The 114,735-nt window shown below is 62.9% G+C and carries 109 protein-coding genes, 2 tRNA genes and 2 pseudogenes (2 of these 113 cut by a window edge); 52 read left to right on the forward strand and 61 right to left on the reverse strand.

Annotated elements, in window-relative coordinates; all coding sequences use genetic code 11:
- The 4 genes from ACOOE2_RS17080 to ACOOE2_RS17095 all read right to left on the reverse strand — a co-directional run.
- A protein-coding gene (locus tag ACOOE2_RS17080; RefSeq protein WP_420384182.1) for a class II D-tagatose-bisphosphate aldolase non-catalytic subunit crosses the window boundary here: on the reverse strand, positions 1-1,036 show its 5' portion. 290 nt of this gene lie to the left of the window's left edge; only the first 1,036 of its 1,326 coding nucleotides appear in the window; it begins with the start codon at positions 1,034-1,036; its stop codon lies off the left edge, out of view.
- Positions 1,037-1,121: 85 nt separating this feature from the next.
- Complete coding sequence (locus ACOOE2_RS17085; protein ID WP_420384183.1) at positions 1,122-2,018, reverse strand: carbohydrate ABC transporter permease; 897 nt, start codon at positions 2,016-2,018, stop codon at positions 1,122-1,124.
- Positions 2,019-2,020: 2 nt separating this feature from the next.
- Complete coding sequence (locus ACOOE2_RS17090) at positions 2,021-2,902, reverse strand: carbohydrate ABC transporter permease (RefSeq protein ID WP_420384184.1); 882 nt, start codon at positions 2,900-2,902, stop codon at positions 2,021-2,023.
- A 45-nt stretch (positions 2,903-2,947) separates the two neighbouring features.
- Positions 2,948-4,207 (reverse strand): ABC transporter substrate-binding protein, encoded by a 1,260-nt coding sequence (locus ACOOE2_RS17095; protein ID WP_420384185.1) that lies wholly within the window; start codon positions 4,205-4,207, stop codon positions 2,948-2,950.
- 289 nt (positions 4,208-4,496) lie between these two features.
- On the opposite strand from ACOOE2_RS17095, the gene ACOOE2_RS17100 reads away from it, so the two are divergent.
- Complete coding sequence (locus ACOOE2_RS17100; RefSeq protein WP_420384186.1) at positions 4,497-6,761, forward strand: glycoside hydrolase family 3 N-terminal domain-containing protein; 2,265 nt, start codon at positions 4,497-4,499, stop codon at positions 6,759-6,761.
- Between the two features lie 9 nt (positions 6,762-6,770).
- Here ACOOE2_RS17100 and ACOOE2_RS17105 read toward each other — a convergent pair whose 3' ends face one another.
- The 6 genes from ACOOE2_RS17105 to ACOOE2_RS17130 form a co-directional block, all read right to left on the reverse strand.
- Positions 6,771-8,201: an APC family permease gene (locus ACOOE2_RS17105; RefSeq protein WP_420384187.1), complete on the reverse strand. Its 1,431-nt coding sequence runs from the start codon at positions 8,199-8,201 to the stop codon at positions 6,771-6,773.
- Positions 8,202-8,328: 127 nt separating this feature from the next.
- Positions 8,329-9,276, reverse strand: coding sequence for an aspartyl/asparaginyl beta-hydroxylase domain-containing protein (locus ACOOE2_RS17110; RefSeq protein WP_420384188.1), 948 nt, complete (start codon positions 9,274-9,276; stop codon positions 8,329-8,331).
- Positions 9,277-9,279: 3 nt separating this feature from the next.
- Positions 9,280-11,199 carry a tetratricopeptide repeat-containing sulfotransferase family protein gene (locus ACOOE2_RS17115; protein ID WP_420384189.1) on the reverse strand — a complete coding sequence of 640 codons (1,920 nt, stop codon included), beginning with the start codon at positions 11,197-11,199 and terminating at the stop codon, positions 9,280-9,282.
- Positions 11,196-11,825, reverse strand: coding sequence for an aspartyl/asparaginyl beta-hydroxylase domain-containing protein (locus ACOOE2_RS17120; protein WP_420384190.1), 630 nt, complete (start codon positions 11,823-11,825; stop codon positions 11,196-11,198). Before ACOOE2_RS17120 ends, ACOOE2_RS17115 begins: the two co-directional genes overlap by 4 nt.
- Positions 11,822-12,472, reverse strand: coding sequence for a sulfotransferase family 2 domain-containing protein (locus tag ACOOE2_RS17125; protein ID WP_420384191.1), 651 nt, complete (start codon positions 12,470-12,472; stop codon positions 11,822-11,824). Before ACOOE2_RS17125 ends, ACOOE2_RS17120 begins: the two co-directional genes overlap by 4 nt.
- A 39-nt stretch (positions 12,473-12,511) precedes the next feature.
- Entirely contained in the window at positions 12,512-15,406 is a 2,895-nt protein-coding gene (locus ACOOE2_RS17130) for a TonB-dependent receptor (protein ID WP_420384192.1), read from the reverse strand.
- 194 nt (positions 15,407-15,600) lie between these two features.
- Between ACOOE2_RS17130 and ACOOE2_RS17135 the strand changes: the two genes are divergently transcribed.
- Positions 15,601-16,353 (forward strand): UTRA domain-containing protein, encoded by a 753-nt coding sequence (locus tag ACOOE2_RS17135; RefSeq protein WP_420384193.1) that lies wholly within the window; start codon positions 15,601-15,603, stop codon positions 16,351-16,353.
- Here ACOOE2_RS17135 and ACOOE2_RS17140 read toward each other — a convergent pair.
- Together ACOOE2_RS17140 and ACOOE2_RS17145 are read right to left on the reverse strand one after the other, a co-directional pair.
- Complete coding sequence (locus tag ACOOE2_RS17140) at positions 16,328-18,184, reverse strand: Ca2+-dependent phosphoinositide-specific phospholipase C (RefSeq protein ID WP_420384194.1); 1,857 nt, start codon at positions 18,182-18,184, stop codon at positions 16,328-16,330. The two genes, ACOOE2_RS17135 and ACOOE2_RS17140, sit on opposite strands and share 26 nt — an antisense overlap.
- A 37-nt stretch (positions 18,185-18,221) precedes the next feature.
- Complete coding sequence (locus tag ACOOE2_RS17145; protein WP_420384195.1) at positions 18,222-19,904, reverse strand: alkaline phosphatase family protein; 1,683 nt, start codon at positions 19,902-19,904, stop codon at positions 18,222-18,224.
- Between the two features lie 779 nt (positions 19,905-20,683).
- Between ACOOE2_RS17145 and ACOOE2_RS17150 the strand changes: the two genes are divergently transcribed.
- From ACOOE2_RS17150 to ACOOE2_RS17165, 4 genes and pseudogenes are all read left to right on the forward strand, one after another.
- Positions 20,684-20,756: transfer RNA gene (locus tag ACOOE2_RS17150), tRNA-OTHER, on the forward strand.
- Between the two features lie 568 nt (positions 20,757-21,324).
- A pseudogene (locus tag ACOOE2_RS17155) lies at positions 21,325-21,456 on the forward strand (transposase); the annotation flags it as partial.
- Positions 21,457-21,591: 135 nt separating this feature from the next.
- The gene (locus ACOOE2_RS17160) at positions 21,592-22,629 is read left to right on the forward strand and encodes an acyltransferase family protein (protein ID WP_420384196.1); all 1,038 of its coding nucleotides are present in this window, start codon (positions 21,592-21,594) and stop codon (positions 22,627-22,629) included.
- Positions 22,630-22,760: 131 nt separating this feature from the next.
- Positions 22,761-22,991, forward strand: a pseudogene (locus tag ACOOE2_RS17165) (transposase); the annotation flags it as partial.
- A gap of 327 nt (positions 22,992-23,318) precedes the next feature.
- On the opposite strand, the gene ACOOE2_RS17170 reads toward ACOOE2_RS17165, so the two are convergent.
- From ACOOE2_RS17170 to aguB, 3 genes are all read right to left on the reverse strand, one after another.
- Positions 23,319-23,394, reverse strand: a tRNA-Lys gene (locus tag ACOOE2_RS17170).
- Complete coding sequence (gene folK / locus ACOOE2_RS17175; RefSeq protein WP_420384197.1) at positions 23,385-23,936, reverse strand: 2-amino-4-hydroxy-6-hydroxymethyldihydropteridine diphosphokinase; 552 nt, start codon at positions 23,934-23,936, stop codon at positions 23,385-23,387. The genes ACOOE2_RS17170 and folK overlap by 10 nt, the downstream gene beginning before the upstream one ends.
- A complete protein-coding gene (gene aguB, locus ACOOE2_RS17180; RefSeq protein ID WP_420384198.1) occupies positions 23,933-24,787 on the reverse strand; it encodes an N-carbamoylputrescine amidase in 855 nt (284 codons plus the stop codon). The genes folK and aguB overlap by 4 nt, the downstream gene beginning before the upstream one ends.
- A 107-nt stretch (positions 24,788-24,894) precedes the next feature.
- Here aguB and msrA point away from each other — a divergent pair, with 107 nt between their 5' ends.
- Entirely contained in the window at positions 24,895-25,428 is a 534-nt protein-coding gene (gene msrA / locus ACOOE2_RS17185) for a peptide-methionine (S)-S-oxide reductase MsrA (RefSeq protein WP_420384199.1), read from the forward strand.
- A 7-nt stretch (positions 25,429-25,435) separates the two neighbouring features.
- Here the strand turns inward: msrA and ACOOE2_RS17190 are convergent, their stop codons facing one another.
- Entirely contained in the window at positions 25,436-26,755 is a 1,320-nt protein-coding gene (locus ACOOE2_RS17190; protein ID WP_420384200.1) for an RsmB/NOP family class I SAM-dependent RNA methyltransferase, read from the reverse strand.
- 70 nt (positions 26,756-26,825) lie between these two features.
- Here ACOOE2_RS17190 and ACOOE2_RS17195 point away from each other — a divergent pair, with 70 nt between their 5' ends.
- Positions 26,826-27,002 carry a DUF1674 domain-containing protein gene (locus ACOOE2_RS17195; RefSeq protein WP_420384201.1) on the forward strand — a complete coding sequence of 59 codons (177 nt, stop codon included), beginning with the start codon at positions 26,826-26,828 and terminating at the stop codon, positions 27,000-27,002.
- A gap of 43 nt (positions 27,003-27,045) precedes the next feature.
- Here the strand turns inward: ACOOE2_RS17195 and ACOOE2_RS17200 are convergent, their stop codons facing one another.
- Positions 27,046-27,405, reverse strand: coding sequence for a PilZ domain-containing protein (locus ACOOE2_RS17200; RefSeq protein WP_420384202.1), 360 nt, complete (start codon positions 27,403-27,405; stop codon positions 27,046-27,048).
- Positions 27,406-27,624: 219 nt separating this feature from the next.
- Positions 27,625-28,083, reverse strand: a complete 459-nt coding sequence (gene dksA / locus ACOOE2_RS17205; protein ID WP_420384203.1) for an RNA polymerase-binding protein DksA — start codon at positions 28,081-28,083, stop codon at positions 27,625-27,627.
- Between the two features lie 304 nt (positions 28,084-28,387).
- On the opposite strand from dksA, the gene ACOOE2_RS17210 reads away from it, so the two are divergent.
- Complete coding sequence (locus tag ACOOE2_RS17210) at positions 28,388-28,735, forward strand: hypothetical protein (protein WP_420384635.1); 348 nt, start codon at positions 28,388-28,390, stop codon at positions 28,733-28,735.
- A gap of 14 nt (positions 28,736-28,749) precedes the next feature.
- On the opposite strand, the gene ACOOE2_RS17215 is transcribed toward ACOOE2_RS17210, so the two are convergent.
- Genes ACOOE2_RS17215 through ACOOE2_RS17235 form a run of 5 tightly spaced genes read right to left on the reverse strand, consistent with a single transcriptional unit; the run spans position 28,750 to position 32,039 of the window.
- Positions 28,750-29,901, reverse strand: coding sequence for a GNAT family N-acetyltransferase (locus ACOOE2_RS17215; RefSeq protein WP_420384204.1), 1,152 nt, complete (start codon positions 29,899-29,901; stop codon positions 28,750-28,752).
- The gene (locus ACOOE2_RS17220; protein WP_420384205.1) at positions 29,898-30,695 is read right to left on the reverse strand and encodes a glycerophosphodiester phosphodiesterase family protein; all 798 of its coding nucleotides are present in this window, start codon (positions 30,693-30,695) and stop codon (positions 29,898-29,900) included. The genes ACOOE2_RS17215 and ACOOE2_RS17220 overlap by 4 nt, the downstream gene beginning before the upstream one ends.
- Entirely contained in the window at positions 30,667-31,140 is a 474-nt protein-coding gene (locus ACOOE2_RS17225) for a RidA family protein (protein ID WP_420384206.1), read from the reverse strand. The genes ACOOE2_RS17220 and ACOOE2_RS17225 overlap by 29 nt, the downstream gene beginning before the upstream one ends.
- Entirely contained in the window at positions 31,133-31,777 is a 645-nt protein-coding gene (locus ACOOE2_RS17230; RefSeq protein ID WP_420384207.1) for an HAD family hydrolase, read from the reverse strand. Before ACOOE2_RS17230 ends, ACOOE2_RS17225 begins: the two co-directional genes overlap by 8 nt.
- Positions 31,778-31,787: 10 nt before the next feature.
- Positions 31,788-32,039, reverse strand: coding sequence for a DUF3572 domain-containing protein (locus ACOOE2_RS17235; RefSeq protein WP_420384208.1), 252 nt, complete (start codon positions 32,037-32,039; stop codon positions 31,788-31,790).
- Positions 32,040-32,126: 87 nt separating this feature from the next.
- Here ACOOE2_RS17235 and ACOOE2_RS17240 point away from each other — a divergent pair, with 87 nt between their 5' ends.
- From ACOOE2_RS17240 to ACOOE2_RS17255, 4 genes are all read left to right on the forward strand, one after another.
- Positions 32,127-32,489 carry a response regulator gene (locus ACOOE2_RS17240; protein ID WP_420384209.1) on the forward strand — a complete coding sequence of 121 codons (363 nt, stop codon included), beginning with the start codon at positions 32,127-32,129 and terminating at the stop codon, positions 32,487-32,489.
- A gap of 28 nt (positions 32,490-32,517) precedes the next feature.
- Complete coding sequence (locus ACOOE2_RS17245) at positions 32,518-32,856, forward strand: hypothetical protein (protein ID WP_420384210.1); 339 nt, start codon at positions 32,518-32,520, stop codon at positions 32,854-32,856.
- Between the two features lie 65 nt (positions 32,857-32,921).
- Positions 32,922-33,230 carry a type II toxin-antitoxin system MqsR family toxin gene (locus tag ACOOE2_RS17250; RefSeq protein WP_420384211.1) on the forward strand — a complete coding sequence of 103 codons (309 nt, stop codon included), beginning with the start codon at positions 32,922-32,924 and terminating at the stop codon, positions 33,228-33,230.
- Position 33,231: 1 nt separating this feature from the next.
- Positions 33,232-33,645 (forward strand): type II toxin-antitoxin system MqsA family antitoxin, encoded by a 414-nt coding sequence (locus tag ACOOE2_RS17255; RefSeq protein ID WP_420384212.1) that lies wholly within the window; start codon positions 33,232-33,234, stop codon positions 33,643-33,645.
- A gap of 31 nt (positions 33,646-33,676) precedes the next feature.
- Here the strand turns inward: ACOOE2_RS17255 and ACOOE2_RS17260 are convergent, their stop codons facing one another.
- Positions 33,677-34,060, reverse strand: a complete 384-nt coding sequence (locus ACOOE2_RS17260) for a RidA family protein (protein ID WP_420384213.1) — start codon at positions 34,058-34,060, stop codon at positions 33,677-33,679.
- 59 nt (positions 34,061-34,119) lie between these two features.
- Positions 34,120-35,232 (reverse strand): serine hydrolase domain-containing protein, encoded by a 1,113-nt coding sequence (locus ACOOE2_RS17265; RefSeq protein WP_420384214.1) that lies wholly within the window; start codon positions 35,230-35,232, stop codon positions 34,120-34,122.
- A 112-nt stretch (positions 35,233-35,344) separates the two neighbouring features.
- Between ACOOE2_RS17265 and ACOOE2_RS17270 the strand changes: the two genes are divergently transcribed.
- Genes ACOOE2_RS17270 through ACOOE2_RS17280 form a run of 3 tightly spaced genes read left to right on the forward strand, consistent with a single transcriptional unit; the run spans position 35,345 to position 37,592 of the window.
- Entirely contained in the window at positions 35,345-35,584 is a 240-nt protein-coding gene (locus ACOOE2_RS17270; RefSeq protein ID WP_420384215.1) for an acyl carrier protein, read from the forward strand.
- A 5-nt stretch (positions 35,585-35,589) separates the two neighbouring features.
- Positions 35,590-36,819, forward strand: a complete 1,230-nt coding sequence (spt, locus tag ACOOE2_RS17275) for a serine palmitoyltransferase (RefSeq protein WP_420384216.1) — start codon at positions 35,590-35,592, stop codon at positions 36,817-36,819.
- A complete protein-coding gene (locus ACOOE2_RS17280) occupies positions 36,819-37,592 on the forward strand; it encodes a GDSL-type esterase/lipase family protein (RefSeq protein WP_420384217.1) in 774 nt (257 codons plus the stop codon). The genes spt and ACOOE2_RS17280 overlap by 1 nt, the downstream gene beginning before the upstream one ends.
- Here ACOOE2_RS17280 and ACOOE2_RS17285 read toward each other — a convergent pair.
- The gene (locus ACOOE2_RS17285; protein ID WP_420384218.1) at positions 37,576-38,226 is read right to left on the reverse strand and encodes a YqaA family protein; all 651 of its coding nucleotides are present in this window, start codon (positions 38,224-38,226) and stop codon (positions 37,576-37,578) included. The genes ACOOE2_RS17280 and ACOOE2_RS17285 overlap by 17 nt on opposite strands.
- Before the next feature lie 378 nt (positions 38,227-38,604).
- On the opposite strand from ACOOE2_RS17285, the gene ACOOE2_RS17290 reads away from it, so the two are divergent.
- Entirely contained in the window at positions 38,605-39,687 is a 1,083-nt protein-coding gene (locus ACOOE2_RS17290) for an OmpA family protein (RefSeq protein ID WP_420384219.1), read from the forward strand.
- Positions 39,688-39,875: 188 nt separating this feature from the next.
- Positions 39,876-41,030: an N-acetyltransferase gene (locus ACOOE2_RS17295; RefSeq protein WP_420384220.1), complete on the forward strand. Its 1,155-nt coding sequence runs from the start codon at positions 39,876-39,878 to the stop codon at positions 41,028-41,030.
- A 10-nt stretch (positions 41,031-41,040) separates the two neighbouring features.
- Here the strand turns inward: ACOOE2_RS17295 and ACOOE2_RS17300 are convergent, their stop codons facing one another.
- The 6 genes from ACOOE2_RS17300 to ACOOE2_RS17325 all read right to left on the reverse strand — a co-directional run bounded on the left by ACOOE2_RS17300 (position 41,041) and on the right by ACOOE2_RS17325 (position 47,287).
- Entirely contained in the window at positions 41,041-42,609 is a 1,569-nt protein-coding gene (locus ACOOE2_RS17300) for an MFS transporter (RefSeq protein ID WP_420384221.1), read from the reverse strand.
- Positions 42,569-43,267, reverse strand: a complete 699-nt coding sequence (gene queC / locus ACOOE2_RS17305) for a 7-cyano-7-deazaguanine synthase QueC (protein ID WP_420384222.1) — start codon at positions 43,265-43,267, stop codon at positions 42,569-42,571. Before queC ends, ACOOE2_RS17300 begins: the two co-directional genes overlap by 41 nt.
- A 2-nt stretch (positions 43,268-43,269) precedes the next feature.
- Positions 43,270-44,178, reverse strand: coding sequence for an Hsp33 family molecular chaperone HslO (locus ACOOE2_RS17310; protein ID WP_420384223.1), 909 nt, complete (start codon positions 44,176-44,178; stop codon positions 43,270-43,272).
- Positions 44,179-44,185: 7 nt separating this feature from the next.
- A complete protein-coding gene (gene argF / locus ACOOE2_RS17315) occupies positions 44,186-45,103 on the reverse strand; it encodes an ornithine carbamoyltransferase (protein WP_420384224.1) in 918 nt (305 codons plus the stop codon).
- Positions 45,100-46,293, reverse strand: a complete 1,194-nt coding sequence (locus ACOOE2_RS17320) for an aspartate aminotransferase family protein (protein WP_420384225.1) — start codon at positions 46,291-46,293, stop codon at positions 45,100-45,102. The genes argF and ACOOE2_RS17320 overlap by 4 nt, the downstream gene beginning before the upstream one ends.
- A 163-nt stretch (positions 46,294-46,456) precedes the next feature.
- The gene (locus ACOOE2_RS17325; protein WP_420384636.1) at positions 46,457-47,287 is read right to left on the reverse strand and encodes a cold-shock protein; all 831 of its coding nucleotides are present in this window, start codon (positions 47,285-47,287) and stop codon (positions 46,457-46,459) included.
- Positions 47,288-47,638: 351 nt separating this feature from the next.
- Here ACOOE2_RS17325 and ACOOE2_RS17330 point away from each other — a divergent pair, with 351 nt between their 5' ends.
- From ACOOE2_RS17330 to ACOOE2_RS17340, 3 genes are read left to right on the forward strand one after another with little or no spacing between them, the layout of a single operon-like run.
- Positions 47,639-48,091, forward strand: coding sequence for a TIGR01244 family sulfur transferase (locus ACOOE2_RS17330; RefSeq protein WP_420384226.1), 453 nt, complete (start codon positions 47,639-47,641; stop codon positions 48,089-48,091).
- The gene (locus ACOOE2_RS17335; RefSeq protein ID WP_420384227.1) at positions 48,091-48,621 is read left to right on the forward strand and encodes a hypothetical protein; all 531 of its coding nucleotides are present in this window, start codon (positions 48,091-48,093) and stop codon (positions 48,619-48,621) included. The genes ACOOE2_RS17330 and ACOOE2_RS17335 overlap by 1 nt, the downstream gene beginning before the upstream one ends.
- Entirely contained in the window at positions 48,621-49,556 is a 936-nt protein-coding gene (locus ACOOE2_RS17340; RefSeq protein WP_420384637.1) for a sterol desaturase family protein, read from the forward strand. Before ACOOE2_RS17335 ends, ACOOE2_RS17340 begins: the two co-directional genes overlap by 1 nt.
- Here ACOOE2_RS17340 and ACOOE2_RS17345 read toward each other — a convergent pair whose 3' ends face one another.
- The 3 genes from ACOOE2_RS17345 to wecB all read right to left on the reverse strand — a co-directional run bounded on the left by ACOOE2_RS17345 (position 49,557) and on the right by wecB (position 52,869).
- Positions 49,557-50,276, reverse strand: coding sequence for an NnrU family protein (locus tag ACOOE2_RS17345; protein ID WP_420384228.1), 720 nt, complete (start codon positions 50,274-50,276; stop codon positions 49,557-49,559).
- Between the two features lie 165 nt (positions 50,277-50,441).
- Positions 50,442-51,743: a UDP-N-acetyl-D-mannosamine dehydrogenase gene (gene wecC / locus ACOOE2_RS17350; protein ID WP_420384229.1), complete on the reverse strand. Its 1,302-nt coding sequence runs from the start codon at positions 51,741-51,743 to the stop codon at positions 50,442-50,444.
- Complete coding sequence (wecB, locus tag ACOOE2_RS17355; RefSeq protein WP_420384230.1) at positions 51,733-52,869, reverse strand: non-hydrolyzing UDP-N-acetylglucosamine 2-epimerase; 1,137 nt, start codon at positions 52,867-52,869, stop codon at positions 51,733-51,735. The genes wecC and wecB overlap by 11 nt, the downstream gene beginning before the upstream one ends.
- Before the next feature lie 448 nt (positions 52,870-53,317).
- Here wecB and ACOOE2_RS17360 point away from each other — a divergent pair, with 448 nt between their 5' ends.
- Together ACOOE2_RS17360 and ACOOE2_RS17365 are read left to right on the forward strand one after the other, a co-directional pair.
- Entirely contained in the window at positions 53,318-53,818 is a 501-nt protein-coding gene (locus ACOOE2_RS17360; protein ID WP_420384231.1) for an isoprenylcysteine carboxyl methyltransferase family protein, read from the forward strand.
- Positions 53,815-54,573, forward strand: a complete 759-nt coding sequence (locus tag ACOOE2_RS17365) for a methyltransferase family protein (protein WP_420384232.1) — start codon at positions 53,815-53,817, stop codon at positions 54,571-54,573. Before ACOOE2_RS17360 ends, ACOOE2_RS17365 begins: the two co-directional genes overlap by 4 nt.
- Here the strand turns inward: ACOOE2_RS17365 and ACOOE2_RS17370 are convergent, their stop codons facing one another.
- Entirely contained in the window at positions 54,574-55,569 is a 996-nt protein-coding gene (locus ACOOE2_RS17370; RefSeq protein ID WP_420384233.1) for an agmatine deiminase family protein, read from the reverse strand.
- Between the two features lie 97 nt (positions 55,570-55,666).
- On the opposite strand from ACOOE2_RS17370, the gene glnE reads away from it, so the two are divergent.
- From glnE to ACOOE2_RS17390, 4 genes are all read left to right on the forward strand, one after another.
- Positions 55,667-58,351 (forward strand): bifunctional [glutamate--ammonia ligase]-adenylyl-L-tyrosine phosphorylase/[glutamate--ammonia-ligase] adenylyltransferase, encoded by a 2,685-nt coding sequence (gene glnE / locus ACOOE2_RS17375; protein ID WP_420384234.1) that lies wholly within the window; start codon positions 55,667-55,669, stop codon positions 58,349-58,351.
- Between the two features lie 4 nt (positions 58,352-58,355).
- Positions 58,356-58,823, forward strand: a complete 468-nt coding sequence (locus tag ACOOE2_RS17380) for a peroxiredoxin (RefSeq protein WP_420384235.1) — start codon at positions 58,356-58,358, stop codon at positions 58,821-58,823.
- The gene (locus ACOOE2_RS17385; RefSeq protein WP_420384236.1) at positions 58,820-59,608 is read left to right on the forward strand and encodes a ferritin-like domain-containing protein; all 789 of its coding nucleotides are present in this window, start codon (positions 58,820-58,822) and stop codon (positions 59,606-59,608) included. The genes ACOOE2_RS17380 and ACOOE2_RS17385 overlap by 4 nt, the downstream gene beginning before the upstream one ends.
- Positions 59,609-59,752: 144 nt before the next feature.
- Positions 59,753-60,472, forward strand: a complete 720-nt coding sequence (locus ACOOE2_RS17390; protein ID WP_420384237.1) for a M23 family metallopeptidase — start codon at positions 59,753-59,755, stop codon at positions 60,470-60,472.
- Between the two features lie 107 nt (positions 60,473-60,579).
- On the opposite strand, the gene ACOOE2_RS17395 is transcribed toward ACOOE2_RS17390, so the two are convergent.
- From ACOOE2_RS17395 to galU, 3 genes are all read right to left on the reverse strand, one after another.
- Positions 60,580-60,876 carry a HigA family addiction module antitoxin gene (locus ACOOE2_RS17395; protein WP_420384238.1) on the reverse strand — a complete coding sequence of 99 codons (297 nt, stop codon included), beginning with the start codon at positions 60,874-60,876 and terminating at the stop codon, positions 60,580-60,582.
- A gap of 42 nt (positions 60,877-60,918) precedes the next feature.
- Complete coding sequence (locus ACOOE2_RS17400; protein ID WP_420384239.1) at positions 60,919-61,200, reverse strand: type II toxin-antitoxin system RelE/ParE family toxin; 282 nt, start codon at positions 61,198-61,200, stop codon at positions 60,919-60,921.
- Between the two features lie 62 nt (positions 61,201-61,262).
- Complete coding sequence (gene galU, locus ACOOE2_RS17405) at positions 61,263-62,153, reverse strand: UTP--glucose-1-phosphate uridylyltransferase GalU (RefSeq protein ID WP_420384240.1); 891 nt, start codon at positions 62,151-62,153, stop codon at positions 61,263-61,265.
- Positions 62,154-62,348: 195 nt separating this feature from the next.
- Between galU and murA the strand changes: the two genes are divergently transcribed.
- Complete coding sequence (gene murA, locus ACOOE2_RS17410) at positions 62,349-63,632, forward strand: UDP-N-acetylglucosamine 1-carboxyvinyltransferase (RefSeq protein ID WP_420384241.1); 1,284 nt, start codon at positions 62,349-62,351, stop codon at positions 63,630-63,632.
- A 9-nt stretch (positions 63,633-63,641) separates the two neighbouring features.
- Here the strand turns inward: murA and ACOOE2_RS17415 are convergent, their stop codons facing one another.
- From ACOOE2_RS17415 to ACOOE2_RS17425, 3 genes are all read right to left on the reverse strand, one after another.
- Positions 63,642-63,920: a ribbon-helix-helix domain-containing protein gene (locus tag ACOOE2_RS17415; protein WP_420384242.1), complete on the reverse strand. Its 279-nt coding sequence runs from the start codon at positions 63,918-63,920 to the stop codon at positions 63,642-63,644.
- A gap of 54 nt (positions 63,921-63,974) precedes the next feature.
- On the reverse strand, positions 63,975-64,697 hold the full coding sequence (gene phbB / locus ACOOE2_RS17420) for an acetoacetyl-CoA reductase (protein WP_420384243.1): 723 nt from the start codon (positions 64,695-64,697) through the stop codon (positions 63,975-63,977).
- A 183-nt stretch (positions 64,698-64,880) separates the two neighbouring features.
- On the reverse strand, positions 64,881-65,648 hold the full coding sequence (locus ACOOE2_RS17425; RefSeq protein ID WP_420384244.1) for a hypothetical protein: 768 nt from the start codon (positions 65,646-65,648) through the stop codon (positions 64,881-64,883).
- Between the two features lie 180 nt (positions 65,649-65,828).
- Between ACOOE2_RS17425 and ACOOE2_RS17430 the strand changes: the two genes are divergently transcribed.
- The 14 genes from ACOOE2_RS17430 to ACOOE2_RS17495 all read left to right on the forward strand — a co-directional run bounded on the left by ACOOE2_RS17430 (position 65,829) and on the right by ACOOE2_RS17495 (position 82,682).
- A complete protein-coding gene (locus ACOOE2_RS17430) occupies positions 65,829-66,038 on the forward strand; it encodes a hypothetical protein (protein WP_420384245.1) in 210 nt (69 codons plus the stop codon).
- A 14-nt stretch (positions 66,039-66,052) separates the two neighbouring features.
- Positions 66,053-66,538, forward strand: a complete 486-nt coding sequence (locus ACOOE2_RS17435) for a DUF3576 domain-containing protein (RefSeq protein ID WP_420384246.1) — start codon at positions 66,053-66,055, stop codon at positions 66,536-66,538.
- A gap of 125 nt (positions 66,539-66,663) precedes the next feature.
- On the forward strand, positions 66,664-69,186 hold the full coding sequence (leuS, locus tag ACOOE2_RS17440; RefSeq protein ID WP_420384247.1) for a leucine--tRNA ligase: 2,523 nt from the start codon (positions 66,664-66,666) through the stop codon (positions 69,184-69,186).
- A gap of 28 nt (positions 69,187-69,214) precedes the next feature.
- A complete protein-coding gene (lptE, locus tag ACOOE2_RS17445) occupies positions 69,215-69,691 on the forward strand; it encodes an LPS assembly lipoprotein LptE (protein ID WP_420384638.1) in 477 nt (158 codons plus the stop codon).
- Positions 69,688-70,722, forward strand: coding sequence for a DNA polymerase III subunit delta (gene holA, locus ACOOE2_RS17450; RefSeq protein WP_420384248.1), 1,035 nt, complete (start codon positions 69,688-69,690; stop codon positions 70,720-70,722). Before lptE ends, holA begins: the two co-directional genes overlap by 4 nt.
- Positions 70,723-71,063: 341 nt before the next feature.
- Entirely contained in the window at positions 71,064-72,521 is a 1,458-nt protein-coding gene (locus tag ACOOE2_RS17455; protein WP_420384249.1) for a sugar transferase, read from the forward strand.
- A gap of 150 nt (positions 72,522-72,671) precedes the next feature.
- Positions 72,672-73,685, forward strand: coding sequence for an NAD-dependent epimerase/dehydratase family protein (locus tag ACOOE2_RS17460; RefSeq protein ID WP_420384250.1), 1,014 nt, complete (start codon positions 72,672-72,674; stop codon positions 73,683-73,685).
- 180 nt (positions 73,686-73,865) lie between these two features.
- Positions 73,866-74,138 carry a hypothetical protein gene (locus tag ACOOE2_RS17465; protein ID WP_420384251.1) on the forward strand — a complete coding sequence of 91 codons (273 nt, stop codon included), beginning with the start codon at positions 73,866-73,868 and terminating at the stop codon, positions 74,136-74,138.
- A 341-nt stretch (positions 74,139-74,479) separates the two neighbouring features.
- Entirely contained in the window at positions 74,480-75,871 is a 1,392-nt protein-coding gene (locus ACOOE2_RS17470; RefSeq protein ID WP_420384252.1) for an O-antigen ligase family protein, read from the forward strand.
- A gap of 317 nt (positions 75,872-76,188) precedes the next feature.
- A complete protein-coding gene (locus ACOOE2_RS17475) occupies positions 76,189-76,899 on the forward strand; it encodes a polysaccharide biosynthesis/export family protein (RefSeq protein ID WP_420384253.1) in 711 nt (236 codons plus the stop codon).
- 80 nt (positions 76,900-76,979) lie between these two features.
- Entirely contained in the window at positions 76,980-79,208 is a 2,229-nt protein-coding gene (locus ACOOE2_RS17480; RefSeq protein WP_420384254.1) for a GumC family protein, read from the forward strand.
- A 14-nt stretch (positions 79,209-79,222) separates the two neighbouring features.
- The gene (locus tag ACOOE2_RS17485) at positions 79,223-80,425 is read left to right on the forward strand and encodes a hypothetical protein (protein WP_420384255.1); all 1,203 of its coding nucleotides are present in this window, start codon (positions 79,223-79,225) and stop codon (positions 80,423-80,425) included.
- 79 nt (positions 80,426-80,504) lie between these two features.
- Entirely contained in the window at positions 80,505-81,731 is a 1,227-nt protein-coding gene (locus ACOOE2_RS17490; RefSeq protein WP_420384256.1) for a glycosyltransferase, read from the forward strand.
- A gap of 60 nt (positions 81,732-81,791) precedes the next feature.
- Positions 81,792-82,682: a hypothetical protein gene (locus tag ACOOE2_RS17495; protein ID WP_420384257.1), complete on the forward strand. Its 891-nt coding sequence runs from the start codon at positions 81,792-81,794 to the stop codon at positions 82,680-82,682.
- Between the two features lie 7 nt (positions 82,683-82,689).
- Here the strand turns inward: ACOOE2_RS17495 and ACOOE2_RS17500 are convergent, their stop codons facing one another.
- Positions 82,690-83,754, reverse strand: a complete 1,065-nt coding sequence (locus ACOOE2_RS17500) for an acyltransferase family protein (RefSeq protein WP_420384258.1) — start codon at positions 83,752-83,754, stop codon at positions 82,690-82,692.
- A 287-nt stretch (positions 83,755-84,041) separates the two neighbouring features.
- Here ACOOE2_RS17500 and ACOOE2_RS17505 point away from each other — a divergent pair, with 287 nt between their 5' ends.
- The 3 genes from ACOOE2_RS17505 (at position 84,042) to ACOOE2_RS17515 (ending at position 87,567) form a co-directional block, all read left to right on the forward strand.
- Entirely contained in the window at positions 84,042-85,088 is a 1,047-nt protein-coding gene (locus tag ACOOE2_RS17505; protein WP_420384259.1) for an acyltransferase family protein, read from the forward strand.
- Positions 85,089-85,256: 168 nt separating this feature from the next.
- Positions 85,257-86,747, forward strand: coding sequence for a hypothetical protein (locus ACOOE2_RS17510; RefSeq protein WP_420384260.1), 1,491 nt, complete (start codon positions 85,257-85,259; stop codon positions 86,745-86,747).
- Between the two features lie 58 nt (positions 86,748-86,805).
- Entirely contained in the window at positions 86,806-87,567 is a 762-nt protein-coding gene (locus tag ACOOE2_RS17515; protein WP_420384261.1) for a class I SAM-dependent methyltransferase, read from the forward strand.
- 74 nt (positions 87,568-87,641) lie between these two features.
- On the opposite strand, the gene ACOOE2_RS17520 is transcribed toward ACOOE2_RS17515, so the two are convergent.
- Complete coding sequence (locus tag ACOOE2_RS17520) at positions 87,642-89,705, reverse strand: right-handed parallel beta-helix repeat-containing protein (protein WP_420384262.1); 2,064 nt, start codon at positions 89,703-89,705, stop codon at positions 87,642-87,644.
- A gap of 188 nt (positions 89,706-89,893) precedes the next feature.
- Complete coding sequence (locus tag ACOOE2_RS17525; protein ID WP_420384263.1) at positions 89,894-90,490, reverse strand: putative colanic acid biosynthesis acetyltransferase; 597 nt, start codon at positions 90,488-90,490, stop codon at positions 89,894-89,896.
- Between the two features lie 186 nt (positions 90,491-90,676).
- On the opposite strand from ACOOE2_RS17525, the gene ACOOE2_RS17530 reads away from it, so the two are divergent.
- A complete protein-coding gene (locus tag ACOOE2_RS17530; protein ID WP_420384264.1) occupies positions 90,677-91,783 on the forward strand; it encodes an acyltransferase family protein in 1,107 nt (368 codons plus the stop codon).
- On the opposite strand, the gene ACOOE2_RS17535 is transcribed toward ACOOE2_RS17530, so the two are convergent.
- The 5 genes from ACOOE2_RS17535 to gmd all read right to left on the reverse strand — a co-directional run bounded on the left by ACOOE2_RS17535 (position 91,780) and on the right by gmd (position 97,799).
- The gene (locus ACOOE2_RS17535) at positions 91,780-92,982 is read right to left on the reverse strand and encodes a glycosyltransferase family 4 protein (protein WP_420384265.1); all 1,203 of its coding nucleotides are present in this window, start codon (positions 92,980-92,982) and stop codon (positions 91,780-91,782) included. The two genes, ACOOE2_RS17530 and ACOOE2_RS17535, sit on opposite strands and share 4 nt — an antisense overlap.
- An 11-nt stretch (positions 92,983-92,993) precedes the next feature.
- Positions 92,994-94,295, reverse strand: coding sequence for a UDP-glucose dehydrogenase family protein (locus tag ACOOE2_RS17540; RefSeq protein WP_420384266.1), 1,302 nt, complete (start codon positions 94,293-94,295; stop codon positions 92,994-92,996).
- Between the two features lie 146 nt (positions 94,296-94,441).
- A complete protein-coding gene (locus ACOOE2_RS17545; protein WP_420384267.1) occupies positions 94,442-95,668 on the reverse strand; it encodes a WcaI family glycosyltransferase in 1,227 nt (408 codons plus the stop codon).
- Positions 95,669-95,682: 14 nt separating this feature from the next.
- Positions 95,683-96,666 carry a GDP-L-fucose synthase gene (gene fcl / locus ACOOE2_RS17550; protein ID WP_420384268.1) on the reverse strand — a complete coding sequence of 328 codons (984 nt, stop codon included), beginning with the start codon at positions 96,664-96,666 and terminating at the stop codon, positions 95,683-95,685.
- Positions 96,667-96,671: 5 nt separating this feature from the next.
- Positions 96,672-97,799: a GDP-mannose 4,6-dehydratase gene (gene gmd, locus ACOOE2_RS17555; protein ID WP_420384269.1), complete on the reverse strand. Its 1,128-nt coding sequence runs from the start codon at positions 97,797-97,799 to the stop codon at positions 96,672-96,674.
- 260 nt (positions 97,800-98,059) lie between these two features.
- Here gmd and ACOOE2_RS17560 point away from each other — a divergent pair, with 260 nt between their 5' ends.
- Together ACOOE2_RS17560 and ACOOE2_RS17565 are read left to right on the forward strand one after the other, a co-directional pair.
- On the forward strand, positions 98,060-99,283 hold the full coding sequence (locus ACOOE2_RS17560) for an AI-2E family transporter (protein ID WP_420384270.1): 1,224 nt from the start codon (positions 98,060-98,062) through the stop codon (positions 99,281-99,283).
- Between the two features lie 163 nt (positions 99,284-99,446).
- Positions 99,447-100,064, forward strand: a complete 618-nt coding sequence (locus tag ACOOE2_RS17565) for a superoxide dismutase (RefSeq protein ID WP_420384271.1) — start codon at positions 99,447-99,449, stop codon at positions 100,062-100,064.
- Between the two features lie 21 nt (positions 100,065-100,085).
- Here the strand turns inward: ACOOE2_RS17565 and ACOOE2_RS17570 are convergent, their stop codons facing one another.
- Positions 100,086-101,408 (reverse strand): dicarboxylate/amino acid:cation symporter, encoded by a 1,323-nt coding sequence (locus ACOOE2_RS17570; protein WP_420384272.1) that lies wholly within the window; start codon positions 101,406-101,408, stop codon positions 100,086-100,088.
- 65 nt (positions 101,409-101,473) lie between these two features.
- Here ACOOE2_RS17570 and glmM point away from each other — a divergent pair, with 65 nt between their 5' ends.
- Genes glmM through ACOOE2_RS17585 form a run of 3 tightly spaced genes read left to right on the forward strand, consistent with a single transcriptional unit; the run spans position 101,474 to position 103,983 of the window.
- Positions 101,474-102,811, forward strand: coding sequence for a phosphoglucosamine mutase (gene glmM / locus ACOOE2_RS17575; RefSeq protein ID WP_420384273.1), 1,338 nt, complete (start codon positions 101,474-101,476; stop codon positions 102,809-102,811).
- A 12-nt stretch (positions 102,812-102,823) separates the two neighbouring features.
- Positions 102,824-103,048, forward strand: coding sequence for a DUF1272 domain-containing protein (locus ACOOE2_RS17580; RefSeq protein ID WP_420384274.1), 225 nt, complete (start codon positions 102,824-102,826; stop codon positions 103,046-103,048).
- Complete coding sequence (locus tag ACOOE2_RS17585) at positions 103,045-103,983, forward strand: hypothetical protein (protein WP_420384275.1); 939 nt, start codon at positions 103,045-103,047, stop codon at positions 103,981-103,983. Before ACOOE2_RS17580 ends, ACOOE2_RS17585 begins: the two co-directional genes overlap by 4 nt.
- 242 nt (positions 103,984-104,225) lie before the next feature.
- On the opposite strand, the gene ACOOE2_RS17590 is transcribed toward ACOOE2_RS17585, so the two are convergent.
- The 8 genes from ACOOE2_RS17590 to cyoA form a co-directional block, all read right to left on the reverse strand.
- On the reverse strand, positions 104,226-105,128 hold the full coding sequence (locus ACOOE2_RS17590; RefSeq protein WP_420384276.1) for an LOG family protein: 903 nt from the start codon (positions 105,126-105,128) through the stop codon (positions 104,226-104,228).
- Between the two features lie 85 nt (positions 105,129-105,213).
- The gene (locus ACOOE2_RS17595) at positions 105,214-105,747 is read right to left on the reverse strand and encodes a response regulator transcription factor (protein ID WP_420384277.1); all 534 of its coding nucleotides are present in this window, start codon (positions 105,745-105,747) and stop codon (positions 105,214-105,216) included.
- A complete protein-coding gene (locus tag ACOOE2_RS17600) occupies positions 105,744-107,018 on the reverse strand; it encodes an ATP-binding protein (RefSeq protein WP_420384278.1) in 1,275 nt (424 codons plus the stop codon). Before ACOOE2_RS17600 ends, ACOOE2_RS17595 begins: the two co-directional genes overlap by 4 nt.
- The gene (locus ACOOE2_RS17605) at positions 107,015-107,668 is read right to left on the reverse strand and encodes an SURF1 family protein (RefSeq protein ID WP_420384279.1); all 654 of its coding nucleotides are present in this window, start codon (positions 107,666-107,668) and stop codon (positions 107,015-107,017) included. The genes ACOOE2_RS17600 and ACOOE2_RS17605 overlap by 4 nt, the downstream gene beginning before the upstream one ends.
- Positions 107,669-107,694: 26 nt before the next feature.
- On the reverse strand, positions 107,695-108,090 hold the full coding sequence (gene cyoD / locus ACOOE2_RS17610; RefSeq protein ID WP_420384280.1) for a cytochrome o ubiquinol oxidase subunit IV: 396 nt from the start codon (positions 108,088-108,090) through the stop codon (positions 107,695-107,697).
- Positions 108,087-108,728, reverse strand: coding sequence for a cytochrome o ubiquinol oxidase subunit III (gene cyoC, locus ACOOE2_RS17615; RefSeq protein WP_420384281.1), 642 nt, complete (start codon positions 108,726-108,728; stop codon positions 108,087-108,089). Before cyoC ends, cyoD begins: the two co-directional genes overlap by 4 nt.
- A complete protein-coding gene (gene cyoB / locus ACOOE2_RS17620) occupies positions 108,728-110,743 on the reverse strand; it encodes a cytochrome o ubiquinol oxidase subunit I (protein ID WP_420384282.1) in 2,016 nt (671 codons plus the stop codon). The genes cyoC and cyoB overlap by 1 nt, the downstream gene beginning before the upstream one ends.
- A 17-nt stretch (positions 110,744-110,760) precedes the next feature.
- Positions 110,761-111,882: a ubiquinol oxidase subunit II gene (gene cyoA / locus ACOOE2_RS17625; protein WP_420384283.1), complete on the reverse strand. Its 1,122-nt coding sequence runs from the start codon at positions 111,880-111,882 to the stop codon at positions 110,761-110,763.
- A 208-nt stretch (positions 111,883-112,090) separates the two neighbouring features.
- On the opposite strand from cyoA, the gene ACOOE2_RS17630 reads away from it, so the two are divergent.
- Positions 112,091-113,446 (forward strand): MFS transporter, encoded by a 1,356-nt coding sequence (locus tag ACOOE2_RS17630; RefSeq protein WP_420384284.1) that lies wholly within the window; start codon positions 112,091-112,093, stop codon positions 113,444-113,446.
- Here the strand turns inward: ACOOE2_RS17630 and ACOOE2_RS17635 are convergent.
- Together ACOOE2_RS17635 and ACOOE2_RS17640 are read right to left on the reverse strand one after the other, a co-directional pair.
- Positions 113,434-114,549, reverse strand: a complete 1,116-nt coding sequence (locus ACOOE2_RS17635; RefSeq protein ID WP_420384639.1) for a glycosyltransferase — start codon at positions 114,547-114,549, stop codon at positions 113,434-113,436. The two genes, ACOOE2_RS17630 and ACOOE2_RS17635, sit on opposite strands and share 13 nt — an antisense overlap.
- A gap of 121 nt (positions 114,550-114,670) precedes the next feature.
- Positions 114,671-114,735 carry the 3' portion of a DHA2 family efflux MFS transporter permease subunit gene (locus tag ACOOE2_RS17640; protein WP_420384285.1) on the reverse strand. Its footprint extends 1,384 nt past the window's final position, so 65 of the gene's 1,449 nt are visible here — the last part of the coding sequence; its start codon lies beyond the right edge, outside the window; its stop codon occupies positions 114,671-114,673.

A 114,735-nucleotide genomic window follows, 5' to 3' on the forward strand; every position in this document is an offset into this window, starting at 1 on the left:
CCGGGCCGCCGGCATAATGGCTGATCCAGTGCGCCGGATCGGCCAGCATCGCGCTTTCCACCGCCGTGCGCACGCTGAACCGCGCATCCCAGCCGGGCAGCTCGCGCGCGATGCATTCCAGCGCATAGATCGCCTCGCGCAGCGCGAATGTCGCGGCGGGGCCGACCTTGAGAATGGCAAAGTGCATCTGCACCAGCGCGCGGAAACTGTCGGCATCCTGATAATCGGTCGAATGCGCTTCGAACACCGCGCCGCCAAGCGCGGACACGGTTCCGGCCAGATCCGCCGCATCGCCGGGAACGAACCGCACCACGTCCTCGTTGCCGAAATCGAGCCCGGGCTGCACCACGATCGCCACGACCCGCGCAAAGACATCGCCGAGCCCGGCATCGGCGAACGCCTGGTCATGGACACGCCAGGTCGTCATGACGCTGGCGGGCGCAGTGGGCACGATCGCGTGCCCTTCGCCCATGCCGCCGGGCGCGGGCACTTCGGTACCGATGATGTACACCGGGCGCGCCGCGTCCGGATCGAGCGCCGCTTCGGCCGCATGCGCCATCCGCGCCGCGCGCGCCGCGATCACGGCATCGCCCAGCGGTTCGGCATCATCGGCGCAGGCCATCGAACAGTCGAGATGCAACTTGGTATAGCCGGCCCGCGCATAAGCCTCGATCATCGCGATCGCCTGCGCCATGGCGGCCTCGGCCGGCAGCGCGCGCCAGGGTTGCGGGCCCAGGTGATCGCCGCCGAGCACCAGCCGGTCGCCGGGCAGCCCGATTTCGGCCGCGGTCGCGCGCACGCCTTGCGCGAATTGCTCGGGCGTCATGCCGGTATAGCCGCCATGCTGGTTGACCTGGTTACAAGTCGCTTCGATCACCGCCACCTGGTCGCGATCGCGGGCCAGTTCGAGTGCTGCGCGGATCACTTGCGGGTGCGCGCTGCACACCGAGACCACACCTTGCTGTTCGCCCGCACGGTTGCGCTCGAAAATTGTCTGGAGCGGGCTCCGCGTGGCCTGGGCGGCGTTCATCTGCATGGCGGTCATCCTAAAACGAACCAGCCGTTCGCGCAATGTCGAACATTATTTTGCTCGCTTTTGCACATTTGGCGATCCGCATGCGTCAACCCTTGACCGCGCCCGCTGTCAGCCCGCGGATGTAATACCGCTGCAACAACAGGAACACCGCCATGACCGGCACGATCGACACGCACACTGCGGCCTGTTGCAGCGAGAATGTCGACTGGTCGATGAACGCGCCGCGCAACAGATAGATGCCGACCGGAATGGTCTGCAGCGCGGGCGCGCTGCGCGACACGGTCATCGTCCAGATCACTTCGTTCCAATGATAGATGAACACGAAGATGCCAAGCGTTGCGAGCCCGGGGCGGACCAGCGGGAGGACGATCGTGACGAAAATGCGGAATTCCCCGGCGCCGTCCATCCGCGCCGCGTCGATGATTTCATCAGGCACGGTCATGAACGACTGTCGCATCAGGAAAATACCGTACCAGCTCACCGCAAAGGGCAGGATCATCGCCGCATAGGAATTGAGCAGGCCGAACCCGCCCTGGCCGAACAGATCGTTGCCGCCGGCCAGCGGTACGAACCGCAACAGGAAAAAGATCGGGATGATCAGCAGGAAGAACGGAAACATCTGCGCGCCGAGCACGGCCTTGAGCAATGTCTGCGACCCGAAGAAGCGATATTTGGCCAGCGCGTAGCCCGCCATCGCACTGGTGACCATCTGCAGCGTTGTGATCAGGACCGTGACGACGATGCTGTTGATCAGCCACATCATCATCGGCAATTCGGTGAAGACACGCACGAAATTGTGCCACTGCGGATCATGCGGCCAATAGGTCATCGGCTGGGTCAGCCGTTCCGCCGGCGTGCGCAGCGCGCCCAGGAACATGTCGAAAAACGGAAACACCATGATCGCGCCGCCAAGGCCGAGCACAGCGTATTTGCACGCGGCGGCGATGATCGCGCCGGTGTTGCGGTGGGTGGTTTGCGTCACGATCAATGGGACTCCAGGCCGCCGCGCCGCAGCAGGCGCAATTGCACCAGGCTGACCGCGAAAATGATGGCAAACAGGATATAGGCCGCCGCCGATGCGCGCCCCAGCCGCAAATCGGTAAAGGCCATGTCGTACAGATAGAGCCCGGTGACCATCGTCGATCGCGCCGGACCGCCTTCGGTCAGGATCAGGATCAGCACGAACGAACTGAGCGCGGTGATCAGGCTGGTGATCAGCACGAACAGGATTGTCGGGCGCAGCAGCGGGATCGTGACGTGCCAGAACAGCTGGACCGGATTGGCGCCATCGAGCTGGGCCGCTTCGTAATAGGATTCGTCGATTTCGTTGAGCCCGGTCAGGAACACCAGCACATTCTGCCCGACCGACATCCATGACGCGACCAGGATGACCGAGATCATCGCCATCGACGGCGTGGTCAGCCAGTTCGGACCGGGCAGTCCCAGCAGATCCAGCGTCCGGTTGAGCAGGCCCGATGTGTCATTGAGAATGTACCACCAGATATAGGCGACGGCGACGATATTGGTGACCATCGGCAGCCAGTAGACCGTGCGCCAGAAAGCCTCGTACCGGCTGCGGCTGATCATCGCGGCAATCACCAGCGCCGCAGGAACGCCGACGATTACCGAACCCGCGGCGAAATAGAACGTGATGCCGATCGAGGTGAGGAAGAACCGGTCGCGGCCGAGCAGGTACGTGTAATTGTGCAGCCCGACCCATTTCGGCGTGGAAACCGCGTCCCAGTCGGTAAAGCTGATGCCGGCGGCAAACCCCAGCGGAACCACGAAAAAGATGAGCGCAAAAATGAACACCGGCGCCAGAAAGATATACGGCGCAACGCGTTTCGATGACAGCCAGTCGCCCATCTCAGCCCCTTTGCAAACGTCGGAACGACCCAAGCCGGGGCGCGATCATGGCTGTTCCGCCAGGATCGCAGTGATATCCTGGTCTGCTGCAGCGAGCGCGGCGGCCGGAGTCAGGCGGCCGGACAGCGCCTGCTGGATTTCGAATTTCAGCTGGCGATCGACTTCATCGGCATGCCACAGATTGGGCTGGCTGACAGCGCCGGGGGAATCGAGTGCCTTTACGAATTGCTGGCTGAACGGATCGGCAATGGCGGCGCGCATCGCCGCCATGTCGGTCCGGTTTCCGGTCAGGTCGCCCATGCCGGACAGCATCGTTGCGGTGCACGACATCGCGCCGTTTGCGCGCGGGCTGTTGAGCCAGCGCAACAGATCCCACGACGCGCGCTTGTGCGTGCTGGCCGCATCCACCCCCCAGAAGAACGCATACAGCATCGTGCCGCCCGGCCCGTCGGACGGGATCGGCGCCACGCCCACAGTCTCGGAAAAGCGCGGCCCGAGCGAGGCCTGCAGCGTGTCCTTCATCCAGTTCGCCATGATCGCCATGCCGACAGATCCGCCGGCGAAATCGACCGATTGCACCGAATAGCTGCTGATCCCGCGCTTGAACAAATCGACCTGGCGGGTCAGCACCGCGACCGCTGCGGGCGAGCGCAAATTGGTGTGCCGCATATCGGCGGTATAGGGCCGCGCGCCGGCCGCATACAATTCGGCATAGAACGCGTGCGTGATCATCGCCCCCGACAGATCGGTGGCATACCCGGCGGTCAGGATATTGCCCTGCCGGTTCTTCTTGGTGATCGCAGCCGCCATCGCCGTCATTTCGGCCGGAGTCCTGGGCGGTGCGGACAGGCCCGCGGCGGCAAACAGCTTCTTGTTATAAACCAGCTGATAGATGCTGACACCGGTCGGTATGCCCCACAGGCGCCCGCTGATCGTTGCCGCACCGATTGTTGCCGGCGTATAATTGGCGCGGACAAACCGGTCGATATCGGCAGGCGGCGCATCGAGCGCATGGGTGCCGATCAATTGCGGCGCCCAGATCGAATAGAGGTTGTAGATATCCACCGGCGACTTGCCGGCCCGTGCCACCATCACGGTCTGGAAAAAATCCTGGTACGACACCTGCTGATAATCGATGCGGATGCCCGGATGCTGCGCCTCGTACTGGCGAAAACACGCCTGCAGCGGCCGAATCTGCTGGCTGTTGTAATGCGCGGCAATGCGGATCGTGGTCACTGGCGGCGCGGCCACGGTCGGGATCGAAGCGGCGCACGCAAACGCGGCGAGCACGCCTGTCCTGACCATCGTTCGTTTCGCCACAGCACCCCCGGGGTTTGCGCGCAGACGCCAGGGGCGGGCGCGATTAGTGATCACAAGTCAACACGGGTTGATTGTCAAGCGTCCAGGCGCAGCAACCGCCCGGCTCTTGCCCATGCAAAGCCGCAAGCAGCGCTTTTCCGGCCCTGTTGCCGTTTTATACCTGCAACAAAAGGTGCAGGCAACGACCAGCGATGCGCTGGTCGTTGCCCGGGTTTGGCGGTATGGGATCACACATTGGCCCGGCGCATCTGCACCGGCGAAAGGGGCAGGGCGCATGCACAGCGGCGGGCACACACGGCGAATGTTGCTGAAAGGCGTATCGGCTGGCGCGCTGCTGTCCGCGCTGTCGCCAGCGGCTGCGCGTATCCGGATGACCGGTTCCGCGCGGATCGAGGCCCTGATCGCCGGCATGTCCCTGGCTGAAAAAGCCGGGCAACTGAGCATTTATTCCGACCCGGTGCGCGCGTATGGCGCGGTCGTCAATCCGGGCGTGGTCACGCAAGGACTGACCGAGATCAAGGCCAGGATCGCGCGCGGCGAAATGGTCGGGTTGTTCAACGGCGTGGGCGTGGCGCTGGGCCGAGCGTTGCAAAAGGTCGCAGTGGAACAGTCGCGCACGGGTATTCCGCTGATATTCGCGGCCGACGTGATCCACGGTTGCCGGACGATCTTTCCCATCCCGCTGGGCGAAGCTGCCAGTTTCGATCTGGACCTGGCCGAACGAACGGCCCGCGCCGCCGCGCTCGAGGCCAGCGCGCTGGGTGTGCACTGGACATTCGCGCCGATGGTCGATGTCGCGCGCGACGAGCGCTGGGGGCGCGTCGCCGAAGGCGCTGGCGAGGATCCGTGGCTGGGCGAAATGTTCGCCCGGGCGCGTGTGCGGGGCTTTCAGGGCACCGATCTGCGCGACCCGACCCGTGTGCTGGCCTGCCCCAAGCACTTTGCCGCATACGGCGCAGTCCAGGGCGGGATGGAATACAACACGGCAGACATCTCGGACACGACGCTGTGGCAGGTCCATCTGCCGCCATTCAAGGCCGCCTTCGGCGCGGGCGCCCTGTCGACCATGGCCAGCTTCAACGATATTGCCGGCGTGCCCTCGACGGCCAATCACCACCTCCTGACCGAAATCCTGCGCGACGAATGGGGGTTCAAGGGCGTGGTCGTATCCGACTACACCTCGGAACAGGAAGTCGTCGCCCACGGCTATGCCGCCGACGAGCGCGACGCGGTGGTCAAGTCGCTGACCGCCGGGTGCGACATTTCGATGCAGAGCGGGTTGTATTACAAGCACTTACCCGAACTGGTCCAGTCCGGGCAAGTGCCGATCGCCGTCGTCGATCGTGCTGTGCGGCGCGTGCTGGAGGTCAAGCAGGCGCTGGGGCTGTTTGAAAACCCCTACCGGTCGCTCGATCCGGCGCGCCAGGTCAACGACATCCGCCGGCCCGAGACTGTCGCGCTGGCGCGCGAAGCGGGTCGCAAGTCCGTCGTTTTGCTCAGGAACGAAGGCAACCTGTTGCCGCTGGCCAAAACCGCAACCATCGCGCTGATCGGCCCGGCCATAAGCGACCGTGCCGATTTGCCGGGGCCTTGGGCGGTCTTTCCCGATGTCGCGTCACACGTCACGATCGAGGAGGGTTTTCGCGCCGCGATGGGCAGCCATGGCGCTTTGCATGTCGCACGGGGCTGCGACTACGAGGCGCCGATCGAAGGTGGCATTGCCAGCGCCGTGGCCGCGGCCATGGCGTGCGATGTGGTCGTGCTGGTCGCAGGCGAAAGCGCCGGCATGTCGGGTGAGGCGCAGGCGCGGGTCGATATCGGAATTCCGCCGGCGCAACTCGCGCTGGCCGAAGCGATCGCGGCAACCGGCAAGCCGCTGGTCGTGGTGTTGCGCCATGGGCGTGCGCTGGCGCTGACTGGCGCGGTCCGCAATGCGCCGGCAATCCTGGCATCATGGTTTCTCGGCTCGGAAACCGGGCATGCGCTGGCCGATCTGGTGTTTGGCGACGCTGCGCCGCAAGGCCGCCTGCCGGTCAGCTTTCCGCAAAGTTCGGGGCAGGAGCCGTTTTACTACAACCACCGCAGCACCGGGCGCCCGCAGACCAGCGACGAAAAAGACTACAAGGCGCGCTACCGCGAAGTGACCAATGCCCCGCTCTATCCGTTCGGCCACGGGTTGACGTATGCGGCGGTCGTCTATGGCGAGACCATGGCCAAAGGTCCGCTGGTGCGGGACGGCCGCATGATCGTGTGGGCGACCGTCGCCAACACCGGTAACCGGCCCTGTCATGAAGTCGCCCAGCTTTACCTTCATGCCCGCGTGGCGAGCGTGACGCAGCCGGTGCGCGTGCTGCGCGGCATCCGCCACCTCGATCTGGCGCCCGGGCAAGTGGTGACCGTCAGCTTCGATGTCACCGAGGCAGACCTTGCCTATGTCCATCAGGACTTGCGCAGTTTTGCCGATCCGGGATTGTTCGACGTCTGGATTGCGCCATCGGCGCAGGGCGGCACGTCCGCGACGTTCGCCATGACGGATTGAGGCACGCCCCTATTCCATCGTCGGTGCCCAACCCCCTGGCCGCCGCCGCAGATGGACAGAATACCAGATCGCGGCAAGCGCCGCGAGCGCGCCCATGATGACCAGACTAGGCCGGCCGGCATCGGGATCGGCCAGATCCGCCACAGCCATGGCAACAACCAGCAGCAGGCCGAGCAACGGAGCCAGCGGGAACCATGCCGATCGCCAATAGCCGGGCAGCGCGGTCAAGCCGCGCGCACGACCAAACAGCACGGCAAGGCAGACAAGACTGAACGTATAGACCACGCCGCCCGCCAGAAACACCAGCAGGATATGCGTTGGCGCCAGGCAGCACAGCACGGCATAGCCGGTTACCACCAGCGTGGCGCCGCGCGGCGCACCCGACCCGCCATGCACGCTGCCCAGCACCCGGTTTGCACCCTGTGTCAGCACGCCGTCGCGACCAAGGCTGAAGAACAGGCGCGCGCACCACATGATCTGGACGATCAACGCGTTGAACAGGGCCAGCGCCACGCCCAGGTCGACAGCGCGGGCCAGGCCGCGCCCCGCGACCCGCGCCACAAAAGCCGTAAATGGCGTCGGGCTTTGCAACAGCGCCGGCAAATCGTGCGCAGTCAGGGCAACCATGATCACCGGTATCACGATAGTCGCCGCCCCGATCAGACAGGCCAGGATGATGACCCTCCCCATCCGGCGATGCGGATCCTGCAATTCCTCGCCAAAACCGATCGCCTGGTTTCCGCCGACAGTGCCATAGATCGCATTGATCAGCGATGAGGCCAGTGCCGCCAGAGTAACCGGCACCAGCGCCGCACCAGCCCCCGACCCCGCCGGAAGCACAAGCGGGACCGCGACAATCGCATCCAGGCCACGCATCGGCTGGCTTAGCCCGCACAGGATCAGGACTACCACCACCAGCATTTCCACCGCCAGAAACATGCCCGTGACCAGTGCACTGGAACGCACTGCCAACAGCGCGATCATCGTCGTTGCCGCCAGCGCCGCCATGGTTATCGCCATATGCGACACACCCGGGACCAGATCCTGCACATACGTCGCTGTGACCTGCGCCTCGAACGCGACCGACGGGCCCGAAATGACCGCCCATATCGCCAATGAGACAAACCCGGCACAAGGCCCGAGAATGGCGGCAACCCCGATGTAATCGCCCCCCGCATACGGGTAGGCAGACCCCAGTTCGGCATAGACCACGGCCCAGATCACCGCTGCAACCATTGCCACCATGAACAGGGCCGCCGCGGCGCTGCCGGCATGCTGCAGGATATCGGCACCGATCCCGTAAATGCTGAACGCCGGAGACAGGCACGACAGCGTCAGCATCAGCACGCCGAAGGTCGACAAGCTGCGGCGCAAGTGCCGTGTGGGCTTCAAAGCGCCGGGCGCGGCATCGCAGGTCGGCACCGGGCTGTTGTCTGTCATGACGGCAGGCCTATCAGCCACACACCGCCAGATCGAGCGGGATTTTATCAAAGGCGCGGCCGTGGCCCTGCGCGAAACGGCGCACAGCCGTCTCGCCCGGTACCCTCGCCGCTTTCCGTGCGATCTATCAATCCGATCCGGAATCAAATTTGACCAGGTGGTCTAGCACGCGTTTCTCCAGAACAAGCATTGCACTCGCGCTGTTCGTCCGCATGATGATCCCGTCCGCAAGCTCGGGTGCCTGCTGGCGCAATGCATCGGCCAATCGCATGAATTCCGTGCGCGATTGCCCGTCTGTGCCATGCAGGGCGCAAAGCTGGCGCCAGTCCTGAACGAAGCTTTCGAGCATCGCGTCGAATTGTTCGAGTTGCGCCGCAGCAGCGTGATCGGCCAGCGACAGTTCTGCTCGCAAGTCGTCGATCAGCAATTCCACTTCGGCGGCCGACATCACCGGCTGGCGTTGTTCGCGCTCGGTCAGCAGCCGGGCGTTGGCGTCCTGGCGCCACGGTACCATCGGCCATTGCGCGCGGGGCGGTTTTGGTCCGCAGCTGAAATTCCAGAACGCGGCCGTGCCGGTCGTGTCGGCAACCAGATGGATGCGCGCCATGCTCGACGGGTTTTCCACCTTGTGAGGCCGCCAGTTGTCAAAGATCCACGCTTCGCCCGCCGCCATGTGCACGTCTTCGCTGTCACAGTGAAAGCGCACCTGCGGACTGGTAAACACGGGAATGTGCAGCCGTACGCGCTTGTGCCAGTGATGATTGATATCCGCGTGCAACGGCACTCCCGATCCGGGCGCCAGGCGCATAAGCCGCGATCGGCTCCACACGACGCCAAATCCGGCGAGAACCTGGCGCATGTAGGGCATCGCGTTCAGCCAGGGGGTCGGCAGCATCTGTCCGTGGTGCGCATCGGTTTCTGCGCCTCCAACGGTGATCAGACGCGCTGCGCTGTTGCCGGTGACACCGTCGGGATGCGCCGCCCAGGCCGCATCGGGCAGGCCCGCGACTTCGGCCTGCAACCGCGCGGCGTCGAACAGCACCGGGAGTTGGTAAAATGGACGGGACAATTGCATCGATCAGGTCCTGTACCGGATAAGCGCATCACCCAACACATCGTGCAGCGGCGCCAGCCATTGCGCATAGTGCTGCCATTGCCCCAGTCCATCGCGGTCGATGGGTTGGCGCACCTGTTCGGAACTGGGCGTGCGCACACTGCGCTGCGTCTGGTGAAAGCGCAGGCAGGCAGGCTCGAACGCCAGGCGGCAATGCGCCAGGATCAGCCGCGCGCTGGCGTCAAGATCGTCGACAAGATCTTCATAGTGCAGGGTCAGCACGCGCCCGGGCAAAGTGGCATGCCAATGCTCCATCATGGCGAGGTACGCCCGATAATGGCGTCCGATGTCTTCGAGCCCATACGCAAACTCCTGATTGGCCCCGCCAAACAACTGCTTCAGATTGCTGAAACAGCAAGCCATTGGTTCGCGGCGCACGTCGATGATCGTCGCATTCGGCACGATCAGGTGGATCAGGCCGATGTGCCAGACATTGTTGGGCATCTTGTCGATGAAGCGCGGCCGCCCCAAACGCCTGTAAGTGCGGGTTTCATCGATGAACCGCTCGCCCAGCGCGCTGATGTCCGCTCGCGAAACCTGCGCTACGGCGTCCGGGTGAAGTGGCAGCCCGCATGCCGGGTCCTGGCCGCATAGCCCTGTAACAATGTGCCCGATCTCGGTCAGTTCCTGCGTGCCTTCGACTTGCGAATGCGACGCGATTATCTGTTCGACCAGAGTCGAGCCCGATCGCGGCAGGCCAACGATGAAGATCGGCGCCGGATCGGCATGGCCCCACTCGCTACGATCGGCAAACAGCGCGGCGGTATACGTCTGTTCAAGTCGCTTTTCGCCAGCCTCGGCCGCCTCCGGGCGATAACGCACGGTCTGGTGGCGCAGTGCATTGCCCTGCGCATAATGCTGCCACGACCGCGCATAGGCGGCGCGATCTTCCATCGCCTTGCCCAGCGCAAACGCCAGATAGATGCGATCGAGATCCTGAAGATCGTCGGCCGCTTGCGCGCGTTCGATCGCGGCAATATCCTCGTCGCCAAAGCGCCAGGTCTTCAGATTGGCCAGGCTGAACCACGCCACGCCATAGCCCGGTCGCGCCTCGATCGCGGCCCGATAATCGGCGATCGCCTCGTCCAGCCGGCCCGCGATCCGCAGGGCATTGCCGCGCCACAAGCGCAATTCGGCGATTTCGGTTGCGGATTCACCCGCCCCGGTCAGCAGTTGGCCGTAGATATCGATCACCGGCTCGTAATTGCCCAGTCCGACACACGCCGCCGCATATTGCTTCAGATACGCGCGATTGCCGGGTTCCCGGGTCAGCAACGCCGCCGCTTCCTGCCCTGCGCGAGCGTACCTCTGCCGGTGCAGCAAGACCATCACGTAATCGAGACGCGCATCGTGATAATCGGGCGCAAACCCAAGCGCGCGTTCCAGCAGAACTTCCGCTTCGTCGGTCGAATCGCGTTCCTGACAGATGCGCGCCAGCAGGCGCAAAGCGCCCACATTGGCCGCATCCCTGTCCAGATAATCGCGCAACACATCCTCGGCCAGCACGCGATCGCCGTCCGCGTAAAGGCTGTTTGCCACGACGATTTCAGTGGGCAGGTTTTGCAGCATTGCCAGATTGCGCGCCGAAGCCGCCGCCTGCACGGCGTCCCCCTGCATGCGGTACAGCTGTTCCAGCATATGCCAGCTTGCGGGCAAAGTCGGGTTGATGCGCACCGCTTGCTGCAAAGTTTCGATCGCGGCGGGCGCATTGCCCGACAGCGCATGACAATGGCCCAGTTCGTGATACCATCGGCTGAAGCCGGGATATTGCGCCTTCATCCCGGCCAGCACCGCCAGCGCTTCGGGCAGGCGGCCGAGCGCGCGCAAGTCCTTGGCTTGCTGCAATGCCGCCTCGCGCTGGCCAAAGTCGCCGGGCGGTGTCACCGGACCCCGCCGCTGCGCAAAAACGGCTCCAGCCAAGGCGGATCCGGCTGGTCGGCATCGTAATATTCAAAGACCAGATGAATGCGATCGTGCGGCCCCGTATTGCGGACCCAGTGCGGACCCAGGTTGTTCACCTCCACCGCCTCGCCCACCGGGAAATGGTGCTGCTCACCGCCGAAAAAGCACGTCACCCCGGGATTGGTGAAAAGCGGAATGTGGATCTTGTGCGGCCATTTGGCGGCCGGGTTGGCGTCGACATGCTGGTGGATCACGCCGCCGGGCGGCATTTTTGCCAGCATGACGCGCGGATATACACCGCGCGCATAGCCATAGGGGGCGACCGCCTGCGCCAACACCGGCTCCAGCGTGCTGCGCCAGCCGGGCCACGCCGGGCGATCGTGCGCGCGGCGCCAGTCACGCGGGCCGTCGATGAAGCGAAAGACGATGTGCCGCGTGTCGTCCAGCGCATCGAACTTGTTCGGCTTGGCAGCGTTTTCGGCGTGCCAGACGGATTCGGGGATCGCCGCCACTGCACCCGACAGCACGGTGGCATCGACCGGTCCGAGCTTGCGGATCGTCGTGGTCTTGCGCGGGTTGGCGGCAGGTGTTGCAGGGCCGGCGATCATCGCATCCCTTCAAAGGTATAGCCGAACAGGTCCAGGTCGATCGCGTACCGCGCGGCGACACCGTCGATCAGCATCTGGTCGTAATACGTCCGATAATCGCCGCGGCTGGTGCCGTTGACCCGGCCCAGCGGTCGCGCCGGGATGCCGATCCGCGCGCACAGCGCGTCATACGATGCCTGCATGTCTTCGACCCGGCCGATCGCGTCGGTCAACAGCGTCGTGCCATCGTCGTCCACCAGCAGCGCGGCCTGCGGCTGAAACAGCACGTGGCCCTCTGGCGGATCGCGAAACAGGAAGTGGCGCATGACTTCGCGCGGCTGTTGCTGAAACGCATCGCCGCCGCGCAGCATGAACGCGCAATAAGAGACGAACCGGTCGAACGGATTGCGCACGAATGCGAATTTGAAAAACCGGTCGAACGTGTCTGCTCCCACGAACGGCCGGATCTGGCGCAGCGCCAGGTGGCCATGCTGGATCGCGGCCAGATCGGCCCAGGGAAAGCGCTTGTTCACGAACAGGCCGACCTGTTCGAGATCGTCATCGCCCAGATGCTCGCGCAACGCCTGGCGCACCGCATGGGTGCCGGTCTTGGGCACGGCGGCAAAGATGAAGCAGTGGCTGTGCGAGACGATCATGCGTGGGAACATACCAATCGCCCCCTTCCGCCGGAAGGGGGCGTGCAGAAGTCAGAACTTGTAGCTGAGGCCGGCCAGATACGTCGCGCCGCTGCGGGTCTGGTTGTACAGATAGTGCGGCTGGCCCCAGAACTGCGTGTTGCTCTGGTTGGTCAGGTTGATGCCGTCGAGCGTGAACTGGAATTTGGGCGTGATATTCCAGAACGCTGCAGCATCGATATAGGTCGATCCAAAATAGCCCTGTGTGCCGGCACTCAGCGGAGCGTCGTTGTGGCCGTTATAATAGAGACTGCGGTGGTTCAGGGCGACGCGCGCGCCCCATATCTTGGTTTCGTAATAGAGCGTGGCGTTGAAGCTGGTCGGCGAAATTCCGGTGATCGCAGAGTTGGCGTGTACATACGTGAAGTTGGCAAGCGCACCCAATTTGTCGAACGGCTTGGGCAGGAAACTGAACTGTGATTGCGCCGCCAGTTCGATTCCGGTCACGGGCTTGATCCCGGACTGGTTGAGCGGCTCGTCGAATTCGTAGACATTCGTGGTCGGCGTTACGCCCTTGATCGAACTGAGCGGCAGCCCGGTCTGGCTGAAGGGGATGTTGAACACCGGCACGGTGTCGAAGAAATTGCTGATCCATTTCTGGAACACGCCTGCCGACAGCAGGCCGATCTTGCCGAAATAGTATTCCACGGCGAAATCCAGAGTGGTGTCCTTGAACGGTTTCAGGTTGGGATTGCCGCGCGAAGCCGAAATCTTGGCGTTTGCAGCGACAGTGCCGTCGTCATTGTATTGGTCGGCCGAAGCCGATCCCTGCGCCGCGAGCGACGACAGCGGCGGGCGATTGAGATTTTGCGTGGCGGCAAAACGCACCAGCAGTTCGGGAGACATCTCCACCACCGCATTCAGCGCCGGCAAGACCCCCGAATAATGCCCTTTCACATCGGATGTGCCGAGATAGGCATAGCTGTTGCCCTGGATCCAGCCCTGGCTTTCGGTCCGCGTGTCATAACCGCGCAACCCGACATTGCCGCGAACGTGTTTGCCGAACAGCGTGGTGTCCCAGTCAAGCTGGGCATAGCCGGCAAATGTGCCCTCCTTGATCGTGAACACCTGCTCGATATCCTGGATCGCGCCGCCGGTGCCATCGGCCTTGGGCCCGAGCCGGTGATATTCGTTGAACGCGGCGAACGTCTTGTCGAAATCACCGACCAGCCACGATCCCGATGCATTGCTATAGACATCGGTCAGGCCGGTTGCCGGCTTCCCGCGCATTTCGCCGTTGGTGCCGTTGACGTTGCCGTCATAAAAGTAATTGGCGCCGCTCTGCGTAAAGCGGTGATAGGCGGCCCCTGCGCGAATGGTGAACACCGGATCGACGGTGTAATGCAGGTTTACCGTGCCTTCATACAACTTCGATTCGTTGTAGAACGAGCGATAATAGAAATCGTCGAGGGTATAGATCGAGGGATCGGTCAGGTTCGTGCCCGGGTAACTGAATGATGCCGACTGGCCGGTCGGACCGTAATTGGCGACCAGATTGCCCTTGGCGCGCATGTACAGCTTGTCATCGTAGGGCGTATCGTACTTCGACATTTCGGCGCCGATATGGCCATCGATCTTGAATTTGTCCGAGACGTCCCACTTGTAGGTCAGCGCACCCTGGTTGAAATTGTTCTTGTTGAGTTCGCGGCGGTGTTCGCTGCCGAAAGTCACGTTGCTGACATTGGTTGACGTGGCATAACCATTGTTGTCGAACGTAACGTCGTTGACCACCGAAGACGTCTGGTAGGCCGCAGGCCATCCCGAGCCGGCAGGCGTATCCAACGTGGTCGAACCCGCACCCTCGATCGGTCGCGTAGCGAAGTGATATTCGTCGCGGTGGGTGGTGAACTGGCTGTGCAGCAAATCAAGCGTCAGCAACAGATTGTCGGCCGGACGCCACTGCACAGCACCGGTCAGGCCGAGGCGTTCCTGCCGCGCGTCCCACGAGGACAGGCGATTTCCGTCCGCAAAATACGTCGGACTATTCAGAAATTGGGCCTGCTTCGCCGCACTCAGGTGCGAAATATCGAGGCCGGCAGCGACTAGATCCTGAGCATCATGAATGTTCCTAGTGGGATCCATTGGGTCGTTATAGTAGTCCAATTTTGTATAGTTATACGTGTCATGGCCCTCTTCGGTGGTCCGGCGCTTGCTATATGTCGCCGACACCGTGATCCCGAACGTGTTGTTCCAGTTCTGACTGAACAGGCCGACCAGGCGTGGCTGCGCGTCCTTGGTATACTGGTTGGTACCCAGCTTGGCCGACACGACGGCTTTGGTTCCGGAAGCGTAATCGAACGGTTTGCCGGTGAACAGCCCGACCGTTCCGGCCATGCCGCCCTCTTGCTGTGCCGCCTCATAGGTCTTTTCGATTTGCGCCTTGGAAAACAGTTCGGAGGCAAAGATGTTGAAGTCGAACGAGCGGTCGCGGCTGCGCTGGCCACGGCTGTCCTGCGCCGAATCGACGTTGCCGAGCACTTCCATGCCGTTGAGCTGAACACGGGCAAAATCCGGGCCCAAACCGCGCAGTGAAATGCGCCGGCCCTCGCCCGCTTCACGCGTGATCTGCACGCCGGGCAGGCGCTGCAACGATTCGGCCAGGTTCAGTTCCGGAAATTTCGCCATGTCTTCGGCGACGATCACGTCGAGTTCGATATTCGACAGTTTCTTGAGCCGGCGCGCCTCTTGCAGCGAACGCTGAAACCCGGTGACGACGATGCGTTCCGGATCAGGCTCGGCAGCGGTCTGGGCTTGCGCCGGATCGGGCGCGGCCGCAGCCTGGCCCGGCTCGGTCGCCGCCTGCGCGAAGGCAACCGTGGGCGCTGCGGCAACCAGCACCGCCACCGTCGACAACAAAAGGGACTTGAAGTTCGGGCGCGCGGCCTCGACAAAATAGTGCATCATCATAAGGGCCCCCGCCTATCTGGTCTGAACCAGTTTGTTTAAGCAGGTTGCCGCGACTCTCTTGTTACATTAGGCGAAATTTCGGGACAAATCCGTCGATATTCTCCTCGGCGCGTCAGATTTTTTGCGTAACATTCTGATACAACTCCATAATTAATTCGCCCCGCGTATCCTGCACCACAGCACGAGACAGTTTCATGTTCCGCAATCAAGCACTGCCAGACCTGTCGCCGGGCGTTGGCGATGGCCTGCAATATCTCGAATTGCGCAATGCGTTCGCAGCACGGATCGCGGCAGGTGAACTGAAGCCCGGCGATCGGCTGCCATCGGAACGGGCGCTGCAAGCCGCAACCCATGCCGCCCGCGGGACCGTGCGCGAAGGCCTGGCCCAGCTCGAGGCCGAGGGTATCATCTATCGCAAGGACCGCAGCGGCTGGTACGTCTCGCCACCGCCGATCGTGTATGATCCCACCCGGTGGGAAGGATTCATGGCGTATGTCGAGGCGCAGGGCCGCCGCCCCGCCACAGAAACGCTGTCTGCCACGCAGATTGCGGCGGACGCCTATCTTGCCAGCGTGTTCGGCCGCCCGGTGGGCGCGCCGCTCGATCTGATCCGCCGCCGCCGCACGATCGATGAACGTGCCGTGCTGGTCGAATATATCGTCGTCGACTGCGCGCTCGCGCCGGATCTGCTGCAATTCTCGTTCGACCAGTCGCTGACCAGCATCCTGAAATCACATTATGGCCTGACGGTCACGCGCAACAAGGTCGACATGCAGCCCTGCGCGCTGACCGGGCGCGAGGCAGAGGCGCTGCACGTCAAACCGGGACTGCCCGGCCTCAATGTCGTGCGCACCAGCTATGACGCAAAGGGCCGCGTCGTGGAATTCGACCGCGAATACTGGCGCCACGACGCGCTGAAAATCAGCGTGGAGACACGGGTACGCTGAGCGCCGCTGATTCTGCGCGACAGGCCGCGGCATCTGCTGCAGCCGCTGCAGCGCGGGCGCGCGGCATTTCGGCGCGCGCGGCCTCCAGATCGGCGCGAAATGCGGGCGTCGCGTGCAACGCGGCGGTGGCGGCTGCGCCCGCCAGCCAGCCCGCTTCGACTGCGCTTTTGCTATGCGCGCCGCAGACCATGCGGCTCTCTCCAAAGGCCCGTCCGCGTGCGAGAATGTCCGTCGCCCGGTCGGGCGCAAGTTCTGCCAGGATCAACGCTTCCATCCAGCCGCCCGCGGCATGGCCCGACGGATAGTCGCCGTTGGCGGCCAGGTCCCTGCTTCTGGGCTGACACATCGGGGCGTCCGTGCCCACATAAGGACGCGCGGTCTGGTAAAACCGCTTGACCGGATCGACCACCCCCGACGTGCTCGCCCGGTCCAGCAGGCGGGCAAGCGCCGGGGCCAGTTCCGGGTTGAGCTTTACGCCCAGCGCGCAGGCAAAATGTTCAAAGGCTTCGGTATGGACGTCGGACGTGGCCACTTGCCAGCGCGATGATCCTGCCATGCGGCGCGTGGCCACAAATACAGCGCGATCGGCACGAGCAACCGCGCCACCAGGCGGCGGTGGCGGCGCGAGCACGCGCAGCCCATCGGGCGTGGTTTCAGGCGACAGGTAGCCCGCGCCCGGTTGCGCCACGCGCTCGATCGCGGCGTGCCCGCACCGGCCCGCCGCACGCACAGGATTGCACAGCGCCGCCGCTGCGTCCGGCAGACGCACCTGATAATCGTTATGCAGGTGCGGCCCGGGCCACAGATAATCGGTCGACACATATTGCGCGCCAGAGGCCAGCGCCGCCCCGCGCCGCCGCGTATCGTTGCTGCGCGCTTCGACCGTTCCCGAATCGGCGCGCGTGCGCACGATAAAACCGGCGGCAACGGCCTTTCGGATCCGGTCGGCATCCGCCACCGGATCGTTGAGCGTCAGATAGGCAGCGGCAGGCGATGCCTCGTCGGTGTTGATGAAAAACACCCGCCCTTCGAGCGAGCGACGGCCTGCCCGATACCGCGCCACGCCATCGGGGTCTTCATCCAGCGCAAACAGGACTTTGCCGCGCGCCTCGCCCAGAGTGGGCCATGCGTCGTGCAGCACCGCATCGCGCAGCGTGGGATACCCGCGCTGTACATCGTCTGGCGTGATCAGCGACGATGCCGGAAACACCGCGCGGATTTCGGCATCCAGTGCATCGAACGCGGCGGTATCGAAAGGCAGCGCGGCCACGCCACCGGGCACCGGCGACGCATCGGACTTGGCATTGAACATCAGCATGATCGGCGCATGATCGGGGTGGGCAATCGACCAGCGCCGCACCACGCCAAGACAGTCCCGCAAGGTCACGCACGCGCTCAGCACATCCAGATCCTGGACATGCATCACTTTGAAGCCCGGCTCTGCCAGCGCGGCCAGCCGCGCCGGGTCAAGCGTTACGCCCGCGGCGCGCAAAGCGGCCGGGTGGAGGAAGCGCCCGCCCAGCGGATCGGAATAGACATCGATCTCGATCTGACGCGCCCCGGCGTCGAGCTGTTCCGACAAGGGTCGATGCTGGTAGTCGATCTCGTTGACGCGATCGGGCGCAGCGGCGCGCATCATCGCCAGGACCGCATCGGGTAGCGCCAGCTTGTAACTGTTGTGCGTGCCCACCGCCACCAGGTCGTTGAGCTTCAGGTTATGATCGATCCATGCGCGCTCGCATCCTGCGCCGGCATGGGCCGCATCGATCGCCGCCAGATCGCAGCGCGGTGCCGAACCGCCAACGCTTGCCGGCAGGGCGCAAGCCGCCAAAACAACCGTTGCTGTTTTCCACGCCCCGGTCATGCGTCTAGCGCACTTCGAGGGCGTTCGGATCGATGAACTGACGGGGAACACCCGGGCCTTCCATATACGCGCCCAGCCAGGCGCCGCCGCTGCCGTTGAAATATTCCACCCGGATCGCATGCCTGCCGGGCGTCAGGGTGATGCCGCCATTCGCTGCGAGCACGCCGTGGCTGCCATCATTGTCCACTACCGGCTTGCCGTCGATCATCAGTTTGCTGCCGTCATCTGACGCAAGGACAAAGGTGTAATCGCCTCCGGTCGCGACGTTCAGAAAGCCCTCGAACACGACGGCGACATTCGCTTCGCGCGGCAGCTTTAATCCCGCAACGTTGAATTCATGCGTTGTGCCCGACGCCACGGGGGTCAACCGGTCGAAATCGGGCAGCCGCATGGCCGGGTCCTCCAGCAGGTAGACCTTGTAATTGATGCCGCGCAGATCGTGGCCTTTTTGCTCAAGTATCCGGAAATACGCCTTCGACGGAATGCTGGCAGCCTTTCCATCGACGAACAGCGCGGCGCGCACGATCGTGCTGCGCGTGATGGCGACCGGCCCTGTGTAAAGCCGCGAAGCGCTGTTCGGGATCGAATTGTCCAGCGTGTAGCGGATTTCACCGACCGGGTTGGGCCCGACCGAATTGAGATTGCGCATGGTCATCTGTGCCGACTTGTCGATGAACAGCCCGCCGGCGTCGGCGTTGCCGTCAGTCATCGGCTCTATCCGCGGCGCAGCATAAAAACTGCTGGCTCGGTACGTCTGTTCGGGGCCTTTTTCTCCGATCTCGATCGGCGTCACCGGGCGCCCCAACCATGCGTACGGTATCTTTGCGCCCAGCAGCCACACCGCAGTGGCGGGAGTGTCGAACGTATTGACCGGCAGGTTGAGTTCGTTGTTCTGGGCAATGCCCTTTCCATAAGCAATCCACGGAATTTCAAGTTCGGCCAGGCTTTGCCCGCCGTGCCCCTTGCCGACGCCACCATGGTCGGCGGTCACCAGGATCACCGTGTCATTGCTGATGCCGGCGTCCGCGACGGCTTGCCTGATCTGGCCGATAATCCGGTCGGCTTTGGCAACGGCAGCGTAATACTGCGGGGTGCCATGGCCAAAGGTGTGGCCGGCATCGTCGACATGATCGAGATGCATGAACAGGAATTCGGGCTTCTTGGCTTTGATATAGGCCGTCGCCAGCGAGGCGGTGTCATCTTCATCGCGGCCGTGAATGTCATACTTTACAAAGTGCCGGTCATAGAGATTGCCGAACCCTTCCCACTGATAGATCGACCCTGTGTCCCATTCGGGATGCTGATCGGCCAGCACCTGAAAAATAGACGGAAAAAAGCCGCCCGATCCAGTGACCGAGGCGGGAAAATTGAACTCGCCGACCTGCCAGTCATTGTTGGTGACACCGTGCTGTTCGGGTCCCGCACCGTTGATGATCGACGCCCAGTTGGCCGCGCTCGTGGTCGGTAAAACGCCGCGCGCATGCATTGTCCAACTGCCGTGCTTCATCATGTCGTGCATCGTCGGCGTGTCCGCCTTCAGCACGCCATCGGTGCTCATGCCATCCACACCGACAATGATCACATGCGCCGCTTTTGGCACCGCGCCGGGTTCCGCACGCGCTTCACCGGTTATCAGCGCCGCAGACGCAATCATCAGCAAAACGGCATTGATCGGGGTTTTCAACACGAGCCTCTCCGTAAACATATTTGCGGTATCATCCGAACCATTCGCCAGCCGGATCGCTTCCGGTTGACCGGCTCGCGATGCCGGCAAGCTCTGCAATCCTGGGAACACCCAAGGCGCTGGTCCGGCCGCCACTTCTCTCCAACCGATAGAATTTCGTGCCTACAATCTCGTGACACTGCACGCCGGCGTTGTTCATCCCCAATCGCGCCATAGTCTTGCGCAAGCGTGCGAACGACTATGGCGCGATTGAAGGGGAAGGTATCGCCGCGTCGCGCATTCGGCCGACATGGAATGCGGCACCCACGCGGAACGTGGTTGCAATTTCACCGCGAGCCATGCTTATCCGGCGCTTACTGGAAGCAAACAGGCCAAAAATCCGGGCCTAAAATGCGCAGGATGATTCCATATATCTGAATATGGTGAGCCCAGCTGGATTCGAACCAGCGACCTACTGATTAAAAGACAATTTTAACTGCCACTCAATGTAACCCCAAAATGATCATTACGGTTAAAAATGGGAAATTCCCGTCGATTCCACATCGGACTGCGTGTTATTCTGGGTAAACATGGGTAATTAAGTGTAGCATATGCGTTACCCTACCGTTAGCCCAGAACTGGAATTTTGTTCAGCAGGTCGTGTTAGTTTGGCTCGACAGATAGCCAATTTTTAGGTGCGATCTAGGCGGCGTGCGCAAATTCGGCACCTTGCCGGATGTGAACGCGAATGGCAGCAAACGCCCCACTAGCGGCCATTCGCAGCTTGATCTATTTTAGGTTGGGCAGCGGTAGCACAACTGGAGAGTGCACCGTGCAATACCGGAATGATGTGTGGTTCAAGTCCCGCCCGCTGTCCGCCGAACCCCTTCGATTGGGTTAGGGCGCTCCCTTGCAGACGCTCGAAGACGTGGGCAAGCTACTGCGATGGCTGTTATTTTTTCACGTTCGCGTTTGTTGTAGCCAGCCTATGCCTGCTGACTGGTTCAGTTCCTGCACCGTGGAAGCTGATGGGAGTGATCAAGCGCAAAGATCACCCCCAACTTTTCTACTTCGTCGTAGGTGGGTATGTCTTAATCGGTGCATTAATGTCCGTGGGCAGTTGGTGGGGGAACGATAGTGCGAAGCACGCGGTTCGAAGCACGCAGCATGAGAACGCTAATCCTTAGCCGCGCAGGCGATCGCCATGCTAACGTCAGCTACCCTCCACCTTCCGACGTTCGCCGGTTGACCTAATGCGTGCTCGATACGGCGGCAGCAATCGCCCCAATTGCAGACATTCAGCATCGAATTAGCTAGCTCGAGCTTGCAGCTCATGCTATACATCGGCCTGCTCGCACATTCGTGCTCCCGGTGCCTCTGTCCCGAATGGTCGCACCATGTGCCACAACCCGTGAGTCGCAGCAGAAACTTCGGCACCGACATCCTCATACCGGTTACGAACGCCATCGAGGCGCTGAACTCGAAGCTCAGACGCGCGGTCAGAGCCAGGGGCCACTTCCCGAGCGATGAGGCAACAACCAAATTGCTCCGCGCCTTACTCCGGACGGTTGACCGGCACCACGCGTTCCACGGGCATTGCCCAGCGCACCGGCTCACGCCGTGTCGGGAACTCGATCACGTTGCCGTTGAGGTCAGCCGTGGGCGTCCCGTCCTTTCGGATGATGCGGTATAGCATCGAGCGAATGCGGGCGTGGTTGACGTTGTGAGCAAGTGCGGGCAGGTTGGAAGGATGGGGCGAACAGAAACAAACATTAACTGGAGCCTGCTCGGAGCGGCACGCTTTGTGCTGGCGATCATTGTGTTAACAAGTCATCTTAGCTACTTCCAAGGAAATGCCCTAACTCGCCTTGTTGAAATGCTCGATTCCAAGGCGGCCGTGTTAGGGTTCCTGGTCATATCGGGTTTCTCGGTTACGAGTTCATTCGACAGACGCCACGACGGCTTTTTGAAGCGTCGACTCCTGCGCATTTATCCGGCCTATATTTTCGCCATCGCAATCTCGATCGCACTGCAGATCGGCGTCGGCCCCTACCACGCGAACGGAATTTTTTTTGAGGGTTCGGGGTGGATTGAAGTGGTCGGCAACATTCTGCTCTTGCAAATGTATGCCGTAAAGGCGCTGAATTTCAATCCGGTGCTTTGGTCGCTGTCGATCGAGGTTTCGTATTATCTATTGCTGCATGTGCTTGGGCGACCAGATCCACGCCTCATGTTCATCGCGATTGCAGTCTCGATAGTCTACTTTGTCCTGCCGCACGATCTCAGTGGCTCGAAAGCATATCAAGCCTTTGAAAAACTGAACATGGTACGGTGTTTGTGGCCGTTCTTGATCGGAGTGGCGCTTTCGCGCTACCCATCGACAAAGCTTTATTTGTCGGCGGCGGTTCTCGGTACCGCAGCAACATTGCTGTCAGACTGGACCCCATACCCGCTACAATTTGTGACCTACCTACTTACGATCGCAGCGATCTATGTGGCGCAGCGTGGATGGTTTCGGCAGAGCATCGTAATGGATAGGCTGGGCGATATTTCCTATCCGCTATACCTCGTACATATTCCCACCGGCATCTTTCTCGCCGCCGTTCTGGGGATCACGAGCCCGCTCATCATCACTTTTTCGGCGATTGCCCTGGCGAGCTTCGTTGCGTTCGTAATCGAAAAGCCCTTCCGCGATGCCTTGGTGAAGTTGGGCTCTTTCCGCATTCAGCGCGAACGGTCGATCGCCTAGGCATTGTCGCCGAAGCCAGCGCGCCGCTCTTCCCCAATTTCCGTTAACCCGAAAAAGTCACCCGGGGTTGGCGGATGTAGCGCAAATTGCTGATTTGATGTATGATTTGGTTGCTTAGACCGAACAACGCCATTTCAGAGGGCTACACCCGCCATGGACGATCCAACTCTCCTGCTGCTGGGTTGCCACCTGTTTCTGGCAAGCGGTTGGATGTTCGATTTGATGGTGGTCTGCTGTCGTCGCACGGCGGGATTTTGCTGTTGCGCGAGGTCGAGCAACGCCTTGGGGTGGCCGATCGCATGGCGGCTTGCATAAAAGACCCGCGCTCGCCCGAGCATATCACGCATAGCCTCGCCGAAATTAGACGCACCGAACAACCCGAATTCGGCTGAATATCGCTGCTGGGCCATAGATTCGGATCACAACGCGGCCGAAAGCTGGACCAGCTTGCGACTCGCAAAAATTTAAAAACGCTTATATTGCAATAGGTAATATCGAAACGAACTGACTAATACTGCGCATGAGAGGCCAATAGAAACTATATCCGATTTGGGTGTTACCTCGAGATGGCGCTTAGCAAGCACTAAAGTTACCCCAGCCGTTACCCGAGCTGTTTGTTTACCACTTTTGCCGGTAAAAAATGAAGACACTTTTCCTAATTTTTATCTCTGTTTTTCATATATTTAGATTGGTGAGCCCAGCTGGATTCGAACCAGCGACCTACTGATTAAAAGTCAGTTGCTCTACCGACTGAGCTATGGGCCCGACGCGTCTGCGTGCAGAAGCGGTGCCTTAGGCATGGTCGCGCGGCGGGTCAAGCGGGCGTGCGTCTGTTTCACGTAAAGGCCGGTTTGCGGGTCGCGCCAGTCGGCCGCGATGCGCAATGCCGGGGTCAGCACAAACAGCCGATCGCGGTATTCGGCATGGGGAATTGTCAGGCGGTCATCCTGCCACGCGCCGCCCGACCACAGGATGATATCCAGATCGAGCGTGCGCGCGCCCCAGCGCTGGCCGCGGCGGGTGCGGCCAAAGGCGGTTTCGATCGCCTGCAAATGGGCCAGCAGCAACAGCGGGTTCAGCATCGTTTCGATGATGACGGCAGAATTGGCATAGCGGCGGCGCGATGGGCCGAGCGGCGTGCTGGTGATGATCGGCCCGGTCGCGACCACATGCAGCGGGGCATGGTCCAGCGCGGTGCAGGCGGCGCGCAGCACGTGCGGCGGCGGGCCGTGGCGCGAATGTGCGATATTGGAGCCCAGCGCGATCAGGTAGCGGGTCAGTTGCGGGCGCCTGCCGATCGCTTTCACGTATCCTGCGCCAGGCGACCATACAGTTGCGGGCGGCGATCGCGGAAAAAGCCCATCCCGGCGCGATGCGTGCGTGCCGCAGCCAGATCGATCGTCGCGACCAGCGTGCCGGTTTCCTGCGCGCCGTATTCGGCCAGGAAATCACCGTATTCATTGGTGATGAAGCTGTGGCCGTAGAACGTCTGGTCGTTTTCTTCCGCGCCGATGCGATTGGCCGCGATCACCGGCATGCAATTCGATGCGGCATGGCCCTGCATCGCGCGGCGCCACACGCGGCTGGTGTCGATATCGGCATCGTAGGGTTCGGACCCGATCGCCGTCGGGTAGAACAGCAGTTCCGCGCCCATCAGCGCCATCGCGCGCGCGCATTCGGGATACCACTGGTCCCAGCATACACCGACGCCGATCGTCGTGCCGAACACGTTCCACACCTTGAAACCGGTGTTCCCGGGGCGGAAATAGTATTTTTCCTCGTAGCCCGGGCCATCGGGGATGTGGCTTTTGCGATAGATCCCCATGACCTCGCCATCGGCGCCGATCATCGCCAACGTGTTGTAATAATGCGGCCCCTCGCGTTCGTAGAAACTGGTCGGGATCGCCACGCCCAGCTGCTTGGCCAGCTTGCGCATCGCCGCGACCGAGGCGTCTTCGTCCAGCGTATGCGCCAGCGCAAACCGCGCCTCGTCTTCCTGCTGGCAGAAATACGCGCCGGCAAACAGTTCCGGCGGCAGGATCACGCGCGCGCCCTGGTTTGCCGCCTGTTCCACAAGAGCGGACACCGCACCGATGTTGGTGGCAGGATCGGGATCATAAAGCGCAAGTTGCAGCGCCGCGACGGTGATTTCGGTCATGGACATGGTATTAGGAGCAACGCTGTCGCATTTCAACGACGGGACGATGACATCCGCGCGTGGGCTTCCTATTTGAGGGCAACAGGTTCGCGAAAAGGAAATCTCTCATGGCGCAAGCTCAGGCCATTTTTGCCGGCGGCTGTTTCTGGTGCACAGAGGCGGTGTTTCAGGATGTGATCGGCGTCAGCTCGGTCGAGAGCGGCTATCTGGGCGGGCATACCGTAAACCCGACGTACAAGCAGGTCTGTTCGGGCACCACCGGCCATGCCGAGGGCATCCGCGTGACGTTCGATACCGATGTGATCGACCTGGCGACGCTGCTGGATATGTTTTTTGCGACGCATGATCCCACGCAACTGAACCGGCAGGGCAACGATGTCGGCACACAATACCGCTCGGCGCTGTTTCCGCTCGACGATGCGCAGCGTGCCGAATTCGAGGCCGCCATCGCCCGCGCCGCAAAAACCTGGCCCGCGCCGATCGTCACCACGATCGAGGGCCCGGCGACCTGGTATCCGGCCGAGGATTACCACCAGGAATACTGGGACGGCGAAGGCCAGCGCAATCCGTACTGCATTGCGGTGATCCCGCCCAAACTGGCGAAATTGCGCAAAAGTTTCTCCGCGCAAGTCAAGGCCTGACCCCTTTCTAGGCAGTCCAGCGCGCAGCGAAAAATCCATCGATGCCGCCCGCCTCGGCGATCATGCCGGGGTCGGTGCGCAGCCAGCCTTCCGCCGTCGGCACCAGGCCTTCGGGCAATTCGGCGGTGGTGATCGGGCGCGGCGTTAGCGTGCAGTGCGCTTGCGCCTCGCCTTCGGCTGGCTCCAGCGAACAGACCGCATAGACCAGCGTGCCGCCGGGATTCAGCCAGCGTACCGCGCGCGCGAGCAATTCGCGCTGCAATGCGACCAATTCATCCATCGCCGCCAGGCGATGCAGCACGTCGGGATGGCGGCGGCAGGTGCCCGTGGCACTGCACGGCGCATCCACGAGAATCGCATCGAAACCGTGATCGGGCGCCCATTCCAGCGCATCGGCGGTAACGGTCTGCGCCGTCAGACCGGTACGCACCATGTTCTCGGTCAGCCGCTCCAGCCGCCGCGCGGATTTGTCGAGCGCAGTCACGTGCCAGCCCGCGGCGGCGAGTTGCATCGTCTTACCGCCGGGCGCCGCGCACAAGTCGAGCGCAGTCGCGCCCGCGTGTGGCGCCTGGCCGATCAGACGCGCCGGGATCGCCGCTGCCAGATCCTGCACCCACCATGCGCCTTCGCGATAGCCGTCGAGCTTTTCGACCGCCTGGCCGCGCGCCAGCCTGACATGGCCGGGCATCAGGCTGACCCCGCCCAGGCGCTCTGCCCAATGCGCAGTATCGGCCGCATTTGCCAGCGTCAGGTCGAGCGGCGGCGGCTCGGCCAGACCTGCTGAAATCGCGTCGATCCGGGCGGGCCAAGCCGCAATCCAGCGCGCCAGCACCGGCGTCGGCAAGCCGGGCGCTGCCGGCAATGCCGCATCGCCGCGCTTCAAAATCGCGGAAAACACCCCATGCGCCAGCCGGCGAGGGCCGCCCGTCAGCAACGGCAGACCCGTGGCGATGACCGCGTGCGGCGGCAGGTTCAGCCGCAGCACCTGTACCAGCATCAGGCGCAGCACACTGCGCGCCTTGGCATCGTCGGGCAGGTTCTGCGCGGTGGCGCTGTCGATCAACGTGTCGAGATCGACCAGCCAGCGCAGCGTTTCCTGCGCAATCGCGGTGGCCAGCGCGCGATCGTCGGCGCGCGGCACCGGGCGCAGCAGTGGCGGCCCTGCCTGGTCGAGCGGATCGCCCCGCCGCAACACCGCGTCGACCATCCGCAACGCTGCCAGACGCGCGGCGCTGCCGGGAATTTCAGCCAGATTTTTCGGTGGCCCGTCGGAGCCGGTATCGGTGAGATTGAACGACGATCCGGATGTGTTGGGGGGGCGTACCATGGCCCCCTATCGTCGCATTGGCCCCAATTGGCAATTGCAAGCCAGTGTGGCTGCGCCCATCTGCATACGCATGACCGAACCACTCAAGCGCGCCACCACCCGCCCGGCCGGTTTCACCCCGCCGGCGCATTGGATCAACCCGCCGCTGCCCGAGCCACGCGCGATCACGCCCGCCGATGATCCCGATGGGCTCGATCCCACGCGTTATGGCGATTGGGAGCGCAACGGCATCGCGATCGATTTCTGATGTCTTGGTTCTCCCCGTTCCGGGCCGTTCCGGGGGGAATTATTCAGATTTTGCGCAGCGATCGCGGGTCTGGCGCGCTGATCGCGGATTTGAGATAGCGCGGCGTTTCCGGGGCGATCTCGGCCGTGGCACGGGGCAGCAGCGGATCGATCTCGTTGCCAAAGGCAATGCCGAAGCGGTTGTCCTGGATCCAGGCGACGCGGCCTGCGACCCAGCCGATATTGCGCAAGTTCACCTCGACACCGACGCCCGATGTCACGCGGACGGTGCATTCGGCCATCATGCCATGCGCGGACAGATTGCGGACTTTGACCCGGTGGTCGCCGGCCTGTCCCTCGACGCGCAGATCGGCCATCAGGAACAGGCTGTCCCGGCCGACTTGGCGATGGTCAATGTCTGTCAACGTCCGGTTCCGCTTCATCTGTGCCAAGGGCAGGCCGACCTGAACACAATTGGTCAACAAGCCCTGCGCATCGCTGGTGCCTTGTCCAGCAAATCCGCCGGAAAGATCGCGACAAGCGTTAACGGCCGATTGGAAAACGAAGTGTTAATCGGACGGGGCTACGGCACCCCGCGTTTCTCATAGTGCCAATACGGGTCACAATTGCGTGGCGATGTAAAATTAATTGTCGCGCGAGACCTTTTCGCGGCGTTCGTGCGCCTGCTGCGCCTCGACCGTCATCGTTGCGATCGGGCGCGCGACCAGCCGGCCCAGGCCGATCGGTTCGCCGGTCACTTCGCAAAAGCCGTAATCGCCTTCATCGATCCGGCGCATCGCCGAATCAATCTTGGCGATCAGCTTGCGCTGGCGGTCGCGGGTGCGCAATTCGATGCCCCAGTCGGTTTCGCTCGACGCGCGATCGTTGAGATCGGGTTCGCGGATCGGCCCTTCCTGCAACGCCGAAAGCGTGTTCGACGAGGCTGACAAAATCGATTTTTTCCATTCGAGCAGCAGCCGCCGGAAATAATCCTGCTGCGCTTCGTTCATGTACGTTTCGGTTTCAGTGGGAACATAATCACCCGGCATGGACCGCCGGGCCTTGGCCAACACATCGATTTCGTCACTCAGAACACCAGCCATCCGGCCCTCCGCTTGCGCGACACCCGCCTGATCGACATGCCGCCATGGCACGCAAGGCAGGGGTTGGCCGGGCCTATAAGCGTCGGAAAGCATACGCACAAGTCATTAGGCAAAGCTCTATCCGGCTTGTGCCCCGCTTTGAACCGGCGCGGCGGCGGGCCCTTGCCTGCTTTCGTCTCGCGGTTCGGCGATCCGGCAAAATGTTGCCGCCGTTAACCATATGTTGATCAAACCGGGCGACCTTGCAGTCAACGCGCCAAAGACTGAAATTTGGGGGGCGCAGGATTTTCGGGGTTTGAGCGACATGAATCAGGGTACGATAAAGCTTGTCGGGGGAACCGACACACAGGCAGGCGAACTGGCAGCGTATGATGCGCTCGTCGCGCAATACATGGGCGCTGCCGAACAGGGATGCAGCGAAGCGCTGCTCGACCTGGGCATGGTCTTTTCAACCGGCGCGCACGGCCTGGCGGTCGATCTGGTCGAAGCCCACAAATGGTTCAACCTTGCCGCAGTCGGTGGCCAGGACAGCGCAGCCAACTGCCGCGCGGAAATTTCCGAAGACATGACCGCGCGCGAAATTGCCGAAGCCCAGCGCCGCGCCCGCGAATGGCTGCGCGCCAATGCAGACCGCGCGCGCCGCGTCGCCTGATTCAGGTCCCTGATTCAGTCGCCCTCTGGCGGAGGCGGCCCTTTGCGGAACGGCATATGCTCGCCCAGCAAAGCCTGGTCATCGTCGACCCCTGCGCGTTCGCGGACAAGGAAATCGCCCACCGCGCGGCGGAATGACGGATCGACGATGTAATGTGCCGATATCGTCTGCACCGGCTCGTACCCGCGCGCCAGCTTGTGCTGGCCTTGTGCGCCGGCCTCCACCCGTGACAGGCCCAGCGCGATCGCCGCATCGATCGCCTGGTAATAGCACAGTTCGAAATGCAGGAACGGCTTGTCCACGACCGAGCCCCAGTACCGGCCATACAGCGTATCGCGGCCGATGAAATTGAGTGCGCCCGCGATCGGCTGCCCCTGCGCAAAAGCCATGACCAGCAGGACCTTGTCGCCCATGCTCGCCCCGATCAGATCGAACGCGGCGCGGGTCAGATAAGGCCGCCCCCATTTGCGCGCCCCGGTATCCTGGTAGAATTCCCAGAACGCCGCCCAGTGCTCCGGCAGGATAGCATCGCCGGTCAGCGCGCGGATCTCGATCCCGTCCTGCGCCGCCGCGCGCTCCTTGCGCAAATTCTTGCGCCGTGCCGACGACAGCGCGCCCAGAAAATCATCGAACGTCCGGTATCCCCGGTTTTCCCAATGAAACTGGATATCGGCGCGCAACAGCCAGTCGGCCGCTTCGAACATCGGCACCTGGTCGGCGGCGATGAATGTCGCATGCGCCGATGACAGCCCGTGCTCGTGCGCAACCTGTTCCGCCGCCGCAAGCAGCGCGGGCGCCAGATCGGGTCTTTGCCCGAACAACAGACGCGGGCCGCTTGCCGGCGTAAACGGCACGCTGATCTGCAATTTGGGATAATAGTTGCCGCCCGCGCGCTGCCAGGCGTCGGCCCAGTTGTGGTCGAACACATATTCGCCCTGGCTGTGTGCCTTCAGGTAGGCCGGCAGCGCCGCCGCCGGCGCGCCCCGGTCGTCTTCGATCACGATCGGCATCGGGATCCACCCGCTGCGCTTGCCCACGCTCTTCGACTGTTCCAGGCTGGACAGGAACGCATGGCTGACAAACGGATTGTCATCGCCGGCCATCCGGTCCCAGTCTGCGGCGTGAATGTCGCTGACCCCGGAATAGATCCGCGCGGTGCGGCTCATTGCGCGCCCAGCAACTGCGCCAGCCCGGCGCCTTCGGCGATCGGCGCATCGGCCTTTGCGCCCGCACGCGCAGCTTTTTCCATGTTGTCGACGGTCCAGGTCAACAGCGGCATCCCGCGCCGCCGCTGCGCCACGGGAAACGCGCCGCCGATATCGCCGATGTCATAGGCCATGAAATCGGGCCGCGCGCGCCACAGCGCAAGATGCCGCCGCGCCTTTGCCCCCAATGTGCGCCAGCTGGCCTCGGTCATCACCAGCCCGCGCACGACATGCGGCGAATAATGGTGGAACCACGAACACACGCGCGGGTCGAAACTCATCACCGCAACTTGTCCGCCATAGCCCTCCAGGGCGCGATTGACCGCAAGGCACAGCGGCTGGACCCGGCCGGCCCGCGCAATCTTCACTTCGATCAGCAACGGCACCCGCCCGGCGATCTGCGCCAGCAGCGTGGCCAGCAGCGGGATCGTATCGGCGCTGCCCGTCAGCACGACCTGCGCCAGCGACGCGGCGGTTTCATCGGCCACGCGGCCGGGTTTGCCGGTCAGGCGCGACAAGTCTTCATCATGAAACACCACTGCCTGGCCATCGCGGCTGCGCTGTACATCGCATTCGATGCCAAGCCCGGCTGCAATCGCCGCCGCAAATGCGCCCGGGCTGTTTTCGATGCGACCGCTGGCAGCATCGTGAAACCCGCGATGCGCATAGACCGGCGTGGTCAGCCAGTCGCACCGGCCCGCACGCGGAACCGGCGCGAGCCAGCGATCAATGAGCGCGAACAGCAAATACAGCATCGACTTCCACCGCGGCTCCCAGGGGCAGTACCGGCACGCCGACCGCACTGCGCGCATGGCGCCCAGCCTCCCCGAATGCAGCCACCATCAGCTCCGACGCGCCATTGGCGACTTTGGGCTGATCGGTGAACGTCGGTGTCGAACTGATGAACGCGCCCAGCTTGACCACACGTTCCACCCGGTCGAGCGACCCGAGCGCGGCCTTGACTTGCGCCAGCAGCATCAGCGCGCAGGCCTGCGCGGCGGCCTGGCCCTGTTCGAGGCTGACATCCTCGCCCAGCCGGCCGATCACCAGCGAGCCATCGACGAACGGCAACTGGCCCGAAACGTGGAGCAATCCGCCCGCCTGCACTGTGGGCACATACGCCGCCACCGGCGCCGCGGCCTTGGGCAGCGTGAACCCGGCGGCGCTCAGCGTTTCGACAATGCTGTCAACTTCAGACATTTTCCACTCCATGTACATGCGCCATGATCCACGGCAGCGCTTCTGGCCAGCCGTCAATGCGGGCATGGGCATGGCCGGCTTCATGCGCGCAATCGATATGCGGCGCCAGCAACGGCTCGCCGCACAGATGCAGGCGGCGGACATCGGGGGAAATCTCGCTGACCGAGGCGTGATGCTGCGGCAGATCGTCGATGAACACCACCCGGCTGGGCTTGTATTCGTCGATGATCGCCTGCAGCGCCGGGCCCTTGGGGCCCTGGTTGGTAAACACCCGCGCGTTGATGCCATGATCGGCCAGTTGCTGCGTGCGCGCCTCGCGCCGCTCGTCATTGAGATTGGTCAGGATCACCACGTCGGCATGTTCGGCCAGCGCGTTGATACCCTCGACCGCGCCCACGATCGGCTGTTGCCGGTACATCTCGGTGTCGAAAAACAGATTGAGCAGGCGCCATATCTCGGGCCCCTCCACCTGCCGGCCATCGGCGGCATAGCGCATCGCCTTGCTGAAATCGCTGTCCGTCATCGCGAAATCGATGCCGTGGACTTGCGCGACATAATCCTTGAACGGCGCGACCATGTGCAGCAGCACTTCGTCGCAGTCGCTGATGATCAGCGGGCGCCCGCCTGATTGGGTCATAGGACTTGTATCATTGCAGTTTTTCCCATGCGGCCGCCAATGTCTCGGGCGCTATATCGAGCGCCGCAGCCGCCGCGACAAGGTCCGTTTCGTGATTGGCGAGGAATTCAAGCACCGCGCCCAGGATTACCGGATCGCTGATCCCCTCGCGAAGCGCGTCGGGCGTCATGCCGGTCAGCGCCAGGAACCGGTCCGCCCGGTTTTCATCGCTGAGCACCCAGACAAGCGCGCGCAGCGCGATCGCCATGGGATCGGCGGGCAAAGATGGTTGACGAATGATTGCCAGCACCCTTTCCGGGGAATAGACCGCACCCGGTGGGCGCGTGCGTTGCGGGGATAGCAAGCTTAAGTGGCAAAAAGAATTCTGGTTGTCGAGGACAACGACCTCAATCGCAAGTTGTTCAGCGACTTGCTCAAGGCCAAGGGCTTTGAAGTCGAGCCGCTGGCCGACGGCCATGCCGTGCTCGAACGCGCCGCCGCCTTCGCGCCCGACCTGGTGATCATGGACATCCACCTGCCGCGCATTTCGGGCCTGGAACTGATCGAGGCGCTGAAACGCGACGAAACGTTGCGCCACATCCCGGTGCTGGCCGTGACCGCCTATGCCGGCAAAGGCGACGAAGACCGCATCCGCGAGGCCGGCGCCGAAGGGTACTTGTCGAAGCCGGTGTCGATCATGCCGTTCCTGCAGGCAGTGAACCAGTTGCTCTGAATGGTCGCCCGCCGCTATAGGCACGCGCATGGCACGCAAACATCCCAAACACGGCCCCTACGAAGACGTTCGTGACGAGGACGAGACCCCGGTCATCGTGCCGCCGTGCTGGCTGTGCGGCCGGCCGGTGGGCAAGACCGTGATCGAGCATCACCCCGTGCCCAAAAGCCGGGGCGGTCGCGATACCGTGCCGATGCACCCGATCTGCCAGCAGACCGTGATCACGACCTTCACCAATTCCGAGCTGCAACGCGCCGGGATGGATGCCGGCGTGCTGCTGGAAAACCCGGCGATCCGCAAATTCGTCGACTGGGTGGCCAACAAGGACCCCGATTTCAACGCCACGCTGGCGAAGAAGCAGCGCTAGAAAAGCGCGGCCTGGCACCGTCACGCACATCTTGACAATACACCAAAAAGGTGTATCCATCCGTCATGAAGCGGATTGCGCATCATGATTTGTCCGCAATCCAGGCCGGGTTTGCTGCAGGGACGGGTAGCATTACGACCAAGGCGTTACGCGATGCGCAGGCGATAAATTACACACGTGCCGACATTTGCGATGTGGTCCTGGACCTGACCAAACGGAATTTTGTAAAGTCAGAGCCAGGCCGTAACAGCGTTCCAGGGAATTGGCACGATACCTATACCTATCAAGACGCTACCGGTCTGATGGTCTTATATTTAAAGTTTGCCGGAACCACGATCATTGATGTGACTCTGACCAGTTTCAAGGAGAAATGAGATGGAAACTCGCATTCATCCTGAAACGGGTGCCATGTTAAAGCGGGACATTCGGCCACAGGTCATCCAATACGGTATCTATCGGATGGTCGTGGATACCCCCGGTTGGTATCCGGATGAAGGCAACGATGGCATTCACGAGATGAACGACCTCGATCAGAATGAGGCGACATTTGTCAATCTGCGGTCCGCCTATATCGCGCATCTCAAAGACTTTCGCGATCGGCTTAATCTTACCCAGGAGGCTGCCAGCGATTTGATCGGCGGCGGCCCCCGCGCCTTCCAGAAATATGAAAGCGGGCGTGGGCAACCAACGTCGGCGGCGATCAAATTGATCGAGGTGCTTTATGAGCGCCCGGATGTCCTTCGCATTCTTGCCAAAGTGAATGCGGGCTGCGAGCCGATAGCGGCCTGAGCACCTTGGAATCAAGCCCAAGGCGCCCGGCTCAAACCACCGCCACCAATTCCACCTCGACCAGCATATCGGGGTCGAGGAATGGCTTTACATGCACCAGGCTCAACGCCGGTCCATTGGTGCCAAACACCGCGCCATGCGCCCGGCCAACCGCCTCCCACTGGTCGACATCTGTGAGATAAACCCGCGACTGCACCACCCGGTCGAACCCCGATCCCGCCTCGGCAAGCACCGCGCCCAGTTTTTCCAGAATCACCGCAGTCTGCCGTTCGAAATCGCCTATGCCGACGACCGCGCCGCTGGCGTCCGTCGCGGCAGTGGCTGAAATAAACACCATGCCGCCGGCAACAACTGCACGCGAATAGCCCATCTTCGCCTCCCAGGGAGACCCGGTCGAAATCCGGTTGATCGTCATGGCTTGGCTCCTGATTGCGTTGAAACGCGCCTATCGCGTCTGCACCGGCGTTTCAACGCCTACGGATCGCGGGGCTTCAGATCGGGCAGCACCGCGGCCACCGCCGCGCGCACTGCCGCATCGCCGCCCATGTCCGGTCCGGCATTGGCGACTACCAATACGCCGCTGCCATTGTAGGGAAACAGCACCGCCAGCGCGAACCAGTTGGTATCAGACCCCGCATGCACCAGCACCGGCCCGTCGCGCCCGCCATACCGCGCCACGACTTCCCAGCCCATGCCGTATTCGCCGGCCCCCTGGCTGGTCTGCATCATCCGGTACCCGCCCGGGCTCAACAATCGGCCAGCGCCACGTGCACCAGCCAATTGATCGAGGCAGAATTTTGCCCAGTCCTCCAGCGGCAGCACCAGCCCGCCGGCGGGCGCGAAAAACGGCGGGTTGGTGTCGCCCGGCCCGGTCGCATGGCCGCCGCGATGTCCTCGCGGTTCGCCGTCGATCGTCGTGCCGAACCGCGCCTTGTCCATGCCCAGCGGCATGAGCACTTCGCGCCGCAACAACACCTCCCAGGTTTCACCCGTGACGCGCTCGGCAATCGCGGCCGCGAGCAGATAGCCGGTGTTCGAATAGTGAAACGACCCGCCGCGCCCCGCCGGCGGATCGGCCAGCGCAAGCGCCAGATAGCGCAGCCGTTTTGCGCCAGGACTGTCCGCGCTGTCATCGCCGAACAACGCCGCGCGCATGCCCGCGTTCAGCAGATCGTGCGGCAACCCCGCATGATGCGACATCAGCTGAAGCAAAGTCGCATGCGCATACCGCGGCGGCATCGCCAGATCAGGCATCAGCGCGCCCAGCTGGTCGTCCCAGTGCAGCACGCCGCGCTCGACCAGGCGCCCGATCAGCACCGCAGTCATCGCCTTGACATCCGACCCGATATGCCACGGATCGCCAGGCACGACCCGCGCCTGCCCGCCGATCACCCGCACGCCCCGTACTGCCAGCGCGGAAATATGCCCTGCGCCCAGCACTGCCATGCCCATCGCCGGAACCTGCGCGTTCTGCGCCATGGCATCATCGAGCGCCTCGCCCGGATCGGCCGCTCGCGCAGGCGCCGCGACAGCCACGGACAGGGCGGCCATCATGACGAGGCAGAGATGGGGAACGGGCCAATTCATCGCGTGTCGTGCGATGCATCGCACGAGGCGGCTTGACAAGCAGCCTGATCAGCCGCTTTTCCGCCGCATTCGTCTGGCAGGGGTTTCCCCGCCACATTCAAGGAACACCTGCATGGATCGCGCCGACACCAGCGCACGGATCGCCACCGTGATCGAACCGTTCAACAAAAAGGCGCTGCCCGTGACCGACGACACCAGCTTTGCCGCCGATCTTGAATGGGACAGCCTGACGGTCATGGATTTCGTCGCCGCGATCGAAGACGAATTCGATATCATCATCACCATGAATCAGCAGGCCGAGATCGAAACCTATGGCCAGTTGATCGACGCCGTGACCAAATTGCGAGGCTGACAGCGATGACCGAGGTGCTTGCGCAAACCGACCTGTTTTCAAAATTCGACCCGCTGATCGAACAGCGCCGCGCGTTGCTGTCGACCGGGATCACCGATCCGTTCGGCCTGGTGATGGAGCGCGTGATCTCGCCGACGCAGGCGATCTGCAACGGGCGCGAGACGATCCTGCTCGGCACGTACAACTACATGGGGATGACGTTCGATCCCGATGTGATTGCCGCGGGCAAGAAAGCGCTCGACGAATTCGGATCGGGCACCACCGGCAGCCGCGTGCTGAACGGCACATACGCCGGGCACCGTGCGTGCGAGGATGCCTTGCGCGAATTTTACGCGATGGACCACGCCATGGTCTTTTCGACCGGGTATCAGGCCAATCTGGGGATCATCAGCACGATCGCGGGCAAAGGCGACTATATCGTGCTCGATATCGACAGCCACGCCTCGATCTGGGATGGCTGCAAGATGGGCGACGCCGAGGTCGTGCCGTTCAAGCACAACGACATCGACGCGATGGAAAAGCGTCTGCGCCGCATTCCCGAAGGCGCGGGCAAGCTGGTCATCCTGGAAGGCGTCTATTCGATGCTGGGCGATATCGCCCCGTTGAAAGAGATGATCGCGATCGCAAAGAAATACGGGGCGATGGTGCTGGTCGACGAAGCGCACTCGATGGGCTTTATCGGGCCCAACGGGCGCGGCGTCGCCGAAGACCAGGGCGTGCTCGACCAGGTCGATTTCGTGATCGGTACGTTTTCCAAATCGGTCGGCACGGTCGGAGGGTTTTGCGTATCGAACCATCCCAAGTTCGAAATCATGCGCCTCGTGTGCCGCCCCTACGTGTTTACCGCCAGCCTGCCGCCAAGCGTCGTGCACACGGCCGCGACATCGATCCGCAAGCTGATGCACGCCGGTGAAAAGCGCGCGCATCTGTGGGAAAATTCGAAGCGTCTGCACGCCAGCCTGACCGCGCTCGGCTTCACGCTGGGCACCGCAACCCCGCAAAGCGCCATCATCGCGGTGATCATGCCCGATCTGGAACGCGGCGCAAGGATGTGGGAAGCGCTGCTGCACGAAGGATTGTACGTCAATCTGGCGCGGCCACCGGCAACGCCTGCCGGCATGACGCTGCTGCGCTGCTCGCTGTGCGCCGAACACACCGCAGAGCAGGTGCGGACGATCATCGGCATGTTCGAACGCGCAGGAACGGCGACCGGGATCATCACAGGCGACTCGTGATGCGGCGCGGCTGGGCCGCGGCCTTGCCCGTGCTATGGACGGGCACGGCGCTGGCGCAGATGCCGCCAGCCCCGCCCGCGCCATTGCCGGTGCCCGGCGCGATCACTGCGATGACCACGCAGCCATGCCAGGCCGATCGCAGCGCCACGACCGACTGGCCCAACCTGTGCCGGTATGACACGGCAAACCGCTCGGTCTATCGCGCGCCGCCTGCCGTCATGATCGGCGATTCGATTACCGATTTCTGGCTCAATCTGTCGCCCGCGCTGTTTGCCGGCGGCGTCGTCGACCGCGGCATTTCGGGGCAGACTTGCGCGCAGATGGCCGCGCGGTTCACCCAGGACGTGGTGCGGCTGCGCCCGCGCGTCGTCCATATCCTGTGCGGCACCAACGACATTGCCGGCAATGAGGGCCCGGTCAGCCCTGACCAGTTTGCCAATGCGATCCTGGCGATGGTCGACATGGCGCGGGCCAACGATATCGCGGTGGTCATCGGCACGATCCCGCCCGCCGGCGTTTTCAACTGGCGCGGCGGATACCGCCCGGCGTCTGAAATCGTGTCGCTCAACGCCTGGCTGCGCGAACTGACGCAGCAGCGCGGGTTGATCCTGGCCGATTACTACACCGCGCTCGCGGGCCCCGACGGCGCGATGAAGCCCGGCCTGTCAAGCGACGGCGTCCATCCCACGGCCGCCGGCTATGCAGTGATGGAGCCGATCACCCGGGCCGCGCTGGCACAGGCAGACCGCGCGCCGGTCAAGCTGGCGCCGTAACGCCGGCCGGCATCGTCGCTGCCGAACACGCATCCGACTTTGCCCCATGGCGCCCGGTAAACAGCGACACCGCGAGAAATCCGGCGACAATCGCGGCAACGAATGCCAGCGTGACCCAGATCAGGTAGCGATCGATAAACGCCTTGATCGGCGCGCCGAACACGCGGAACAGCACGCCCACGATCATGAAGCTGATCGACCGCGACAACAGGCTGGCCGCGATGAATGTGCCCAGCGGCACGCCGACGAAACCGGCGGTGATCGTCACCAGCTTGAACGGGATCGGCGTGACGCCCTTGCCCACGATCAGCATGAACGCATTGGCGCGCAGCTGGCATGCGGCATAGGGAAACGCGTGGCTAAGGTGCAGCAGCGACAGCAATTGCGCGCCGACGCTGGCAAACAGGAAATGCCCGATGGCATAGCCGAGCAAGCCGCCGGCGACCGAACCTGCCGTGGCACATGCGGCATACCACACCGCCCTTTTCGGATTGGCCAGGCACATCAATCCCAGCAGCGGATGCGGCGGGATGGGAAAGAAGCTGGCCTCGACAAAAGCGAACAACGCCAGCCATGCGCCCGCATAAGGATGTGCAGCCTTGGCCATGGTCCAGTCATAAAGGCGGCGAAGCATGGTCTGTCCTGTCTGTTATCGGTCGCGCGACCGGTTGATTAGAAGCGCGCGCCATAATCCGCCAGAGATAAACAGATGGGCCGGGCTGGATCAGGCGGCCGCCTGGGCCATCGTGCCACCGCCCGGCGCGGGGTCATAGGCGCGGCGACTCAGGAAAGTCATGCGTCAACGGATCTGCGCCAGATCGCCGCATGCGCGCGGCAAAACACCCAAATACGCCTCGTTAACCTTGATTTCGCAACGCTAACGCGGCGAGAGTTACCAATATGCCACACTTTTGGGCCCCTTGCGCAGTGGCCCTACTTGCGGGAATTTCGTAAAAACGATAAATGCCACCGACTACGAGACGACATTACCTACAACTAAGGGGAAACGATAATGCGGAAACTGGTCATGGGCCTTGCCCTGGCGACAACCGCCATGGCTACTCCCGCTTTTGCGCGCAGTGGCCAGTGGTACGTTGAAGGCGAAGGTGGCGTATCCATCCTCGAAACCGAAACCAAGAACAGCGGTATCGGTTCGGACGGTACGCTCACGCATCAGACCGGCTCGGATTACAACGGCGAAATCGGCTATGATTTCGGTCCGGTCCGTATCGAAGCTGAAGGCGGCTATCGCACCAACCGCAACAAGTTGCTGACCGTCAACGGCAACTCGGATTATCCCGGTGGCAAGACCCGCGTGTACGACGCCATGCTGAACGGCCTGGTCGATTTCGGCGCAGACGACAGCCTGCAGGGCTTTGTCGGCGGCGGCGTCGGCGCCGGTCGCGTGCGCCAGTACCTGCCCGACCCCAACTACGGCATCGCCGGTTCGACCACGAAGTTCGCCTGGCAGCTGATCGCCGGCGTGCGCATGCCGCTGTCGCAGCATTGGGACATCGGCCTGCGTTACACCTACTTCAACGTTGATGGCGCAAACCAGATCGGTCGCGGCAACGTCTGGGGCGGAACCGAAATCGGCGGTCGCTATCGCCAGCATTCGTTCCTGGGCACGCTGAGCTACAACTTCGGCGCGGCACCGATGGCCGAAGCAGCAGCTCCGCCGCCGCCACCCCCGCCGCCGCCGCCCCCTCCGCCGCCCCCGCCACCGCCGCCGCCGGCGCCAGTGTGCAACAAGGGCCCGTACATCGTGTTCTTCGATTGGGACAAGTCGGACATCACGCCCGAAGCAGCAACGATCCTCGACAACGCGATCACCGCATACGGCAACTGCGCCAGCGTTCCGATCCAGCTCGATGGCTACACCGACCTTTCGGGTACGGTGAAGTACAACCTGGCTCTGTCGGCACGTCGCAACACCTCGACTCAGGCCTACCTGACCGCGCACGGCGTTCCTGCCTCGGCGATCAGCAGCAAGGCATGGGGCAAGGCCAACCCGCGCGTTCCGACCGCAGACGGCGTACGCGAACTGCAGAACCGTCGCGTGGAAATCACGTACGGTCCCGGTTCGGGCAACTGATAGCGAATGCCTGGAGTGGTCCGCGACCACTCCGGTTTTCGAACCAAAAGAGGGTCGGAGCAATCCGGCCCTTTTTTATGCGCGCCGATCAGACCCGTCGCTTGCCTCCACCGGCAAAGCCGGGCATTGCCCGGGCAGGGCAGACACTGTGCGCGATTTGGCAACGCGCCTGCGGGAGGGAAACGGAAATGGGCGATGTGACGATCCAGCCGATCGGGACACCACGCGAGCGCAGGGAATTTGTCGACCTCGCCTACCGCATCAACGCCAATGACCCCAACTGGGTCGCGCCGTTGCATATGGAAGCCATGGAGCTGATGACTCCGGGCAAGAACCCGTTTTTTGAACATGCCGATGTTCAGCTATACCTTGCCAGGCAGGATGGCCGCACAGTCGGGCGGATCAGCGCGCATATCGATCATCTGGCGGTCGCGATGGACCCGGTTCAGGGCATGGGCCCGGGCACCGGCAACTGGGGCCTGCTCGAAGCCGAAAGCGAAGGCATCGCCCATGCCTTGATTGCGCAAGCTGAAACGTGGCTGCGCGAAAAGGGCATGACCCGCGTGCTCGCGCCGATGTCGATGTCGGTGTGGGAAGAACCGGGCCAGCTGACGCTTGGTCACGATCATCCACCGACGGTGATGATGGGCCATCAGCCCAAGCGCTATGCCGACTATATCGAAGCGCTCGGCGCTTATCAGCCGGCCAAAGTGCTGCGCACGTACGAGCTCGATATCACCAGGCCGTTTCCGCCGCTGATCCAGCGGATCGTGCAATCGGGCGAGAAAAACCCGCGCATCCGCATCCGCAATGTCGACAAGTCGAAATTCGATGCCGAAGCCGCACTGATCCTCGACATTCTCAACGATGCCTGGTCGGACAACTGGGGCTTCGTGCCGTTCACCGACACCGAAATCGCCTATGCCGGCAAGAAGTTCAAACCCATCGTGCACAACGACCTGATCATGATCGCCGAATACGACGGCGAACCGGTCGCGTTCATGATGACGCTGCCCGATCTCAACGAAGCGATCAAGCCGATGGGCGGCAAGCTGTTTCCGTTCAATTTCATCAAGCTGCTGCTGTGGCTGCGCAAACCGCGCGTCCGGACGATGCGCGTGCCGCTGATGGGCGTGCGCAAGAAACTGCAATCCTCGCGCCTGGCCAGCCAGCTCGCCTTCATGATGATCGAATATATCCGCCGCAATTCGGTGGCACGCTATGGCGCCACCCGCGGCGAAATCGGCTGGGTCCTCGACGACAACCAGGGCATGAACGCGATCGCCGACGCCATCGACAGCAAAGTGAACAAGGAATACACGATCTACGAGAAACACCTCTAACTCGAGCGGTTTATGGCGCGGTTGAACGCTCCGCCCTTGCGAGATGCCGCCACGCCAGCGCGAGCGAAACCAGTGCGAACGGCAGCACGGCCAGCACCGCGATCAGCCCGGTCTGCAGCGAATGCGTCGCCTGGGAAATGCGCCCGGTTGCATACGGCCCGACCGACAACCCCAGGATCGTCGCGCCCAGCAGCAATGCCGCTGTCGCCGTCCCGCGCACGCGCGGCGGCACGATATTGACCACGGTGCCCGCAGATCCGCCGACGCTGGCGCTCAGCAGGAACCATTGGGGAAACACCGCCGCGTAAAACACCCAGACAGACTGCGCGCTCATCGCCACTGCATACGGGATCAGCGACAACAGCAGCGCGCCGAACACCACCAGCACCCGGCGCGAATGGTACACCCCGCCCGACAGCAAATCGCCCAGCCAGCCGCCCGCGATCACTCCCAGCGCACCGCCCGCCGCGCCGCCGCCGCCCACCATCAGCGCGACTTGCGCAGGCGCCGCATGAAAATGCTGGATCGCATACAACGGCCCGAACCCCGACGACGCATAGGACACCGCGCAGCCTAGCCCGTACCCGATGATCACCAGCACCAGCGGCCGGTTCTGCCAGATCTGCGCAAACGCATCGGGATCGGTGTGCCGCATGCTCTGCGCCCATGACGCCACGGCATAACACCCCAGCCCCAGCACCAGCCACTGCGCCGGATCGGACAACAGTGCGGTCATGCCCGCCGCTGCCAGCATCGCCGCGACCAGAATCGCCAGATTGACCCCGAAGGCCCGGCGCCCGCGCCGCGCCGCGGCGATCAGCGTGAACGGCGGCGCGATCGTGCCGACATCGCGCACGAATTCGCGCCAGGCCGCCCGCGTACCCAATGTGACCACGACCGGCGCGGTATCGAACCGGCCGCGTACAGGCTCGCGCAAAGTCCGCACCCATAGCGCCAGCAACAGCCCCGGAATGCCCAGACCAAGGAACGCGACCTGCCACCCGGCCAGCCCGAACGGCCGCATCCCGGCCGCATATGCATGTTCCCACGCGTGCGCCAGCCCGGTGCCGATCGACAGCGCCACGCCGCCGCCGATATAGATGCCCGCAGAATAGATCGCGATCGCCGTCGCGCGCCGCCGCGCCGGAAAATAGTCCGACAGCAACGAATAGCCACACGGCGCCGCGCTTGCCTCGCCCACGCCCACGCCGATGCGCGCAAGCCCGATCTGGGTGAAATTGCCCGCAAGCCCGGATGCCGCCGTCATCGCCGACCATGTCGCCAGCCCCAGCGCGAGCAGCCGCCGGCGCGGCCAGCGATCCGCCAGTTTGCCCAGCGGAATGCCGAACACCGCGTAGAACACACCGAACGCCGTGCCATACAGAAACCCGAAATCGGCATCGGTGATATGCAGGTCGCGCTTGATATCGACCGCCAGAATGGTCAGCATCTGCCGGTCGATAAAATTCAATGTGTAGACCAGCATCAAAACGCCCAGCGCGTACCAGCCATAAGCGGGTCCGGGCGTGTGCAAGTCGTCAGCCTGGACCGGTTTGCCCGGTTCCGTAGCGTGTACCATCCTCTATCCCCGCTTCTGCAAAGCCGGCGCGGCGCAGACGACAGCTGTCGCACAGGCCGCAGGCCCTTCCATCGGGCATGGGATCATAACACGACCAGCTTTCGCCCGTGTCCAGCCCCAATCGCACTGCTTCGCGGGCAATATCGGCTTTTTTCAGATGCTGGAGCGGTGCGTGGACCGTGACATTGCCGCCCTTGTCGCCAAAGGTCGTCGCCAGGCGCGCCAGGTCCATAAATCCGGCAATGAATTCGGGCCGGCAATCGGGATAGCCCGAATAGTCGAGCGCGTTGACCCCGATGAAGATATCGGACGATCCCGCCGCCTCGGCCCAGGCCAGCGCGAGCGACAGAAACACCAGATTGCGCGCCGGCACATACGTTACCGGAATGTCGTCGGTTGGGCCGTCCTTTGGCACCGCGATATCATCGGTCAGCGCCGACCCGCCGAATTGCCGCAGATCGAGCGGCAACACGACATGGCGTTCGACGCCGACGCGCGCGGCAACCTTGCGCGCAGCGTCGAGCTCGATCCGGTGGCGCTGGTTGTAATCGAACGTCAGCGCCAGCACGCGATAGCCCTGTTCGCGTGCCAGCGCGGCACAGACCATCGAATCGAGCCCGCCCGACAACAGGACGACGGCGCGGGGTGCTTCAGACATCATCAGGGCTCCAGCACGATGTCGAATGCGCGCGAACAGAACGCGCAATCGACCACGATCGCGCCGTTGTCATCGACCATGTCGGCACGGTCGTCCGCCGGAAACCGCGCGAGCACCTGCCGGTAATAGTCGGCCGTGCAACGGCATCCACGCGACAGCTGCGGCCCCCGATCGACACGCACTTCGCGCTCTTCATGAAACAGCCGCCAGACCAGCGCCTCCAGCGACAGGTCGGCATTCAGCAGTTCGTCGCGGCGCACCGATCCGCCCATGACGGCCAGGTGTTCCCATTCGGGATGATCGAGCCGCGCATGCAGCCGCTCGCGCCCGTCCTCGCCTTCGGGCAGATGCTGCACCATCAGGCCGGCGGCGACGGCGTGACCTGCGCTGCAGTCCACCGCCACGCGGATCAGCGTGGGCACCTGTTCGGACTGAAAGAAATAGCTTTCCACCGCCGCCGCCAGCGTGTCGCCGGCCAGTGGCACGATCCCCTGATACCGCTGGTCGCTTTCGGCAAGGTCGAACGTCACCGCCAGATAGCCATCGCCAAACAGTGCATGCAGCGACGGATTGGGCCCCAGTTCATCCAATCGCGCGCGATCATGACGGACATAGCCGCGCAATTCGCCGGCGCGATAGTCGCACACCAGCAGGTCGATCACGCCGTCCTGCGTCTGCGCCTGCAGGGTCATCTGTCCGGCGTCGTCCTTCATCAGCGAACCCAGGATCGCGGTCAGCACCAGCGCCTCGGCCAGCAGATTGCGAATCGGCGCAGGATACGCGTGCGCAGTCAGGATCGTGTCGAGCACCGGGCCCAGCCGCACGACACGCCCGCGCGCATCCCGGTCGGCCACGGTGAAGGACAGCGTCCGGTCAAAGCCGGTTTCGTCAAACGGGATCGTCTCGGCCATCGCGCGCTCAGATCTGCCCGAACACCCAGCGCAAAATCGCCTTTTGCGCGTGGATGCGATTTTCCGCTTCGTCCCACACCACCGAGGCCGGGCCGTCGATGACCGCGTCGGTGACCTCTTCGCCGCGATGCGCGGGCAGGCAATGAAGGAACAGCGCATCGGCCTTCGCATGCGCCATCAGCGCCGCATTGACCTGATACGGCCCCATCGCAGCGAGTTTCTCGCCCGCCTCGGCCTGACCCATCGAAATCCAGGTGTCCGTCACCACGATATCGGCGCCGGCGACGGCCGCCACCGGATCGCGAAGCACCGATACGCCAGCGCCTGCACGCGCGATGAACCCGGCATCGCTGTCGTAACCGGCCGGCACGCCGATGCGCAGATCGAACCCGCACAGGCCCGACGCCTCGACGATCGAATTGAGCATGTTGTTGCCATCGCCCAGCCATGCCCAGGTCAACCCGGCCAGCGGCTTGCCGTGTTCGATCACCGTTTCAAGATCCGCCATGACCTGGCACGGATGCGACAGATCGGTCAGGCCGTTGATGACGGGCACTGTGGCATAATGCGCCAGCTCTTCCATCTTGGCATGGTCGCTGGTGCGCAGCATGATCGCGTCGGCCATCCGGCTGAGCACGCGCGCGGTATCGGCAATGCTTTCCCCGCGCCCCAGCTGGCTCGACCCTGCATCGAGCACCACCGCGCTGCCGCCAAGCTGACGCATCCCGACGTCGAACGAGACGCGCGTGCGTGTCGAATTCTTTTCGAACACCATCGCCAGCACGCGCCCTGCCAGCGGCGCATCGGCATCGATCTGCCCTTTGGGAAAGCCCGCACGCGCCGCCTTGCGCGCGACGGCATCGCTCAGGATGGCTTTCACGCCATCAGGCCCGGCATCGCCCAGATTGAGAAAGTGCCGCATCATGCCGCGGCGTCCTTGACCTGGAAGCTGGCGGTCCCTTCCGACAGCTTGTTCATGAATTCATCGATATGGCTGTCGTCGATGACCAGCGGCGGCAAGACCCGCATCGTCTGGTCGCCGGCCGCGACCAGCAGCAGCTGGTGGTTGTCGCGCAAATGCGCCACGAACGCGCGCGGTTCGATGCGCAGCTTTACCCCCAGCATCAGGCCCTTGCCGCGCACCAGCTCGAACATCTCGGGATAATTGCCGATGAACTGTTCCAGCCGCGCGCGCAGCCGCGCACCCATCGCCTGCACATTGTCGAGAAACGGCTGATTGGCCACGACATCGAGCACCGCGCCGGCCGCCGCCATCGCCAGCGGATTGCCGCCATAGGTGCTGCCATGCGCGCCGATGACCATGCCGCGCGCCGCCTTTTCGGTGGCGAGACACGCGCCCAGCGGAAACCCGCCGCCGATCCCCTTGGCCGTTGCCAGGATGTCGGGCTCCACGCCGTACTGTTCATAGGCGTAAAGCGAACCGGTGCGCGCGACGCCGCACTGCACTTCGTCGAGGATCAGCATCAGGTCATGCTGGTCGCACAGCGCGCGCAGGCCCTTGATGAATTCGCTCGAGGCATCGCGCACGCCGCCTTCGCCCTGGATCGGTTCGACCAGGAACCCTGCGGTGTGCGGCCCGATCAACGCCTCGGCCGCCGCCAGGTCATCGAACGGCGCATATTTAAAACCGGACAGCATCGGCGCAAAGCCCTTGTGCATCTTGTCCTGGTTCGACGCGCTGATCGTCGCCATCGTCCGCCCGTGAAAGGCATTGTTGAATGTGATCAGCTCATAGCGATCGGTATTGCCCTGATGCTGGTGATACGAACGCGCCGTCTTGATCGCGCATTCGACGGCTTCGGCGCCCGAATTTGTAAAGAACACGGTGTCGGCAAAGGTCAGGTCGATCAGCCGTTGCGCAATCGATTCGCCCTGTGGGCTGCCATACAGGTTCGACACATGCATCAGCGTCGCCGCCTGGTGCTGGATAGTGCTGATCAGATGTTCGTTCGAATGGCCAAGTGCATTGACGGCAATGCCGCTGGCAAAATCGAGATAGCGCGTACCGTCCTCACCGATCAGATGGCAATGATCGCCGCGCACCGGACGCACGCCGCACCGGGGATAGACGGGCATCAGCGGGGTGATTGTCATGGCTTGGCTCCTGTTCAGGCGAGGCGGTAGGAAAAATGATCTGTTGGAAAAATAGTCGCGCAAACGACAAATGGCGGCCCTTAGAAGGGCCGCCATCTGCGCGTTTTATTCGTCGTGTCGGTGACCGGCTACCAGCGCCGATCAGGCAAACACCCCGGTCAGGTCAATCGTGGCGCGGCACCAGATTGACAGCCGAATGCTTGCCTCGTCGATCGACTTCGAGGTCGAATTCCAGCTTGTCGCCTTCATTCAGTTCACGCATGCCCGACCGTTCGACCGCGCTGATGTGAACGAATGCATCGGGCTGTCCGTCTTCGCGCGTGATGAAGCCGAAGCCTTTCATCGCGTTGAAGAACTTGACCGTGCCCATGGCTTTTTCGCCGGTCAGCTGCCGCTGCGGGGCCGCAGCCTTGGCCGCAACCGCGATCACGTCGCCCACAACCTGAAGATCGGCTGCGGAAATCTTTCCGCCGCGATCGACCAGGTTGAACTGCAACTGCTGACCTTCGGCCAGACCTTCGAGGCCTGCACGCTCGACTGCGCTGATGTGCACGAACACATCTTCGCCGCCGTCTTCACGCTGGATGAAGCCAAAGCCCTTCTGGGTGTTGAAGAACTTGACGACACCCTTGCCCGTGCCGACCACTTGCGCCGGCATTCCGCCGCCGCCGCCGCCACCAGCGCCGCCGCGTGGGCCGCCAAAGCCGCCACCACCGCCGCCGCCGCGCGGGCCACCAAAGCCACCGCCGCCGCCTGCGCGATCACCGCCACCAAAGCCGCCGCCGCCGCCGGCACGATCGCCGCCGCCAAAGCCGCCGCGATCGCCACCGCCGAAGCCGCCGCGACCACCGCCGCCGCCACCGAAGCCGCCGCGATCAAAGCCTCCTCCGCCGCCGCCACCGCTGCTGAAACCGCCGTAGGGGTCGAAATTGCTGTCTTCGCCGAAACCGTCGCGCTTGTCGCGTCCGCGACGCCGCCCTCTGTCAAAACCCATAAAAATCAATAAACCTTGTTTCCGCTCCAGCTTACCTCGGTGCCGCAAGCCGGACGCGGGAGCCGGCGGCACGACAGGAGCTGCCCCGATCAAGATGACCGGTTTAGTCCATTGCAGGCCGACTATATCCGACAAAAACATGAATCGCGAACAGAATCTATGCAGGGCCGGGGTTTTTACATCAAACCCTGTGGCATTATTGCCCTGTTCGCCATTCCGTGTCCTGACGATAGACGCCAGACCATCGCTGTTCCCTTCGCACATCGAACCCGCTAGGCGAAAATCCACGCACTTCGCCCGAATCCGGACCTTGCGGAAATCAACCATTTGACGACGAAAGACGTGAGCGCAATGTTTCGCACTATCAACGACCGCCTGATGGTCAGCCCCCAGATCGGTGTCGAACAGGTCGCCACAGCCAAATCGCTGGGCGTCGGCCTGATCGTCAACAACCGTCCCGAGGACGAATCGGCAGACCAGACCCCGGGCGCGACGATCGCCGCCGCCGCCGCGCAGGCCGGCATCGCCTATGTCGCGATCCCCGTCGGCCATTCCGGTTTCTCGCTGAATCAGGTCGACGCGCTCGATGCCGCGCTGAAACAGGCGGGGGATGCACCGGTATTGGCCTATTGCCGCTCGGGCACGCGATCGACCCTGTTGTGGGCGCTGACCATGGCACGCGGCGGCATGGCGCCGGCCCGCATCGCGCAGGCCGCTGCCGACGCCGGCTACGACGTGTCGCCGCTGCAGGCGCAGATCGACATCCTGGCCGCAGGACATGCCGGCAACGCAGCCAAGCCCTGATGCATCGCCACGCTGCCAAGCTTCATCCGCCCGACGCGCCGCATGTGCATCTGGGCGCCCAGATTGCCGCGCTGTTTGCCCGCCCGGACGTGGGGCCGTGGCTGATGCTGGCGGCAGAGGTCGTGGTGTCGCTGATCGCGATCGTCGGGCTGTACTGGCTTGCCCGCGCGCTGGCGCTGGGCGGCGATGTGCGGATTGCCGACCGGGCCCATGCCGCAAGCCTGGCCGAGGCGAGCTTTCCCGGATTTGCCGCAGAGGACATCACGCTCGACATCACGCTCGATCGCGCGCGAATCGGCGCACTGGTGCGCAATCGCGCTGGGCGCGTGGTGCTGATCCGGCGTCACGGCGCGCGCTTCGTTGCGCGCGAGCTTACCGACACCAACGGCATCCGGCTCGATCGCCACACGCTCACGCTCGATACCAACGATACGCGCTTTGGCACGCTGACGCTCGATCTGGGCCCCGAGGCCCAGACCTGGGCCGCGAGCCTGCGCCGCCTGAACGGCGAAACCGGAACCTACGCATGATGAATTTGGCCCAGATTACCCAGCAGGCCGCGACCACCGGGCTCGATATCCTGCCTTTCGCGGTACCGTTTTTCGTCGGGTCGATCGTCGTGGAAATGGTGTGGGCGGCACGCCATGCACCAGGCAGCTACGAGCCCGGCGATACGCTGACTTCGCTGCTGATGGGTCTTGGCAGCACGATTGCCGCAGGACTTGTCGCAGGCGTGATCGTCGTTGCCGCGGGCTGGCTCTATGCGCACCGCGTGGCGACCGTGCCGGTGGCATGGTGGGCTTGGCCGATCACCTGGATCGCGGTCTTCGTGCTCGACGATTTCAACTATTACTGGTTTCACCGCACCGCGCATCGCGTCCGCTGGTTCTGGGCGGCGCATGTCAACCACCATTCCAGCCAGCATTACAACCTGTCGACCGCGCTGCGCCAGACCTGGACCGGGTTCCCCGCGCTGTCGTTCGCATTCCGCATCTGGCCGGCGTTTTTCGGCGTGGCGCCGGGCATGCTGCTGACCGTGGGCGCCATCAATCTGGTCTATCAGTTCTGGATTCATACCGAGGCGGTGCGCCGCATGCCGCGCTGGTTCGAGGCGGTGATGAACACCCCGTCGCACCACCGCGTGCACCACGGCACCAATCCGCGCTATCTCGACCGCAATTACGCCGGCGTGCTGATCGTGTGGGATCGCCTGTTCAAAAGCTTCGAGGCCGAGCGCGATGACGATCCGGTGCGCTATGGCATCGTGCACCAGCTGGGTACGTTTTCACTGGTGACAGTTGCTTTTCACGAATGGCGCGCGATCGGCCGCGACCTGTGGCGCGCGCCGCTTCGTGCAAAGCTGGGCTACCTGGTGCGCGAGCCAGGCTGGCGCCATGACGGCAACCACACCACATCGGCAGTGCTGCGCGAACGCTGGCGCGCGACGCAGGACGACGAAAAATAGTTATCCGTTCAGCATGCTATCCGCCAGCCACACGCCGACCGGCGCGTGCAGCGCATACGTGTGAAACCACGTCAGCCCCAGCCAGACCAGCAGCGCCAGCAGCCACAAACCGCCGGGCGCCGCGATCCGGCGCAGATCCGGCCAGAACGGCGTCCGTTCCATCCACGTAACCCAGGGCGCGCCGATCAACGCGGTCAACTTGCGATCCTGCGCGCGCGAACCATAGATCGCCAGCACTGCCAGCCCGCCGAAAAACACCAGATCGCGCGCATTCGGCGCAAGCAGGAATTCGGCAAGCGACCATAGCGCAAAGGCGAAATTCATCGGATGGCGCGTGATTTCGAACACGCCCTTGGGCAGATGGCCAAGCTGGCGCTCGCGCCCGCCCGAGCGGTTGGTCTGCCCGGCGCTGACCGGCGCCAGCAGCGCCGGATTGCCCGACACCGACCCCGCCAGCAGCACGAGCGCCAGTCCGGTGAGCACGTCATAGGCCACTTGCGGGCCGACACCCGGCAGCCACAGCACCGGATCGCGCGGGGCATAGCGAAACGCCGTCGCCCCGATTGCCAGCGCTGCCGCCGCAATCACCGAATAGGCGATGCGAAAGCCCTGTTCGCCAAACACCGCGATAGCGGCCCGGCGCAATGGGTGTGACAGCGCGAAATGACCACCCACGAACACAACCGTCGCAGCCAGCAGGATGATCAGTTCGATAGGCATTCGCGTGGCAGACCTTTGATTTCCCGGCCCGCACAACACAGATCAGGCCCGGGTCCAGCCCCGGATTATTGCCCCGGGCCCTTGGACCCGGGTCAATGTCTGGCGCATGAACGGCTGCCCCTCTATCAGATTAACCCAACGCGCGTCTTTTAACGATACCGGCGCTCAACTGGCCAGGCGCAACCCCGTGGCGACGTCGGGCTCGGGCTGATCAGGCCAGATGCCGCGCGTATCATACACCGCCTTGCCCGCACGCTCGGCCAGCGGCACGACGCGGAACACGTCATGATCGACCAGCACGATCAGCACGTCACACGTTTCCAGCGCGGTATCGATATCGATCAGGCTGGCGCCGGTATCGGCAAATTCCACCGGCAATGCCGAGGCATACGGCTCGACGATATCGACCCGCGCGCCATAGCGCCGCGCGATCCGCGCTGCGGCAAACCGCGCCGGGCTCTCGCGAAAGTCGTCGATATTGGCCTTGAACGCCAGGCCCAGGCACGCGATCCGCGCATCGGGGTGCTGGTCGATCAGGGTGCACGCGCGCTCGATCACATGGTGCATCTTGGCGTCGTTGACCTGGCGCGCGGTGCGGATCAGCGCGGTGTCCTCGGGCGCGCCGTGCACGATGAACCACGGATCGACCGCGATGCAATGCCCGCCGACGCCGGGCCCGGGCTGCAGGATATTGACGCGCGGATGGCGGTTGGCCAGCCGGATCACTTCCCACACGTCGAGCCCCATGCGATCCGCCACCATCGACAGTTCGTTGGCAAAGGCGATGTTGACGTCGCGATAGGCGTTTTCGACCAGCTTGGTCATTTCGGCCGAGCGCGCATCGGTGGTGATGCACGCGCCGCGCACAAAGCGCTTGTAGAATGCCAGCGCCTTGCGCGCGCAACGCGGCGTGATCCCGCCGATCGAACGATCGTTGTTGGTCAGCTCTTCCAGAATGCGCCCCGGCAGCACGCGTTCGGGGCAATAGGCAATCGATACGTCAGGCGTTTCGCGTGTCGTACCCGGGAATTTAAGATCGGGGCGCAGCCCGGCCATCAGGTCGCGCATCGCTTCGGTCGTGCCCACGGGCGACGTCGATTCGAGGATGACCGTATCGCCGGCCTTGATCACGGCGGCCACTTGCGTCGCTGCATTCATGACATACGACACATCGGGCGTATGCAGCCCGTCCTTGGCAAACGGCGTCGGCACCGCGATCACGAACACGTCGGCCGGCTCGATCTGCGTCGATGCGCGCAACAGCTTGCGCTGCACCACGCCGCGCACCAGGCCATCGAGATCGACTTCCTCGATGTGGATCTCCCCGCGGTTGATCGTGGCGATCACATGCTCCGACACATCGAGCCCGAGCACCGGGCACCCGGCACGCGCGATGATCGCCGCGGTCGGCAGCCCGATATAGCCGAGGCCGACGACGCAGACGGTCGGTTTCAAATCACCCTGCATTGACCAATAGCTCCATGATGCGGGGCGCGGACTGCCCGTCGCCAAACGGATTGTGCGCGCGCGCCATTGCGCTGTAGGCTGCCTTATCATCGAGCAGCGTGAATATTTCGGAAACGATCCGCACAGGATCGGTCCCGACCAGCTTCGCCGTGCCCGCCGCCACACCTTCGGGCCGCTCGGTCGCCTCGCGCATCACCAGCACCGGCTTGCCCAGCGCGGGCGCTTCTTCCTGCACCCCGCCGCTGTCGGTCAACATGATCTCGGCCATCCCGAGCAGCCGCGCAAAATGCGGATAATCGAGCGGCTCGATCAGCGCGACATTGTCGAGCCCCGCCAGTTCCGCAGCCATCACGCGGCGCACATTGGGATTGGGATGCACCGGAAAGATCAGCGCCACATCGGGCCGCGCCGCAATCGTGCGGATCGCGGTGGCAATCGCCTCCAGCCCACCGCCGAAATTTTCACGCCGATGGCTGGTCACGCCGATAATCCGCCGCCCGGCAAACCGCGCTTCCAACTCTCTCAAGCCTCCGGCCAGCGCCGGCTCGTCGGCGATCTTCCTGGTCACCCACTGCAGCGCGTCGATCACGGTGTTGCCCGTCACATGGATCGTATCGGCCGCCACATTCTCTGCAAGCAACGCGTCGGCGGCCGTCTGCGTCGGCGCGAAATGCAGCGCGGCGATCGTGCCGATGATCTTGCGGTTCACCTCTTCGGGCCAGGGGTGATAGATATTATGGCTGCGCAACCCCGCCTCGACATGCGCCACGCGGATCTTGCGATAATACGCCGCCATCGCCCCCGCCATTGCTGTCGCGGTATCCCCCTGCACCACGACCCAGTCAGGCTTTTCGGCATCCATGACCCCGCCAAGACCTGTCAGCAACGCGGCCGTCAGCGCATCGAGTGTCTGATCGGGTCGCATCAGATCGAGATCGTGATCGGCGGTGATCCCGGCAATCGCCATCACCTGGTCCAGCATGCCCCGGTGCTGCGCCGAAATGCACACGCGCACGCGAAAACGCGGGTCGCCGCGCAGCGCATGAACAACCGGAAACATCTTTATGGCCTCCGGACGGGTGCCGAAAACGATCAGGACGGTCTGGCAATCGGTACGGTCAGTCATGTTCAAGGCCCTAGCGCATGCAGGTTAATTCCGGACTAAATTACCATGCCAATGTCGGTTGCGAAAACGTGCTGGCAGACCGTGCGCGTTGAACCTTTGCCTGGTGCGGGGAAACAATCGCACACCACGCGCGCGGGAGCGGAACAGTCGCGACGCGCCATCATTCCACATAAAACGGACAAAAGGTTTATTGCATGAAAATCCCCACGATGATTCATGCAGCCGGTGTCTGCGCGAGGACTGGCCCACTCCTCCCCAACATCCGCCCCACTCGTCGCCCCGGACTTGATCCGGGGTCCCGCTGCCTTTCGCGCAACGGCGCGGTTCGCACGCAACGCCTGCCCGGCGCGAAAGGAAGCACAATCCCGGATCAAGTCCGGGATGACGAGTGGAGTGGGGATTGTCATTCGTCGCGCGATTTGGCGTTTCACCCAACATGGCAGGCAGCATGACTCTACCTTATGCGATCATGGTGTTCGTCACGCTGCAGCGGCTTGCCGAACTGGTCATCGCGTCGCGCAACACGCGCGCGCTCAAGGCGCGCGGCGCGGTCGAATACGGCGCGGCGCATTACCCGGTGATGATCGCGCTGCACGGCACGTGGCTGATCGTGCTGTGGGCCACGGTCGGGGGCCGTCCGGTCAATTTGCCGATGCTGGCGCTGTTCGCCGTGCTGCAGGCCTTGCGCATCTGGGTGCTCGTCACGCTGGGCTCGCGCTGGACCACCCGGATCATCGTGTTGCGCGGTGCGCCATTGGTGACCGGGGGGCCGTTCCGTATCCTGCGGCATCCCAATTATTGCGTGGTGATCAGCGAGATTGCCGTGCTGCCGCTGGTGTTCGGGCTGGTATGGGTGGCGGTGTTGTACTCGTTGCTCAATGCGGCGATGCTGTGGGTTCGCATCGGGGCGGAAAACCGCGTGCTTTACGACGATCCACACCCCGCGTGACAAGCGCTGCTCAGCGTCCCGGCGCCATCATGGTCGCGGTGCTTTACGGGCTGTGCTGCCATATCGCCTTCATCGCCGGGGTCGGCGCGATGATGGTCGTGCTGTTCACCGGCATGACCTGGGGCCTGGGCCGCCTGCCCGCACCCTGGTCATGGTTCGCCGATGCCTTCCTGCTGGTGCAGTTTCCGCTGCTGCACACCGCAATGTTGTCCAGGCCCGGCGGCGCGGTGCTGCGGCGGCTTGCTCCGTCGGGCCTCGGCGCATCGCTGATGCCGACGACCTACGCACTGATTGCATCGCTGCAAACCGGCCTGCTGTTCCTGGGCTGGACGCCGATCGGCGGCGTGCTGTGGCAGGCGCACGGGATCACGCTCGCGATCTTTGCGACATGCTATGCCGGCGCATGGCTGCTGTTGCTCAAGGCCATACTCGATGCCGGCTTTGCGCTGCAGACCGGCCTGCTGGGCTGGCGCGCGGTGGTGCGCAACCAGGCGCCGGTGTATCCACCGATGCCGACGCGCGGACTGTTCCGGGTGATCCGCCAGCCGATCTATGTCGCATTTGCGCTGACGTTATGGACCGTGCCGACGATCACCCCTGACGGGCTCGTCGTGGCGTTGGTGTTGACCGCGTATTGCGTGACGGGATCGATGGTCAAGGAAGCCCGGTTCGCCCGCCGCTTCGGCCCGGCGTTTGCCCACTATCGCGCCAGAACGCCGTTCTGGGTGCCGTTCATGCCCGGCCGAAAAGGCTGATCAGGCGCGCGGCAAATGCTGGCTGGAACAATGAAACCCGCCCCCGCCCGCCAGCACCGCGTCCCCCATCAGCCCGATCGTGTCGCGCCCGGGAAACAGCGCCGCGATCGCCGCCACGCCATCGGCATCGTGCGGCGATCCGAACACCGGCACTATGACGCAATGCGTGGTCACGACGAAGTTCATGTAACTTGCCGGCTGGATCATCCCGTCGGTTTCGATCCGCCCGGGCGACGGCACCTCGACCACCTCAACGCCAAAATCCCGCGCCCGTGCCGCCGCATCGGCATAAATCGCGGCGTTGGGATCATCGCGCCCGGTCGCACGCGGCAGCGCCAGGCGGTTGGCGCCGACGAACCGCGCCAGATTGTCGACATGGCCATCGGTGTGATCGTTGATCAGCCCCTCACCCAGCCACAGCACCCGGTCATACCCCAGATCACGCGCCAGCCGCATTTCCAGATCGCCGCGCGACAGATGCGGATTGCGATTGGGATTGAGCAGGCACTGCTCGGTCGTCGCAACCAGCCCGGTGCCATCGCCATCGAGCGCCCCGCCCTCCAGCACCCAGTCCGCGCGCGTCGCAGGCAGCCCCGCGCCGGCAGAAAGATCGGCGCCGATCTCCTGGTCCCCCGGCATCAGATATTTGCCGCCCCACCCGTTGAACCCGAACAATCGCGCCGCGCGCCCGCCCGCACCGTCGCACACCACCAGCGGCCCGGTATCGCGCAACCACACATCGCCATAAACGCGGGTTTCCAGCGTGACTTTTGCCGAAGTCAGCGCGCGCGCCCGGGCCGCATTCGCGTCATCGCGCACGATCAGCCGCACGTCCTGCCCGCTCTGCGCCACGGCATTGGCAAACGTCGCGATCTGCTGCTGCGCACGATCGAACGCCCCGCCCCATTCCGCGGCGATATGCGGAAATCCGATCCACAGCAGAGTCTGCGGGTGCCATTCGGGCGGCATGCGCCATGGGGCGGATTGTGTCGTCATTGCAGCGCCTTTCGAATTTGGCCGCGCCCTAGTCGGTTTTTTGCGACAGCGCCACGCCGGCCTTGTCACGATCGACCGGTCGGCGCAGGGAAAAAGCATGACCGACTGGACCGATGGTTTGCACCGCGCCCGCGCCCATGCGCCGTTTCTGGCGCGCGCGCTCGATCGGCGACCCGACATTGCCGAAATGCTGGCCAGGGGCAAGGTCGATGCCGCGATGGCGCTGGTGCGATCGTCGGGCACCGTCGCCGACACCGGTGTAGCCCTGCGGCGCGAGCGGCTGGCGCTGAGCCTCGTCGTCGCGATCGCCGATCTGGCGGGCGCCTACGACCTCACGCAAGTCGTCACCGCGCTGACCGATTTTGCCGACCGCGCGCTCGATGCCGCGATCGGCGCCGCGATCCGCCGGCGCGTTCCTGATGCGCCATCCGTCGGGCTGTCCGGCATCGCGCTGGGCAAGATGGGCGCGCGCGAGCTGAACTATTCGTCGGACATCGATCCGATCCTGCTGTTCGATCCCGAAACCCTGCCCCGGCGCGACCGCGACGATCCGGCCGAGGCCGCGCAGATGGCCGCGCGCCACATCGTCGATCTGCTGTCGACGATTACAGCCGAAGGCCATGTGTTCCGCGTCGATCTGCGACTGCGCCCGCAGTCTGAGATAACGCCGCTCGCGCTGTCGTTCGGTGCCGCGATCACGCATTACGAATCGAGCGCGCTCGCCTGGGAACGCGCGGCGTTCATCCGCGCGCGCGCCGCATCGGGCGATATCGCGGCGGCGCAGAGTTTTCTCGACACGATCCGGCCGTTCGTGTGGCGGCGCAGTCTCGATTTCGGGGCGATTGCCGAAATCGCGCGGCTGACCACGCGCATCCGCGACCATTATGCCGCGGGCCAGGCGATCGGCCCCGGGTATGACCTGAAGCGCGGACGCGGCGGCATTCGCGAAGTCGAATTCTTTGCGCAGACGTACCAGCTCATCCACGGCGGCCGCAATCCGGCGCTGCGGCTGCGCGGCACGCGCGCCTCGCTCGATGCGCTGGCCGATGCCGCAATCATCGCGCCCGATGATGCGCGGGTGCTGGGCGAATCGTATGACCGATTGCGCACGATCGAGCACCGCCTGCAGATGGTCGGCGACAAGCAGACGCACAGCCTGCCCACCGACGCGGGCGCGCTCGACACCATTGCAGCTCTGGACGGTACGACAGGCGCGGCGCTGGTGGCGGAACTGGCCGCGATTTCCGACCAGGTCGGCACCCGGTTCGACGCGCTGATCGCCACACTCGCGCCGCGCGGCGCGGTTGCGGTGCCGGATCAGCCGCTGGCGCGGGATTTGCGCGAGTTGGGCTTTGCCGAACCCGACGCGCTGGCCACGCGGATCGAAGGCTGGGGCAACGGCAAGTTCCGCGCGCTGCGCAGCGAAGCTGCGCGCGAGGCCTTTGCGCAGATCCGCGCGCCGTTGCTGCGGGCGCTGGCCGCCGCGCCAGACCAGGCGCGTGCGCTGCTCCGGTGGGAACAGCTGATCGAGCACCTGCCGTCGGCGATCAATATCTTTCGCCTGCTGGAGGCGCGACCCGCGCTGTTCGACGTGGTGATGCGCGTGCTCGCGCATGCGCCGCTGCTGGCCGATGACCTGGCGCGGCGCGCGGACCTGCTCGACGCGCTGATCGACCGGACCGCGTTCGATCTGCCCGGCGACGTGCCGGCGATCGCGGCGCGGCTGTCGCGCACCGAAAAGGGCGACGATTACCAATGCCTGCTCGACGCGGTGCGGCGCCGCGTCGGCGAAATGCGCTTTGCGCTCGGCGTGCAGTTGATCGAGCAGGCACACGGCGCGCTTGCCATCGCCAACGCCTTGTCGCGCGTGGCCGAGGCGACGATCGACGTGCTGACCACCGCGACCGAGGCCGAATTCGCCGGCGTGCACGGCCATGTGCCCGACAGCCGATTGGTCATTCTGGGCCTCGGCCGGCTGGGCGGCGGCGCGCTGACCCATGCGTCCGACCTCGATCTCATATTCCTGTTCAGCGGCGATTATGCGCACGATTCGGATGGCGCCCGGCCGCTGGGCGGCACGTTGTATTACACCCGGCTGTGCCAGCGCGTGACGGCCGCGCTGTCGGCACCGACCGCGGCGGGCGCGCTGTACGATGTCGATACCCGGCTGCGCCCGTCGGGCACGCAAGGGCCGATTGCGGTCACGCTCGACAGTTTCGCGCGGTACCAGCGCGAGGAGGCGTGGACCTGGGAACACATGGCGCTGTGTCGCGCGCGCGTTGTCCATGGCAGCGACGCAGACCGCGCCGCGCTGGCCGCAATTATCGACAGCGTGCTGACGATGCCGCGCGATCCTGCCGCGCTGCGTGCCGACGTGTTGAAAATGCGCGGCGAAATGGCCCGGCACAAACCGCCGCGCGGGCCGATGGATGTCAAACTGGCGCGCGGCGGCCTGGTCGATGCCGAATTCATCGTGCACTATCTCCAATTGCGCGAACGCACGGCGTTCAACACCGATCTGGGCCTGGCAATATCTGCGCTTGCCGATGCCGGGCTGGTGCCGCATGCCATGCGCGTAAGCCATGACCTGCTCGCCCGTTTGCTGGTGGTGGTGCGGCTGATGGCCCCCGACGGCGCATTTCCGCCAGAGGCCAGCCGCGCGATCGTCGCGCATGCCTGCGGTGAAGCGGACTGGGACCACCTGATCGCCGCGATTGCCGCAGCACGCGCGGCGATCGCGGCCACCTGGCAGACTGTATTTTGCGAAACGCTGGAGACCTGATGCAATGACCCTGACAATCGGCGAAAGCCTGCCCCCGATCACGCTGGTTTCACCCGATGGCGAACCGGTGAAAACGTCCGACTTCGCCGGCCAGAAACTCGTGCTGTTCTTCTATCCCAAGGACGATACGCCGGGCTGCACCACGGAAAACAAGGATTTTTCCACGCTGTCCGCGCAATTTGCCGAGGCCGGAACCGCGTTGCTGGGGATCAGCAAGGACCCGCCGCAGAAACACCACCGGTTCATCGAAAAGCACGGGCTGAAGGCCCCGCTGGCCACCGACGCCGAAACCGCGGGCCTGTCCGACGCGCTGGGGATCTGGACCGAAAAATCGATGTATGGCCGCACCTATATGGGCATGGAGCGCACGACGCTGCTGATCGGTGCCGATGGCCGCATTGCGCAGATCTGGCGCAAGGTGAAAGTCAAGGACCACGCCAAAGAGGTGCTGGCGGCTGCAAAAGCGCTGTGAAATCTGTTGCCCAGGCGATCCGCGCCGCAATCCTGACCGCCGATCCGCGCGCCAAGGTCATGGCCACGCGGACAATCGCACGCGACTGGGCGACTGGGCAGCTTGCGCCGCTGTTCGACGTGGCGATGCCCGATACGCCTGCACGGCCCGAACGGCCCGAGCTGCGCCCACCCAATGCGATGCCCCGGCGGGGACGCGGCGGATCGGAACGCGGACGGATCACGCTGATCCACGCGCTGTGCCACATCGAATTCGTCGCGATCGACCTGGCACTCGACGCCGCCGGACGGTTCGGCGGCGAGTGCGGGAGCCGGTTCATCACCGACTGGCTGGGCGTTGCGGCAGACGAAGCTATTCATTTCGCGCTGCTGTCGCGTCGGCTGAAAACGCTGGGCAGCGAATACGGCGCGATGCCCGCGCACGATGGCCTGTGGGATGCGGCGCGCGACACTGCGCATGATGTCATGGCCCGGCTGGCGATCGTGCCGATGGTGCTGGAGGCACGCGGGCTCGACGTCACACCGGTGATGATCGAACGTTTTGCCGCGGCCGGCGACATGCGCACCACACGCATCCTGCAACGAATCCTTGACGACGAAATCCGCCATGTCGGCTTGGGCACAAGTCAGTTCAGCGCGCTGTGTGCAGAGCGCGGCGATGCGCCGCCGGCGGCCTGGCAAACGCTTGTGGCGCGGCACTTTCGCGGCTCGGTTAAGCCTCCGTTCAACGACTCGGCGCGTCGGTCAGCCGGTTTGTCGTATGAATTCATGCAAGGGGTTGCCTGAATCAGGCACATACCGTTAGGCCTGCAACCGCACCGGCCAACGATGCGCGCAGGCAAAACGCCCCGCAAAGATGGCTTCGGGCAGGCGCGTAACGGACCTCTTTTCGGGTAACGGCGCGGGGGTGAAAAGGTTCCAACGGTCGCAATGCTGTTCAACAAATTCTTTCCCGCCGCGCTGGTGCTCGCTTCCTGCGCCATCGCTCAACCAGCCCTGGCCAGCAGCGCTGCTTCTGCCGACATCACCGCACCGCTTCGCGCCGCCGAGGCCGCCCGCAACGGCGATGCCGGCCGCGTGGCGACACCGGGTGACAACGAATTCCGCCAGCTCTTTGCCAATTGGCGCGCGCTCGACACCGGCCGCGCTTATTCGCGCACGAACCTGTCGATGGCCGACACCGGTTCCGCATCGATCCCGATGCTTGTGCCCGTGAATTCCAGCCGCGCGATGAGCAGCAATTTCGGCATGCGCACCCACCCCGTGCTGGGCGGATACCGCATGCACAAGGGCGTCGATCTGCCCGCCCCCACCGGCACCCCGATCCATGCCACTGCCGATGGCGTGATCGGTATGGCCGACTGGTTCGGCGGATACGGCCTGTGTGTCGAAGTCGAACACGGCGCCAATCTGGAAACGCGCTATGGCCACATGTCGCGCATCGCGGTTGCCCAGGGGCAGCACGTGCATCGCGGCGACGTGATCGGCTATGTCGGGTCGACCGGCCGCTCGACCGGTTCGCATCTTCATTACGAAGTGCGCATCGCGGGCGAAGCGGTCAACCCGGTTCCTTACCTGCAGATCGCCGATGTCAATTCGGGCGTGGTGCTGGCGGCCAACACCGCCGTGCCGACCAGCCCGGAAGAATAATTCAGGCGGAAAACCGCCACGTCGCGTTTGGGAGAGGATGCGACACAACGAAAAGGGCGCCGGCAACGGCGCCCTTTTTTGTTTGAGACCTCAGCGCGAAACGCAAATCAGGCGGCCTGCAACGTCGGGATTGCCGACAACTGCTCTGCCAGTGCAACGGCACCAAGCTGCAGATCGTAGACAAGCTGCATCTGGGCCCAGGATTGCGCTGTTGTGCCGGTCAACTTGGCAAAGCGCAGCGCCATACCGGTCGTCACCGGATGTTTTTCATTCAGCACATCATACAGCGTTTGCCGCGAAATCCCGAGCAGGCGCGCAATTTCGGTCTTCGGCAGGCCAAGCGCGGGGATCACATCCTCCCGCAGGACTTCACCGGGATGCACCGCGCGCATTTTGCGTTTCATGCCAAGTTTCCCCATTCATTTCCGGGGCATTTGCCCAACAAATCAGTGATAATCTTCAATATCGATGTCCACCGCATCACCGCCAGCGGTGTCCCAACCAAAGGTAACTCGATAATTTCCCGATGCGTCGACAGCATACCGCCTAGGCTTGCCCTGAAGCCCGTAGAATCGAAAACCAGGCAAATTCATGTCATCGGGGGTGACCGCAGAATCAAGCCGCGCCAACACACGTTCGACGCGAGCAACATTGGGAACAGGGAGTTTCGAGCTGTCTCCTTGCTCCCACAATTGCCTGAGCGCCTTGTTCCGGAAAGACGCAATCATTGGCTATGTGTAAAGCAACAGCTCACACATGTCAAGCATTGCCTTACACATAGCATGCGCGCTCAAAGCGTCGCGGCCAGCCGTCTGATCATCGCGCTGACATCATCGACCATGTCCGGCCGCGCCAGCGCCAGTTCCAGCGTCGCCTCGACAAACCCGGCCTTGCTGCCGCAATCGTACCGCCGCCCGGCAAATGTCACCGCGTGAAACGGCTGATCGCCGATCATCCGCGCCATCGCATCGGTCAGCTGGATTTCGCCGCCCGCGCCCTTGCCCTGCGTTTCGAGCGTGCGCATGACTTCGGGTTGCAGGATATACCGGCCCGAGATGATCAGGTTCGACGGTGCGTCCGCTTGCGTGGGCTTTTCCACCAGCCCGGTCACTTCGGTCAGATGCGGCGAAACCTGCCGGCCCGGCTTGATCACGCCATAGCTCGACACTTCATCATGCGGCACTTCGAGCACCGAAATCAGATTGCCGCCGAGTTCGTGATACGACTCGACCATCTGCTTCATGCAGCCAGGCGCGCCGATCATCAGTTCGTCGGGCAGGAAAATCGCAAACGGTTCATCACCCACGATATCGCGCGCGCACCAGATCGCATGGCCCAGCCCCATCGGCACCTGCTGGCGCACGGTTACGAGATTGCCCGGCTGAATGCGCGTGGCATCGAGCACGTCGAGCGATTTTCCCCGGCCGAGCATCGTCGCTTCGAGTTCGAACGCCATGTCGAAATGCTCGACGATCGACGTCTTGCCGCGTCCGGTCACGAAAATCAGCTGCTCGATGCCCGCCTCGCGCGCTTCATCGACCGCATACTGGATCAGCGGCCGATCGATGATCGGCAACATCTCCTTCGGGATGGCCTTGGTCGCAGGCAGGAACCGTGTGCCAAGCCCTGCGACGGGAAATACCGCCTTGCGAATGGGCTTGCGTAGCGTTGAATTGGTCATGCCCCGGTCATTACCCCTCGGTCCTGCTGCTGACAGTATTTTTGCAACCAATCCTGCCGCAATCAGCTTTGTTGCAGGCGGTGTTATGCTACGCAGCAAAGCGCGCGCAACCCTCTTTTTCCAACTGCATTATTTACATACAGCATCTTTGTCGTATCCCGTTGCGCTGGCGCGGATTCGCGTTAAATCGTGGCGATGGACAAGATCATCATTCGCGGCGGCCGGCGGCTTTCGGGCACATTGCCGGTTTCCGGCGCAAAAAATGCCGCACTTACGCTGCTACCCTGCGCACTGCTTACCGATGAACCGCTGACGCTGCGCAATCTGCCGCGTCTTGCCGATATCGACAGCTTTCAGCACCTGCTCAACCAGTTTGGCGTATCGACCTCGATCGCGGGCGCAAGACCCGGCGATTTTGGACGTGTCATGACGCTGCAGGCAACCCGGCTGACCTCGACCGTCGCCCCTTATGACCTGGTGCGCAAGATGCGCGCGTCGATCCTCGTGCTCGGGCCGATGCTGGCGCGCGCGGGCGAGGCGACTGTGTCGCTGCCCGGCGGTTGCGCGATCGGCAACCGCCCGATCGACCTGCATCTGAAGGCGCTGGAGGCCTTCGGCGCGCGGATCGAGCTGGCCGCCGGCTATGTGCGCGCGCATGCGCCCGATGGCGGGTTGCCCGGCGGGACCTATACGTTTCCGGTGGTGTCGGTCGGTGCCACCGAAAACGCGGTCATGGCCGGCGTGTTGTGCACAGGGACATCGCGGCTGCACAATGCGGCGCGCGAGCCCGAGATCGCCGACTTGTGCAATCTGCTCGTCGCGATGGGCGCGCAGATCGAGGGCATCGGCAGTTCGGACCTGACCATCCACGGCGTCCCCCGGCTTCACGGCGCCACGTACATGGTCATGCCCGACCGGATCGAGGCGGGGTCTTACGCGTGTGCCGCTGCGATCACCGGCGGCGATGTCCTGCTGACCGGCGCACGCATCGAGGATCTGGCCGCGACGGTCCAGTCGCTGACCGATGCCGGCATCCATGTCGAACAGACGCGCGGCGGGGTCCATGTCGCTGCCAATGGCGCCATCCGCCCGGTCACGCTGGAAACCGCGCCCTACCCCGGATTTGCCACAGACATGCAGGCGCAATTGATGGCGATGCTGTGCATGGCCAACGGATCGTCGGTGCTGACCGAAACGATTTTCGAAAACCGCTATATGCATGTGCCAGAACTGAACCGCATGGGCGCACGCATCGAAACCAAGGGCCGCACCGCGATTGTCCACGGGGTCGATCACATGGTCGGCGCCGACGTCATGGCCACCGACTTGCGCGCCTCGATGAGCCTGATCATCGCAGGGCTTGCCGCGCAGGGTGAGACCAGCGTCCACCGGGTGTACCACCTCGATCGCGGATATGAACGGCTGGAAGAGAAACTGGCACTGATCGGCGCAGACGTGGAGCGCGTCGGCAGCGACTGAGCGCGCAGGTCACCCCCCCTCGCTCGTCGACCCCATCCCCGCAAGCCGACCGCACTCGTCCTGGCTCCGCGCCACCAGCCATATCCGGATCGCGCCGGCAAGGCCCGGCGGCGTGGGCGCGACAATCCGTTCGGCGTCGATCCGCGCGACCAGTGCGTTGATCGGTAGTCCTTCCGCTTGCGCGACCGCGCACAGCCAGTCCCAGAACAGCGGCTCCAGACTGATCGACGTCTTGTGACCGGCAATTTCGACGGAGCGTTTGACGGGCGGATGGTAGTATTCAGTCATGATGCCACCAGTCATGAAAAAGTCCTCGCCTGAGGAAAGGGCTTTTTGAGGGCGTCAGTACATATGCTGTCCGCCATTCATCGAAATCGTCGATCCCGTTACGAACCCGCCGTCTTCGGATGTCAGGAACACCACGCCGCGCGCGATTTCGTCCGCCTGGCCCAACCGGCCCACCGGGATCTTTGCGACGATCTTTTCCAGCACCGGCGCGGGTACGGCCGCGACCATGTCGGTATCGATATACCCGGGCGCGATCGCATTGACCGTCACACCAAACTTGGCGCCTTCCTGCGCCAGTGCCTTGGTAAAGCCGTGGATGCCGGATTTGGCGGCGGCATAATTGACCTGGCCATATTGCCCCGATTGGCCGTTGATCGATCCGATGTTGACGATCCGGCCCCACCCGCGTTCGCGCATGCCGGGAAAGGTCGCCTTGGCCAGATTGAAACACCCGCCCAGATTGATGCGCATGACTTCGTTCCAGTCGTCGAAGCTCATGCGGTGAAGCACCGCGTCGCGCGTGACCCCGGCATTGTTGACGACGATATCGACCGTCCCGAATTTCTCCGCAATCGCCGCCACACCCGCCAGCACCGCCTCGTGATCGCCGACATCGAACTGGGCCGTGGCAATGCCGGTTTCATCGGTGAAGGCCTGCGCCTTGGCAGCATTACCGCCATAATTGGCAATCACCAGGCGTCCTTGCGCCTTCAGGGCCAGGCTGATGGCCTTGCCGATACCCCGCGTTCCACCCGTCACAATTGCAACACGCGCCATGTCTGATCCTTTTGCTTTTATGCTGCGACATCCATACCCGCAGCTACGCTACGAGTATGCCAGGCGCGCGGCAAGAGTGCGGCGGGCGACAATTGGTGTGGTACGATAGTGCGCAGCAAATGCACGGGCGCAGGCACCAGACAATGGCTGGCATTTGTCTTTGAACAACCGGAACGCGAGGGATCAGAAGCGGAACTGCGTCCCGACGTACAGCGCCTGGCTGTCCTGGCGATGATCGGTCAGCGCGCGCAGGCTGTCACGGTCAGCCGAGTACCGCATGCCCGCTGTCACATCCAGATTGCCTACCAGTCGATAGGCACCGCCCATATTGACCTGGTAATCGCCTTGCGTGCCAAGCGTGCGTGGCGCACGGCCGGGCGCGGTGCGATCATCGATCGACACGCTGGGCCCAAGGCGTGGCGAAGGCCCGCTTGCGTCACTGGCCTGCGGCGCAATCGAATACGTCCGCAGTTCGCTGCGCGTTCCAGCACTGTCGTGGATCAGGTCATGGCTCTGCACCGGCGAAGGCAGGGCAAAGCTCTGATACCCGCGTGCCGTGCCCAGATTATACGCAACCGGCGCAATCCGCACCGCTGCAAAACCCGCACCGGCATCGGACGGGACAGCATGTGTACCGATCAGGCCGGCATGGGTATCGGGCATCCGCACCGCAACCGTCACCGCGCGATCGGGACGGCTGTCCATGCCCGCAGGGGTAAAGCGAAACAGTTTGCCAAGCGACATCGCGCGAATCGATACTTGCGCGGAAAGCCGCGGATCCACCGAAGCCGGCGTAAACGAGCCAAGCCCACCACGCGCCGCCAGGCTGACCGAAGCGGGCGCAGGCGATTCGCTGCCGTGCGAAAAGGCGTTGACGACCGTCGGCGCGACCAGTGCAGAGGCCAGGACACATGCGACACTGAGCACGGGCGCACGCAAAAACCGGCGCATTCCGCCGCTTTTTCCCGTTTTGCCCCCGTTCACGCGCATGATCTCAAATCCGTCCTCATTGGCACGGCCCCACGGATCATCCGCTTTCCAGCGCAGGATCCGAACGACCAACCATCCGCCACCGCTGTCGGTGGCCTATTCGTCTGTAAGACATATAGACCTGCGATCCGATTGTTTCCAGTGATCAAAACCAAAACCGACGCTTCCTTGAAGACTGTTGCCCGCAATCCACATCTCGTTTCGCGCCGGTTTGCCCTGCAACGCGATTTTGCGCCCGTGCGCGCCGAATTTCACGTTGATCAAAACCACAGCAATGCGCTTGCCGCCAGTGGCGACAGAGTGTTAGAGGCGGTGCCCGAAACGGTGCGGCAAAGACAGGATTTACAGTGACGTTGAGCGCCAAGATGACAAATTCCCTGCATGCCGGCTCCTTGTCCGGCACTGTCGTACGCGCGCTCGCCGTCGGCACACTCGTCGTTTCGATCGGCGCCTGCACGCATCACCGCCAGGCATCGAAAAAGAAACTGCACGAAGCCGCAGTGCTCGCGCCCAGCAAAGTGACGACGATCGGCGTCAATGCCTATCTGTGGCGCGCAACGCTCGATACGCTGTCGTTCATGCCGTTGCTCCAGACCGACAGCAACGGTGGCGTGATCGTCACCGACTGGTACGCCAATCCCAAAAATCCGGGCGAACGCGTCAAGGTGACCGTCTCCATACTCGACCAGGACCTTCGCGCCGATGCCGTGCGCGTCGTCGCCAGCCGCCAGGTGCTGCAACGCGGCGACGTGTGGATCGATGCTCCGGTCGAAGCCGCCACTGTGCAGAAGCTGGAAGACGTCATTCTCACCCGCGCACGCGATCTGCGCCGGCGTACGCTTCGCGGGTAAAAGTGCCGCCGGTGTGCTGCACACAGGTCAAGACAGTAACGGGATGCAAGGGTGTCAACCCTTGCCCGCCGGAGGCCTGTTCCTCAAGGTTGCACTTTAACGCGCGTCTCGCGTAGAGGGCTGTCATGACCGCAGATCGTTATGAACCCGCTACCGCCGATATCCGCTGGCAACAGGCGTGGGACGCCGCCGGTACATTCCATGCCGACGACGCGTCGGCCAAACCGCGCAGCTATGTGCTGGAAATGTTTCCCTATCCCTCGGGCCGCATCCACATCGGCCATGTGCGCAACTACACGATGGGCGACGTGCTCGCGCGGTACAAGCGCATGCGCGGCTACGAAGTGTTGCACCCGATGGGCTGGGACGCGTTCGGCATGCCGGCGGAAAATGCGGCAATGGAACGCGGCGTGCACCCCGGCGGATGGACCCGCGACAATATCGCGACGATGAAATCGCAGCTGAAGCGCCTGGGTTTCGCGCTCGACTGGAGCCGCGAGCTGGCGACGTGCGAGCCGGCGTATTACGGCCAGGAACAGGCGCTGCTTCTGGATCTGTATGCCGCGGGCCTGGTCTATCGCAAGGAATCAGCGGTGAACTGGGATCCGGTCGACCAGACCGTGCTGGCCAACGAACAGGTGATCGACGGACGCGGCTGGCGCTCTGGCGCGCTGGTCGAAAAGCGCAAGCTGAGCCAGTGGTTCCTGAAAATCACGGCCTTTGCGCAGGACTTACTGACAGGCCTGGATACGCTCGACAAATGGCCCGAGAAAGTGCGGCTGATGCAGGAAAACTGGATCGGCAAGAGCCAGGGCCTGCAATTCGCATTCTCGCTGTCGTCGGGCGAAACGCTCGATGTCTATACCACCCGGCCCGACACGATTTTCGGCGCCAGCTTTGTTGCGGTTGCGCCTGAACATCCGGTCGCGCAGGGCGTTGCCGTGCACAATGCCGCCGCGCAGGATTTCATCGCGTTGTGCCGCCAGGGCGGGACGACGGCGGCCGAAATGGAAACCGCCGAAAAGCTGGGCTTCGATACCGGGCTGACCGCGCGGCATCCGTTCACCGGCGAAGAGCTGCCCGTCTACATCGCAAATTTCGTGCTGATGGAATATGGCACCGGCGCGATCATGGCGGTGCCCGGACATGACCAGCGCGATTTCGACTTTGCACGCAAGTATGATCTGCCGATCGTGCGTGTCGTCGCCGCCAGCGCCGACGCAGCGCATGCGCCATTCGGCGACGAGGCCGAAGCGGGCGATGGCGTCATTGTCAATTCGGGCTTCCTGGATGGCATGACCGTGGCGCAAGGCGTGGCCGCAGTGATCGCGCGCGCCGAAACCGATGGCTGGGGCCAGGGCAAGACCGTGTGGCGCCTGCGCGACTGGGGCGTTTCGCGCCAGCGCTATTGGGGCACGCCGATCCCGTTCGTGCATTGCGAAGTGTGCGGCGTGGTGCCGGTGCCCAAGAAACAGCTGCCGGTGATCCTGCCCGACGATGTCGATTTTTCGGTACCTGGCAATCCGCTGGCGCGCCATCCGACGTGGAAACATGTCGATTGCCCGCAATGCGGCCATGCTGCGCGGCGCGAAACCGATACGCTCGATACCTTTGCCGACAGCTCGTGGTATTTCCTGCGCTTCGCCAGCCAGCCCGCCGATCGCCCGTTCGACCCGGCAATGATCGCGCAGTGGTTGCCGGTGGAACAGTATATCGGCGGGATCGAGCACGCGATCCTGCACTTGCTGTATGCGCGGTTCTGGACCCGTGCGCTCGCGCATATCGGCCTGATCGACATCACTGAGCCCTTTGCCAGCCTGTTTACCCAAGGGATGGTGACGCACGAGACATACCAGCGGCGCAATCCCGACAATGGTCAGCCGATTTTCTTCACCCCTGCCGAAGTCGAACGCAGTGGCGATCGCGCGACCTTGCGCAGCGATGGCGCGCCGGTCGAAATCGGCCGCGTGATCAAGATGTCGAAGTCGAAGAAGAACGTGGTCGATCCCGACGAGATCGTCGCGAAATACGGCGCCGACGCGATCCGCTGGTTCATGCTGTCCGACAGCCCGCCCGAGCGCGACCTGCCCTGGTCCGAAGCGGGGATCGAAGGCTGCGCGCGCTATGTCCAGCGACTGTGGCGGCTGTTTGCGCAATACGACGCGGACGCCACCGGCGAAGACAAGGCAATCGCGCGCAAGACGCACCAGACGATCCACGCGATTGCATCGGACATCGAGGCACTGAGCTTCAACAAGGCCGTCGCGCGGATCTATGAATTGACCGGCGCGATCGACAAGGCTGCGCCATCGGCCGATCGCAGCGCGGCGATCCGCGCAGTGTTGCTGCTGGTCGCGCCGATGATGCCGCATCTGGCAGAGGAAGCCTGGACTTCGATCGGGAAGGGCCTGATCGCCGATGCGCCATGGCCTGCGGTCGATCCCGCGCTGCTGGTCGACGACGAAGTGACCGTGGCGGTGCAGGTCAAAGGCAAATTGCGCGACACATTGACCGTTGCCAAAGGCACGTCGCGCGCCGATCTTGAAGCGATGGCGCTGGCGTCGGAAAAAGTGCAGCGTGCGCTCGATGGTGCAGAAGTCAAAAAGGTGATCGTGGTGCCCGATCGGTTGGTCAATCTTGTCGCCTGAGCGCACACTCGCCGTGGCCGTGGCCGCAATGATGCTCGCCTCGTGCGGGCTGCAACCGATGTACGCCGGCGGCGCCTCGGGCGAAGTCGGTCGCGCCATAAGCAGTGTCGTGGTCTCGCCGATCGAAGGCAAGGCGGGCTATCTGGTACGCAATGCGCTGACCGACCGCCTGGGCGCTGCTGGCAAGAGCGAGGCACGTTATCGCCTCGATGTGCGGCTCGATGAAAAACTCGCCGGAATGATCGTGCAATCCGATGATTCGGTCAGCCGCGAGCGCCGGGTGATGCGCGCGCGTTATCAGCTCGTCGATCTCAACACCGGCGCAGTGATTCTGGACGATACCGCCGACATCGATGCGGGCATCGATATCGTGAAAAGCGAATACGCAGTGATCGCGGCCGAACAGACCGCGCAGGAGAACCTCAGCCAGGATCTCGCCAACCAGATCGTGACCCGCATTTCCGGGCGGTTGCGCCAGAGGTCCGCCGCACCCGCAAAGCCATGAAAGCAACGTCGAAGACGTTTGCCGCGACAGTCGAGCGCGCGCTTTACAAGATCCGGGTGTTCTATTTCTGCGGCGCCGATGAAGCCGGCGCCGGCGATGCGGCAGCTCGGGTGTTGGAAAGGCTAAACCAGGGGGCCGCGCCGGCCGAGCTTGTCGAATTCACCGGCGCAGAGCTGAAGCGCGATTCCGTCCGGCTGGCCGACGAGGCGCGATCGACTTCGCTGTTTGGCGACCGGCGGGTCATCCGCGTGACCATGGCCGGCGACGAAGCACATGATGCGATCGCCGCGCTGGTCGAAGACACAGTGCCGGGCTGGCCGGTGCTGATCGTGGCAAGTGGCGCGACCGACAAATCGCGCGTCGCCAAGCTGCTGACCGATCGCGACGATGCGCTGGTCACGATATTCTATCCCCCTGATGCCAGAAGCGTGACCGAGGCGGTGCGCGGCAGCGTCGGCGCGCTGGGGCTGCTGGTGTCGGGCCCGCTGGCCGAACAGATCGCGCTGGCGGCCGGGCTGGATACGCGGATCGCCCGCAGCGAGCTTGAAAAGCTGGCTCTGTATCTCGACGCCAGCGCCGAAGCACCCAAGACCGTGACCGCAAAAGACCTGGCGGCGATCGGCACGCAGGCCGGCGATGACAGCATGGCGCCGATCGTGAATGCAACCCTTGGCGGCGCGGCGGACCGGCTCAAGCACGAATTGCCCAGGCTGGCATCGGGCGACATCAACCCGGTGGGGCTGCTGCTCGCATTCGAACGGCGCGCGGTGCAATTGGCGCAGCTTGCCGCGCGGATGGGCCCGGGTGGCAATGTGCAGAATTTTATCGACCATGAAGCCCAGGCCAAACGCATTTTTTTCAAGGACAAGGCCGACCTCATGCTGCAGCTGCACAAATGGCGCGGCGCGCGGCTCGATCGTCTGCTGCGCCGCCTCGCGGCGCTCCACCGTGCGATGCTGAACGACAGCGTGGGCGCGCAATTGCGCCTGCAGCAGGCACTGGCCGAGATTGCGCGCGCCGCCGCGCGCTGATCCGCCCCGACGCGTTAGGGCCGGGCCCGCCGGCTGGCCTATTTCGATACAGTCGTATTCTACGCCGGGCGCGTGGCTGGACAAGATCGCGATTCGCACGGCAAAGCTATGCCAAGCAGGGCGGGACGGAGATGCGCATGACAGGCGCAAGCTGCAGATGACCGGAACATGACGAGGCGACCGCGGTGCAAGATGACCAGACCGACCCAGATACAATGAGCGATTGCCGCGAATCGGATTCTTACGTAATTGACGCAGTGCAAAAAATTTCGCCGCCGCAGTTCGAATCGAAAAGCGGTATGGTTCGAGGGCGTTCAGGCCGCGAATTCCACAGGGGTGATATGACCACAACGAGCGTCAGCAACGCCACTAGCGCAGGCACGGGTCGTGCAGGCGCTGCGTTGCGTGAAGACGGCCGTGACGGTGCAGGCATCACCGACAAACGCCGTTTCATCCTGCCATTGGGGCCCTCGCTCGAACGGCGGCGCCTGCAGATCTATCTTGCGCTGATGGCCTTCGATGCGCTCGGCATTGCGATCGCGTTCGTGTCGGTTGGCCTGACGCTCCCCCGGATCGACGATCGCGCCATCCTTGCAAATCTGGTGCTGCTGTTCATTCCGGTGTTCTGGACGATCGCACTCAGCTTGCGGCTTTATTCGATCAGGGCGCTGATTTCGTCCCGGTTTGCGCAGGTTCGGGTCATCTATGCGGTGTTCGGTTCGGTAACCGCGCTGATTTTCATAGCATACCTGGCGCATAGCCCGCTTGCCATCGGCCGCATGGCGATGGGGTTCAACGTGCTGGCCACGGTGATCGTGCTGGCCAGCATCCGCAGTGTCGTGCGCCCGTTCATCCTGCATCACTGTGGGCCGACGGTGGAAAACGTGCTGATCATCGATGATGGCGGTGCCCCGGTGCGCGTGCCTGGCGCCTGGGTGGTGCAGGCACAAGAGCACAATCTGAAGCCCGATTTCTGCGACCCGCACATGCTCGACCGGCTCGGCCTGTTCATGACAAACATGGATCGCGTGCTGGTATCGTGCGTGCCCGAACGGCGCGCGGCATGGGCGATGATCTTCAAGGGGTCGAACGTGAGCGGCGAAATCGTCGATCCCGATGTCTACAGCCTTGGCGTCGTCGGCGCGCGGCGCAGCCATTCGTTCGGCACGCTGATCGTGTCGGTCGGCCCGCTCAGCATGCAGGATCGCGCGGTCAAACGTGGTATGGATATCGCCGCTGCCGGTTGCGCGCTGCTGTTCCTGCTGCCTTTGCTGATCACGATTGCGATCCTGATCCGCCTGGAAGACCGGGGTCCGGTGTTCTTTCGCCAGCAACGCCAAGGCCGCAACAGCCGTCTGTTCTGGATCTACAAGTTCCGCTCGATGAGCCCGCTGAAGCTCGACCAGGCGGGCGCGCGTTCGGCCAGCCGCGAAGACGACCGGATCACGCGCATCGGCCGGATCATCCGCCGGACCAGCATCGACGAACTGCCCCAACTGATCAATGTGTTGCGCGGTGACATGAGCCTTGTCGGCCCGCGCCCGCACGCGATCGGCTCGCTCGCCGGCAACAAACGCTTCTGGGAAGTCGATCCGCGCTATCTGCTGCGCCACTCGCTGAAGCCGGGGCTGACAGGGCTGGCGCAAGTGCGAGGGCTTCGCGGCGCGACCGATACAGAAACCGACCTGACTCATCGCCTTCAGGCCGATCTGGAATATCTCGACGGGTGGACGGTGCTGCGCGATCTGAAGATCATCCTCGGCACGATCCGGGTTCTGGTCCACGAAAAGGCGTTCTGAGCGTTTTTGTTTTAAGCGCCACCCACCGCCCCGCAACCCCGGCGGTGGGTGGCATTTCGAAATAATGCGGTTCGCTAACAGTCGGTCAAGACCTGCATGACATGACCGGCAACAGCGTCGTTTTGCGCTGCAACAGGAAAGTTCAAGTCCTTGCCCAAAGTTCTTGTCACCGGGTCTGCAGGTTTCATCGGTTTCCACCTCAGCCAGCACCTGCTTGCCGAAGGGTTCGACGTCATCGGATTTGACGCGATGACGGATTACTATGACGTCAATCTGAAACGCCGACGCCACGCAATGCTGCTGCAATCGCCGCGGTTCAACGCCGTGGAAGCACGGCTGGAAGACATGGCCGCGCTGACCGCGCTGTTCGAGCGCGAACGGCCCGAAGTCGTGGTTCACCTCGCGGCGCAGGCCGGCGTGCGCTACAGTCTGGAAAACCCCCGGTCTTACCTCGAAAGCAATCTGATCGGCACATTCAACGTGCTGGAATGCGCGCGCGAATTTGCGGTCGGGCATTTGCTGATGGCTTCGACGTCATCGGTCTATGGCGCAAACACACAGATGCCGTTCGGCGAAAAGCAGCAGACCGACCATCCGCTGACATTCTATGCCGCGACCAAGAAATCCACCGAGATCATGGCCCACAGCTATGCGCATCTGTGGTCGTTGCCCACGACGATGTTCCGCTTTTTTACGGTTTATGGTCCGTGGGGCCGGCCCGACATGGCGCTGTACAAATTCGCCAAGGGAATTCTCGAAAATACCCCGATCGAAATATACAACCATGGCGAAATGTATCGCGATTTTACGTATGTCACCGACCTGGTGCACGGCATCCGCCTGCTGATCGATGCGGTCCCGGTGCGCACAGATGATCCCGCCACGATCCCCGATTGGGACACGCTGAGCCCCGTGGCACCGTTCCGCGTGGTCAACATCGGCAATTCCGACAAAGTGAAGCTGACCGATTTCATCGATTCGATCGAACGCGAATGCGGGCGCAAGGCGATTCGCACGTATCTCGACATGCAGAAGGGCGACGTGCCGGCGACGTGGGCCGACGCGACCCAGCTACGCGAATTGACCGGCTACACCCCGGCGACCCCCTTCACGCAGGGCGTACGGGCGTTTGTTGCATGGTACCGCGATTACTTTGCGTGTTGAATCAGATATTTGGTCCGATTTCGAGCGATCTCGCATGCAAATGGAACATTGCACCGGCGAACGAATTGAAAAGGCTGACACCTTATTTAGTCCGTTGCGGCTCGGGTGATCGTTTCGCTGTTGCAACATCGCCCCCCTAGTGGTAGTTCAATGGGGTAGCCAAAGATTTGGAGGTTCTCGATGAAAGCCGTTAATTTCGCTCTCGCAGCATTGGCTGGCCTCGGCCTCGCCTCTTCGCAAGTTGCATTTGCCGACACTCTGCCCGGCGCAGCTGTGCCTGTTGCCGCTGTCAGCCACGTTCACCCGGTGAAGCTGGTTCGTCTGACGGAAAAGCGCAATGGCGCCAATTCTGATGTCATCGGTGTCCTGCCGGTCGTTATCGCTTTTGCAGCTGCCGGCTCAGTTGGCTTTGGTATCTACGAAGTTGCTAAAAAAGGCTCGACGGGCGGCTGACCTTATCGGCCGTACGCTTGCTGAAATGAAAACCCGTCTGACTTCGGTCAGGCGGGTTTTTGATTTTCGGAGCAGACGCATGGAACAAGTGCTACACAAAGCGCACCGTACCCCATCGGAACTGCGCGCTGCCAAACACCCTGTACCAGCCACATGATCGATGCCATTGATCGTTCCCGGCTTGCCGGCCGCAGACCCCGCGCCTGCCCCGCGCAAACCGGTTTCGAGCGCAAGGTCCCGACATGATGCAAGTGCCACGAGGAAGCCTTCGCCCCAAATCATCCCGGTCAGGTGCCAAACGCGCCGCATCAAGACGACCGGGTGCGTCGCGCGCCGCCGAGTTGCGGCCGGATCGCGCCGCATACCGGAGCATCGAACGCGCGGTCGGCGGCCGCAGGAATGCGCTCGCCGCCGCGATGGTGCTGGCCTGCCTGCTGCTGGGCGGCGGCGGCACGAGCAATCCCGGAATGGAATTCGTGCTCGAATTGGTGCTGCCCTTGCTAATCGTGCTGGCGGTCTGGTGGCCCGGACGCCCCGCACGTAACACGGCGCCGCGGATTTCCAGGGCTGCGCTGGTCGTCACCGCGCTGGCGTTGCTGATGCCAATAGCGCAATTGATCCCGCTTCCTGCCGCGCTGTGGCATACGCTACCGGGACGTCAGCCCGAAATTGCCGCGTTGACGCTGATCGGCCAAGCCAATCGCTGGATGCCGTTCACGATGACGCCCGCAACGACGTTTGCGTCTTTCCTGGCCATAATTGCCGAACTTGCAGTGTTTATCAGCGTGGCGCGGATCGATATTGCGGGGCGGCGCACGCTTTGCCGGATCATCGCCGGGGTCGCCCTGGTTTCGATCGTGCTGGGTTGCCTGCAACTCACGCAGGCGGGCGGATTGACGTGGTCGCTGTATGAAGATGCCAATTTTGGCTGGTTGTTCGGTTTTCAGGCCAATCGCAACGCCGAGACCGATATTCTGCAGATCGGTATCTTGGCGCTGGCGGCCATTCTGGCAGGTAAAGTGCAGCAGCGCGATCATGTGCGCGCGTCGACCCTCGCCGTCCTGGTGGCGGCGATGCTCGCGCTGGCGCTCGGTGCGGTGTTGACCGGGTCGCGCACCGGCATGGCGCTATTGCCGCTGACATACCTGTTCGTGATCTGGATCATGTGGCCGGTGATCGCCCGGCGCTTGTCGCGCGCCGCCTGGCTCGTCATTCTGATTCCGCCCGCAGCATGCCTGATCCTGCTCCCTACTGAGCAGGTGCAGCATGCATTGAGCCGGTTCGACGGTGTTGGCGACGGTCGCTGGGACATCTGGCACGACACTATAACCGCAATCCGCTCGGTCTGGCCGCTGGGGGGCGGCATCGGCAGCTTTCCGGTGCTGTATGATGCAGCGCAAAGTATCGAACGGCTGAAGCCGTTGCGTGACATCCGCGCGCACAATGACTGGCTGGAATGGGTCATGGAAACAGGCGTGCCAGGGCTGCTCGTGCTGGCGGCGACAAGCGTGATCATTCTGAGCTGCAACATTCGCGCGTTGCGGCTGGCGCTGAGCCGTGGCGCCGATCCGGACATGCGCGCGACGGTCATTTTCGCCACCGGGACTTTGCTACACCTCGGCATCCATGCGCTGTTCGATTATCCGATGCGCAGCATGGCGCTGGCCGCGCTGGTCGGTACGTCGGTCGCGATGCTGATGCCGGCAAAGGCGGCACCACATGCTCCGGAATGACACTGGTCTTCACGGCCGTGCTTTGATCAAACTGGATATATTGTGCGAAGCACAAAACTAGGGCAAGGGTTGTGCCGCAAGCGCTATGCTGCAGCTATGGGACGCGATGTCCACATATACATGATCGCAAGGCCACACGCCGGGGAGATCGGGAATTGATCGAGCGCGTTGACCGGGACCGAGGTAGTCCGGCATGTGTGGCCCAAAGGCCGGCAATGCCGATCTATATGGTTCGCCGCAACACGCTACAAGGCCATTTGGGCGCGACAGTGCGGCATCTGCAAGGTACCGAGCCGAATCGAGGAGTAGGTAACATCGTGAATCTGTCGAAAGCCGTAACAGTACTCGCGGTCAGCCTTTGCCTCGCCGGGTGTGAATCGCACCTTTACGATCACCTGCCGGCGAACGCCGCAGCCTACAAGATCATTCCGCCGATCGAGGACAAGGCAGAGCTGACCAACTACAAGATCACGCCAGGCGACGAATTGACATATTCGGTGCTTGAAGAACCAGACATGAAGATCGACAAGATGATTGTCGATGATGGCGGCTATGTTCAGGTGCCGCTGGCCGGGGCAATCAAGGTCGGTGGCATGTCGACGGCCGAGGCCAAGCACCAGATCGAAACCGTGCTGGGCGCGCGATATATCAAATATCCCAACGTGACGATCAACATCACGACGCCAACCCCGCGCCTGGTCAGCATCGAAGGCGAAGTGACGCAACCGGGCAGCTATCCGATCACACGCGATACGTCGCTGCTTAGCGCACTGGCGCTTGCGCGGAGCCCGACGCTCAAGGCGCGGCTTAGCGAGGTCGTGATCTTTCGCACCATCGGCCAACAGCGCATGGTCGCGCGGTTCAATGTGACCCGCATCCGCACCGGCAACGATCCCGATCCGCAGATCCAGAACGGCGATGTCGTCATGGTCGGCCTGAGCCATGCCAAGTCGGTCTATCGCGATGTCCTGCAGGCCGCGCCGCTGTTCAACGTGTTTGCCACGCTGAATACCCGGAACGGATTCTAACGACATCGACTGACATTGCCGCAGGGTCCGACCGGCCTCGTCAAAGCAATGACCCTTTAATTATGACAAGGTTTAGCCAGGTGCAGCCAACTCAAAATTATCCTGTAACCGAATACCAGGCGGCGATGGCCAGCCTGCATGTCGGGCGTGGCGCCGAAAACAACGCCGAAGACAAACAGGGCACTGACCTTCGCAAATTGTTTGTGATCGTGCTTGGCTATGCCAAATTCATCGGCCTGATCATCACGCTGTCGCTGGTTGCCGCTCTCATCGTCACGATGGTCACCACGCCGCGGTATACCGCTTCGACATCGGTGCAGATCAACAACCAGACCGCGCAGGTCCTGGGCAAGGGCAACGACACCGATCAGGAAGGCACGGAACTCCAGAGCACTGCAGACACCGAGCGGTTCCTGCAGACGCAGATGGACATCATCGATTCGCGCGCAATCGCCATCCGCGTGGCACAGCGGTTAAAGCTGGTCGGCGATCCGGCGTTCTACAAAGCTGTCGGCAAGCGCGAAGACCTGACAACGACATCGAAGGCCAAAATCTACGACGACACGATCAAGGCGCTGCTCGACCACAAGGCAGCGATCATGCCGCGCAACTCGCGCCTGGCCACAATCACGTTTTCGGCAACCGACCCTGTGCTCGCGGCAAAGATCGCCAACGCCTGGGCCGATGAGTTCATCCAGGCCAACCTGCAGCGCCGTTTCGACAGTTCGGCCTACGCACGCGAATTCGTTTCGGGCCAATTGGTCGAAGCCCGCGCAAAACTGGAAACGTCCGAGCGCGATCTCAACGATTATGCGCGCGCCGCCGGCCTGATCAAGACGCGTGACGGCGCCCAGCCCGCCGACAACAACAACAACATGGCCGCCAGTTCGGTCACGTCGGCCAGCCTGTTGCAGCTCAACCTGTCGTCGAACGTCGCCACGCAGCAGCGCATTGCGGCGCAACAGCGCTGGGACGCGCTGTCGCATGGCAATGTGCTCAATTCGCCCGAAGTGCTCGCCAACACCACCGTCGGCGCCCTGCTGTCGCAGCGCGCCACGGTCCAGGGTGAACTGCAGAGCGAACGCGCACGCCATCTCGAAGACTTTCCGACGGTCATGAAGCTGCGTGCGCAGGACGCCGCGATCGGCAAGCAGATCGATCAGATCGCCTCCAGCATCCGCAGTTCGGTCAAGCAGCAGTACGACGCTGCGGTCGTTGCGGACGATCAGCTCAAGCAGCAGGTCAACCAGCTCAAGGGGTCTTCGCTCGCCGAGCAGGACAAGATGGTGCGCTACAACCTGTTGTCGCGCGATGCCGATACAAACCGTACGCTGTATGACAGCCTGCTCCAGCGCTACAAGGAACTGACCGCTTCGGCCGGGATCAGCGCCAGCAACATCGCGATCATCGATCGCGCCGAAGTGCCGATCAAGCCCAGCGCGCCGATCCTGTTCCAGTATCTGGCGATCGGCCTGGCCATCGGCATCCTGCTCGCCGCCATCGCCGTGACCCTGCGTCATCAGCTCGATGATGCCGTCCACATTCCGGAAGACATCACCAAGAAGCTCGATATTCCGCTGCTCGGCGTCATCCCGTCGCTGCCGCAGGAAGATCTGATCACGGCGCTCAAGGATCCGAAATCGCTGGTCAGCGAAGGGTACAGCTCGCTGCGCAGCGCGCTGCTGTTCTCGACCCCGAACGGCCTGCCGAAATCGATCGTGGTGACCAGTTCGCAGCCGGCAGAAGGCAAATCGACCACCGCGCTGGCGCTCGCGCAGAGCATTGCAAAGCTGGGCCGTACCACCGTGCTGGTCGACGTCGATCTGCGGCGTCCGTCGCAGCATGCCATGCTGAATGTGGCGAACACCAAGGGCGTGTCGTCGGTGCTGACGCACCAGGCCGAAATCGACGATGTGATCGGTCACAGCGACAAGGACGGGCTGAGCTACATCACGTCCGGCCCGATCCCGCCGGCACCAAGCGATCTGCTGAGCTCGGACCGGATGACGCATTTCCTGCGCGAGCTGGAACAGCGCTTCGACGTGGTGGTGCTCGACTGTCCGCCGGTCATGGGTTTTGCCGATGCGCCGCATCTGTCGAACCTGGCATCGGGCACCGTGTTCGTCATCCAGGCCGATCGCGGTCGGCGCGGATCGCTGCGTTCGAGCATTACCCGCCTGCGCGGCGTGCGTGCCACGATCCTGGGCGGCGTGCTGACGATGTTCGACGCGACCAAGGCGGCCAACCGCTATACCGATTATTATGGCTATGATTATTATCGGTATTCCTACTATTCAGACGAAAAATAAGAGAAGCAGGGCCGGTGCGCGCTTTCGCCCTTCAGCTGACCATCACAATCGCGGCAGCCGGGTTTGCCGGCGCCGCACTGCTGAGCGGGCTGGATCGGCTGGCCGCGCAGGATGGCACAATTCCTGCGGGCATTGCGGCAGTGATCCACTGGCCTTATGCGCGCAATGCCCCCATCAACGCGGCCTATATTGCGGCATCCCGGCACGATTTCGGCACGGCGATCCCGTTGATGAATGCCGCGCTGCTGTCCGATCCGGTCGACGAGACCGTGATCGGCGGTCTGGGCCGGGTCAGGCTGACCGCCGGCGACCCGGCTGGCGCCGATGACGCATTCCGGGTCAGCGCCACGCGCGGATGGCGCGACCAGGTCACACACGGCTACTGGATGGCACAGAGTATCGCGGTGGGGGATTTTCAGTCCGCCGCGCTTCAGGCCGATGCCCTGCTGAACGACCCGCTGGGCGAACCGGCGCGCGAACAGGTCTACAACGCACTTCTGGAATACGATGGCGGGCGCAATGCGCTGGCGTCGCGGCTGCGCGCGCATCCGAACTGGGCATCGGGGGTGGTGTTCGATGTCGATCATGCCACCGCTGACCAATTGGCAGCGCGTGCGGATCTGATCGCACGCACCGGACCAGGCGTTTGGACGTGTTTCCAGACGGGCGCGCTGATCGACCGGCTGATCGAGGCGGGCGACACCCGTAATGCGACAGCCGTGCACAATGCCTCCTGCGTTCCCGGCGGACGGCCAGACCCGTCGGGCAATGCCCTCAACGATCCGCACTTCGTGCACTTCGCGACCGAGCCGCGTGCCAGCCAGCTTGACTGGTTTGCGACCTACAGTTCCGATGTCACGATCAGCCCGCTCACGAATGCGGCGGGGCACGGCGGCGTGCAGATCGCAGCATCGCGCGGGGTGGCAGAACAAGTCATCGCCCAACGCGTTGCGATTGGGCCCGGCACATACACGCTGACCTGGCAGATGCCCGACAGCGATCCTGCGTCCGCGGGCAAACTGGCGGCAGGTATCGGATGCGGGACCGATCTGGCGACGGCGGCGCCAGGCACGCCCGTTCCCGGAAAGCCCGGCACATTTGCAGTAACCCTCCGGTTTGCGGGCAACTGCACCACTCCGACGCTGGCATTCTGGCTGCGCCCGACCGACAGGACTGTCACGCTGGACGCCGTAACCCTGGTTCGCGCAGGACCCTAGGTGGCCTGCTGATGTCGCAATTCGGGATCACACCACAAACTGCTTGCCTTCGCCCACGCATTCACGAAACACGCAATCCATGAAGATCCTTGATGTTATCCTGAGCCTCAACCCGCTGGCGGGTGGGCCCCAACACACGGTTCGCGCGATGTCGCAGATCTGGCGGAGCATGGGGCATCAGGTCGATATTCTGACTCTCGATGCCCCCGACGCGCCGTATCTCGAGCCCGGGCTGGTCAAACATGCCTTTGGCAGGCTTGGCTCACCGATCCGCCGGCCGGGCCTGTCGGCGGCGTTCGATCGTTATGGCTATGCGCCCGGTGCCGCCAGAAAAATGGCCGAAATCGTCCAGGATTACGACATGGTCCTGGTTCACGGGCTGTGGAATTATTCGACGCTGCTCGCCCGGCGAGTCATGGTCGGTAGCGGCGTGCCCTACTGCGTATTCCCGCACGGCATGCTCGATCCCTGGCATCGCGAAAAATACCCGCTGAAAGATATCGTCAAAAGGATCGAATGGCCATTCATCGAAGGCGCGCTACTTGGTGGCGCCAGCGGTGGCCTGTTCACGACCCAGGCCGAAATCGATCTCGCCGATGGCAGTTACCTGCCCTACCGGATCCACCCCGTGCTCGTCGGCTATGGCTGCCAGGGCCCCGTCCAGGACGCGCAGGTCTCGCTTGCGGCGCTTCACGACAGCTTTCCTGCGTTGCGCGGGCGCAAGTTCCTGCTGTTTCTCAGCCGCATCCATCCCAAGAAAGGGTGCGATACATTGCTGCGTGCCTTTGCCCAATGTTTGCCGGATTTGGGAGACGTCGATCTGGTCATGGCCGGGCCAGACCAGGTTGGCTGGTCCAAAGAACTGAAGGATCTCGCCGCCACGCTCGGCATCGCCAATCGCGTGCATTGGGTCGGCATGATCACGGGCGAAGTCAAATGGGGCGCCTATCACGCGGCAGACGCGTTCGTGCTGCCGTCGCATGGCGAAAATTTCGGTATTGTCGTGGCCGAGGCCATGGCGTGCGGCACCCCTGTAATCATCAGCGACCGCGTCAACCTGTGCGACACGGTGATCGAGCACAAGGCAGGTCTTGTCGGGCCGCATGACCTGGCAAGCACGGTCAGCCTGCTGCGGCAGTTCGCCCGCATGTCACCCGGCGAACGCGCAGCCATGTCGCACGCCGCAACCGATTGCTATCACACGCATTACGAACTTGATGCGGCGGCGCGGCGAGTGGTCGATATTCTCGCCGACATTGCCAAAACTGCCAAGGCGCCGGGACCTCACCACCCAGTAGCTGCATGATCGCGATTGTTTGACGTGAAGCACCGTCTTGGTCTTGTCGCACTTGCAGCGGTTGCCGTTGTGCTTGGCGCCGAACTGGCCGCACGCCATGAAGGCTTTGGCCGCCCCCTGCTCTACCGGCGCACACCCGACAGCTATGAACTGGTGCCGGATCAGCGCGTGGTCCGCCTGGGGCGAACGACCACGATCAACACGCTGGGTGTGCGCGGTGATGCCATGCCCCCTCGGCAGGCGCCCGCCACGTGGCGGATAATGATTTTGGGTGATTCGGTCGCCAACGGAGGAACGCAGCTTGATGACGCACAGACATTTGCCGCGCGCACCTCGCGCGAGCTGGCAAGCAATGGCTGCAAAAACGATGTCCTGAACGCTTCGGCCGGCGGCTGGGCGCTATCGGACGAAGTGTCGTGGCTGCAACGACACGGGCTATATGGTGCTCAGTCGGTCGTCTGGGTGATCAACTATATGGATCTGGACCAATCCTCATCGGGACCGGGTATCGTTGACAGCAACCCCGCTTTTCCCAGCCATCCGCCGATGTTCGGATTGAGCGAAATCCTTTTTCGCTACGCCCTGCCCCGGCTCGGGATAACTCCGCCCACTGCAGACAAGGGCTCCGTGCCAGATGGCACTTTTGATCAACGGCAATTTGCGCTCAATCGGATAATTGTGCGGGCTCAGGCAGCCGGGCTCGCCCGGAACCATGTGCCGCTGATCGTGCTCTACCATGACAGTCCGCAGCCGATGCCGCCGGCGCGGGTTGCGGCAGAGCAGCTCTTCCTGGCCGATCTTGCGAGCCAGGGCATCGCGGTGGTCCGGTCCGCCCTGAATACCGGCCCCGGCAGTGCGCGCTTCTATGCCGACGAAATACATCCCAATTCCGCCGGCGCCGAACGCATCGCCCACACCCTCGCAATTAGCCTGCATAACAGATGCCCTACCGGTCGGTAGCGAAAGATCACAGGCCGTTTGTCTGCGCCATGCGCGGTGAAGCCAGTTTGCGCCGCAGCATAGCGCGCACCGGAATATCATAAAGCCGGGATATTCCGAACGCAATCGCCGTCACCAGCGCCAATGCCACAACGATATACACCTGCGGATTTATGGTTGCATACCGCCCAGCAAAATAGTTGAGCCAGCGCGCCAGCGGCTGGTTCACCGCATAAAGCGGGTATGAGATTTCGCCAAGCACAGCGAATACTGTAATTAGCCAAGCGGACTTGGGCTGGACCATGCCGGCAAAGATGATTGCGGGGAATATCAGGTAGATACATGCAATGCTGTAGAAGACATTTTCAAAAGGAGCGAACAGCACGAGCGCAAGAACGAGCGCCCCTGCCAGCGGCACGCCATTCGATACGACCGGTTTCCAGATCCTGCTCGAACGGTAGATCAGCGCACCGACCAGAAACGGCGCCATGGCACGTAACACCGCATAACCCTGGTCCGCCCACGCTGTCGAAAAGTCGAGGCGCCCAAGTCGAACTCCAACAATGATCTCTATCAGCGAGACAAGCGCAGTGACCACCGCCAGCACCCGGCCGTTCCTGAAAAATCCGGCAAAGGCAGCAAACACGATGTTGGCGATCATTTCATGCGTCAGCGACCAACTTGGTCCATTTATCGGATAGGAGTTGGTGCTGTGGCCGCCGCTAAAGCGCGCAACCGGTAGTAACAGCAAGGCCGCGACGCCGCTGATCGCGATCGAGCCGACCGAAAATCGCCCCTCCACCATCCGCCAGGTGATACCAAGTACGGCGGCAAAAAAGATCATCGGGTACAGGCGCATTAACCGCAACTTGATGAAACCCGCAAGATCCAGTTGCCCGTCGGCAATTTTTCTCTCGTAAGAAAGTGCAATGACATATCCACTAAGCATAAAAAAGAAATCGACCGCCATCGGAAAATTATTCACCGACGTAGGGATTTTAGATTCTTGCGAAATATGAATAACGGCAACGAGTATTGCAGCGATCCCGCGAAATCCATCCATGCCGACATAATGTTGGTGCTTTTGCGACATTCAAAATTCCTCGCAGGCCTTGTGCTCGAGTTCGCGAAGCGTGGCGCGCTCTGACATCAGGCAGCCCACTAATCGATGCGCGGTACTGCCCGTTTTTGCTCGCAATTGCAGTAAAAATCCTGTCTGGGCATAACCGGGAATTTGGTAGGCGTAGCCGCCCGCGAATCACGGCAATGCAGGTTTTTCTGTGCGATTTTGAGCGTTTTGCACGTACCGGGGCAGTCCCGACTGGATCGCGCTCGGCCCGCCCCGGTGGCAGCCAACATTGATCGATCGAAAGAGCGTGCATGACCAAGCGTTTCGCGGAACTTGACGGCCTGAGGATCGTCGCAGCCATGCTGGTCCTCATGTCGCATCTCGTTGAGGTGCCCGAAACCAACTATTTCGGGCCGATCGGCGTGTTGTTCGACGGCGGCGTCGCGGTACTGATCTTTTTTGTCCTGAGCGGCTTTGTGATCACCGGGCTGCTGACTCGCGAACTCGATCGCACCGGATCGATCGCGCTCAGGCAATTCTATCTGCGCCGCGCCTTGCGCATCTGGCCCGCATCCTATGCCTATATCCTTGTCGCTCTCGTGTGCGTGTCGCTGCACTTTGCCACCGCCCGGCCCCAGAATTTTATCTTGGCCGCAACCCACCTGTGGAATTACAGCTTCACGTTGACCAGGGCCGATCCCTCGAGCCAGGGCTTCACCATATTCGGTCATTTCTGGTCGCTGGCGTTGGAGGAGCAGTTCTACTGGGCATGGCCACTGGCCATGCTGCTGCTGCGCGGGCGCGCCACCAAGGTGCTGATCGTGATCATCGCGATTATGCCCGTGGTGCGGATCGTGTCCTATGTGTTGTTCCCGTTCTCGCGCGGGCAATTGACCGCGATGTTCCACACTGGGATCGATCCGATTGCGCTTGGCGCCTTGCTCAGTCTGTCCGGGGAAAGGCTGCGCCCCCAAGTGGCGCGGCTGTCACCATGGCTGTTCTATGCCAACCTGGCATTCCTGCTGGTCCTGTGCCCAGTGCTAGAGGCGCATCTGCGCGGGTTCTGGACGGTCACATATGGCCGCACGCTCGAGGCGGCATCCGCAGGCCTGCTGATCATCGCGCTGATCCACGGGCCACAGACCCGGCTTGCGTGGCTTCTGCGTACCTGGCCGATGCAGTTCGGCGGTCGCATTTCGTATAGCCTGTACGTGTGGCAGCAGTTGTTTACCCTGCGGATGTCGATATTTCCCCAGGGAGCGCTGATGGCCATCGCATTGTCGCTGGCTGCGGCCACCGCGTCGTACTACCTGATCGAGCTGCCGTTCCTCAGGCTCAAGGATCGCCTGGCGCCATGATTATCCTGGCACACACAAGGAAACAAACCGCTTGCCTTTGCAGGCGTGTTGAAGAAACAGGTGCAGCATGACAAACCCCCGTAAATCAGGCTGCGGAGCGCATATGACGACGCGCATATTTGCGGTATCAGGTCCCATAGCGATCGCTCTATCGGGGCTGGCGCCGCGATGAAATCCCTGCCCCGCCACGCCGCCATTTATCTGCTCGTCATCGGCTTGCTGTCGCTGTTCCAGATCGTGATCGGCGCCAATATCCTGTTGCTGATCGCAATCGATCTGGTGTGCTTGACCGCACTGGTGCCGATGACACGCAAGTCATTCGATCCCAACGACCTGCTGTTTCTGTCGCTGTCATTTTATTACGGTACATTTGCACTTGTCCTAAAATCGTTGGTGCTTCAGCCCGTACAGGAAAATCTCGAGGTTCCCCTGCTGACCTCGCTATACCTAGTCAGCGGATTTGGATTGATTTTCCTGGCCTATTTGTGGGTTATGCGCGGAATGACTTCGTATTACCCCGGCACACGTTTACGTACCTGGGGCATTTTCGAACGCTATTTCGCAGACCCGCGTTTCCTCGCCCGATTTACGCTTCCACTGTCGCTTATGGCGAACTTGTTTGCCATTGTCTTGTCGACGCTGTCGCATTCGGCGCAGGAGGTGGCCAATGGGTTGGCCACCGCAAGCAGCTTGACAACGCTGGGATCGCTGCTGCCGATCGTTCAGCTTGCGCTCGCCATGCAATTGTCGCTCCAGGCGCGTCGCGGCTCCCAGATCGATCGCGTATTGATCATCATCACGATTGGCACAGGCGTCGCGCTGTCGATTTTGAACAACCAGAAACTGCTGGGGTTCATGCTGGCCGTCACATATGGCGTCCATATGATCGCCTATCGCGTTCGCGTAAGGCCAAGAGTCATCGCGCTGGGCACAGCGGCTGTGATGGTCCTGTTTCTTTACGTTACGCCGTTGATCCACATCATCCGCGCTATGGACCTCGTGAAGTCGGAGCGAATCGCACAAACATTCCACATATTGCAAGAAGCGCATTTTTCGCCGATCGAGCTTTCAGAAATCGAGGCCAAGCTGCCTGGAGCAGACGATCCGAGTTCACTGGCCACACGCTTGAATTACCTGGCTCCCAATGACTTCAACACCGACCGATTTACGATGCTGATTCCGATCGACCTGACTGCGCGCGCAAGCTTGACCGAGCCATTGGGTCTAGGTGCGTATTTTAAGGAAATCGTTCTTGAAGTTCTGCCTAAATTCATAACCGGCGAACATAGTCTCGATGTGCTGGTTGACCAGATTGCCTGGCGTTACGGCATCCGCGAAAACAACGTGGTTGCGCGCCCAGCCCTGGGCATGCTCGGAACCGGCTACGGTGTGGCTGGCGCCTGGGGTGTTCTGGTGATTGCACCACTTATCATGCTGGCATTTTTTGCACTGGTAAAAAGAGTATGCAACGGTAGCATTTGGGAAAATCCCTGGGCGGTATACATTGCTTCATCAATTTTTTTCTTTGGTGAACAAGATATTACTTTGCCGGTTTTGATTGTGCGAAGCTTTTTGCCGATAATTCTGATCGCCGCCATCTTGATCGTATACGATCAGTTGTTCAGTCGAGTTCAATCTAGTACTGACCGTCGCTCTTGAAGCACGATATTCGGTCATTCTGGCAAACCTGCCCATCTACAAAATTTGGAGCGTCGCCATGGATGATAAGTCTCAAGTTCCTATTATCAACGTCCACTTCATCGACACCGGCCATTCATGGAATTATTATAATCTGAAAAGAAGCGATTTTCAAAAAACATATGGTAATCTTATCGGTGCCGAGCCTGCTATTTCGGGACGTGTGATCGATATCGGATGCGGCCATGGCGATAACCCGGCGTACAAGTATTTCGAAGCTTCGGTCGGCCAACTCGACGGCGTCGATCCGTTTCCGATGATCGAGCCCGCGCCAAACCTGGCCAATCGCTGGACCTGTGGAGTCGAAGAACTTCCAGTCGGCGACAATACATATGACATGGCATATTCCTACAACGTCGTGGAACATGTCAAGGAAGTCGACCCGTTTCTGCGCAAGGTCGTGGCGATCATCAAGCCCGGCGCCTGTTACTGGTCAATGTCACCAAACTACTATCACCCGTTTGCGAAAATTACGCGCACGATCCAGGCATCGGGATTGCTTAATTTTTACAAAAAGCTCGTCAGCAGCCAGGCCCGCCAAGCGGTCAACGACTATCCCGCATATTACAACATGTCGCGCGAAAGCAATATCGTCAGTTCAATCAAGAAGCAAAAATTGCCGATCACCAAGATTGATTTCTACTATATCCCCAATGCGCAGTGGGATCATTACTTTCCGCCAAAGCTCCGCTTTGTGGCGCGCATCATGGACAATATGTGGATTTTACGCCGTCCACGTAAATCGTTCATTTTCATGTTCCGGATCGAGAAAGCCGCCTGATACCGGCCCGCGAACCCTCTTTTGACCACACGGCAGGCCATCGACCGCGCATCCCTGCGGTCGATGGTTTTCGTTCATTGGACCGGAAGCACGATCCGCGCGTCTGCAGAATTATCTGCCGCATGCAATCTGGTCACATGCTCGACCAGGATGGCGTTGCCATCGATCGCAGCCTGGCCGAAATTGTGCAAACCGGTCGATGAAACATGGTTTCGTTCGAGCGTGACATCGTCCGCCTGTGAAACCAGGATGCCCGCGCCCGGCACTTTATCGATCGTATTGTCGCTGATGACGATGTGGCGTGGCACGACATCGCCATCCGTAAGCCCGCTGCTTGCGGCGAAGTCGGCGCGCCGCTCCATATAAACCGCAATCGCGGCCGGCGCCGCCACCGATCGCGTGCCAGAGCCAAACCAATGCACATTGACATCATGAATGACATTCCCGGCAATCACGACATTGGTAGCCGGTAATCCCTCAAGCTCACCCGATTTGTTTTCATAAAGGATCTGGACCGCCGATTCAGCCGTGCGATCAAAGCGGTTGTTGAGAACCGCGATATTGTTGCCATGAAGGATAATGCCGCGCTCGCTGTTGTCATGAAACCAGGTATTGCGCACGACAACATTCGATGTACCCCAGTCGCGCGGCGCAATCGCATACGTCTGCCCGGGCTGCATCGCGGCAGATCCGGGCCCAAGATAAATCGTATACAGCGTCTTGCCTTGTGCCGGCGGATCGACCCTGGCGATGGCGACGCCCGACGCAATCGTACGGTTGCCCTTGTCACCAAAAACATCGACCAGGCCGCCAACTCGCCAATAGCTTCCATCGCCCGAAGATGGAGCCTGGATCGTGGCGTGTCCGATTGCCGTGCCATTCCTTAACGCGCCGCGGATGTTGAGCCCATCATCGGCCTGGTTGCCGATTTCGCTATCGTCGATCACCACATCGCCGCGGCTGGTCAGCACATCGATCCCGTCGGACAGCGTGGAAATCAGCCGCTTGCGCTCGCCCGCTTGCAAGAGTGTGTCGGGTTTGCGCACAATGCGGCAATGCGCGATATGAATGGCTTTATCCGCGTCGCCAACGACAATTCCCTGGCCGGGCGAACTCCAGATCGTCAAACCTTCAAGATTGATGTTGGCCGAGTTGCCTTCGACGACGACAGCGGAATAATTGTTGTCGCGCACGCTGGCAAAAAAGTTGCCGCTGGTTGGTGGCACCGGGCTCAGGCGCTCGCCGCCGGCGAACGCATAAGTCTGGCCCCCGGCATAGCGAAAACAGGCCGAAGCCGGGATGCCGGTCACCGGCGGCGGGCAAGTATAGGGTATTGCCCCGTCGCGCGCATGCTCGGCAAACCAGGCTGAAAAATCGCCTGGCGACATATCGTTGGAATAGTTGAAGGTGCGGCGCGCGAGATCGAATGGGATGAATATAGTTAACGGTATCGGCATCGCGGGATCGATCGGATAGGCACGATCGACTGTCAGCGTTTGCGAACCGGGATTGCCCGCAACCGTGACGGGAACCGCAAGCGGCTCATCATAGTCTATGATGACATTGCGCAGCGTGAAGTGATCGCTATGCGTGATGGAAATGCCACCGCGCAGATGTAATTTGGTGAGCGGCGCTTCGCGCTTGCCAAGATACGCGAACAGCAAAGTCGAGCCATGGCCATCGACGACGACATGCGACAGATTGGCAAATTCCAGGACGCCCATGTAGGATGGCACATCGACAGGCGGGTAGAGGTGATAAATGCCCTTGGGTATGTCGAACAAGTCGGCGTTTTTTGACCGCACCTTATTGACCGCAACCGCAAAGCGGTAATAATCGAGATAGAGGCCGCCATGGCCCGCCTTGTCAGATAGCGCCTGTGCCTGCGCCGCGACGTCGGGATCGGTCAGGCTGACCACGTTGCGAAAACTCGTCGGTATCTGGTTTTCCTGCGATAGCGCCGTATTTCCCGCGATCATCTGGCGGCTGCGCGCCAGTGCCGTGCCCTCGACGGCCAGCGCCCGTGTGTCCGCCGACGACCCGGGTTGCGCCATTGCCGTTTCGGCAACCGTCATTCCGACAGCGGCCAGCGCCGTCGTCAGGGCCATCAGCGCGATACCATTCGAACTGTATGTCAACACCTGGATCCTTTGCAAATGAACGCAAATCAGTCGCCAGAGGCCGAACGCCCCCAAACGGCGCTCCCTGAAACGTCAAGGCGATGCAGAGGCTTTGCGACACAGTACAATCACACCTGATGTATCGTTCTCATGCGATTTCGATGCATTAATTTCTGGTCATCGCGCGCGACCAAATCCGCCCACCGTTACGGTTGCAAAAGATCGGGCGCATTGCGAAATTGGCGCGGACGGATCGGTTGCGCCGGATTTCCCGAATAAACCGTCCACGGTTCCAGGTTGCGCATCGCACAACCCCGCGCGCCAAGCACGACACCATCCCCGACTGTCACCCCGGGCCCGACAAAGGCCTCGGCCGCGATCCATGCGCGGGCGCCGATGTGGATCGGGCGCACGTGCAGCTGGAAATGCACATCGCTGACATCGTGGGTACCGGCGCACAGATGGGCACCCTGCGACACGACCGCGTATTCGCCGATGACGATCTGGCCCATCGAATAGATCTGCGTGCGGGGCCCGATCGTGGCGTGGTGCGCCACAACCAGATTGGCCGGAGACCAGATCCGCGCTGAGCCGTAAATACGCGCCTTTTCACCGATCCGCGCGCCAAACATGCGCAGGATCAGCCGGCGCCAGCGGTGCAGCGGCGGCGGGGTCCATGCCGCAAGCACCAGCCAGGCTATACCCCAGGTCAGCCGATAAAACCGGTTTGCCAGCGAAAAACTTGGGGCCCCGTCAAGCGAACGTCCAGATTCGCCGGTCAACGGCTCGTCGCTCTTGCGCATTGGTACACCCTGTCCCGGCTTGGCCCCGGCCGCTCGGGCTGGCTGGCATCTACCTATGCAGGCACGCCTGCCTACCGCAAGTGCGAATTGCATGCGGCGAACCCTTTTGCTCTTCATCACGTGCCAAAATACCCGGGCCTGCAAATTGGGCTTTCGGGAAGCATGCGCACGTCACATGCACCAGATATGGAAACCGAACCGCTTGTTGCTGCAGTGCCCACTGATGTTGCAAAACGCCCGCGTGCGCTGCCCGCGCTGACGGGTGTCCGGATTTTCGCCGCGATGGCGGTTCTGCTATTCCATTACGGCGCCGGGTTTTCCGATCGCATCCACGCGCCAAAGCTGGTCAGCCACTTCCTGCACAACGGGTTTCTCGGCGTCACCCTGTTTTTCGTGCTGTCCGGCTTTATCATGACGTACGCCCATTTTTCTCAGGCGTTTCCCGCATCAGCGACAGGCCGGTTCTATTGGGCGCGAGTCGCGCGGATCTATCCGGTCTATGCGTTGTCGCTGGTCCTGGCGCTGCCGGTCCTGACCGAGCCGTTGACAATTCCCCATGCGCTCGCGGTGCTGACCATGACCCAGTCATGGACGCCGGCCGCGAGCCATCTCGGATTTTCATGGGTGATGCAGGCATGGACGTTGTCGGTCGAGGCCGCGTTCTACATCCTGTTTCCATTCTACTGGCCGTTTGTCCGGCGGCTCGACCGCTTCGGAACGATTGTGCTCGCGCTGGCCTGCGCCGTGTTCATCGTCGCGTTTGCGGTTCCAAACGTCAGCCCGGGCGGCACCGTGCCGTTCCTTGGCCCCGATGCCAAGATTCCGATTCCTGTCTTTCGCATGGCCGAATTCATCTATGGCATGGCGCTGTGCCAGTTGTTCATGCGCTGGCCGCTGATGTCTGCAGATAGCCCCATCGGTCCGCTGTTGGCCAACGCTGCTGAAATCGCGCTGGCGCTGGGTATGGTCGTGGTCATGGCCACTGCCGACGATCCCCATGCCAAGGCGCTGTTTACGGTCCTGACCGGTTTGTTCATCGTGACCCTGGCGTACGGCGCGGGCGCCTTGTCGCGCCTGATGTCGACACGCCCGATGCTGCTGCTCGGCGGCGCCAGCTATGGCATCTATATCCTGCAGCAACCTATGCATTCGCTCTGCACGGCCCTGATTCGCGCACCGTTCGACCTGGTTCTCAGCCCGCTTGCGACGATCGCGGGATCCATCGCAGTCTTTCTCTATTTCGAGCAGCCGGCGCAACGCCTGCTGATGCGGCTGGTGCGCAAGCAGCGCTAGGCGCGAATGCGCGGCAGCCCGCATGCCTCGCGCACGCCCTGCGCGGTCTCCGCCAGGCCCCAATGCGCGATGATGTCGCGGCTGGCCTGCGCCATCCGCGCGCGCAAGCCGGGATCGGTGGCCAGCGCCCGCATCGCGTGAGTCAGACCGGCAAGATCGCCATCGCCGACCAGAAAGCCGTTTTCGCCCTCCCTGACCAGATCGGGCACGCAGCCGCACCGCTCGCCGACCACCACCGGCAGCCCGACCGCCATCGCCTCGTTTACGATCAGGCCCCAGGGTTCGCCGGTCGAGGGAAACACGAACACGTCCGACCCCGCCAGCAACGCAGGCATCTGGCCCTGATTGACAAACCCGGTGAAATGCACCGGCAGTTCGGGATGCGCCGCAGCAAAATCGCGCAATTCGCGGTCCTGGTCGCCCGATCCCACCATCACGAGGTGCAGCTTCACCCCTTCGCGCGCCAGCTGCAAAGCGGCCTGCATCGTCATCAATGGCTGTTTGCGCGCCATGAACTTCGATGCGAAGACCATTACCGGGCGATTGTCGGAGCACCCCCACGATGCACGCAAGGCCGCGCGCTCGGCCTCGCCGATCGTTCCGTCAGCCGCAAAGCGATCGTTGTCGACGGTGAATGGCGCATCAACCAGCTTCGCCTCGGGCACGCCCCAATAGCGGTAGAATTCGCGATTGCGCTCTCCCGATACCAGCATCGCGCTGCAGCCGGCAAAAAACGTTTTGACATAAATGCTCTTGCCCAGCGACTGCGGCTTGTCACCCAGCAGTTCGGCATTCGAATCCGACCGGGTCAGCACGCGCGCGCCGGTCATCCGCGCCGCCGCCATCGCCATCAGATTGCCCACCAGGCCATAGCCGCTCAGCAGCACCGCATCAAACCGTCCGCGGGCGATTTTTCCGAATATCGCGGGCTCGTTCGACGCCATGAACCCCGACACGTGATTGGTCGCATAGTGCTTGCCGACAAATTCGCTGTCGTACCCGGACATCAGGTCGATGTCCCAGCGCACTTCGCCGCCGAACCCCTCGTCGAAGCCGCCGCGGATCGAAAGATCGCTGAAATAAAAGACTTTAAGATCGATATCGGGATCGCGTGCAAGCTCGCGATACAGCGGCACGTAATACTGGATCGGATGGCTGACGACGATGGCCAGCCGGACCGGTTTGCGCGCGCTGGCCATATCCTGAACGATCAGCGCCCGACCGCGTAATACGTCAGGCCCACGGCCTCGACGATGTCGCGCGGATAGATATTGCGCAAGTCGACCACCACCGGCCGCGCCAGCAGGCCTTTGACGCGCGGCAGGTCAAGCGCGCGGAATGCGTCCCATTCGGTGACGATCACCACGGCATCGGCGCCGGTCAGCGCGTCGTACGGGTCATCGTGGTACACGACATCCGACAGCACTTTGCGCGCCTGCTCGACGCCAACGGGGTCGTGCGCGTGGATCTGCGCACCGGCGTCCTGCAACGCGCGCACGATCGCGATCGAGGGCGCATCGCGCATGTCGTCGGTGTTCGGCTTGAACGTCAGGCCAAGGATCGCGATCCGCCGGCCGCGCACATCACCATCGAGCACATCGATGACCTTGCGCCCCATCGCGCGCTTGCGCCGGTCGTTGGCCGTCACCACCGCTTCGACGATGCGCTGCGGCGTATCGTGATCGTCTGCCGTCTTCAGCAGCGCCAGCGTATCCTTGGGAAAGCACGATCCGCCATAGCCGGGTCCGGGATGCAGGAATTTCGACCCGATCCGCTGGTCGAGCCCGATGCCATGCGCGACCTGGAGCACATCTGCGCCAACCTTTTCGCACAAATCGGCGATTTCGTTGATGAACGCGATCTTGGTCGCAAGAAACGCGTTGCCGGCATATTTGGTCAGTTCGGCGCTACGCCGACTCATTTCGACCACCGGCGACCGCCCGATCGCCAGCGGGCGATAAACCTGGCGCATGATGGCCAGGCCACGCGCATCGTCGCCACCGATCACCACGCGGTCGGGCCGCTTGAAATCGTTGATCGCTGCGCCCTCGCGCAGGAATTCGGGATTGGACACGACCGCGAAATCGGCCTCGGGATTGGTCTGGCGGATAATCCGTTCCACCTCGTCGCCGGTGCCGACCGGCACCGTCGACTTGTTCACGATCACGGTAAAACCCGTCAACGCCGCGGCAATTTCCTTTGCCGCCGCATGGACGAAGACCATGTCGGCATGGCCATCGCCGCGCCGCGACGGCGTGCCGACCGCGATGAACACCGCTTCGGCGCCCGCGACAGCTTCGCGCAGATCGGTCGTAAACCGCAGGCGGCCGCTTTTTATGCCGCTCTGCACCAGATCGTCGAGCCCGGGCTCATAGATCGGGATACCGCCATCGCACAGCGTTTCGATCTTGGTCGTGTCCTTGTCGACGCAGATCACGTCGTGCCCGAAATCGGAGAGGCATGCACCCGAAACCAGGCCCACATAGCCCGAGCCGATCATTACCAGCTTCATGTCGACTCCTTCAGACCGATGACACCCAGGCGAACCACAATCGCCAGCCGCAAACGCCTTGGCTCGTTGCAAACGGGATATCCCCGGCGGACGTGTAAAGCGCCGGTTCGTTAAATTCCAGCAATCATTGCGTCGCTCGTGCCCGATTATCCCGCCACGACACACGCGCGCAGCGCGGTTTCAAACCGATCGAGAATGGCCACGCGGGACCAGCGTTCCTCTGCGCGCAAACGCGCCTCTGCCCCGAACCGCGCGCGCGCTTCGGGATCATCGAGCAGGGCTTCGATCGCGGCGGCCATAGCCGGCGCATCGCCCGGCTCGGTCACCAGGCCGCAGCCTTCGCATTCGTGCGCCAGCCCGGTGCCCGCGCTGGCCGTGGCCACCACCGGCCGGCCCGATGCCAGCATGTTTGTCAGTTTGGACGGCAACACCAGATCGGCCGCGCCCGCCAATTGCGGCAACAGATGCAGCGTGGCCAGTCCCAGCAGTTCGGTCAGCCGCTCGCGCGGCTGCAAAGGTTCAAACCGCACATTGGCCAGCCCTTGCGCAGCGGCGACAAGTTGCGCCAGCAGCGCGCCTTCGCCCGCGATCACGAATGTCAGATCGGTACGATGCGCCAGCAATCGCGCCACATCGATCAGGATTTCGATGCCCTGCTTGTTGCCGATATTGCCCGAATACAGCGCGACATAGGGCGTGGTGATGCCGAACTCCCCGGCATACGCCGATGGCCCGGTCATCGGGCGGATTGTGTCGATATCGGCCCAGTTGCGAAATTCGATCACGCGCTCCGGCGCAACGCCGCCCGCAACCAGGCGCGCGCACATCTGCGGCGAAATCGAACTGATCCGCGTGGCGGCAAAGCTCCACCGTTCGAACCCGCGCGCCAGCCGCGCCATCATGCCGCCATCGCGCAGCAACCCTGTGGCGAACGCCGCCTCGACTTCGAAATCCTGGATATGCAGCCACAGCCTTGCACCTGTCCGCCGCGCCACCAGCCGCGCCGCCACCACCGAAATCAACGATGGGGCGATGCATATCACCACATCGGGGCGGTTGTGGCGCGCGGCGCGCAAGGCGGCCGGAATTGCCTGCAGCATGAAGGTCAGGTGATGCACCAGCCGCTTGGCGCCGCTGGGTTTGGTCGGAATGTAATGCGGCACGCGCACGACCGTCACACCATACTCGATCGCGCGCAACACGCCCGGCGCACGGTGTTCGGCATGCAGTTCCCAGCGGGGATAATACGCCTTGCCGCACACCACCGTGACGCCGTGGCCGGCCGCCGCCAGAGCCTGCGCCATGCCGGTTGTATACGGCCCGATGCCGACCGGCTCGGGCGCGTAGTTCAACCCGACGATCAGGACATTCATGCGCTCGAATTCCATCAGGCGGCGCGCAAGGCCGTCTGGTTGTCGAGAAACCAGCGATAGGTTTCGGCAATCCCCCGTTCCAGCGCGATCGTCGCGCGCCAGCCCATCTGATCCAGCCGCGACACATCCATCAATTTGCGCATCGTCCCGTCGGGCTTGCTCGGGTCGGTGACGATTTCGCCGGCAAACCCGGTCACCCGCGCAACGATTTCGGCCAGTTCGAAAATCGACACATCGCTGCCCGATCCGACATTGACATGGCTGAGCATCGGCTGGGTCTGCGCGCGATACGCCTCGGCCGCCAGGTCGAACACGAACAGCGACGCTGCCGCCATATCGTCGACATGCAGGAATTCGCGACGCGGCGTGCCCGATCCCCAGATCGTCACCTGGCCCAGCCCGCGTTGCACCGCATCGTGGAACCGCAGGAGCATCGCGGGCAGCACATGGCTGTTTTCCGGATGAAAATTGTCGCCCGGCCCGTACAGGTTGGTCGGCATCACGCTGCGATAATCGGTGCCGTGCTGGCGGTTATAGCTTTCACACAGCTTGATCCCGGCGATCTTGGCAATCGCATAGGGCTCGTTGGTCTGCTCCAGCACGCCGGTCAGCAGCGCATCCTCGCGCATCGGCTGCGGCACTGCGCGCGGATAGATGCATGACGATCCCAGCTGCAACAGGCGCTGCACCCCCGCGGCATAGGCCTGATGGATCACGTTGCCCTGGATCATCAGGTTTTCGTAGATGAAATCGGCGGGATAGGCGTTGTTCGCGTGAATCCCGCCGACCTTGGCCGCAGCCAGGATCACCGCATCGGGGCGTTCGGCGGCAAAGAACGCGGCAACTGCGGCCTGGCTGGTCAGATCAAGCTCGGCACGGGTGCGCGTGATGATCTGCGTATCCCCGCGTGCGGACAACTGGCGCACGATCGCGCCGCCGACCATGCCGCGGTGCCCGGCGACATAAATCCGCCGGGGGTTCACGTTACCCTGAGACATTGGGATTACCCTTCCAGCGACACGGGCACGTCGAAACCATGCTGCTTGAGCAGCGCATGGCGCTTTGCGGCGATCAGGTCGGCCGCGACCATCTCTTCGCACATTTCCTGCGCGGTAATCTGCGGCACCCAGCCCAATTTATCCTTGGCCCGCGTCGGATCGCCCAGCAGCGTCTCAACCTCGGCCGGGCGGAAGTAGCGCGCATCGACGCGCATGATCACATCGCCTGCTTTCACCGAAGGCGCATCGTCGCCCGATACCGCCTCGACCACCGCAACCTCGTCGACGCCGGTGCCTTCAAAACGCAGCGTGATGCCCAGGTGCGCCGCCGACCACGAAATGAACTCGCGCACCGAATACTGCTTGCCCGTGGCGATCACGAAATCCTCGGCCACATCCTGCTGCAACATCATCCACTGCATCCGGACATAGTCCTTGGCATGGCCCCAGTCGCGCAAGCTGTCGATATTGCCCATGTACAGGCATGGCTCCAGCCCTTGCGCGATATTCGTCAGCCCGCGCGTGATCTTGCGCGTGACGAATGTTTCGCCGCGACGCGGGCTCTCGTGGTTGAACAGCACGCCGTTGCACGCATACAGGCCGTACGCCTCACGATAGTTGACTGTGATCCAGTACGCATAGAGCTTGGCGACGGCATAGGGCGACCGCGGGTAGAACGGCGTCGTCTCGCGCTGCGGAATCTCCTGCACCAGCCCGTACAATTCGGATGTCGAAGCCTGATAGAAACGCGTTTTTTTCTCCAGCCCGAGCAAGCGGATCGCTTCGAGAATGCGCAACGAGCCAAGCCCGTCGACATCGGCGGTGTATTCGGGCGCTTCGAAACTGACCGCAACATGGCTTTGCGCACCCAGGTTGTAGATTTCGTCGGGCTGGATCTGCTGGATCAGCCGCGTCAGGTTCGACGTGTCGGACAGGTCGCCATAATGCAGCTTCAGCTTGGGCTGGTCCTCATGCGGGTCCTGGTAGATATGGTCGATCCGCTGTGTGTTGAACAGCGAAGCCCGGCGTTTGATGCCATGGACTTCATAGCCCTTTTCCAGCAGGAATTCTGCCAGATAAGAGCCATCCTGGCCGGTGACGCCAGTGATCAGAGCGACTTTACGATCGGACAAACGGGAACTCCATGCTCGTTAATGCGCGATTGGGGCGCGTCTTGCCTATGAACCATGGCCCATGCAAGGCGGGAATCATCGCCGACCTGCGCGCTGTCAACGCCGCGCCGTCTTGGCTCCACCCGAATGCTGCACCGCAATATTCCATCCGGTATCACCGGTGCCGTGTCAAGCACGACAGCTTGACGATTTCGGGACGCTCGCCGTGCGTGCATCCTTCCCGCTTGCCTCATGCGGCGGGCCGGTCCAGAACCGCGGGCATGGCAGAACAGGACCCGCCAATCCCCTTTACGCCCGGTGGATTGGACTATCAACCCGGTGAGCCGGACGGCGATACCGTGATCGTGAACGACGTGATCCTGCGTCGGCAACAGGTGCGCCTGCAATCGATGATCGTGCTGCTGTTGATGGCCGGGCTCGCGCTGGCGCTGCCGTTCATCCTGTCGTCGTGCGCGGTCGTCGTGCAGCCGCCGGTGACTGCGCTGATCCTGTCGATCGTGCTGTCGCCGCTGGCCGACCGGCTGACACGGATCGGCCTGCCCAACATGCTCGCCTCGTTCCTGGCGATCGTGGTGATGGTCGGCGTGATCGTGATCGCGCTCGCGGTCATCCTGCAACCGGCATTCGAAATGGTCGACCAGGTGCCGGCAATGGCGCGCGAGATTGCGCGGCGGTTTGCGCAATTGCGCGAAAACTTTGCCTGGATCGGCGAATTCAACCGGCAGATCACGCATCTGGGCGGGCCGCTGGTCGGCACCCCGAACCGCGTCGTGGCGCTGGCCGGACCTTCGATGATCGAGCAACTGGCCCTGGCGACGCCCAGCGTCGCGCTCGAAGTGCTGCTGACGATCCTGATGACCTTCTTCATGATCGAATCGCGCATCCGCATGCGCCGGCGCCTGCTGGTGGAACGCGCCAATTTCTCGTCTTCGGTGCGCATCGCGCGCGTCATGCGCGATGTGCAGGACCGCGTGGCGAGCTACATCCTGACCGTGGCGCAGATCAACCTGGGCGTCGGGCTGATCGTCTATGTCGGCGCGCGCTATTTCGGCTTCGCCGCGCCGGTCATGTGGGGCGGCCTGGCGTTCGTGCTCAATTTCGTGCCGTACATGGGCCCGCTGTCAATGGTCGGACTGCTGTCGCTGGTGGGTCTTGGCACGGCCAACACCGTTGCGCTCGGGCTGATCCCGGCGCTGTCGTTCCTGGCGCTGCATGCGCTGGAAGCAAACGTCGTCACCCCGTCGATCCTGGGCGCGCGGTTTACGGTAAACCCGGTGTCGATCCTGATTTCATTCAGTTTCTTCACCTGGGTCTGGGGCGTGCTCGGCGCGCTGCTGTCGGTGCCGATCCTGCTGACATTCTCGGCGCTGGTCGATCACCTCGGCCGCCCCAATCTCGTCGGCTTCCTGTTCGGCGAATCGCTGTTTGAGCCCGGCCGCCTGCGCGATCCGGGCGACGCGGTCGCGGTCGAAATGCCGGGATGACATATCCGGCACCGCCAGCTTCCCTTTTTGACGGCAACCGCGTCATGGGAACTTCGCGCTGGAAAACCCGTTAACAAGGCGTACAGACAGGGCGCGGCGCGAGGCGGCGTATTGATCACGAGCTGTCACCTGCCTGCATTCTCTTCCAACCGACGGAGCTAACATGGCCATCACCCTTTCCCCGCTGCCATATGCTGACGACGCGCTCGACCCGGTGATTTCGGCGACCACGCTGCAGACGCACCACGGCAAGCATCACCGCGCCTATGTCGACAAGACCAACGCTGCGACCGCCGGCACCGACCTGGCCGATGCCAGCGTCGAAGACATCGTCGCCGCCGCCACGAAGACCGGCAACAAGGCGTTGTTCAACAACAGCGCACAGACCTGGAACCACGGGTTCTACTGGCACAGCCTGAGCCCGTCGGCACAAACGCCGTCGGGCGAACTCGCCACCGCCATCGACGCCTCGTTCGGCTCGTTCGACGCGCTGAAGGCCGAACTGGTCGCACAGGGCACCGCGCATTTCGCATCGGGCTGGGTGTGGCTGGTCGCCAAGGACGGCAAGCTGTCGGTCGAACAGACGCATGACGCAGCGAGCTACAACGACCTGTCGGGCACACCCGTGCTGGTGATCGACCTGTGGGAACACGCCTATTACATCGATTACAAGAACGTGCGCCCCGATTACCTGAAAAAGGTCACCGACGGCCATCTGAACTGGGACTTCGCCGGCGAAAACTTCGCCAGCGGCGCGCTGTGGACATACCCTTCGGCATAACCGCCATGATCCGGATCCGGTTTAAGCCGGGTCCGGATCGTTACCTCGTGCAAAACGATCGACCGCCGCCGTCACAGCGACGTCGAAACTCACGTTGCCTAGCGTGCGCATCAGGTCGGGCACCACCTCGACCGCGACCAGCAACGCGAGCGGTGCCACCGGCACACCCATTGCCAGCGCAATCGGCCCGACCGAGGCGATAAAGCTGATCGTGCCGGGCAGGCTGACCGAGCTCAGCGACACCAGGATTGCCATGACAAAGCCCGACGCCATCGTGCCGGGCGTCAGCGGCACCCCGTACCAATGCGCGACATACACCACGACACCCAGGTTCATCGCCGGGCTGGTCGCGCGAAACAGCGCGACCGCCAGCGGCAACACGAATTCGGCGGTGGCCCTGCGCAGGCCCAGCCGCTCGCATGCGCCCAGCATCGCCGGCAGCGACGCCAGCGAGCTCTGCGTCGATAGCGCAAACACCTGAACCGGCACCAGATTGCGCGCAAACCGCCCAAGTGGCTGGCGTGCGACCAGCGCCGCAAACGGATAGGCCGCCAGCCACACCACAGCGCCCGATGCCGTCACCACCACAATATAATGCGCCAGCGCGCCCACTGCCGCCGCGCCGCTTTTGGCCGCCACCGTCAGGCTGAGCGCCAGCACGCCGATCGGTGCCAGCGCCAGCACCCACCCGATCACCACCAGCATCGCGCCCGCAATCGCGGCAAAGAACTGCGCGATCAGATCGCGCTGCGCCGGCACCAGCCGCGTCACCGCCAGCGCAAACGCGGTCATGAACAGGATCAGCGGCAGCATGTGATCGTTGGCCGCCGCATCGATCACATTGGCGGGCACGATCGAGCGCAAGTAATCGGCAATACCGGGCAACGTAGCAGGGACCGCGCCACCAAGACTGGCACGCAAGGCCGCTGCCGCGCTGGCGGGCACAGGCAGAACCCGCAGCAGGAATGTCGGCACCGTCAATGCCACCACAGACGCAAACACCAATACCGCGACAAACCAGCCGAGGCTGCGCCGCGCCATCTCGCCCGCGCTCGCTGTGCGCACCGTCTGGAACACGCCAGTAAAGATCAGCGCCGAAACCAGCGGCACGATCGTCGCCTGCAACGCGCGCAGCCACAATTCGCCCACCGGCCCGGCCACCGCCAGCACGCCGGGCAAGGCCCGCGGCGCGGCAAACGCCAGGAGCAATCCACCGCCCAGGCCCAGTGTGAGGGCAGCGAACGTCCACCCCGCCGGCACTTGCGCGATGGGCGGCAGGACAAACCCGCCGGACCCGGCATTGTGGTCAAGAGGCGCGTTGCCTTGGGCGTCGGGTTGGTTCATGCGCTGGTTAGATTAGTCATGTATGACGCGCTGGCAATTGCATGACACGACAAAAAGGTTTGACCATGGCGCGCAAGTTCTTCGGCACCGACGGCATCCGCGGCCGTACCAACACCGGCGTGATGACCGCCGCCGTCGCGATGAAAGTCGGCCAGGCCGCCGGCACCTATTTTCAGCGCGGCGAACACCGCCACCGCGTGGTGATCGGCAAGGACACCCGCCTGTCGGGCTACATGCTCGAAAACGCGATGACCGCCGGCTTTACCAGCGTCGGCATGGATGTCGTGCTGCTCGGGCCGATGCCGACGCCCGCGATCGCGCTGCTGACGCGCGAAATGCGCGCCGATGTCGGCGTGATGATTTCGGCCAGCCACAATCCGTTCGAAGACAACGGTATCAAGCTGTTCGGCCCTGACGGCTACAAATTGTCCGACGATGCCGAACTGGCGATCGAGGCCATGCTCGAGGACGACCTGCCGCTCGCCGATGCCGAAGCGGTCGGCCGCGCGCGCCGCATCGAGGACGCGCGCGGGCGCTATATCCACGCGGTCAAGGCCAGCCTGCCGCATGATGTCCGGCTCGACGGCCTGCGCATCGTGCTCGATTGCGCCAATGGCGCCGCGTACCAGGTCGCGCCCTCGGTGCTGTGGGAACTGGGCGCCGAAGTCATCGCGATCGGGGTCGAGCCCAATGGCCGCAACATCAACCTGGCCGTCGGATCGACGCATCTCGACGCGATCAAGGCCAAAGTGCGCGAAGTGCGCGCCGATATCGGTATCGCACTCGATGGCGATGCCGACCGCCTGATCGTGGTCGATGAAAAAAGCCACACCGTCGACGGCGACCAGATCATGGCGCTGATCGGCAGCCGCATGGCCGAGCAGGGCCAGTTACGCGGCAAAGGCGTCGTTGCCACGGTGATGTCGAACCTGGGGCTCGAACGCTTCCTCAATTCGCGCGGGCTCGACCTGATCCGCACCGCCGTCGGCGACCGCCACGTGCTCGAGGCGATGCGCAGCGGCGATTACAATGTCGGCGGCGAACAGTCGGGCCACATGATTCTGACCGACCACAGCACCACCGGCGACGGCACGATCGCCGCGCTGCAAGTGCTGGCGGCGCTCGTCGCCAGCGGCAAGCCCGCCAGCGAAACGCTCCACCTCTTCGATGCAGTGCCGCAACTGTTGCGCAATGTGCGCTTTGCCGGCGGCAAACCGCTCGAAGACGAAAAGGTCGTCGCAGTGATCGCCGAGGCCGAAGCCGAACTGGCCGGCATCGGCCGGCTGGTCATCCGGCCATCGGGCACGGAACCTGTCATCCGCGTCATGGCCGAAGGCGACGACGCAACCCAGGTCGCTGCCGTCGTCGAACGGATCTGCGCCGCCGTGCGCAAGGCAACGTAAGGACTTTCTGCGATGCTCGAGATGCGCCCCGATTGCGAAAAGTGCGGCGTGGACCTGCCGGCAGAAGCGCCCGGCGCGTTCATCTGCTCGTTCGAATGCACCTATTGCGCCGAATGCGCGGAGGAACTCGACGATCGCTGCCCCAATTGCGGCGGCGAACTGACCGACCGACCGACCCGCGGCAAGCCACTGCATGCCAAGAGCCCGCCCTCGACTGTGCGGCATTTCCATCCGTGAAGGCGCAGTTGCTGGCGCTGGCTTTGCTGGTGGGCATTGCCACGCCCGCGTGCGCGCAGCCCGTCGACGATCTGGAACGCGATGACAGCCAGGCGCTGTCGGCTGCGTGGCGCCTGCAAACGGGCAATGCGCGCTATTGCCCGCATGTCACGCGACAAACCGGTATTCAGCTCGAAGACACCGCGGTCTATGCCCAGCCTGCGCTGGTGCGCAGCACCTATGGCCTGACCGGCGATATCTATATCGGCGCCATCGCCGCAACCGGGCCAGGTGCCGCCGTTCCCGTCAACGCCACGGTCATGGCGATCGATGGGCGGCGCATGTCGGCACTGCCCGCGCCGGATCACGACGCGCCGTTTACCCGCTGGCACACGGCACAGGCCATGCTCGATGACGACGCCGCGCGCGATGGCCACGTCGACCTGACGCTGTCTGGTCCCGGGGCCCGCCCCGGCACCGAAACCCGCACCGTGCACATTGTCGCTGTCCCGGCCTGCAAGGTCACGGTCAAAGTCGACGACCAGCAAAGCTACGCCAGCGCCAACCGCGAAGAAATCCGCCTCGGCCGACATTACCTCGACGCAGCGCACGGCGACCCCGACCTGATCGCCGCGCTGATCGCGCACGAAATGGCGCACGCCGTGCTCGACCATCAGACCCAGCTCGAAGCCAGCAACAAGGCGATGGCCGTCGTGCGCCGCACCGAACACGAGGCCGACCGCCTGTCCGTCTGGCTGCTTGCGAACGCCGGCTATCCGCCCGAAGCGGCGATCGCCCTGCAGGCCCAGGTGATTGCGCGACTGATCGGCCCGTTCAACATCGACCTGACCCACGGCGGCTGGCACAGCCGCGCCGCCCGCATCGAACACGAAATCGCGACCCTGAAAGCCGCCCCCGACGCCGACTGGCCCAAACGGTTCGTGCGCGAACCCTGAATCAGGACCGCCCGCTTTCCCGAGGACCACGCAATTCACACATCTCACATGTGTTGAAAATCGTCCTAAATTCAACGCTTTATTTTCCTTGTCATTCCCGCGGACGCGGGAATCCAGGCTTGGCGTCAAACGCAGATATCACCACTTGGCGCTCAGTCTGGATTCCCGCGTCCGCGGGAATGACGAGCAAGATACGATTTGTGCATACCGTGGCCGCTGAACGGGATGATCGAAAAACGCGCCTAGTCACCCGTTTCCAGCGCATAGAAGTCAACGATCCGCGCCCAGCCCTCGGCCGCCGTCTCGACCCGGTGAAACAGATCGAGGTCCTTGGGCGAAATCAGCCCTTCCTCGGCAATCGCCTGGAAATTGATCACGCGGTCCCAATATTCGCCGCCGAACAGCAAAATCGGAATGGGCTGCATCTTGCCCGTCTGGATCAGCGTCAGCAGTTCGAAGAATTCGTCGAAGGTGCCGAACCCGCCGGGAAACACCGCGACCGCGCGCGCGCGCAGCAGGAAATGCATCTTGCGCAGCGCGAAATAGTGGAACTGGAACGACAGGTGCGGCGTCACATAGCGGTTTGGCGCCTGTTCGTGCTGCAACGTGATATTCAGCCCGATCGTTTCCGCCCCCGCCTCCGCCGCGCCGCGATTGGCCGCCTCCATGATCGACGGCCCGCCGCCCGAGCACACGACGAAATGCCGTCTGCCCTTGTCCAGCGTATTGCTGCCGATCACATTGGCCCTGGCCGCCAGCGCGCCCAGCGCCCTGGCCTCATCATAATACTTCGACTTGGCGACCAGCCGCTCGGCAATTGCGCGCGCCTCGGGCGTGGTCGCGGCATCGAGCGTTGCTTGCGCGTGGTCGGGCGCGGGTATCCGTGCCGAGCCGTACATCACCAGTGTCGAGGCGATCCCTGCTTCATCGAGCAGCATCTCGGTCTTGAGCAACTCGAGCTGAAACCGCACCGGCCGCAATTCCTGCCGCAGCAGGAAGTCGGTATCGCTATAGGCCAGACGATACGCCGGATCCTTCTGCTGGGGCGACGTGTTGGCGTGGCCTTCGACAAAATCGGCCTCTTGCTCGGCCTGGTAAAAGCGTTGATGCGACAGCGACGCCGACGGATATGAGGTTTCGTCCATGGCGCTCTCTTTGCCGTGCGCGCAGTGATGCGCAAGCACAGAAACGGTATGCAAGGGCAATGGCCCTTGCCCGCCGGAGGCCCCTTTACCGCAGCGGCCGCTTCTCCAGCTTGCGCGCCAAAGTGCGCCGATGCATGCCCAGCCGCCGCGCGGTCTCCGACACATTGAAATCGCATTCGACCAGCGTCGCCTGGATATATTCCCATTCGGCGGTCTTGATCGAGGTCTTGCGGGTCTCGACCGGCACCGACGGATCGCCAACCGCGCGGCCAAAGGCTTCCTCGATGTCGTCGGTGTTGGCAGGTTTGGCCAGGTAGTGGCTGGCGCCCAGCTTGATCGCCTCGACCGCGGTCGCGATGCTGGCAAACCCGGTCAGCACGACGATGCGCAGATCGGCACTGGCCGCGCGGAGCATCGGCACGCAGGTCAGGCCCGAGGCACTGCCCAGTTTCAGATCGACCACGGCATAGTCGAACTGCGCGGTGGTCAGCAGCGTGGCGAGGTCGCCCGGGCTGGCGACATGGTCGACCACATAACCGCGCCGTTCGAAACTGCGCCGCAGGGTGCGCGCAAAGGCGGGGTCATCCTCGACAATCACGAGGCGCGGCGTGTCCGTCATGCGCCGGCCGCGATCGTGCCGAGCGGGATCGACAGCAACACTTCGGCGCCGCCCTCCGGACGATTGCGCACGGTCACTTCGCCACCCAGCTTGCGCACCGCGTTGAACACCAGGAACAGCCCGAGGCCGCCGCCGGGGCGACCTTTGGTCGAGGTATAGGGCCGCCCGATCCGTGCAAGCATGTCGTCGGAAAACCCGGGGCCCTGGTCGCGAAAGGTCATGACCAGGTGCTGCGCGGCGATCGCGGCGATGATCTCGACATGCGCGGGCGATACATCGAGCGCATTGTCGATCACATTGCTGATCACCTGGCGCAGCGCCGGGTCCGACACGATGGCAGCATCGCGCTCGATATGGTTGGTCAGCCGCACTGCGCCGCCGCTGCGCGCGCTCCATTCGCGGGCAATCTCGCGCATGAAGGCATCGGCCGTGGTCACACGCGGGTTTTCCCCGCGCGCCTCGCCCGCCGACAGCAGGATGCCGCTGACGATCGCCTTGCAGCGCAGCAGTTCGGTTTCCATGTCATGCAGGTCCTCGACCAGATCGGGCCGCCCGGCAAGGGCGGGGTGTTTGAACCAGTCGCGCACCAGCACGGCCATCGTGGCGAGCGGTGTGCCCAGTTCGTGTGCCGCGCCCGACGCAAGCAGCCCCATGCGCACGATATGATCCTCTTCGGCGGCACGCTGGCGCATATGCGCAAGCGCGGCATCGCTGCTGCGCCGGTTCGAATCGATGCGGATGACGAAAAACACCAGCAGGACCGCGATCAGCACAAAGCTGACATAGCCTCCGGCCAGATACAGACGCAGCGGATCGGCACGCAGGCGCGGCGGCAATGCGAGTGGATCGGCGATAAACGACAGCAGCGTGACCGACAGCACCGCCACGCCGGCAATGATCCAGCTGCGACGCGGCGGCAGCACGATCGCGCCGATCACGATCTGCAACAGGAACAGGAACGTGAAGGGATTGGTCGTGCCGCCGCTCAGGTACAATTGCCAGGTCAGCGCGATCACATCGAGCATCAGCGCGCCGATCAGTTCGGCATGGCTGAACCCCATGCGCCCGCGCGCCAGGACCAGGGTGCCGGCATTGACCAGCGCAAGCAGCGCCGGGATCGCGACCAGCGCCGGCAGCGGCAGTGCGATACCGAGTATCTGGCCGGCAAACCAGATCGTGACCAGCTGGCCGACCACCGCCATCCAGCGCAATTGCACCAGCAATGCCATGTTGCGCGCGCTGGCGGCGGGATAGGCCGGCACGTCGGTCATTGCCGGCGCCCGGTCACGACCGCCCCGCCCAGCGCCATCAGCGCCATCGCAAACCAGGTCAGCGCATAGCCGAGATGGCTGTTGGGAAACGCCACGATCGTCAGGCCGCCGACCGGCTGGCCCGGCACGGGCGCTTGCCAGCTGTCGATAAACAGGCGCGGATCCACCACCACGCCGCGCCGCGCCGCGATTGCAGCGACATCGCGCGAATACCAGCGATCGCGCGCCGGTTGATTGGCGCGCAGCCACGTTCCGCCAGGCTCGGTCGGGCGCAGCAAACCCTCGATATGGACGGGTCCGGCAGGAACCGCAGCGCGTGCCGCGGCGATCGTGCTGCCCTGCGGCAGGAACCCCCGATTGATCATCACCGTGCCCCCGCGATCATTCGCCAACGGTACCAGTTCCCAGTATCCGGTGCCAAGCTCCGACGTGCCGGTTACCAGCGTCGTCGCCTGAGGAAGGAAATGCCCGGTAACGGCGAGGCGGCGATAGGGCATCAGCTCGCCCGGCGGCAGTGCGGCCGGATCGACGGGCGCTGCATGAACGGCGCGATCGGTCTGCGCGATCAGCCGGGTTTTCCACGCCAGCCGCTGCACCTGCCACACGCCGAGTGCCACAAACACGGCGGCAAGCGCGAGCAGCGCCAGCACGATCCCGGCCTGTCGGCGCAAGGCCGTCAGGGTTGCTCATGCATGCCGGGCATCCCCGGCATCATGTTGGTATTGAGGTGATACATCACCCACAGCGAGCCGAACAGCACAGTCCCGACCACGATGATCGTGAACACGAGCGCGAGGAAATTCCACCCGCCCTGGGACTTGGTGTTCAGATGCAGAAAAAAGATCATGTGCACGCCGACCTGCGCCGCAGCAAACACCGCAATGATCAGCGCGGTGACAACCTTGTCCCCCAGCACGCCCGACATCACCAGCCAGAACGGGATCGCGGTCAACACGACCGAGAGGCCAAAGCCGATGCCGTAATGCTTCAAGGAGAAATGCGGCACGTCATCGACATGCGCCGCCTCGTGCACTTTCGCCGGCTCGTGCGAGTCCGAATGCGCAGCGGTCATCGCAAAGTCCCCACCAGATAGACAAAGGTAAACACGCCGATCCAGATCACATCGAGAAAATGCCAGAACAGCGACAGGCACAACAGCCGGCGCCGGTTCGCCTCGGTCAGCCCGTGAATCGCCAGCTGCACCAGCAGCGTGGCCATCCAGATCAGGCCGAAGGTCACATGCAGCCCGTGCGTGCCGACCAGCGTAAAGAACGACGACAGGAATGCGCTGCGCTGCGGTGTGGCGCCTTCGCCGATCAGATGCGAAAACTCATACAGTTCGATCGACAGGAACGCCGCGCCGAACAGCGCGGTCAGCACCAGCCAGGCCTGCACTTCGCGCACCTTGCCGCGCTGCATGCCGATCATGGCAAAGCCGTATGTCATCGACGAGAACAACAGCATCGCGGTGTTCATCGCCACCAGCGGCAGTTCGAACACGTTGCGGGGGCCGGGCCCTGCCGCATAGCTGCTGCCCAGCACGCCGAATGCGGCAAACAGGATCGCAAAGATGAGGCAGTCGCTCATCAGATAGATCCAGAAGCCGATCAGCGTGCTGCCACCTTCGGGATGATCGTGTTCATCCAGCTGGTAATAGTGCCCGGTCAGGTCGCGCGCGGCGTCTGGCCCCGGTTGTGGAACGCTTGCCATTATGCCGCACTCCCGTCGATCAGCGCGAGTTGCCGGGCACGCTTCGCCTCGGTTTGCGCCACCACCTCGGCCGGGATATGGTACGACCGATCATAGACAAACGTATGCCCGATCGCGGTCGCAAACAGCGCGATCAAGGCGCCGATCACCATCCACCAGATGTGCCAGATCATCGCGAAGCCGAACACCAGGCTGATGCCGGCCAGAAACAGCCCCGCCGGGGTATTCTTCGGCATGTGGATCGAGCGAAAGCCGGTGGCCGGACGCGCCGCACCCGCGCGCTTGATATCATCCCACGCGTCGAGATCGTGCACGATCGGCGTAAACGCAAAGTTGTATTCGGGCGGCGGCGAACTGGTCGCCCATTCCAGCGTACGCCCGCCCCACGGGTCGCCGCTGTCATCGCGCAAGGCATCGCGCCGCAGGATCGACACACCGATCTGGGTCAGCAGCGCCGCCGTACCGCACGCGATCAACGCCACGCCGCATGCTGCGACCACGAAAAACGGTTGCAGGGTGGGATCATCGAACACGCGCATCCGCCGCGTCACGCCCATCAGGCCCATCACATACAGCGGCGCAAACGCCAGCCAGAACCCGGGGACCCAGCACCAGAAGCTGACCAGTCCCCAGAACCGGTCGAGCCGGAACCCGAACGCCTTTGGCCACCAGAAATTGATTGCCGCAAACACCCCGAACAGCACGCCACCGATGATCACGTTGTGAAAATGCGCGACCAGAAACAGCGAATTGTGCAGCACGAAATCCGCCGGCGGCACCGCCAGCATCACGCCGGTCATTCCGCCGATCACGAATGTCAGCATGAACGCCAGCGTCCACATCATCGGCAATTCGAACCGGATGCGGCCATGGTACATCGTGAACAGCCAGTTGAACATCTTCGCGCCCGTCGGGATCGAAATGATCATCGTCGTGATGCCGAAGAAGCTGTTGACGCTGGCGCCCGACCCCATCGTGAAGAAATGGTGCAGCCACACGATATACGACAGGATCGTGATCACGACCGTCGCATAGACCATCGAGGTATAGCCAAACAGCCGCTTGGCGCTGAACGTCGAGGTGACTTCGGAATAAACGCCGAATATGGGCAGGATCAGGATGTAGACCTCGGGGTGGCCCCAGATCCAGATCAGGTTGACATACATCATCGCATTCCCACCAAGCTCGTTGGTGAAGAAATTGGTGCCGACATAGCGATCGAGGCTGAGCAGCGCGAGCACCGCGGTCAGCACCGGAAACGACGCGACGATCAGCACGTTGGTGCACAGCGCGGTCCAGGTGAAAATCGGGATGCGCATCATCGTCATGCCCGGCGCACGCATCTTGATGATCGTCGCGATCAGGTTGATGCCCGACAGCGTCGTGCCCACGCCCGCGATCTGCAACGACCAGATGTAATAATCGACCCCGACGCCCGGACTGTACGCCAGCCCCGACAGCGGCGGATAAGCCAGCCAGCCGGTCATCGCGAATTCGCCCACGAACAAGGAGGTCATCACCAGCATCGCGCCCGACGCCGTCATCCAGAAGCTGAAATTGTTGAGGAACGGAAAGCTGACGTCGCGCGCGCCGATCTGCAGCGGCACGATGAAGTTCATCAGACCGGTGATGAACGGCATCGCCACGAAAAAGATCATGATCACGCCATGCGCGGTAAACAGCTGGTCATAGTGGTGCGGCGGAAACGGTCCGTCATTGCCATTGAACGCGACCGCCTGCTGCAACCGCATCATGATCGCGTCGGAAAACCCGCGCAGAAACATCACGAGGCCCAGCACCATGTACATCACGCCGATTTTCTTGTGATCGACGCTGGTAAACCATTCGCGCCACAAATAGCCCCAGACGCGAAACCACGTCAGCAGGCCAAGCAGCGTCAGTCCGCCAAGGGCCACGACCACGAATACGCCGACCACGATCGGCTCGTTCAAAGGCAATGCCGCAAGCGTCAGGCGACCGAACAGGGGCGACCAGGGCTGGTCAGGTATCGTCATGGACACAGATCCGTTTGTCAGGAAAGAGGGCGCGCAAGCGCGAGATTGTCGCGGGCAACTGCCGCGCGCAAAGGCTGGGTCGCAGGGTCATTGTCGCCGCACCATTCGCGCACGAAATGGCGCAAGCCCGCATCGGCCAGGCCCGGGACGACCGCCGCCACGCGCTCATGCCCCTGTGCATCGTGGCTGACCGCCGCGACATTGAGTTGTCCCGATGCCCCCGTGCCGCCGCGCGCGTCGATCGCCGCCATCGCGCCGCTGCACATCTGACCCGGGCGCACGCACATATTGACCACCGCGTCGAACAGATGCGGCGCGACACCGGCATAATGGCTGACCGGCGGCGCGACGCTGGGTGTTTCGAGCGTCATGTACATCGCGCGGTCGAGCGTCGCCGGCGCGGCTTTCACGCCCCGTGCCCAGGCTGCAAACGCCTGGGGCGAAACGCTGTGCACGTCGAAATGCATCTGGCTGAACCCGGCGCCGCTGTAGTTAGACGACTGGCCGCGGAATACGCCGGGCTTGTTGAACACCGCATTCATCGGCGTTTCCATGCCCGGCATCGCATAGATCTGCCCGGCGAGCGCAGGAATGAAGAACGAATTCATGACGCTGGATGACGTGATGTGAAACCGCACCGGGCGCCCTATCGGCAGCACCAGGTCATTGACCGTCGCAATGTTCTGCCCCGGATAGATGAACAGCCATTTCCAGTCGAGCGCGACCACGTCGACGTCGATCGGCGCCAGCGCCGGATCACCGCGCGCAATCGGGTGCCGCGCATCGATCCGGTCAAGCGCGCGATAAGGGTCGAGCAGATGCGTGGCGAGCCAGGTGATCGACCCCAGCGCGATAACGATCAACAGCGGCGCGGCCCAGATCACCAGTTCCAGCTTGGTCGAATGTTGCCATTCGGGCGTATAGGTTGCCGCAGTGTTGGTCGCCCGGTAGCGCCAGGCGAACACCACCGTCAAAACCATGACCGGCACGATGATCAGCAACAGCAGCCCGGTCGAGACCAGGATCAGATCGGCCTGCTGACGCGCGATATCACCGGCCGGATCGAGCACGATGGCATGGCAGCCCGCAAGCAACGCAGCAAACGCGCCGCACGCGCCATAGCGCAGGGCGTGGGACATACGATGAATGAGTGGGTTTCGGCGCATGTTGGAGATCATACGCGTATTGCCGGCACGATGCGATTGGACAAATTGTCTCAGCACGAATTGCCGTTTGCGGCACTTGACGGCTGGCGAATCCGGGCGGCTAATACGCGTATATTCGGCCAGGGATGTTCATGACGAGTCCCGGCAAGGCCCGATCACGAGACACGTGGAGTGAATTGCGATGACGTCCCAGGGATACGAAGTCCTTGCCCGCATGCAGACCGGCAAACCCGGACCGTCCGGCGGATCCGGCCATGGCAACGGCGCAAACCTGGGCCACGACGACGTCAGCCTGAGCGATATCGCGATCGGCGTCGTTATCGGACGCACGTCCGAATTCTTTGATTTCTTTGTCTATGCCATTGCTTCGGTGCTGGTTTTTCCAAAACTGGTGTTTACCTGGCTGCCCCCGCTCGAAGGCACGCTGGCGTCGTTCGCGGTGTTTTCGCTGGCGTTCCTGGCACGGCCCGTCGGATCGATCTGCTTCTCCACGCTCGATCGCACGTTCGGTCGCGGGTTCAAGCTGACGGTTGCGCTCGTGCTGCTCGGCGGGTCGACGGCCGCAGTCGCCTGGCTGCCAGGGTACGCCACGGTCGGCTATGCATCGGTCGCATTGCTCGCGCTGTTCCGGCTCGGCCAGGGTTTTGCCCAAGGGGGCACGTGGGACGGCCTGCCGACGCTGCTGGCGCTGAACGCGCCCGAAAGCCGGCGCGGCTGGTACGCAATGATCCCGCAACTGGGCGCACCCCTCGGGCTGATCGTTGCCAGCCTGCTGTTTGCGTTCTTTACCTCGTCGCTCAATTCGGAGGATTTTCTGGACTGGGGCTGGCGCTATCCGTTCTTCGTGGCATTTGCGATCAACGTCGTCGCACTCTTTGCCCGGCTGCGCATCGTCGCATCGGCCGCGATCAGCAAAATGTACGACACGCTCGACCTCACGGCCGAACGCCCGCTGACCACGCTGGTCAGCCAGTGGCGCACGGTGGTGATGGGCGCGTTTGCCCCGCTTGCCAGCTTTGCGCTGTTCCACATGGTCACGGTGTTTCCGCTGTCATGGGTCTATCTCCACGGCTTCGAATCGCCGACCCGGTTCCTGCTGATCGAGGCGGGCGCCGCCGTCGCCGGCATCGTCGCCATGATCGCCTCTGGGCAACTGGCCGATCAGCTTGGCCGGCGTACGCTGCTGGGCGCATCGGCAGCGGTGATCGCGGTGTTCAGCGGGTTCGCTCCGCAATTGCTGTCGATGGGCGTCACCGGCGAGATCATCTTCATGATCGTCGGCTTCATCCTGCTCGGCCTGTGCTTCGGCCAGGCGTCGGGCGTGCTCGCCAGCGAATTTCCGTTGCGCCACCGCTACACCGGCGCCGCGCTGACCAACGACCTGGCCTGGCTGTTCGGCGCCGGCTTCGCCCCGCTCGTTGCCCTGTGGGCCTCGGCCCATTTCGGCCTCGCCGCGTCGGGCGCCTATCTGCTGTCGGGCGCGCTGGCGACGCTGATCGCGCTATGGGCCAATCGCGAACTGGCTCAGGGGCAGTAGGCCCCGGCGATTTCGCGATAAATCGCCGGGTACTGCGGATAAATCTCTGCGGGATAATACCTGCGGGCATTGGCAAGACCGCGCAGGCGCAGCCTTGGCCAAATATCCCTTGCCGCAACGATTGCCGCCGTCGCGGACACGGGATCTTCGGGATCGACCAGCACCGCTGCACCGCCCGCAACACTGCGCATCGGTTCGCGATCGCTGGTCACAACCGGGCACCCAAGCGCCTGCGCCTCGATCACCGGCCAGCCAAAGCCCTCGGTCAGCGAAATGAACAGCAGCGCCTGCGCACCCTTGTACAGCGCGTGGACTGTCGCGTCATCGGGTGTGATCAGGACATCGATGCGGTCGTGCACCGGGCTTTGCGCAAGTTCGCCTGCAAAGTCCCCGATGGGCGGCTTGCCCGCCATGACCAGGCGATGCCCGGCAAATTCGGCGGTTTGGGTCAGGTGGTTGAACAGCCGCACGACACCCGCGCGGTTCTTGTAGAACTGATTGCCTCCGATGTGCAGAAAATAGGGTACGCCCGCAGGCTCGGCAGGTGCGCCTGCGCTCGCGCTGACGACGAACGCATCGGCAAGGGCGTTGGGAATCATCGTGACTCTGGGCTCTGCGACCAGCCGTGCCAGATCGTGCGCCGTCACATCGCTCACTGCCGTAAATCGCGCTGCCCGGCGCAATCCGCGCAGGATCCATCGTTGCAGAATGCGCCCGCTCACGCCCCCGCGCGCGGCATCGAGATCGCCCAGCATGCCGCGCACCGCAAACAGGTCATGGCACGTGACCAGCGTTTTGCGGGCGCCTGCAAATTCAACATAAAGCGCATTGGAATGATCGGTGATGTGCACCACCCGATAACGGCGCGCGACGAACCATAGCACGACAGGAAAAATGACGAATTTGTCGAGATACCCGGCCAGCTTGCGAAGCCGCGGCGATGTGCCGGCCCGGCGCCCGAACACCGGCCGCGGCTGAACATAATCGACCTCAACCCCGATCGCCCGCAGATTGTCGACCAACATTGCGCCAAACCGCAGCATCGATTCCTGCTCATCATCGGGATAATTCCCAACCACCAGCACTCTGCCAGGAACAAGCATGGTCAAATTGTCGTCCATTCGCGTCATGGCTCGTGCTACCCGCGTTCGATCGGCGAAACCAGCCCGGTCACCGCGCCCATTGGCTGCGTTCGGCAATATCCAACCGGATTTCCCCTGTCCGTCATAAACTCTGCGCGTCGGGCTCCTTGTGCCCGCTGATCGCATCGCCATCGCCCCTGCGCAACA

It is taken from the genome of Novosphingobium sp. (genome assembly GCF_965214355.1).
GTDB lineage: Bacteria > Pseudomonadota > Alphaproteobacteria > Sphingomonadales > Sphingomonadaceae > Novosphingobium.

Bases quoted from the DNA above. Each gene is read 5' to 3' on its own strand.
- ACOOE2_RS17090 (WP_420384184.1), bottom strand. From the start codon at position 2,902: ATGGGCGACTGGCTGTCATCGAAACGCGTTGCGCCGTATATCTTTCTG.
- ACOOE2_RS17095 (WP_420384185.1), bottom strand. From the start codon at position 4,207: ATGGTCAGGACAGGCGTGCTCGCCGCGTTTGCGTGCGCCGCTTCGATC.
- ACOOE2_RS17100 (WP_420384186.1), top strand. From the start codon at position 4,497: ATGCACAGCGGCGGGCACACACGGCGAATGTTGCTGAAAGGCGTATCG.
- ACOOE2_RS17105 (WP_420384187.1), bottom strand. From the start codon at position 8,201: ATGACAGACAACAGCCCGGTGCCGACCTGCGATGCCGCGCCCGGCGCT.
- ACOOE2_RS17110 (WP_420384188.1), bottom strand. From the start codon at position 9,276: ATGCAATTGTCCCGTCCATTTTACCAACTCCCGGTGCTGTTCGACGCC.
- ACOOE2_RS17120 (WP_420384190.1), bottom strand. From the start codon at position 11,825: ATGATCGCCGGCCCTGCAACACCTGCCGCCAACCCGCGCAAGACCACG.
- ACOOE2_RS17125 (WP_420384191.1), bottom strand. From the start codon at position 12,472: ATGTTCCCACGCATGATCGTCTCGCACAGCCACTGCTTCATCTTTGCC.
- ACOOE2_RS17130 (WP_420384192.1), bottom strand. From the start codon at position 15,406: ATGATGATGCACTATTTTGTCGAGGCCGCGCGCCCGAACTTCAAGTCC.
- ACOOE2_RS17135 (WP_420384193.1), top strand. From the start codon at position 15,601: ATGTTCCGCAATCAAGCACTGCCAGACCTGTCGCCGGGCGTTGGCGAT.
- aguB (WP_420384198.1), bottom strand. From the start codon at position 24,787: ATGACCGAAATCACCGTCGCGGCGCTGCAACTTGCGCTTTATGATCCC.
- msrA (WP_420384199.1), top strand. From the start codon at position 24,895: ATGGCGCAAGCTCAGGCCATTTTTGCCGGCGGCTGTTTCTGGTGCACA.
- ACOOE2_RS17190 (WP_420384200.1), bottom strand. From the start codon at position 26,755: ATGGTACGCCCCCCCAACACATCCGGATCGTCGTTCAATCTCACCGAT.
- ACOOE2_RS17195 (WP_420384201.1), top strand. From the start codon at position 26,826: ATGACCGAACCACTCAAGCGCGCCACCACCCGCCCGGCCGGTTTCACC.
- dksA (WP_420384203.1), bottom strand. From the start codon at position 28,083: ATGGCTGGTGTTCTGAGTGACGAAATCGATGTGTTGGCCAAGGCCCGG.
- ACOOE2_RS17210 (WP_420384635.1), top strand. From the start codon at position 28,388: ATGAATCAGGGTACGATAAAGCTTGTCGGGGGAACCGACACACAGGCA.
- ACOOE2_RS17215 (WP_420384204.1), bottom strand. From the start codon at position 29,901: ATGAGCCGCACCGCGCGGATCTATTCCGGGGTCAGCGACATTCACGCC.
- ACOOE2_RS17220 (WP_420384205.1), bottom strand. From the start codon at position 30,695: ATGCTGTATTTGCTGTTCGCGCTCATTGATCGCTGGCTCGCGCCGGTT.
- ACOOE2_RS17225 (WP_420384206.1), bottom strand. From the start codon at position 31,140: ATGTCTGAAGTTGACAGCATTGTCGAAACGCTGAGCGCCGCCGGGTTC.
- ACOOE2_RS17230 (WP_420384207.1), bottom strand. From the start codon at position 31,777: ATGACCCAATCAGGCGGGCGCCCGCTGATCATCAGCGACTGCGACGAA.
- ACOOE2_RS17245 (WP_420384210.1), top strand. From the start codon at position 32,518: ATGGCACGCAAACATCCCAAACACGGCCCCTACGAAGACGTTCGTGAC.
- ACOOE2_RS17250 (WP_420384211.1), top strand. From the start codon at position 32,922: ATGAAGCGGATTGCGCATCATGATTTGTCCGCAATCCAGGCCGGGTTT.
- ACOOE2_RS17255 (WP_420384212.1), top strand. From the start codon at position 33,232: ATGGAAACTCGCATTCATCCTGAAACGGGTGCCATGTTAAAGCGGGAC.
- ACOOE2_RS17260 (WP_420384213.1), bottom strand. From the start codon at position 34,060: ATGACGATCAACCGGATTTCGACCGGGTCTCCCTGGGAGGCGAAGATG.
- ACOOE2_RS17265 (WP_420384214.1), bottom strand. From the start codon at position 35,232: ATGAATTGGCCCGTTCCCCATCTCTGCCTCGTCATGATGGCCGCCCTG.
- ACOOE2_RS17270 (WP_420384215.1), top strand. From the start codon at position 35,345: ATGGATCGCGCCGACACCAGCGCACGGATCGCCACCGTGATCGAACCG.
- spt (WP_420384216.1), top strand. From the start codon at position 35,590: ATGACCGAGGTGCTTGCGCAAACCGACCTGTTTTCAAAATTCGACCCG.
- ACOOE2_RS17280 (WP_420384217.1), top strand. From the start codon at position 36,819: ATGCGGCGCGGCTGGGCCGCGGCCTTGCCCGTGCTATGGACGGGCACG.
- ACOOE2_RS17285 (WP_420384218.1), bottom strand. From the start codon at position 38,226: ATGCTTCGCCGCCTTTATGACTGGACCATGGCCAAGGCTGCACATCCT.
- ACOOE2_RS17290 (WP_420384219.1), top strand. From the start codon at position 38,605: ATGCGGAAACTGGTCATGGGCCTTGCCCTGGCGACAACCGCCATGGCT.
- ACOOE2_RS17295 (WP_420384220.1), top strand. From the start codon at position 39,876: ATGGGCGATGTGACGATCCAGCCGATCGGGACACCACGCGAGCGCAGG.
- ACOOE2_RS17300 (WP_420384221.1), bottom strand. From the start codon at position 42,609: ATGGTACACGCTACGGAACCGGGCAAACCGGTCCAGGCTGACGACTTG.
- queC (WP_420384222.1), bottom strand. From the start codon at position 43,267: ATGTCTGAAGCACCCCGCGCCGTCGTCCTGTTGTCGGGCGGGCTCGAT.
- ACOOE2_RS17310 (WP_420384223.1), bottom strand. From the start codon at position 44,178: ATGGCCGAGACGATCCCGTTTGACGAAACCGGCTTTGACCGGACGCTG.
- argF (WP_420384224.1), bottom strand. From the start codon at position 45,103: ATGATGCGGCACTTTCTCAATCTGGGCGATGCCGGGCCTGATGGCGTG.
- ACOOE2_RS17320 (WP_420384225.1), bottom strand. From the start codon at position 46,293: ATGACAATCACCCCGCTGATGCCCGTCTATCCCCGGTGCGGCGTGCGT.
- ACOOE2_RS17325 (WP_420384636.1), bottom strand. From the start codon at position 47,287: ATGGGTTTTGACAGAGGGCGGCGTCGCGGACGCGACAAGCGCGACGGT.
- ACOOE2_RS17330 (WP_420384226.1), top strand. From the start codon at position 47,639: ATGTTTCGCACTATCAACGACCGCCTGATGGTCAGCCCCCAGATCGGT.
- ACOOE2_RS17335 (WP_420384227.1), top strand. From the start codon at position 48,091: ATGCATCGCCACGCTGCCAAGCTTCATCCGCCCGACGCGCCGCATGTG.
- ACOOE2_RS17340 (WP_420384637.1), top strand. From the start codon at position 48,621: ATGAATTTGGCCCAGATTACCCAGCAGGCCGCGACCACCGGGCTCGAT.
- ACOOE2_RS17345 (WP_420384228.1), bottom strand. From the start codon at position 50,276: ATGCCTATCGAACTGATCATCCTGCTGGCTGCGACGGTTGTGTTCGTG.
- wecC (WP_420384229.1), bottom strand. From the start codon at position 51,743: ATGCAGGGTGATTTGAAACCGACCGTCTGCGTCGTCGGCCTCGGCTAT.
- wecB (WP_420384230.1), bottom strand. From the start codon at position 52,869: ATGACTGACCGTACCGATTGCCAGACCGTCCTGATCGTTTTCGGCACC.
- ACOOE2_RS17360 (WP_420384231.1), top strand. From the start codon at position 53,318: ATGACTCTACCTTATGCGATCATGGTGTTCGTCACGCTGCAGCGGCTT.
- ACOOE2_RS17370 (WP_420384233.1), bottom strand. From the start codon at position 55,569: ATGACGACACAATCCGCCCCATGGCGCATGCCGCCCGAATGGCACCCG.
- glnE (WP_420384234.1), top strand. From the start codon at position 55,667: ATGACCGACTGGACCGATGGTTTGCACCGCGCCCGCGCCCATGCGCCG.
- ACOOE2_RS17380 (WP_420384235.1), top strand. From the start codon at position 58,356: ATGACCCTGACAATCGGCGAAAGCCTGCCCCCGATCACGCTGGTTTCA.
- ACOOE2_RS17390 (WP_420384237.1), top strand. From the start codon at position 59,753: ATGCTGTTCAACAAATTCTTTCCCGCCGCGCTGGTGCTCGCTTCCTGC.
- ACOOE2_RS17395 (WP_420384238.1), bottom strand. From the start codon at position 60,876: ATGAAACGCAAAATGCGCGCGGTGCATCCCGGTGAAGTCCTGCGGGAG.
- ACOOE2_RS17400 (WP_420384239.1), bottom strand. From the start codon at position 61,200: ATGATTGCGTCTTTCCGGAACAAGGCGCTCAGGCAATTGTGGGAGCAA.
- galU (WP_420384240.1), bottom strand. From the start codon at position 62,153: ATGACCAATTCAACGCTACGCAAGCCCATTCGCAAGGCGGTATTTCCC.
- murA (WP_420384241.1), top strand. From the start codon at position 62,349: ATGGACAAGATCATCATTCGCGGCGGCCGGCGGCTTTCGGGCACATTG.
- ACOOE2_RS17415 (WP_420384242.1), bottom strand. From the start codon at position 63,920: ATGACTGAATACTACCATCCGCCCGTCAAACGCTCCGTCGAAATTGCC.
- phbB (WP_420384243.1), bottom strand. From the start codon at position 64,697: ATGGCGCGTGTTGCAATTGTGACGGGTGGAACGCGGGGTATCGGCAAG.
- ACOOE2_RS17425 (WP_420384244.1), bottom strand. From the start codon at position 65,648: ATGCGCCGGTTTTTGCGTGCGCCCGTGCTCAGTGTCGCATGTGTCCTG.
- ACOOE2_RS17435 (WP_420384246.1), top strand. From the start codon at position 66,053: ATGACAAATTCCCTGCATGCCGGCTCCTTGTCCGGCACTGTCGTACGC.
- leuS (WP_420384247.1), top strand. From the start codon at position 66,664: ATGACCGCAGATCGTTATGAACCCGCTACCGCCGATATCCGCTGGCAA.
- lptE (WP_420384638.1), top strand. From the start codon at position 69,215: ATGATGCTCGCCTCGTGCGGGCTGCAACCGATGTACGCCGGCGGCGCC.
- holA (WP_420384248.1), top strand. From the start codon at position 69,688: ATGAAAGCAACGTCGAAGACGTTTGCCGCGACAGTCGAGCGCGCGCTT.
- ACOOE2_RS17455 (WP_420384249.1), top strand. From the start codon at position 71,064: ATGACCACAACGAGCGTCAGCAACGCCACTAGCGCAGGCACGGGTCGT.
- ACOOE2_RS17465 (WP_420384251.1), top strand. From the start codon at position 73,866: ATGAAAGCCGTTAATTTCGCTCTCGCAGCATTGGCTGGCCTCGGCCTC.
- ACOOE2_RS17490 (WP_420384256.1), top strand. From the start codon at position 80,505: ATGAAGATCCTTGATGTTATCCTGAGCCTCAACCCGCTGGCGGGTGGG.
- ACOOE2_RS17500 (WP_420384258.1), bottom strand. From the start codon at position 83,754: ATGTCGCAAAAGCACCAACATTATGTCGGCATGGATGGATTTCGCGGG.
- ACOOE2_RS17505 (WP_420384259.1), top strand. From the start codon at position 84,042: ATGACCAAGCGTTTCGCGGAACTTGACGGCCTGAGGATCGTCGCAGCC.
- ACOOE2_RS17510 (WP_420384260.1), top strand. From the start codon at position 85,257: ATGAAATCCCTGCCCCGCCACGCCGCCATTTATCTGCTCGTCATCGGC.
- ACOOE2_RS17515 (WP_420384261.1), top strand. From the start codon at position 86,806: ATGGATGATAAGTCTCAAGTTCCTATTATCAACGTCCACTTCATCGAC.
- ACOOE2_RS17525 (WP_420384263.1), bottom strand. From the start codon at position 90,490: ATGCGCAAGAGCGACGAGCCGTTGACCGGCGAATCTGGACGTTCGCTT.
- ACOOE2_RS17530 (WP_420384264.1), top strand. From the start codon at position 90,677: ATGGAAACCGAACCGCTTGTTGCTGCAGTGCCCACTGATGTTGCAAAA.
- ACOOE2_RS17535 (WP_420384265.1), bottom strand. From the start codon at position 92,982: ATGGCCAGCGCGCGCAAACCGGTCCGGCTGGCCATCGTCGTCAGCCAT.
- ACOOE2_RS17540 (WP_420384266.1), bottom strand. From the start codon at position 94,295: ATGAAGCTGGTAATGATCGGCTCGGGCTATGTGGGCCTGGTTTCGGGT.
- ACOOE2_RS17545 (WP_420384267.1), bottom strand. From the start codon at position 95,668: ATGAATGTCCTGATCGTCGGGTTGAACTACGCGCCCGAGCCGGTCGGC.
- fcl (WP_420384268.1), bottom strand. From the start codon at position 96,666: ATGTCTCAGGGTAACGTGAACCCCCGGCGGATTTATGTCGCCGGGCAC.
- ACOOE2_RS17560 (WP_420384270.1), top strand. From the start codon at position 98,060: ATGGCAGAACAGGACCCGCCAATCCCCTTTACGCCCGGTGGATTGGAC.
- ACOOE2_RS17565 (WP_420384271.1), top strand. From the start codon at position 99,447: ATGGCCATCACCCTTTCCCCGCTGCCATATGCTGACGACGCGCTCGAC.
- ACOOE2_RS17570 (WP_420384272.1), bottom strand. From the start codon at position 101,408: ATGAACCAACCCGACGCCCAAGGCAACGCGCCTCTTGACCACAATGCC.
- glmM (WP_420384273.1), top strand. From the start codon at position 101,474: ATGGCGCGCAAGTTCTTCGGCACCGACGGCATCCGCGGCCGTACCAAC.
- ACOOE2_RS17580 (WP_420384274.1), top strand. From the start codon at position 102,824: ATGCTCGAGATGCGCCCCGATTGCGAAAAGTGCGGCGTGGACCTGCCG.
- ACOOE2_RS17590 (WP_420384276.1), bottom strand. From the start codon at position 105,128: ATGGACGAAACCTCATATCCGTCGGCGTCGCTGTCGCATCAACGCTTT.
- ACOOE2_RS17595 (WP_420384277.1), bottom strand. From the start codon at position 105,747: ATGACGGACACGCCGCGCCTCGTGATTGTCGAGGATGACCCCGCCTTT.
- ACOOE2_RS17600 (WP_420384278.1), bottom strand. From the start codon at position 107,018: ATGACCGACGTGCCGGCCTATCCCGCCGCCAGCGCGCGCAACATGGCA.
- cyoD (WP_420384280.1), bottom strand. From the start codon at position 108,090: ATGACCGCTGCGCATTCGGACTCGCACGAGCCGGCGAAAGTGCACGAG.
- cyoC (WP_420384281.1), bottom strand. From the start codon at position 108,728: ATGGCAAGCGTTCCACAACCGGGGCCAGACGCCGCGCGCGACCTGACC.
- cyoB (WP_420384282.1), bottom strand. From the start codon at position 110,743: ATGACGATACCTGACCAGCCCTGGTCGCCCCTGTTCGGTCGCCTGACG.
- cyoA (WP_420384283.1), bottom strand. From the start codon at position 111,882: ATGTCCCACGCCCTGCGCTATGGCGCGTGCGGCGCGTTTGCTGCGTTG.
- ACOOE2_RS17630 (WP_420384284.1), top strand. From the start codon at position 112,091: ATGACGTCCCAGGGATACGAAGTCCTTGCCCGCATGCAGACCGGCAAA.
- ACOOE2_RS17635 (WP_420384639.1), bottom strand. From the start codon at position 114,549: ATGCTTGTTCCTGGCAGAGTGCTGGTGGTTGGGAATTATCCCGATGAT.